Annotated in this window: 107 protein-coding genes and 1 pseudogene (2 of these 108 cut by a window edge); 4 read left to right on the forward strand and 104 right to left on the reverse strand. The window is 47.2% G+C overall.

The annotated features are described in order from the left end of the window. The 16 genes and pseudogenes from ICC18_RS08870 to ICC18_RS08940 form a co-directional block, all read right to left on the reverse strand. Window positions 1-693, reverse strand: partial view of a GH32 C-terminal domain-containing protein gene (locus tag ICC18_RS08870; RefSeq protein ID WP_188174048.1) — the beginning only. The gene continues 1,155 nt to the left of window position 1, outside the view; the window shows 693 of its 1,848 coding nt (coding positions 1-693); its start codon is at window positions 691-693; its stop codon lies beyond the left edge, outside the window. 142 nt (window positions 694-835) lie between these two features. Next, on the reverse strand, window positions 836-2,452 hold the full coding sequence (locus ICC18_RS08875) for a response regulator transcription factor (RefSeq protein ID WP_188174049.1): 1,617 nt from the start codon (window positions 2,450-2,452) through the stop codon (window positions 836-838). A 5-nt stretch (window positions 2,453-2,457) separates the two neighbouring features. Further along, window positions 2,458-4,239 (reverse strand): cache domain-containing sensor histidine kinase, encoded by a 1,782-nt coding sequence (locus ICC18_RS08880; RefSeq protein ID WP_188174050.1) that lies wholly within the window; start codon window positions 4,237-4,239, stop codon window positions 2,458-2,460. A gap of 126 nt (window positions 4,240-4,365) precedes the next feature. Continuing rightward, window positions 4,366-5,715: an ABC transporter substrate-binding protein gene (locus ICC18_RS08885; protein ID WP_223192454.1), complete on the reverse strand. Its 1,350-nt coding sequence runs from the start codon at window positions 5,713-5,715 to the stop codon at window positions 4,366-4,368. A gap of 1,168 nt (window positions 5,716-6,883) precedes the next feature. Then, a pseudogene (locus ICC18_RS33695) lies at window positions 6,884-7,147 on the reverse strand (NAD(P)H:quinone oxidoreductase, type IV); the annotation flags it as partial. 62 nt (window positions 7,148-7,209) lie between these two features. Beyond that, a complete protein-coding gene (locus tag ICC18_RS08890; protein WP_188174052.1) occupies window positions 7,210-8,418 on the reverse strand; it encodes a niacin permease NiaP in 1,209 nt (402 codons plus the stop codon). Between the two features lie 283 nt (window positions 8,419-8,701). Next, on the reverse strand, window positions 8,702-9,568 hold the full coding sequence (locus tag ICC18_RS08895) for an AraC family transcriptional regulator (RefSeq protein ID WP_188174053.1): 867 nt from the start codon (window positions 9,566-9,568) through the stop codon (window positions 8,702-8,704). A 75-nt stretch (window positions 9,569-9,643) separates the two neighbouring features. After that, window positions 9,644-10,198, reverse strand: a complete 555-nt coding sequence (locus ICC18_RS08900) for a GNAT family N-acetyltransferase (protein WP_188174054.1) — start codon at window positions 10,196-10,198, stop codon at window positions 9,644-9,646. Window positions 10,199-10,223: 25 nt separating this feature from the next. Further along, on the reverse strand, window positions 10,224-10,997 hold the full coding sequence (gene murI / locus ICC18_RS08905) for a glutamate racemase (protein ID WP_188174055.1): 774 nt from the start codon (window positions 10,995-10,997) through the stop codon (window positions 10,224-10,226). 171 nt (window positions 10,998-11,168) lie between these two features. Then, window positions 11,169-13,118, reverse strand: coding sequence for an ATP-dependent DNA helicase (locus tag ICC18_RS08910; protein WP_188174056.1), 1,950 nt, complete (start codon window positions 13,116-13,118; stop codon window positions 11,169-11,171). A 150-nt stretch (window positions 13,119-13,268) separates the two neighbouring features. Then, window positions 13,269-14,147 (reverse strand): radical SAM/SPASM domain-containing protein, encoded by an 879-nt coding sequence (locus tag ICC18_RS08915; protein WP_188174057.1) that lies wholly within the window; start codon window positions 14,145-14,147, stop codon window positions 13,269-13,271. Window positions 14,148-14,204: 57 nt separating this feature from the next. Further along, window positions 14,205-14,999: a lipid II flippase Amj family protein gene (locus ICC18_RS08920; protein ID WP_188174058.1), complete on the reverse strand. Its 795-nt coding sequence runs from the start codon at window positions 14,997-14,999 to the stop codon at window positions 14,205-14,207. A 12-nt stretch (window positions 15,000-15,011) separates the two neighbouring features. Beyond that, window positions 15,012-15,542, reverse strand: a complete 531-nt coding sequence (locus ICC18_RS08925) for a DinB family protein (RefSeq protein ID WP_188174059.1) — start codon at window positions 15,540-15,542, stop codon at window positions 15,012-15,014. Then, a complete protein-coding gene (locus ICC18_RS08930) occupies window positions 15,520-17,370 on the reverse strand; it encodes an ABC transporter ATP-binding protein (RefSeq protein ID WP_188174060.1) in 1,851 nt (616 codons plus the stop codon). The genes ICC18_RS08925 and ICC18_RS08930 overlap by 23 nt, the downstream gene beginning before the upstream one ends. Further along, window positions 17,367-19,127: an ABC transporter ATP-binding protein gene (locus ICC18_RS08935; protein WP_223192455.1), complete on the reverse strand. Its 1,761-nt coding sequence runs from the start codon at window positions 19,125-19,127 to the stop codon at window positions 17,367-17,369. Before ICC18_RS08935 ends, ICC18_RS08930 begins: the two co-directional genes overlap by 4 nt. 551 nt (window positions 19,128-19,678) lie before the next feature. After that, complete coding sequence (locus ICC18_RS08940) at window positions 19,679-21,151, reverse strand: CoA-acylating methylmalonate-semialdehyde dehydrogenase (protein ID WP_188174061.1); 1,473 nt, start codon at window positions 21,149-21,151, stop codon at window positions 19,679-19,681. Between the two features lie 125 nt (window positions 21,152-21,276). On the opposite strand from ICC18_RS08940, the gene ICC18_RS08945 reads away from it, so the two are divergent. After that, window positions 21,277-22,890, forward strand: coding sequence for a PucR family transcriptional regulator (locus ICC18_RS08945; protein ID WP_188174062.1), 1,614 nt, complete (start codon window positions 21,277-21,279; stop codon window positions 22,888-22,890). On the opposite strand, the gene ICC18_RS08950 is transcribed toward ICC18_RS08945, so the two are convergent. From ICC18_RS08950 to ICC18_RS09010, 13 genes are all read right to left on the reverse strand, one after another. After that, window positions 22,887-23,102, reverse strand: a complete 216-nt coding sequence (locus ICC18_RS08950; protein ID WP_188174063.1) for a hypothetical protein — start codon at window positions 23,100-23,102, stop codon at window positions 22,887-22,889. The genes ICC18_RS08945 and ICC18_RS08950 overlap by 4 nt on opposite strands. A 30-nt stretch (window positions 23,103-23,132) precedes the next feature. Next, the gene (gene hydA, locus ICC18_RS08955) at window positions 23,133-24,557 is read right to left on the reverse strand and encodes a dihydropyrimidinase (protein WP_188174064.1); all 1,425 of its coding nucleotides are present in this window, start codon (window positions 24,555-24,557) and stop codon (window positions 23,133-23,135) included. A gap of 3 nt (window positions 24,558-24,560) precedes the next feature. Then, on the reverse strand, window positions 24,561-25,856 hold the full coding sequence (preA, locus tag ICC18_RS08960) for an NAD-dependent dihydropyrimidine dehydrogenase subunit PreA (RefSeq protein ID WP_188174065.1): 1,296 nt from the start codon (window positions 25,854-25,856) through the stop codon (window positions 24,561-24,563). Between the two features lie 65 nt (window positions 25,857-25,921). Further along, a complete protein-coding gene (locus ICC18_RS08965) occupies window positions 25,922-27,283 on the reverse strand; it encodes an NAD(P)-dependent oxidoreductase (protein WP_188174066.1) in 1,362 nt (453 codons plus the stop codon). A 32-nt stretch (window positions 27,284-27,315) separates the two neighbouring features. Continuing rightward, a complete protein-coding gene (locus tag ICC18_RS08970; protein ID WP_188174067.1) occupies window positions 27,316-28,197 on the reverse strand; it encodes a nitrilase-related carbon-nitrogen hydrolase in 882 nt (293 codons plus the stop codon). Then, complete coding sequence (locus tag ICC18_RS08975; RefSeq protein WP_188174068.1) at window positions 28,194-29,465, reverse strand: M20 family metallo-hydrolase; 1,272 nt, start codon at window positions 29,463-29,465, stop codon at window positions 28,194-28,196. Before ICC18_RS08975 ends, ICC18_RS08970 begins: the two co-directional genes overlap by 4 nt. A gap of 7 nt (window positions 29,466-29,472) precedes the next feature. Continuing rightward, window positions 29,473-30,846 (reverse strand): aspartate aminotransferase family protein, encoded by a 1,374-nt coding sequence (locus ICC18_RS08980; RefSeq protein ID WP_188174069.1) that lies wholly within the window; start codon window positions 30,844-30,846, stop codon window positions 29,473-29,475. 76 nt (window positions 30,847-30,922) lie between these two features. After that, window positions 30,923-32,017, reverse strand: a complete 1,095-nt coding sequence (locus ICC18_RS08985) for an ABC transporter substrate-binding protein (protein ID WP_223192456.1) — start codon at window positions 32,015-32,017, stop codon at window positions 30,923-30,925. Between the two features lie 87 nt (window positions 32,018-32,104). After that, window positions 32,105-32,953, reverse strand: coding sequence for an ABC transporter permease (locus tag ICC18_RS08990; protein ID WP_188174070.1), 849 nt, complete (start codon window positions 32,951-32,953; stop codon window positions 32,105-32,107). Continuing rightward, the gene (locus tag ICC18_RS08995; RefSeq protein ID WP_188174071.1) at window positions 32,950-33,768 is read right to left on the reverse strand and encodes an ABC transporter permease; all 819 of its coding nucleotides are present in this window, start codon (window positions 33,766-33,768) and stop codon (window positions 32,950-32,952) included. Before ICC18_RS08995 ends, ICC18_RS08990 begins: the two co-directional genes overlap by 4 nt. Then, on the reverse strand, window positions 33,752-34,564 hold the full coding sequence (locus ICC18_RS09000; RefSeq protein ID WP_188174072.1) for an ABC transporter ATP-binding protein: 813 nt from the start codon (window positions 34,562-34,564) through the stop codon (window positions 33,752-33,754). Before ICC18_RS09000 ends, ICC18_RS08995 begins: the two co-directional genes overlap by 17 nt. A gap of 311 nt (window positions 34,565-34,875) precedes the next feature. Beyond that, the gene (locus tag ICC18_RS09005) at window positions 34,876-35,127 is read right to left on the reverse strand and encodes a YolD-like family protein (RefSeq protein ID WP_188174073.1); all 252 of its coding nucleotides are present in this window, start codon (window positions 35,125-35,127) and stop codon (window positions 34,876-34,878) included. A 34-nt stretch (window positions 35,128-35,161) separates the two neighbouring features. Beyond that, window positions 35,162-35,365 (reverse strand): YwbE family protein, encoded by a 204-nt coding sequence (locus ICC18_RS09010; RefSeq protein ID WP_188174074.1) that lies wholly within the window; start codon window positions 35,363-35,365, stop codon window positions 35,162-35,164. A gap of 270 nt (window positions 35,366-35,635) precedes the next feature. Between ICC18_RS09010 and ICC18_RS09015 the strand changes: the two genes are divergently transcribed. Next, window positions 35,636-35,851 carry a hypothetical protein gene (locus tag ICC18_RS09015; RefSeq protein WP_188174075.1) on the forward strand — a complete coding sequence of 72 codons (216 nt, stop codon included), beginning with the start codon at window positions 35,636-35,638 and terminating at the stop codon, window positions 35,849-35,851. Window positions 35,852-36,016: 165 nt separating this feature from the next. Then, a complete protein-coding gene (gene xerS / locus ICC18_RS09020; protein ID WP_188174076.1) occupies window positions 36,017-37,099 on the forward strand; it encodes a tyrosine recombinase XerS in 1,083 nt (360 codons plus the stop codon). A gap of 3 nt (window positions 37,100-37,102) precedes the next feature. Here xerS and mgrA read toward each other — a convergent pair whose 3' ends face one another. The 9 genes from mgrA to ICC18_RS09065 form a co-directional block, all read right to left on the reverse strand. Further along, window positions 37,103-38,092 carry an L-glyceraldehyde 3-phosphate reductase gene (gene mgrA, locus ICC18_RS09025; RefSeq protein WP_188174077.1) on the reverse strand — a complete coding sequence of 330 codons (990 nt, stop codon included), beginning with the start codon at window positions 38,090-38,092 and terminating at the stop codon, window positions 37,103-37,105. Between the two features lie 484 nt (window positions 38,093-38,576). Continuing rightward, a complete protein-coding gene (locus ICC18_RS09030) occupies window positions 38,577-39,602 on the reverse strand; it encodes a phosphotransferase (RefSeq protein ID WP_188174078.1) in 1,026 nt (341 codons plus the stop codon). A gap of 37 nt (window positions 39,603-39,639) precedes the next feature. Continuing rightward, the gene (locus ICC18_RS09035) at window positions 39,640-40,146 is read right to left on the reverse strand and encodes a PIN domain-containing protein (protein ID WP_188174728.1); all 507 of its coding nucleotides are present in this window, start codon (window positions 40,144-40,146) and stop codon (window positions 39,640-39,642) included. Window positions 40,147-40,310: 164 nt separating this feature from the next. Next, window positions 40,311-40,895 carry a ribonuclease H-like YkuK family protein gene (locus ICC18_RS09040; protein ID WP_188174729.1) on the reverse strand — a complete coding sequence of 195 codons (585 nt, stop codon included), beginning with the start codon at window positions 40,893-40,895 and terminating at the stop codon, window positions 40,311-40,313. A 115-nt stretch (window positions 40,896-41,010) separates the two neighbouring features. Then, window positions 41,011-41,964 carry a C40 family peptidase gene (locus ICC18_RS09045; RefSeq protein WP_188174079.1) on the reverse strand — a complete coding sequence of 318 codons (954 nt, stop codon included), beginning with the start codon at window positions 41,962-41,964 and terminating at the stop codon, window positions 41,011-41,013. A 149-nt stretch (window positions 41,965-42,113) separates the two neighbouring features. Next, complete coding sequence (locus ICC18_RS09050) at window positions 42,114-42,407, reverse strand: hypothetical protein (RefSeq protein ID WP_188174080.1); 294 nt, start codon at window positions 42,405-42,407, stop codon at window positions 42,114-42,116. Window positions 42,408-42,497: 90 nt separating this feature from the next. Beyond that, a complete protein-coding gene (locus ICC18_RS09055; RefSeq protein ID WP_188174081.1) occupies window positions 42,498-44,801 on the reverse strand; it encodes a thiamine pyrophosphate-dependent enzyme in 2,304 nt (767 codons plus the stop codon). A 39-nt stretch (window positions 44,802-44,840) separates the two neighbouring features. After that, window positions 44,841-45,851 (reverse strand): 2-oxoacid:acceptor oxidoreductase family protein, encoded by a 1,011-nt coding sequence (locus ICC18_RS09060; RefSeq protein ID WP_188174082.1) that lies wholly within the window; start codon window positions 45,849-45,851, stop codon window positions 44,841-44,843. A 120-nt stretch (window positions 45,852-45,971) separates the two neighbouring features. After that, a complete protein-coding gene (locus ICC18_RS09065; protein ID WP_188174083.1) occupies window positions 45,972-46,148 on the reverse strand; it encodes a hypothetical protein in 177 nt (58 codons plus the stop codon). A gap of 206 nt (window positions 46,149-46,354) precedes the next feature. Between ICC18_RS09065 and ICC18_RS09070 the strand changes: the two genes are divergently transcribed. After that, window positions 46,355-46,753: a hypothetical protein gene (locus ICC18_RS09070; protein WP_188174084.1), complete on the forward strand. Its 399-nt coding sequence runs from the start codon at window positions 46,355-46,357 to the stop codon at window positions 46,751-46,753. A gap of 63 nt (window positions 46,754-46,816) precedes the next feature. Here ICC18_RS09070 and ICC18_RS09075 read toward each other — a convergent pair whose 3' ends face one another. The 66 genes from ICC18_RS09075 to ICC18_RS09400 all read right to left on the reverse strand — a co-directional run. Beyond that, on the reverse strand, window positions 46,817-47,293 hold the full coding sequence (locus tag ICC18_RS09075) for a low molecular weight protein-tyrosine-phosphatase (protein ID WP_188174085.1): 477 nt from the start codon (window positions 47,291-47,293) through the stop codon (window positions 46,817-46,819). Continuing rightward, window positions 47,290-48,024: a phosphonate ABC transporter ATP-binding protein gene (locus ICC18_RS09080; RefSeq protein WP_188174086.1), complete on the reverse strand. Its 735-nt coding sequence runs from the start codon at window positions 48,022-48,024 to the stop codon at window positions 47,290-47,292. Before ICC18_RS09080 ends, ICC18_RS09075 begins: the two co-directional genes overlap by 4 nt. Window positions 48,025-48,127: 103 nt before the next feature. Beyond that, entirely contained in the window at window positions 48,128-48,541 is a 414-nt protein-coding gene (locus ICC18_RS09085) for a YlbF/YmcA family competence regulator (protein ID WP_188174730.1), read from the reverse strand. A 70-nt stretch (window positions 48,542-48,611) separates the two neighbouring features. After that, entirely contained in the window at window positions 48,612-50,081 is a 1,470-nt protein-coding gene (miaB, locus tag ICC18_RS09090) for a tRNA (N6-isopentenyl adenosine(37)-C2)-methylthiotransferase MiaB (RefSeq protein WP_376745624.1), read from the reverse strand. Between the two features lie 158 nt (window positions 50,082-50,239). Continuing rightward, window positions 50,240-50,809 carry a phosphate propanoyltransferase gene (gene pduL / locus ICC18_RS09095; RefSeq protein ID WP_188174088.1) on the reverse strand — a complete coding sequence of 190 codons (570 nt, stop codon included), beginning with the start codon at window positions 50,807-50,809 and terminating at the stop codon, window positions 50,240-50,242. A 115-nt stretch (window positions 50,810-50,924) separates the two neighbouring features. Next, window positions 50,925-51,791, reverse strand: a complete 867-nt coding sequence (locus tag ICC18_RS09100; protein WP_188174089.1) for a 2-oxoacid:ferredoxin oxidoreductase subunit beta — start codon at window positions 51,789-51,791, stop codon at window positions 50,925-50,927. Further along, entirely contained in the window at window positions 51,779-53,527 is a 1,749-nt protein-coding gene (locus tag ICC18_RS09105; protein WP_188174090.1) for a 2-oxoacid:acceptor oxidoreductase subunit alpha, read from the reverse strand. Before ICC18_RS09105 ends, ICC18_RS09100 begins: the two co-directional genes overlap by 13 nt. Window positions 53,528-53,731: 204 nt before the next feature. Further along, window positions 53,732-54,673: a dipeptidase gene (locus ICC18_RS09110; RefSeq protein WP_188174091.1), complete on the reverse strand. Its 942-nt coding sequence runs from the start codon at window positions 54,671-54,673 to the stop codon at window positions 53,732-53,734. 108 nt (window positions 54,674-54,781) lie between these two features. Beyond that, window positions 54,782-55,042, reverse strand: a complete 261-nt coding sequence (locus ICC18_RS09115; protein ID WP_005550495.1) for a stage V sporulation protein S — start codon at window positions 55,040-55,042, stop codon at window positions 54,782-54,784. A gap of 114 nt (window positions 55,043-55,156) precedes the next feature. Continuing rightward, entirely contained in the window at window positions 55,157-55,951 is a 795-nt protein-coding gene (locus tag ICC18_RS09120) for a TIGR00282 family metallophosphoesterase (RefSeq protein WP_188174092.1), read from the reverse strand. Window positions 55,952-56,029: 78 nt separating this feature from the next. Beyond that, window positions 56,030-57,571 (reverse strand): ribonuclease Y, encoded by a 1,542-nt coding sequence (gene rny, locus ICC18_RS09125; protein ID WP_188174093.1) that lies wholly within the window; start codon window positions 57,569-57,571, stop codon window positions 56,030-56,032. 395 nt (window positions 57,572-57,966) lie between these two features. After that, entirely contained in the window at window positions 57,967-58,656 is a 690-nt protein-coding gene (locus ICC18_RS09130) for a regulatory protein RecX (RefSeq protein WP_223192458.1), read from the reverse strand. 74 nt (window positions 58,657-58,730) lie between these two features. Further along, window positions 58,731-59,777, reverse strand: a complete 1,047-nt coding sequence (gene recA / locus ICC18_RS09135) for a recombinase RecA (protein WP_188174094.1) — start codon at window positions 59,775-59,777, stop codon at window positions 58,731-58,733. Between the two features lie 172 nt (window positions 59,778-59,949). Next, window positions 59,950-61,200, reverse strand: coding sequence for a competence/damage-inducible protein A (locus ICC18_RS09140; protein WP_188174095.1), 1,251 nt, complete (start codon window positions 61,198-61,200; stop codon window positions 59,950-59,952). A gap of 53 nt (window positions 61,201-61,253) precedes the next feature. Beyond that, complete coding sequence (gene pgsA / locus ICC18_RS09145) at window positions 61,254-61,841, reverse strand: CDP-diacylglycerol--glycerol-3-phosphate 3-phosphatidyltransferase (RefSeq protein WP_188174096.1); 588 nt, start codon at window positions 61,839-61,841, stop codon at window positions 61,254-61,256. After that, window positions 61,838-63,166, reverse strand: a complete 1,329-nt coding sequence (rimO, locus tag ICC18_RS09150; RefSeq protein WP_188174097.1) for a 30S ribosomal protein S12 methylthiotransferase RimO — start codon at window positions 63,164-63,166, stop codon at window positions 61,838-61,840. Before rimO ends, pgsA begins: the two co-directional genes overlap by 4 nt. Window positions 63,167-63,293: 127 nt before the next feature. Beyond that, window positions 63,294-63,785 (reverse strand): YajQ family cyclic di-GMP-binding protein, encoded by a 492-nt coding sequence (locus tag ICC18_RS09155; protein ID WP_188174098.1) that lies wholly within the window; start codon window positions 63,783-63,785, stop codon window positions 63,294-63,296. A 143-nt stretch (window positions 63,786-63,928) separates the two neighbouring features. Next, a complete protein-coding gene (locus ICC18_RS09160; protein ID WP_188174099.1) occupies window positions 63,929-64,822 on the reverse strand; it encodes a helix-turn-helix domain-containing protein in 894 nt (297 codons plus the stop codon). Window positions 64,823-64,870: 48 nt separating this feature from the next. Further along, window positions 64,871-65,614 (reverse strand): DUF3388 domain-containing protein, encoded by a 744-nt coding sequence (locus ICC18_RS09165; RefSeq protein WP_376745625.1) that lies wholly within the window; start codon window positions 65,612-65,614, stop codon window positions 64,871-64,873. Between the two features lie 127 nt (window positions 65,615-65,741). Then, window positions 65,742-66,593 carry a hypothetical protein gene (locus ICC18_RS09170; protein ID WP_188174101.1) on the reverse strand — a complete coding sequence of 284 codons (852 nt, stop codon included), beginning with the start codon at window positions 66,591-66,593 and terminating at the stop codon, window positions 65,742-65,744. A gap of 194 nt (window positions 66,594-66,787) precedes the next feature. Continuing rightward, on the reverse strand, window positions 66,788-67,039 hold the full coding sequence (locus tag ICC18_RS09175) for a DUF3243 domain-containing protein (protein WP_188174102.1): 252 nt from the start codon (window positions 67,037-67,039) through the stop codon (window positions 66,788-66,790). An 85-nt stretch (window positions 67,040-67,124) separates the two neighbouring features. Beyond that, window positions 67,125-67,880, reverse strand: coding sequence for an elongation factor P 5-aminopentanone reductase (gene ymfI / locus ICC18_RS09180; protein ID WP_188174103.1), 756 nt, complete (start codon window positions 67,878-67,880; stop codon window positions 67,125-67,127). Then, window positions 67,877-69,166 carry an EF-P 5-aminopentanol modification-associated protein YfmH gene (gene yfmH / locus ICC18_RS09185; RefSeq protein WP_188174104.1) on the reverse strand — a complete coding sequence of 430 codons (1,290 nt, stop codon included), beginning with the start codon at window positions 69,164-69,166 and terminating at the stop codon, window positions 67,877-67,879. Before yfmH ends, ymfI begins: the two co-directional genes overlap by 4 nt. Before the next feature lie 3 nt (window positions 69,167-69,169). Beyond that, complete coding sequence (gene yfmF / locus ICC18_RS09190; RefSeq protein WP_188174105.1) at window positions 69,170-70,450, reverse strand: EF-P 5-aminopentanol modification-associated protein YfmF; 1,281 nt, start codon at window positions 70,448-70,450, stop codon at window positions 69,170-69,172. Window positions 70,451-70,554: 104 nt separating this feature from the next. Beyond that, entirely contained in the window at window positions 70,555-71,352 is a 798-nt protein-coding gene (sleB, locus tag ICC18_RS09195) for a spore cortex-lytic enzyme (protein WP_188174106.1), read from the reverse strand. A 117-nt stretch (window positions 71,353-71,469) separates the two neighbouring features. After that, on the reverse strand, window positions 71,470-74,022 hold the full coding sequence (locus tag ICC18_RS09200) for a DNA translocase FtsK (protein ID WP_188174107.1): 2,553 nt from the start codon (window positions 74,020-74,022) through the stop codon (window positions 71,470-71,472). Window positions 74,023-74,086: 64 nt separating this feature from the next. After that, a complete protein-coding gene (locus ICC18_RS09205; RefSeq protein ID WP_188174108.1) occupies window positions 74,087-74,323 on the reverse strand; it encodes a YlzJ-like family protein in 237 nt (78 codons plus the stop codon). Continuing rightward, complete coding sequence (locus ICC18_RS09210; RefSeq protein WP_188174109.1) at window positions 74,320-75,045, reverse strand: ClpP family protease; 726 nt, start codon at window positions 75,043-75,045, stop codon at window positions 74,320-74,322. Before ICC18_RS09210 ends, ICC18_RS09205 begins: the two co-directional genes overlap by 4 nt. Window positions 75,046-75,316: 271 nt before the next feature. Next, window positions 75,317-76,993, reverse strand: coding sequence for a ribonuclease J (locus ICC18_RS09215; protein ID WP_188174110.1), 1,677 nt, complete (start codon window positions 76,991-76,993; stop codon window positions 75,317-75,319). A gap of 217 nt (window positions 76,994-77,210) precedes the next feature. Beyond that, window positions 77,211-78,074 (reverse strand): 4-hydroxy-tetrahydrodipicolinate synthase, encoded by an 864-nt coding sequence (gene dapA / locus ICC18_RS09220; RefSeq protein ID WP_188174111.1) that lies wholly within the window; start codon window positions 78,072-78,074, stop codon window positions 77,211-77,213. Between the two features lie 32 nt (window positions 78,075-78,106). Further along, window positions 78,107-79,324: an aspartate kinase gene (gene dapG / locus ICC18_RS09225; protein WP_188174112.1), complete on the reverse strand. Its 1,218-nt coding sequence runs from the start codon at window positions 79,322-79,324 to the stop codon at window positions 78,107-78,109. A gap of 54 nt (window positions 79,325-79,378) precedes the next feature. Beyond that, complete coding sequence (locus tag ICC18_RS09230; RefSeq protein WP_188174113.1) at window positions 79,379-80,416, reverse strand: aspartate-semialdehyde dehydrogenase; 1,038 nt, start codon at window positions 80,414-80,416, stop codon at window positions 79,379-79,381. A 36-nt stretch (window positions 80,417-80,452) separates the two neighbouring features. Next, window positions 80,453-81,046 (reverse strand): dipicolinate synthase subunit B, encoded by a 594-nt coding sequence (locus ICC18_RS09235; protein ID WP_188174114.1) that lies wholly within the window; start codon window positions 81,044-81,046, stop codon window positions 80,453-80,455. Beyond that, the gene (dpsA, locus tag ICC18_RS09240) at window positions 81,043-81,942 is read right to left on the reverse strand and encodes a dipicolinate synthase subunit DpsA (protein WP_188174115.1); all 900 of its coding nucleotides are present in this window, start codon (window positions 81,940-81,942) and stop codon (window positions 81,043-81,045) included. The genes ICC18_RS09235 and dpsA overlap by 4 nt, the downstream gene beginning before the upstream one ends. A 143-nt stretch (window positions 81,943-82,085) precedes the next feature. Then, a complete protein-coding gene (gene dut / locus ICC18_RS09245; RefSeq protein WP_223192459.1) occupies window positions 82,086-82,541 on the reverse strand; it encodes a dUTP diphosphatase in 456 nt (151 codons plus the stop codon). Further along, entirely contained in the window at window positions 82,528-83,784 is a 1,257-nt protein-coding gene (locus ICC18_RS09250) for a M16 family metallopeptidase (RefSeq protein WP_188174117.1), read from the reverse strand. The genes dut and ICC18_RS09250 overlap by 14 nt, the downstream gene beginning before the upstream one ends. Window positions 83,785-83,870: 86 nt before the next feature. Then, a complete protein-coding gene (locus ICC18_RS09255; RefSeq protein ID WP_188174118.1) occupies window positions 83,871-84,917 on the reverse strand; it encodes a polysaccharide deacetylase family protein in 1,047 nt (348 codons plus the stop codon). A 236-nt stretch (window positions 84,918-85,153) separates the two neighbouring features. After that, entirely contained in the window at window positions 85,154-87,256 is a 2,103-nt protein-coding gene (gene pnp / locus ICC18_RS09260) for a polyribonucleotide nucleotidyltransferase (RefSeq protein WP_188174119.1), read from the reverse strand. Window positions 87,257-87,597: 341 nt separating this feature from the next. Continuing rightward, a complete protein-coding gene (gene rpsO / locus ICC18_RS09265) occupies window positions 87,598-87,867 on the reverse strand; it encodes a 30S ribosomal protein S15 (RefSeq protein WP_188174120.1) in 270 nt (89 codons plus the stop codon). 167 nt (window positions 87,868-88,034) lie between these two features. Beyond that, on the reverse strand, window positions 88,035-88,970 hold the full coding sequence (locus tag ICC18_RS09270; RefSeq protein ID WP_188174121.1) for a bifunctional riboflavin kinase/FAD synthetase: 936 nt from the start codon (window positions 88,968-88,970) through the stop codon (window positions 88,035-88,037). Between the two features lie 153 nt (window positions 88,971-89,123). After that, a complete protein-coding gene (gene truB / locus ICC18_RS09275; protein ID WP_188174122.1) occupies window positions 89,124-90,038 on the reverse strand; it encodes a tRNA pseudouridine(55) synthase TruB in 915 nt (304 codons plus the stop codon). Then, window positions 90,035-91,036, reverse strand: coding sequence for a DHH family phosphoesterase (locus ICC18_RS09280; RefSeq protein ID WP_223192460.1), 1,002 nt, complete (start codon window positions 91,034-91,036; stop codon window positions 90,035-90,037). Before ICC18_RS09280 ends, truB begins: the two co-directional genes overlap by 4 nt. After that, the gene (gene rbfA / locus ICC18_RS09285; RefSeq protein ID WP_188174123.1) at window positions 91,033-91,392 is read right to left on the reverse strand and encodes a 30S ribosome-binding factor RbfA; all 360 of its coding nucleotides are present in this window, start codon (window positions 91,390-91,392) and stop codon (window positions 91,033-91,035) included. The genes ICC18_RS09280 and rbfA overlap by 4 nt, the downstream gene beginning before the upstream one ends. A 6-nt stretch (window positions 91,393-91,398) precedes the next feature. After that, complete coding sequence (gene infB, locus ICC18_RS09290) at window positions 91,399-94,284, reverse strand: translation initiation factor IF-2 (RefSeq protein WP_188174124.1); 2,886 nt, start codon at window positions 94,282-94,284, stop codon at window positions 91,399-91,401. Then, the gene (locus ICC18_RS09295) at window positions 94,277-94,603 is read right to left on the reverse strand and encodes a YlxQ family RNA-binding protein (protein ID WP_188174125.1); all 327 of its coding nucleotides are present in this window, start codon (window positions 94,601-94,603) and stop codon (window positions 94,277-94,279) included. The genes infB and ICC18_RS09295 overlap by 8 nt, the downstream gene beginning before the upstream one ends. Further along, window positions 94,593-94,907 (reverse strand): RNase P modulator RnpM, encoded by a 315-nt coding sequence (rnpM, locus tag ICC18_RS09300; protein ID WP_188174126.1) that lies wholly within the window; start codon window positions 94,905-94,907, stop codon window positions 94,593-94,595. Before rnpM ends, ICC18_RS09295 begins: the two co-directional genes overlap by 11 nt. A 32-nt stretch (window positions 94,908-94,939) precedes the next feature. Further along, window positions 94,940-96,037 carry a transcription termination factor NusA gene (gene nusA / locus ICC18_RS09305; RefSeq protein WP_188174127.1) on the reverse strand — a complete coding sequence of 366 codons (1,098 nt, stop codon included), beginning with the start codon at window positions 96,035-96,037 and terminating at the stop codon, window positions 94,940-94,942. Between the two features lie 36 nt (window positions 96,038-96,073). Continuing rightward, window positions 96,074-96,538, reverse strand: coding sequence for a ribosome maturation factor RimP (gene rimP, locus ICC18_RS09310; RefSeq protein WP_312029504.1), 465 nt, complete (start codon window positions 96,536-96,538; stop codon window positions 96,074-96,076). Window positions 96,539-96,799: 261 nt separating this feature from the next. Further along, the gene (locus ICC18_RS09315) at window positions 96,800-101,110 is read right to left on the reverse strand and encodes a PolC-type DNA polymerase III (protein WP_188174128.1); all 4,311 of its coding nucleotides are present in this window, start codon (window positions 101,108-101,110) and stop codon (window positions 96,800-96,802) included. A gap of 81 nt (window positions 101,111-101,191) precedes the next feature. Next, the gene (proS, locus tag ICC18_RS09320; protein WP_188174129.1) at window positions 101,192-102,640 is read right to left on the reverse strand and encodes a proline--tRNA ligase; all 1,449 of its coding nucleotides are present in this window, start codon (window positions 102,638-102,640) and stop codon (window positions 101,192-101,194) included. A 61-nt stretch (window positions 102,641-102,701) separates the two neighbouring features. Beyond that, window positions 102,702-103,961, reverse strand: coding sequence for an RIP metalloprotease RseP (gene rseP / locus ICC18_RS09325; protein WP_188174130.1), 1,260 nt, complete (start codon window positions 103,959-103,961; stop codon window positions 102,702-102,704). 206 nt (window positions 103,962-104,167) lie between these two features. Further along, complete coding sequence (locus ICC18_RS09330; protein WP_188174131.1) at window positions 104,168-105,316, reverse strand: 1-deoxy-D-xylulose-5-phosphate reductoisomerase; 1,149 nt, start codon at window positions 105,314-105,316, stop codon at window positions 104,168-104,170. 22 nt (window positions 105,317-105,338) lie between these two features. Beyond that, entirely contained in the window at window positions 105,339-106,133 is a 795-nt protein-coding gene (locus tag ICC18_RS09335) for a phosphatidate cytidylyltransferase (RefSeq protein ID WP_188174132.1), read from the reverse strand. Window positions 106,134-106,192: 59 nt separating this feature from the next. Beyond that, on the reverse strand, window positions 106,193-106,969 hold the full coding sequence (gene uppS / locus ICC18_RS09340) for an undecaprenyl pyrophosphate synthase (protein ID WP_188174133.1): 777 nt from the start codon (window positions 106,967-106,969) through the stop codon (window positions 106,193-106,195). Between the two features lie 66 nt (window positions 106,970-107,035). Next, entirely contained in the window at window positions 107,036-107,590 is a 555-nt protein-coding gene (frr, locus tag ICC18_RS09345) for a ribosome recycling factor (protein WP_188174134.1), read from the reverse strand. A gap of 2 nt (window positions 107,591-107,592) precedes the next feature. Next, complete coding sequence (pyrH, locus tag ICC18_RS09350; protein ID WP_188174135.1) at window positions 107,593-108,318, reverse strand: UMP kinase; 726 nt, start codon at window positions 108,316-108,318, stop codon at window positions 107,593-107,595. 91 nt (window positions 108,319-108,409) lie between these two features. Further along, window positions 108,410-109,060 carry a translation elongation factor Ts gene (gene tsf / locus ICC18_RS09355; protein WP_188174136.1) on the reverse strand — a complete coding sequence of 217 codons (651 nt, stop codon included), beginning with the start codon at window positions 109,058-109,060 and terminating at the stop codon, window positions 108,410-108,412. Between the two features lie 104 nt (window positions 109,061-109,164). Then, complete coding sequence (gene rpsB / locus ICC18_RS09360; protein ID WP_188174137.1) at window positions 109,165-109,863, reverse strand: 30S ribosomal protein S2; 699 nt, start codon at window positions 109,861-109,863, stop codon at window positions 109,165-109,167. A gap of 262 nt (window positions 109,864-110,125) precedes the next feature. Further along, window positions 110,126-110,641, reverse strand: coding sequence for a hypothetical protein (locus tag ICC18_RS09365; protein ID WP_188174138.1), 516 nt, complete (start codon window positions 110,639-110,641; stop codon window positions 110,126-110,128). After that, window positions 110,634-111,245 (reverse strand): hypothetical protein, encoded by a 612-nt coding sequence (locus tag ICC18_RS09370; RefSeq protein ID WP_188174139.1) that lies wholly within the window; start codon window positions 111,243-111,245, stop codon window positions 110,634-110,636. Before ICC18_RS09370 ends, ICC18_RS09365 begins: the two co-directional genes overlap by 8 nt. Window positions 111,246-111,286: 41 nt before the next feature. Continuing rightward, complete coding sequence (locus tag ICC18_RS09375; protein WP_188174140.1) at window positions 111,287-111,616, reverse strand: hypothetical protein; 330 nt, start codon at window positions 111,614-111,616, stop codon at window positions 111,287-111,289. Window positions 111,617-111,636: 20 nt separating this feature from the next. Next, window positions 111,637-113,046, reverse strand: a complete 1,410-nt coding sequence (locus ICC18_RS09380) for a flagellar assembly protein A (RefSeq protein WP_188174141.1) — start codon at window positions 113,044-113,046, stop codon at window positions 111,637-111,639. Window positions 113,047-113,081: 35 nt separating this feature from the next. After that, window positions 113,082-113,870 (reverse strand): FliA/WhiG family RNA polymerase sigma factor, encoded by a 789-nt coding sequence (locus ICC18_RS09385; RefSeq protein WP_188174142.1) that lies wholly within the window; start codon window positions 113,868-113,870, stop codon window positions 113,082-113,084. Between the two features lie 18 nt (window positions 113,871-113,888). Next, window positions 113,889-114,314, reverse strand: coding sequence for a hypothetical protein (locus ICC18_RS09390; RefSeq protein WP_188174143.1), 426 nt, complete (start codon window positions 114,312-114,314; stop codon window positions 113,889-113,891). 3 nt (window positions 114,315-114,317) lie between these two features. Continuing rightward, complete coding sequence (locus ICC18_RS09395) at window positions 114,318-114,812, reverse strand: chemotaxis protein CheD (protein ID WP_188174144.1); 495 nt, start codon at window positions 114,810-114,812, stop codon at window positions 114,318-114,320. Next, a protein-coding gene (locus tag ICC18_RS09400; protein ID WP_188174145.1) for a chemotaxis protein CheC crosses the window boundary here: on the reverse strand, window positions 114,809-115,343 show its 3' portion. 86 nt of this gene lie beyond the right edge of the window; the window shows 535 of its 621 coding nt (coding positions 87-621); its start codon lies off the right edge, out of view; it ends in the stop codon at window positions 114,809-114,811. Before ICC18_RS09400 ends, ICC18_RS09395 begins: the two co-directional genes overlap by 4 nt.

A 115,343-nucleotide genomic window follows, 5' to 3' on the forward strand; every position in this document is an offset into this window, starting at 1 on the left:
CCAGACGGCCGCGTGAGAGCCTTGATCTTGTCCAAACTCGCTCGTCATTTGCCACTTCTTCAAATCGGGCGACGTATAAAAATGAATCCGCTTGTCAACGGAAACAACCATCACCCATGCGCGGCTGGGCTCGTGCCAGATCACTTTGGGATCTCTGAAATCCTTCAGTCCCGGATTCGGAATGACCGGATTCCCCTCGTATTTGGTCCACGTTCTCCCCTTGTCGGAGCTGTAAGCGATGCTTTGAGATTGGACGCCGTTCTTAAAATGGGTGAAAATCGCCACCAATCCGGCTTTTCCGCCAAAAAATCCGCTCGTGTCTTTCCAGTCCACTACCGCGCTGCCGGACCAAATCTCTCCGAGCGGATCCCGGGCAAGCGCCACGGGCAGATGCTCCCAATGCGTGAGATCTTGGCTGACCGCATGACCCCATTGACCGCTATTTTGATAAAACTGGTGATACTCGCCTTCAAAGTAAACCATCCCGTTCGGATCGCTCATATTACCGGATGGCGGGGACAAGTGATACTGCGGACGATATTTCTCCGTGTAGTAATTCGGATCGCTGTTATACACAAAACTCACCGCCTTTTGTTGATCCTTCCCCTGATTCAGAGCCAGGCAGGCAAGGCCAATTCCAACTAGCACTACTGCGGATGAACCGGCAATCAATAGCCTTGGTGTTATCTTCATAAAGCCTCCATCAAGCGTATTGTAACGCTATTATACCGAAGCGGCGCTGACAATCATTTCACTTTGCTCGTTAGTTATGTTTCAAAATCTTTGCATGAAAAAAGCCCTCTGCATCCGCAGTGGGCTCTTCCAACATGAAAAATTATTGGGAAAGGAGAAACTGTTCCCGGTACTCTTTGGGGCTTTTGCCGTAACTTTTTTTGAACGCCGTACTGAAATAACTTGAACTTGAGTACCCGACTAGCGTAGCGATATCCGTTAGTTTTAGTACATTTTCTTCAAGCAGCGCCGCGGCTTTGGTTAACCTCAATTTCGTTACATAATCGCTGAAGGTTACACCTGTGCTTTGCTTAAACAAACCTGACAAATACGTCTCGTTCAGATGGAACATATCGGCAAGTGATGACAATGTCAGTTCATAGGAGAAGTTCTCATCAATATACTTGACTATCGCTTCCACCATATGCTGTCCGCTGGAAAACCGGGTTCTCTTCACCTCGTTCATCACCAATTCGGCCATCTCGTAGAGCTGTTCCAACACCTGCTCTCTGGATTGATAGTCGCGAACGGTCATTTGGCAATTCCATAAGTAAGTTTGCAGCGAAGTATCGCCGAACTGAAACTTTTTGGCGATCGCATTGAACATCAAAATGATTCTAAGCGACAGGAAGGTGAAAACAAACATAGGCGTATCCATTTCCGACGAAAATATCTCCTGCAGCTTCTTCGTGAATGATTTCATATCCAAATTTTCAATCGTCTGCATCAGCTTTTTTTCCGCTTCCGGCGAAAAAGCATGAGTAAGTTCCAGTACGCGGGTATTCGGTTGAAAATGATCGTTATGAACAGTGCCTTGACTCCAGGCCAGCATGCTTGAAGCATATCCGTTCTTCAGCAGTCTGAGGCCGTTAATCGGTTCACCGATTCCAAACACACTATCCACCTTCAAGTAACTTTTGATATAACGTTTCAGGTCGCGGACGAACGTTTCGATGAATCGCTCATGCCCTTTGGCGTCCTCAATCACGATCAGGAAATGCATCATCGATGGATGACTAATCTCATAGAACGGAAACACTTGCTGCCATTTCTGAGCGGTCTCCCGGCATAACATTTGAAAAGCCAAATACAGCAAGTCCTTCCTTTCGCTCCAATCCTCAAGCCTGCCTTGCGGAATTCTCATTTCGACCGTTACAAACTGGGCATGCAGATCATCTTGGGCCAATGCGGAAAGCTGGAGCTGCTGCATGCGCTCCTTCACTGCCGGTACGCTAAACCACTCATTTTTGACCAATTGCCAGATTAAGTGTTCCTGCATGACCTGCAGAAGCTCATTATTTTTGATCACTTCCAGCTCCTGTTTATGTGCCAGATGTTTATCAGCTTCCAATTCCGCGGCAAGCTTGGCCAGCAAAGCAATTAACTCGCTGCGGACTACAGGCTTTAACAAATAATCTTTCACGCCCAGTTGAATCGCTGACTTCATATATTCAAAATCGGAATATCCGGAAAGCACAATCATCTTCAGCTGCGGATATTGTTCTTTGCAAGCTTGAATGAAAGCAATGCCATCCATCTGGGGCATCCGGATATCCGTGATGACTAAGTCCGGAAGCGACCCGTCGTCAAGCAGCTGGAGAGCTTCATTCCCGTTTGAAGCTTCCGATTCAATGACATACCCCGCCTGCTCCCAATCAATCTTGGCTTTGATGCTGTTCCGAACGCCGACTTCATCATCAACCAGCATCACACGATACATGTATGTCAACTCCTTATTAGTGGTAGTTCTAATATGATCTCCGTACCTTCGCCGATCCTGGAGTTTAAGTGCAACTTAAATTGTTGGCCATAGTTTAACCTGCACCGCGAGAGCACATTACGAAGTCCGATGCTTTGACCCTCACTGCTAAGAACTGCGACGGAATCATCGTTCTTGCCCTCGGCCAGCAAATCTTCGATCAGCTCCGGCGACATGCCGATGCCATTATCCTTCACAGTCAATAATAGACGCTCGTCTTGCACTTGCGACCTGATCACAACTCGCGCTACGCCATCTTTCTCCAGACTGTATTTCACCGCATTCTCGACAAGCGGCTGCAAAATGAATTTGGCGATCATATACCTTCCAGCAAAAGGGTCCTCTTCGATAGTTAAACTTAATCTTTCCTCATACCGTAACTTTAAAATGAACAAAAAATCCCGTATATACGCTAACTCTTCAGCTACTTGAACCAGATCGCTGCCCAGGTTAAGCGAATAACGCATCATTTTTCCGAGTGATTCCGTGGCGTCCATGACGAGATCTTCCCGCTTCTTTGCGGCAAGACCGCTGATGATTTCAAGCGAATTGTTGTAAAAATGAGGATTAATTTGCAACAACAGCGCCTTATACTCCGCATTTTTTCTCCGCAAGTTTGTTTCGAATTCCGTTTCAATCAAATATCGGAGCCGGTGCGTCATCTGTTCGAATACGCCGGTCACATAGCTGACTTCACTATGTCCCTTTTTCACTTTCGGCATAAACTGCAGCGCTTGATTGAATTCTCCGCGCCTCACGTGCTTCATCGCCTTGGCCATCGCACTGAGCGGCTTCGTAATGCCTGCCGACAGCCAAAACGCAGCAACCATCGCAAGAACAAGCAGCGCAACCGTGACAATGAGCATCGTCTGGCGAATGTGCGTTATTTTCTCATAGAGCTCCTGCTCAGGAACCGTGCCGATTATCGTCCAGTCTTGCGCAGGCAGTTTTCGAAAAAAGAGCAAATAAGAATCGCCATTCTGTTGAATCGGAAAAATGCCGCTTATCTCACTGCCAAAATGGGTGTCGATCTCGCTTAAACCGTTTTTCAACAGTTGTGCATCATCAGCCATGTCCTGATTAAGTACACTTCGTCCATCGCTTGTGAGTAAGACAACTTTGCCCGTCTCTCCGAACCGAATTTTTTCGATCGTTGAGCGCAGTAATGAAGTCGGGTAATTAATCTTGATAAATCCGACATTTTGTAACGATTGGAGATGCACCAGCGGGAAGACGAAGCTGTTCACAAATCGAGATCGCATGATTTCATCAGGCTGATCGATGTCTTTGTGTGCGGTGGTCCATCGTTTATTATGCTGCTTGAATTCAGCGAACCATTCGCTGCCCGTATAGGTTTTATCCTGCGTCCATAAGCCGCCGGCATCCCTGGCAAACGCACTGATCGATATGCCATTGGAATTGTTGATCGCATAGGAAGAAAAAAACTCGCGTAATCTTTGCTTCGATAAAACCCGCTCCTGAATCGTATTATCTGCATTCAAATGAACCGCAAGCCACTCCTGTGTCGAACGGCTGCTAATCACTTGATTGCCCGTATCTTCTACCTGTGTCAGCAGCGTAATGACATGTGACGCAAACTGGTCTATGGTTTGTGTAGTCGAAGATTCAATCGACACTTTGATGATTTTCGTTGATTCTTTGCTGAGAATATAAGCTAAAGCTGCGAATGGGATGATAAGCAATATAGAGAAAATCGCCAATAAGCGGCTTCGCAATGAGAAAAACACACATTCACCTCCAGTGTCGACATCAGACTGTCAATTTGCATCTATCATAAACGCATAAGTATTAGCTAAACAATGCTAAAGAGGCGATCATAAATGATTCGCCTCATTAATATTTAATGTTATTAACTACTTTTTCTTCTGCGCTTCAATATCCGCATACGCTTTATCGATCGTTTTAATCGCTTCTGCTGTTGAAGTATCGATATTCCTTTTACCGATCGTCACTTCCTCGAACAATTTGTTCACCGCTTCTGACATTTGCGGGAACACCGGAGTAATCGGGCGCGGTCTTCCGTATTTCTGATTCTGAACCACGAACACATTTTTCGGATATTGGTTGAGTTCCGGGAATTCCTTAGCTGCCGAATAGCGCGACGGGATATCCTTTGTCATGGAGCTGTACGTTTTTTGGCCGTCTTGACCGGTTACCCAATTGACAAATTTCCAGGCCTCATCCGGATATTTGCTTTTCGCCGAAATGCCCAGTGCCCAGCTTCCGTTCGCAACCGCTTGTGCGCTTCCCTTCGGCAGCGGTGCGATATCATAGTCTTCGCCGAGTTTGAAGTTCGGAAATTTATCGTTCAGATACGATAGCGACCAAGAACCGTCAATCGTAATACCCAGCTTGCCGTTCGGAAATGGATCTGGCGGATACTCCAGAGCTGAAACTTGGTGCTTATTATATAAATCAGAGAAAAATTGCAGCGCTTCTTTCGTTTTTGGCGAATCCAGATAGCCTTTGGCTGTCTTGCCGTCAGGGCTCATGATTTCGCCGCCGAATTGCCAAATGATCGGATATTTGAAATATGCCGTTGCCCCCGCATTATTGAACCCTTGCGCAGGATCGATGCCAAATACGCCACTCTTCGGATCGTTGATTTTCTTGGCCGCATCCAGCACTTGGTCCCACGTCCATGGCTCGTCCGGATTTTTCGACGGCAGCGGGATGCCTTTAGCTTGAAACAACTTCTTATTATAGAACATAGCAATGGAAGATTCCGTCAGAGGCGCCATATAAATTTCATTTTGATACGTGTAGGTCGCCAGCGTTGATTTCGGAATATCGTCCATATTGCCGTCTGCTTTGAAGTATGCCGTTAACGGCTTAAGCGCTCCCGCATTCGCGTAGGAGGCAAGCGTCGGCGCATCCAGCGCCATAATATCGGGCGGACTGCCGGAAGCGATCGATACCCTCAGTTTCGTATCATAGTCCGAATATGGGATTGGCGTCATCTCAACCGAGATGTTCGGATATTTCTCCATAAAGGAAGCGACCAGCTTATCGTAAGCCGCATTTTCGGAATCGTTGCCCGAATTCCGCCAAAAGGTCAGCTTGACCTTTTCTTCTTTTTTCACTGCAGCATCCGTCGCTTTAGGCACTGTTGTCGCAGCTCCGTTATCTCCCTGGTTGGAACAGCCTGCGAGCATACCTCCGATTAAGATGGCGCTTACTGCGATCTGGCTTAGCTTTTTCAATGTCATTGCCCCTCTCTTCTGATCGTGTGTTGTTTCATGTAAGCATCATATCAAAAGAAAGATCGTAAAAAATTCAATATGCTCTGTTTCGAACTTATAATATAATCGTCTCAAATTTTAAAAGACAGGCAGACCGCCGTCAATCTTTATTTCGCCTGCCCGACACCGACTCCCCATCTTGTTTGGAAATGACTAGAAGTTACCTATGAACAAGCGTTTCATATTCAAGTACGACTATATCAGTATTAAGTTCACGAGTGATGTATTTCTATTTGCCGATAATTCCCTCATAGTCACGACCTAGCAGATCCCCGCGTCCATATAAATTATATCTCCTTAGCGTATAACAAGTCGCAAAAGGCCTGATACTGTGGACGAATAAATTCCTTCCCACTTTACTTTTTGAAACGGAAGATTTGACGCGACATTAGAATGGGTTCCGAACGCTAAAATAATTCAAGCTTGTTTTAGTATCACAATTAATAATGCGAAAAACATTTTATTTCCATTTAAAAGATTTTTTTACATTTATCCGTAACTTTTCATTGTTTATTGCAGTCTATATTATAAGAGTTGGCCAACTCATACTCTTTATAGGCGCAATTGGTAACAGTCGATTCAGGTGCTACTTACATAACACCTGATACAGTTAACAATTAGCGATCAATTCGAAACTATCGTTCCCCTATATATATACTTGAAAAATCATACAGATTTATCATTCAAATGGTAATTTCCATAGTTATACACGAAAAATCATACACAAAAGCTCTAATTGAAGCGAAGAGCCCGATTTTATATGAAATTTCATACAGAATCGTTGTTTCTGTGAGTACTGAACCTTCGCAGTTCCGCTCTTTTTTAAGGCCCGTTACTTAAATAAAGAAAATCAACAACAAAGTTTAACAGAGCCAAAATAACAAAAGAACGAACAAACCATATAGGACTTCCTGGATGGTTTGTTCACATTAGGAGGGAATAACTATAAATAAAAAAATTATCATTCTGGCTTTAGTAATTCTTGTTTCAATTGTGCTAAATATTATTATTAATTTTATTACATTTAAACCAGTAGCAGAGGAAATGGAAATGATTTATTATTTAGTGTTAATAATATCATCTCTATTATTGGTGGATAAATCCATGAAGTATTGATATTCCACACGCGAGCTACGGATACCGTCCGTTTAGCTTGATGTTTGACCGAATTCTGTGCATCTTCAACAATCTTGCCGTATTGATCGAGCGTTACACTCGTACCGTAAGGATTTCCGCCGGAAGTAAAGATAACAGGATCCGTATAGCCAGGGGCCGCAACAATTGCACCTCAATGATACATGGTCGTATACAAGGCAAGAATGGTTTGTTCTTGACCGCCATGAGCGTTTTAAGCCGAAGTCATTGCACTTACGACTTTGTTAGCTAGCTTCCCTATATCGTCAAGCCTGGAGTTTCTCTATTCCTGCTGCAATCGGCACACCTCTCCGCTTCAAGTTAATAGTCCATGCCTTTCGTTTCTTTGCCGAAGAATAGTACAACAAGTGCTCCGATCACGATCGCAACGAAAAACACCATAAAAATCACGCTCATCACGACCCCTCTCGCCACTAAAATGCCTACTAGGTAAGGCCCGATAATACCGCCTATACGCCCGAAAGCAGCGGCGAGCCCGACACCGGTGGAGCGAACCGAAGTCGGATATAACTCTGGTGTATATGCGTACAGAGCCCCCCATGCCCCAAGGTTGAAAAAGGAAAGGCAAATACCGGAAACGATCAGCATCCCCTCCGTTTCTGCAGCGCCAAACCATAATGCGCTGGCTGCCGTCAGGAGCAAATAAGAGACGAGCACAAACTTGCGCCCGAATTTCTCAATCAGATAAGCAGCGGTAAAATAACCGGGCAATTGGGCCAATGTCATGATGAAGACGTATTGAAAGCTTTTAATGAGCCCGAATCCCTTCAGTACCATAACTGTAGGAAGCCATAGAAATATGCCATAGTAGGAAAACACTACCATGAACCACAAAATCCAAAGTGTAACCGTGGATTGACGATGTTTCGACGACCATACGGCAGCCGCCCGCTCTCCGAACGATAACTTCCGGCTTCGCTGCCCGGTATATCGAGGAGAATCCTGAATAGCCCGTCTGAGGTATATGGCATAGAACGCCGGTAAGGCGCCGATGATGAATGCCGCCCTCCAGCCGTAATTAGGAATAACAAAGTATGCGATAAGCGCCGCGGCGATCCAGCCGCATGCCCAGAAACTTTCGAGTAGTACGACAGCACGCCCTCTTTGATCGGCAGGAACCGACTCAGAGACAAGCGTTGAAGCTACGGGTAGCTCCCCTCCAAGACCGAATCCGGTCATGAAACGGAGGACACATAATACGACAAAGCTTGTAGCTAGCGCAGATAGGCCGCTAGCGGCAGAGAAAATAAGCAGCGTGGCAAGCAGTATGGCCTTACGACCATATTTATCGGCTAGCGAGCCGGCAACTGCGGCTCCGACGGCCATTCCAATTGAGTTAATGGCCGTTAACAGTCCAATTTGCTGAGCGCTTAGCTTCCAATCAACAGCAAGCGCCGCAACGACGAACGAGATGATGCCCACGTCCATCGCATCGAACAACCAGCTTAAACCTGTGCTGAATAATAACTTACGTTGGATGGGTTCACGCAAATAAGCTGCTTTACTCATGTTAAAGCCACCTCTCCATAGTTATCTTCGAAATGATAGAACACGGTCCCAGTTTTTGCATTTAGAGGAATTATTCGCTTTAAGGTTAAGGATTATTCAGCTATGAAGGCTAGCGCCTTCTTTAGCTGTATCGTATTTTTATCTAATACACGAGAAAAAGCCAGCCAAAGTGGTTTCTCACTTCGACTGGCGATTTTCATTTGATGACATAACATATATTATGTAATTTTATGTGTTTGATTCGGTTTTATATCTTCCACTGGGTAGGCTTAATTTGTTAACTTCAAATCGGTATGTATATTTTCATCTGAAGTCCGTGCGGGAACATGGAGTGACGAACGTCCGTTATTTCAAAATCCGGCCCTTCTCTCCGTTCATAATTGGAGTTCGGCAACCAGGTTCCATAAATATATTGCCTTGTTTGTTGAACGAGATCCGTTGATCCGTTCACTTTGAATTCGGCATATTGGCCCTCAGGAAGCTCAAAACGAACAAAACCCGGGTCCAACACATCATCCGACGGCTCTACTTGTTCGCCGACAATAAATGAGAAAGTACCGTCATCCTGGAATTTGCATGCAATTCCATAAGCCATATCCGGAGCTGTTTTATTCGGAATCCGCAGGTAATGTTGATTTCTGCCAAATTCATCGTAAAATCCCGGGATTTCCTTATAGTAAGTCTCATTGTTTAAATTCGTTGTGTACTCATACCCAATAATATCGATTTGATTTAAATGAACAATCGTAGGTTTGTTCATATTCATTTCCCCTAGCATCCTGGAATGGTAGTTTAAAAAATTAATTTTACTTTGCATATGAATGTGGTAATCCGACTTCCGGTATTTAGCGGGTGTTATCCCAAAATAGTTCTCGAATGCCCGCGTAAAAGCTTCTTGCGAGCCATACTGACAAGAAATCGCGATATCCAACACGTTCCGATCGGTTTCTTTCAGTAAAGCAGTCGCCTCGGAAAGCCTTCGTTTTCGAATATACTCATGAACCGAAAACCCGGAAATGGCTTGGAACATACGCTGAAAATGAAACGCGGAAAAGCTCGCTTTTCCTGCAATTTCTGTAATTCTAAGCTCATCATAAAGATTCATTTCTATGAATTCGATTGCGTCTTGGATCCTTTGGTAAGCTTCCATATTGACTTCAAACCTCCATCTTTTCTCTTAAACACATTGTAGCCTACTCTACAATCTGTTTTTTGATCATCCGTGCTATTTGTTAAGATGGAGATTCCAATCTTCCTTCAATAAACCATAAACCATATGATCGACATAATGGTCATAAAGCCATTCCGCTTGACGCACCTTACCTTCGTACACGAAGTTCAACCTTACTGGTATAGCCCTGCTCTTCGAATTATGTTCCGCAGCTCTAATCTCGACTCGATTAAGGGATAAATCGTTAAACACATAATCGATAACCGCTTTACAAGCAAGTGTCATAATCCCCTGCCCTTGAAAATCTGCCCCGAGCCAGTAGCCGATGGAAGTCTTTTTATTAATCCAATCGATTCCATGTAATCCAATGCATCCGGCAATTCGGCCTTTATAAAAAATTCCGCAATTGAATCCATTGTTGTCCGCATAGGCTTTTAGCGTAGATTGAATAAAATTCCTCGTCTGCTCCACACTTACAGTTGCATCTAACCAAGGCAGCCATTCCCTCAGATAGTCCCGGTTCTTATCCGACAGAGCAAACAGCTCATCAGCAAATCTCGTTTCCAATAACTTCAGATGAATATCGTCGTTTATCTGATTACTAAACATTTAAGTATCCTCCAATCATACAATGTCAGTTCATGCTTTGAAATCGTTCCAGAGCGCGTTCCATTTTTTGAATATAGCCAAGGTCATCACTCGAACATAGAAATTTCACATTCGATTGTCCGTTCGAATTATATTGATCCTTGTCTTTCAATATGTGCGAAAGTCGACTAACGGTACCGGCACTGCCGTCAACAATTTGGATATGGTCAGGTAAAAGTGTTTTTAGCACATTCCTATAAAATGGATAATGGGTGCAGCCAAGAACAACGGTGCCATACATGCTAAGATCGAATCCGGAAAGCTTATTCGTAAAATAATCCTCCAATACGTTCTCATTAAAGACCAATTTCTCACAATACTCAACTAACTCAGGTAACGGCAAGGAATCCACAATACTCTGATCGTCAACCCGGGAAATTAATTCCGAATACTTGGTTTGTTTCAACGTTAAGGCAGTAGCAAAAACGAGCACACGTTTCCCAGTGAAACGGTTCATTTCAACAGCAGGTTTAACAGCAGGTTCCATTCCGATAATGGGAACGTCGTATGCGCTTCGCAAATCTGTAACGGCAATACTTGTTGCCGTGTTACAAGCGATAACTAGAGCTTTCACATTTTCCTTCATAATTCTAACTGCTGCCTCTTGAATATAGGACTTAACCTCTTCTTTCGATTTAGTCCCATAGGGAACATGAAGCGTATCCGCAAAATATAAAAAGTCCTCTTTCGGTAATCGTTTCATGGCTTCGGCTAATACCGAAATGCCGCCAATTCCCGAATCAAAAAAAGCTATTCTCATTGATTTCACCTTGTCATTTGGATTTATCTCATGCTGTCATTTTAGTACGTTTTGAATAATTTTTCATCTATTGAAGAATAGAAATTCGATTCCACCACTGATTTCCCTCTTTTTTCCACAAATACAAAGAAGACAACTGTAAGGAACAGTTGCCTTCGATAGATTCTTATGTTATAAGACGTTAGTCAGACAAACACCTTCCGGCAGCACGCGGACAATATGTTCCCTCAGTACCGGATCATGGTGCAACTCCTCGCTGAAAATAGCGATAATACCGCGATCCTCTCGTGATCGGATTAATCGCCCCATACCCTGTCTCAGGCGCAACAGCATATAGGGAATGTCTACCTCTTCGTAAGGTACATCTGAAGCTTGACGCTTCGCCATAAAGACCGGATCTTGCGGCGGGAAAGGCAGCGCCCAGACGATCACATTCGAGAGCGATGGTCCAGGAACATCAAGTCCTTCCCATAAACTGACTGCCCCTAGCACGCTGTGCTCGTCATCTTGGAAAGCTGCGATAAGCGAACTTATCTCCTGATCGCCTTCGAAATAGAAGCGCATTCCTGCACATTCCGTATGGAGAACGATTTCCCGCTTAAACTTCTGCAGTTCTTCCTGCGCCGGGAAAAGAATTAGGGCTCGCCCTTCCGTTCGCATCAAAAGTTTAACCGCGGCTTCCATTTTCTCTTGAAACGTTCCTCCTGCAGACCACTGCGGGGCAATCACTTCCATTCGCTCCTGATAGTCATAAGGAGAATTGACAGAGAAAGATAAATAAGTGTCGAGGCCTAGGCTGCTAGCCACATAATCAAAAGATCCTTCAACCGATAGCGTCGCCGATGAGAAGACGATGGGCATTTTACTCGCAAACACTCGTTCGCGAAGCACTTCTTTCACCGTTCTTGGCATCACCACCAAGCTGAGTCCGGTTATACTGTCTGTAGCCCAGCAAATGAACGCTTGATCGTGGTGAAACAAGCCTAATGCTTTCTGCATCATTTCCAAATGCTCTTCAACGATCCGCAGTTGATATTCGTTCAGCGTGAAGAGCTCGCTTTCGAACACCAATTCCTCTTCAATAGCCGTCAGGATTTCGCAAAGACGGTGAATTTCTTGAAGCAATCGTTCACTCATCATGATCTGCTTGCGATCCGATCCCGCGATTGGCTGGCAGCTGCTTTCCAGCACCCTGAACATCATTTCGCTCTGATCAATCGCTTCATCGATGAGAACCGCTAGTGTCTCGCGAACTTCCCCTTTAAGCAAACGTGTAATGAGCTCTTCGAACACAATATGCTTCAGTTTATAGGTTAAAGCCTTCTGTGCGGCCGATTCCAACAAATGCCCTTCATCGAAAACGACAGTGCAATGATCAGGCAGCAGCGGCAGCTGCCCTTCCCGCTTTCGTCCTTCGTAAGTCCACACGTGTTCCATATAGAAATCATGGGAACATATGATCAGATCGGCAGCCCTGCGGTATTCCCCCCGCGAAAGCGTCTGGCCGCACCGGTGTCTAAGGTCGCAAACAAAACAATCTTGGAACGTATCCCAGCCAATCCGATTCCACTGCTCATCGTTCAAATGCGGATAATGCTTGCGATCCCCATACGCATGAAAGGATTGCAATGCTTCGTGCTTATGGACGAACTCAGGCAGGCTCTCGTGCAGATCCTTATAGAGTCCTACATCTTCGTGACCTAACCGGGCTTCGTCCAGCTTCACCAGACAAACGTATTGGTCCGGCGACTTCGCAAGTCTCGCATCGATCGCCATGTTCAAATGTCGGGATAATTTATCGATATCCCCGCCCGGCTTCACCAGCTGTTCGATCAGAGATTCATCGGCACAGGCGATAATCGCGGGTTTGTTCATATATCGGGCATAGCAAATGGCGTACAATAAATAAACTAACGTTTTGCCCGTTCCTACGCCAGCTTCGGCAAAAATCGTTTGTTTCTCGGCAAAAGCGCGTTCCAGCTGAAACGCCATATAAATTTGTTCATCGCGAACTTCAAAGCCCGCTTCCGGCAATTTTTCATAGAAAATATCGGCGATCCAGTCCGAAACCTGCTGAAAATAGGGTTGTCCGCGATCATATGCAAAGGGATACCGTGCCAATGGATGTGTGCCTCCAGCAAATAGATTTAAGCAAAAGATTATTATCCCATGAACATTAGAGAAAAGCAAAGGGACTTCTGAAATTCCCCTCGCCGATGCAAAAAAGCTCAGTCAAACAGTATAATGACTGCTTGATCTAAGCTTTTCCTTTTACATACTAAATCGTTCCCGGTAACCGCACTTCCGGCACAACTCTTCAACTACTTCTCGTCTGGAAAAGCCTTCAAACAATCGGTTAGCCCGTTCACCCTCGACGATTTCCGAGAACGGCGTATCGTTGATATTGCCGAGATCAATGACCCCTTCCCCATCCAGACAGCATGGTATGACGGTGCCATCCACGAGAATGCCTGCCTGGTTGCGCAGCGCGTGGCAAAAGCCCGGTCCTTCGATTTCCTCCGCCTTTAAATCCGGCCATTGGAATTCATGGTCTTGGTTCAAATAGACGCGATCGGCCAGTTTCACCCCGGTGCCGCGGATGAATTTTTCATCGATTTTATAATCGAGTTCATATTCCCGTTCAATCATCTCGAGCACTTCGCGGTTCCGCTGCCGCTCCAGATTCGTCTGATTGTCCGTATCCAGATTCCATAGGCGATAGGAAATGATGACGCCTGAAGCGGCTACGATTTCCTTTGCGAACCTTAGAATACTCATCACATAGCCTTCTTTATCCTGTGAGCCCTCATGCCCGTCAAAGCTATGCAAGGAAAAATTCATCTGCCTCAAAGCCGGTTTGCCCAAAAGCTTGTGTCTATTTTTATTAATCAACGTGCCGTTTGTCGTAATGTTGACCTTAAAACCCTTTTCATGGCTAATATCGAGAAGCTCGTCTATCTTCGGATGAAGCAGCGGCTCTCCTTTAACATGGAGGTAAATGTGATCGGTATGCGGTTTGATTTGATCCAATATATTTCTAAACTTGTCGATTTCAATGAATCCTTTGGCACGCTGGGTCTGTGGACAAAAAGTGCAGGCCAGATTGCAAATACTCGTAATTTCGATATAAAATTTTTTGAACTTTTTCATTTCAGAGACTCCGTTTCTCTCTAGCTGAACTGCAAGATACTAGCTATTATAACAGAGTTAGACGATCCATTGCACGATCAAACCGATAAAATGAGCCGCCGGGATCAAGACGAGCTGAGCAAGCATCGTCCCTAAGAAGCGCGATGTCATAAGCAGCGCATAGATTTTACCAAGCTGAAGCTTATGCTCTTCGTTGCGCAGAGCTTTGTCTGTGATAAGACCTAACTGCGGGTCAATGAAGATGGTGAGCAAAATAGTCGCGATCCCGTTAATGATCCCGGATGCTTGTGAAGCAGTCGTGCTATACTGCGGCAATAAATGCGCTGCATATAACGAAGAAAGCACGCCAACGGAGTAAAACGCTGTGACGACAATGTTAAGCACGAGAAACCTCTTGGGAATGCCAAGATACCGGAAATGGCTAAGCCGGATCGTGGGCCTCTTCAAATAATTTTTCGTGTTCTTGATTTGATCGATGGTCACGCTTGTAATGAGTTTGGGGATGGAACCGGCGACCTCCAATTTGGCTATAATTCTGGCGCTGATGTTAATAAATGAAGGAAATAAGGCAATCGCAATGATCGTTCCAATCGATGAAGCGAATAAAATAATGCGCAAATAACGCTCCAAGTCAAAGGCAGCATCGATTTTTGCATAATCGACGAACTTGGCGGTTAGCGGAGCTTGAATCAAATTCGCGGTCCGCGAAACGAGCACGATAATACCGGTTAACGAAAGTGCGACCGCGATTTTGTTCAACTTCACACCGGCGAAGCGAACGGAATAAGACAACGTCTCGGCCGTATGAATAATCATCGTCAGGATAAAGACAACGATCAGGCTGTTCGTCATCGTCATCCCCCCTTACATTGGAAGTCGTTTCTTCATCCAACGAATTTGGCCTCTATGGTTAATTTCGTCTTCAAACACATGATACCACATGAAATAGTGGTTAGCCGGCCTTTCCTGCCAAAAAGGATACTCCTCATACAGCCATTCATCGGTTTTGGTTTTGAAAACCTCATAAGTTTTGGTCCGAACCTCATTTAAGATGTTCACGTAATATTCCAGCGGATTCCCTTTTATCGTGCATCCTTGCTCACCCAAGTCCAGTGCAGCTCCCCAAATTTTCATCTCCTCTTCGTTCAGGTCGCGATGCTCAAAGGTTTCCAACTGGTAAGCCACTTCGACAGCGGCAAAATGCAACAATAAAGCGCCAATCGAATTACTGGTCTCGTCAAGCTTATAGTCAAGTTGCTCCGTGGTGAGACCCTCCACAGCACGGAGGGTCGAATATCTGGCGTAATTCATCATGGACATCAATCGACTGATTTGCGGGGTATAGCCGGGTATATCCGTAATTAACAAAATGTTATTTGGATCTAAATGGTTCATTCAATTCCATCTCCTTCGTTGCATGATCGTCACCGTACCATAGTTCCTGAAAAGTAGAGCTTCGCTGGAGAAGATCTGAAGATGTACCTTCCGCTTCGATGCGGCCATCCTTCATCACGATGATGTGGTCAGCCCGCGCCAGCGCGGTCTTCCGGTGCGAGACGACCAGGCATGTGGCATCGCCGCGGCGCTCGAACATCCGCTCCCAGAGCTTCTGCTCCGTCTCGACGTCAAGCGCGCTCGACAGGTCGTCGAACACATACAGCTCGGCGTCGCGCACGAGCATGCGGGCAGCCGCCGTCCGCTGCGCCTGGCCGCCGGACAGCTTTACCCCGCGCGGGCCGATCACCGTATCGAGCCCGCCGGGCAACTGCGCGACGTCATATTCCATGACGGCTGCGTAAAGCGCATGCTGCAAGCTATCGCCTTGCTCCGCTTGCCCGAGCAAAATATTGTTGCGCAGCGTATCGCTGTACAGCCGCGGCACCTGCGCGGTGTATGCGCTCCGCGGCGGCGTGAAGAACGTGCCGGCGTCTTCGACCGGATTGCCGTTCCAGTCAATCGTGCCCTCATCCTTCGGCAGCAGGCCCAGCAAGGTTCGGACGAGCGTCGTCTTCCCGGAACCGATCGTTCCGGTGATGACGGTGAACGAACCTCGCGTGAGACTCAACTGCACGCCGGATATGCCCCTGCCCGTATCCGGGTAGGTATAGGACAGCCCTTGCACGTCCAAATGCTGCAAGGAGTTGTCGCGGGGTGCGGCTTGAGGGATCGCCGATACGGCTGCAATATCATCCGTCTCTCCCGCCCCGCTTTCCGTGGGCAGCTTCTGCTTTTTGTCCAGATGCAGGGATTTGACCATCGTTAGAATTTTAGCCGATGCGCCCTGCAGAAGGAAGGTCAACCGTTCCAAGGCGACGCTCATTTGTTTGAAGTATGTAATAAATTTGCCGACGTTCGAGATAAATTGTGTAACAAACGTCAAATAATAAACGAACAACGCGAAATCGCCGACCGTAAACGTTCCTGCCCTCATTTTCTGTCCGGCTAGAAGCAGGATAAGCCCTGTCCCCAGATTGACGGAATTGGAGAAAATCGAATCGAGCAGCTCGGTCATCAGGCGGTCCTTCAGCATCGCTTTCCTGCGGGTATCGCCTAACCGTCTAAAGCGATCGATGACGCGTTTTTCAGCTCCCGCAACCTGGATCGCCTGCACATTGCCGAACATTTCGCTAATTTCGCCAGTCACTTTAGCGGTCGATTCCCGGCTCGCTGCGCGGTATTTTTGCAATCTTGCCGTAGCCAGTTGTGCAACTGAGATGACTATAACAAGCGGCAGAAACACGAGCAGCGTCATCTGTGCGTCGATGCGGATGAGAATATAACAGGATACCGCAGCGAAGCACGTCATCCCGAACACATCGACCGACCAACTCGCCGCTTCTTCGGACTGATCGACATCGTCCCGGAAATGACTGATCGCTTCGCCCGGAGACACGGGAATCGCCCGTGCACCCGGCTGCTTCAAGACATGCTCCAGCAAATTCCGTCTGAGCAGCATCCCCATCCGGAAGCGAAAATTAACATCCGTGATGAAGCCGACTACGATGAGCATAATTCGTCCCAGCGTTGCAGCCATAAGCAGCGCAATAATGCCCCATACGCTATAACCAAGCTTGGAATTCCCTGTCAGGGAGTCGAAAAACTCCTTCGTCACAAGCCCCGGCACAATCGGTGCCAGGTAAATGACCGTCCAGGCAAGCGCATTAATGAAATATAGGAATGGCCTATACGTAATTAGCCGCAACAAATATTGATATGTATTCAAGCGAGCACCTCCTCAAGCCCTGTAGCCAGCAATTGGCTGAATCGAGATGTCGGATCGGCGGCCAATTGCTCTCTTTTGCCCGATTCCATGATTTTGCCGTCGTCTAAGATAAGAATGTGGTCGGCACGCTGTACGGTGCTTAGCCGATGGGCGATCATAATACAGGAGCGTGCCTCTAACAGCTTGGATACGGCTTTCTCCATGCGTAGTTCGGTCAGGGGGTCCAATCTTGATGAGGCTTCGTCCATGATGACCAGTCCAGGGTCAGTCAAAAATACGCGGGCGAATGCCAGCAGCTGCGCCTCGCCCGCTGAAAGGCTGCCGCCCCCGGAAGCAAGCAACGTATCGAGTCCCTCAGGCAGCGACTCATACCACGCCCTTAGTCCGAGGTCTTCCAGAACCTCGATAATCCGTTCGTCAGGAATCGAATCATCATAGAAGGTTAAGTTATCACGGACCGTACCCTGCATGATTTCGATGTTTTGTGTCACCATGGCAACGCGTTTGCGCAGATCCGCCAGCTTGCAGCTCCGAATATCCGTGCCGCCCAGCGCAATCGATCCGCTTTGCGGATCGTAGAAGCGCAGCAGCAGCCGCGCCATCGTCGATTTGCCGCTTCCCGTGCGACCTAGCAGGCCCAGCACGTCTCCCGGCTTCAGCTCGAGACTAAGCGACTTGATCGTAGGTTGATCCCCGTCATAGCTGAACGTCACGTCGCGGAATTGGACGCCAAGCGGGCCATCCGGCAGCCGCTCTCCGGGCCCGTCAACGATTGCTGACTTTGTGGCGAACAGCTCACGAATCCGCGAAATGCTGGCGTCTGCTTTTTGCAAGTCTTCCATCTGTGTGCGTATCTTCTCAATTGGCTTGGCGAGCAGCTCCGTATAAAAGAAGATGAGATACACCGTACCGAGAGTAATATTGGCCGTTCGCCAGAGATAAGCACTGATGGCAAAAGCCAGCGCATTCCCGAACGCGAATACGAGAATCGATGTATTCCACATTGCGCAGAAGCCTAGGAACGCTTTCACGCGGAGCGGCAGCATCCGCCGAAGCATCGTATAAAAACGGTTCATCACGAAGCCAACCGCACCATTGGCGCGTATGTCTTCCGTTCCTTCCAAATGCTCGCCGATAAAGCCGTAGAACTCCGCATTCGCTTGACGCCATCCCGTCCAGACCGGAACGGCGAATTTACGAATCCATTGAATCGCATAGACGGCAAAAAGCACAAATAAAGTCATTCCCGCGCCGATTAGCCAGTTTTCCCGGAAAAGCAATACGATAATGCCAATCATCAAAAGCAGGTTGCCGACGAGGTGGATGATCATGCTGGAGAAGAAATTCGCCAGTGCGTTCACATCCCCATCCACACGCTCGATCAATGATCCGGATGTATGTGATTTATGGAACGACATGTCCAGTGACAAGCAATGTGCCGCCAGATCGACACGCAGCGTATTCGTCGTTTTCCAACCGATATTTTCACTAAAATAGGTTGCGATCACCGATACAAGCTGCTGAATCAATGAAAATCCGATAAATAATCCGGCCGCGATAATAAGCGGTTCCATAGTTCCTTGTGATTGAGCCGTATCAATAAAGAAGCGAATAATTTGCGGATTAATGAGCTGCATACCGATTGACGTGAACAACAGAATAGCTAAACCGATGAGTGTACCTCGTTGCGGCAGTAAGTAGCGATGAAGCATTTCGTAATATTGTCTGAGCGAGTTGTTATTTTTACTTCGCTTCATGTATGGGGGGTCCTCCTGTTTTATTAATCATGAAGTTCATAATAAATGCGAGTAACTTTGACACCTTTTTCCAGTCCGTAAATCCAATCATACTAGATTCATGTGACTCCGACAATGAACGATTCGCAATTTCTGCTCAACGAAAAAATACCAAGTCTACACCTCGGATCCGCAATCAGCTGCTCTTATAGCGAGGAACAAAGAAATTTGTTCGTTATTCAGGATACTCTTTGACGCTAATATATGGAAAAAAGCCGAAATAACATCTCGACCGAACAAACGTCTTTATTTAAAGACTTTTATTCATTACTTAGAGTCCTTTGTTCTCTGCACCCTCATTCGTTGATAAACTGCTCACTTCATACGTCCAACGATTCTTTATTAGCGAACAATAGTCCAAATCCCCTTTTCATACACAAATATCGGCTAAATACCGAAATCTGCAACTCCAAGAAATGTGTGCCCGGTACCTGGGTCAACCCTCTCTCGAACTTTCGTTTGTTCAAACACAAAAAGCCGCAATCGCTTGCGGCTCTAAGTCTTCTATCCTTTTAAAAATAGCGTGAGGTTATCATCTTTTTCTTCGTATAAAATTCGACGCCGTCCTTGCCGTTAGCATGAAGATCGCCGTAAAACGAATCTTTCCAGCCAGAGAAAGGGAAGAATGCCATCGGCGCTGGAACCCCTACATTGACGCCTAGCATACCGGCTTCCGCTTCTTCGCGGAATTGACGGACCGCTTTGGCATTTTCCGTATAGATCACAGCGGAGTTGCCGAAGCGGGATTGATTGACGATCTTCAATGCTTCATTTAAATCACTTGCGCGCAGCACCGACAGCACAGGCCCAAAGATCTCCTCTTTCGCGATCGTCATCTCCGGTTTCACATGATCGAACACCGTAGCGCCAAGGAAGTAACCGTCTTGCTTGCACGCTTTCGACGTTCTTCCATCAAGCAGCAGCTGCGCCCCTTCTGCAACGCCTTTATCGATAAAAGACTCAATGCGTGCACGTTGTACTTTGCGAATCACGGGCGTCAATGTGACGTCTTCGTTCATGCCGGAGCCAACGACCATATTCTCCGCTGCTTCGCGCAGCGTTTTCATAAATGCATCGCTTTCTCCTACAACAACAACCGCGGAACATGCCATACACCGTTCCCCTGCACTTCCGAATGAGGACATGATGATGTTCTCGACGGTTTTCTCCGGATGAGCATCCGGCATGACGATGTGATAGTTTTTCGCCCCTGCAAGCGCTTGAACGCGTTTGCCGGCTGCCGATGCCTTCTCATACACGTACTTTGCTATTGGCTGCGAGCCGACAAAGGAGACGGCTTTTACAGCGGGTATCGTTGTTAGCGCATTCACAACATCGTGTGCGCCATGCACCAGATTCAACACACCATCCGGCAGACCCGCTTCCTGAAACAAGGAAACCAGCTTCACCGCAGTGAGCGGCGTTCGCTCCGAGGGCTTCAAGACGAACGTATTGCCGCATGCAATCGCTAACGGGAACATCCAGCAAGGGACCATCATCGGGAAGTTGAAGGGGGTGATCCCGCCGACGACGCCAAGCGGTACCCGGAACAGCTCGGAATCGATGTCGGTGGCGATATTCGCAAGCGTCGATCCCATCAGATGCGTAGGCGCACCCGCCGCGAATTCCACGCACTCGATTCCTCGGAGCACCTCGCCGAGCGCCTCTTTGTAGCTTTTGCCGTTCTCCTTCGTGATCAGCTCGGCAATCTCTTGCTCGTGCTCCTGCAGCAGCTGCCAATAACGGAACAGCACTCTTGCCCTTTTCGGAACCGGCGTCTTGCTCCATGATTCAAAAGCAGCTTGCGCAGCTTTCACGGCTGCCTCCACTTCCTGTCCCGAAGAAAGCGGCACTCTGGCGATCACCGCGCCTGTTGCGGGATTCATCACGTTTTCTTCTTGAGTACTGGTTGAGTCTACCCATCGTCCATTGATCAGATTATGCAATCTCACAGTTCCTTGCAGGGAAGCAGCTTCTAAACTCATATGTAATCATCTCCCGGTGAAAAGAATTTTTTTCCCACAACGCATTGGACACATTGTATAATGGGTAAAATTGTTTCAATCGCAGATTCATGTTAATTTATCTAACATTACGGGGCGGTGCATCCATGGTCACGACATTACTCCAGTTAACGGTCAAAGATATTTTGCAAAGACCCCTGTTTCAAAAGGCGGAAGCCGTCGCTAGCGTTGCGGCACTGAACCGCACAGTCCGATGGGTGCACATCATGGAAGTTACCCAAGTCGGCCATTTGCTGAACGGCAACGAACTGATTCTTTCTACGGGGATCGGATGGCACGACGATGAGGAGATCAGCATCTCTTTTCTGCAGCAGCTAATCGATTGCGGCGCTTCCGGACTTTGTATCGAGCTGGGCACCTATATGAAGAAACCGATGGACCGAATGAGAGAGCTCGCCCTGCGTGCGAACTTTCCGCTTATCTTCTTCCACGAAGAAGTGCGCTATATCGATATTACACAGGACTTGCACGCCTATTTCATTCATCAGCACCACAAAATGGTTTCCGAGCTGGAATCCCTCTCCACCCACTTAAATCAGCTTCTTCTATCCGGCAAAGGACTGCTGCCGCTTCTGAAACTGCTGCATCAAACGACGCAGGCGCAAGTCGCTTTTTTCCCGCTCGGGGCTGAGGCACAATTCGTACCTCCTCTGCCGAAGCATAAAGCGGATACCTTTTATGAAAAGTGGATTTATGGCGAAATGTTTGACAATCCGGAAGTCAAAAGCACGCTGGCTCATCGCCCTATCCTTGCCCTCGAACATTTGTTTGCCGACCTGTTAATTCATGCCGACCAAGAGCTCAGCGAATTCCAGGTTCTGGCCTTGGACCGGTTTGCGACTGCCATCGCGCAAGAAATGATGCGTACGAAATATATCGAGGAAAAGCGACGCTACAAAGAGGATTTATGGGTCATCGACTGGCTGAACGGCAAGCATTCGCTTCAGGAAATTCGCGACTACATATACTCAATGAAGCCAACTGCCAAGCTGAACCGTCTTATCGTATGCGTGTTTGACGCTCAAGCGCATGCTGAGCAATATAAAGATTGGGAAGCCAATCTCATTCAGAAAAACATGGTCGCACGCGCGATTTTCGAAGGTGAAGGCTTTTATTTGCTGCCGACGATGAGACAGGAACAAATCGTATTCATCCTGCTCGATCAGCTGCCGGCGGCTTCAGCCAAAGAGCGTATCCTCAGAGCCGTCCGCAGATTGCAGAAGACGGAGATTCATCAAGAATTTCCGTTATTTTCATCGCTATACGGAGTAGGTAAAGAATTGAGCGATCCAACCCTCGCCAAAGACAGCTATGAAACGGCTAAAGAAACGATCCTCATTCAGAAAGACACTGGCGCACTTGCTGAGCCGTTTTATCATGAGCTGCATGTATACAAAGTTATCATTAACTTGAAGAAAACTGGCTTGCTGCAATCGTTTATCGATGAATATATTGGACCTGTCGTCAGCTATGACCGTGAAAAGAGCTCCCACCTGCTCAAGACGCTGAAAGTGTACTTAGCACTGTGCGGCTCCAAGCAGGATACGGCCAAAGAGCTGTTCATCGTCAGACAAACGCTTTATCACCGGCTGGATAAAATAGCCGCCCTGCTTGGCGACGATTACATGGATCCGTCTAAACGGATTGCGATCGAGCTCGCGCTGCACGGGTACGAATATATGAACGGAGCCATACATTAAGCTAATGTATTTTCCTGTCGGATGAGCAAGGCGGCAAAATATTTCCGGGCATTGGCCGTCTCCAGATGCAGACTCGCAGTTTCACCGCCGGGGTGCTCCAGATCGAGCCAGGCCCCGTTCAAGTCTTCTTTTACACCGACGATCTTAAACTTTTGGGACACGAAGTCATCCAGCTTCTTTTTCTCGTGCATAAATTGCTCGTGATCGGACATTTGGCAGCCCCTCCCTTCATTCTTACAGCGTTACAACTGAACGGCTTCTTTCTTCGTCGTCACCCCAAGCGATGCCGGATTATAGGTCCCCCGCTTCACGAATTGACCGGCGCCCGGCGTACCTGCGAACTGTTTATTTTTAATCACATACTCGCCACGGGATAGCACGGTTACGGGCTCTCCTGTAATCGTAATGCCCTCAAAAGGATTATAGTCAACGTTCATATGATGCGTTTCCGCTGAAATCGTTCTCGATACATTCGGATTGAAAATGACGATATCCGCGTCGCAGCCTACCGCAATGGTCCCTTTTCTGGGGAACAGCCCAAAAAGCTTCGCGATCCGCGTAGAAACAATATCCACGAACTGATTGATCGTAATGCGGCCTTTGGCCACGCCTTCGGAGTACAGGATCGAGAAGCGATCCTCGATGACCGGGCCGCCGTTCGGAATTTTGCTGAAGTCGCCGAGACCCAGGTCTTTTTGCCCTTTAAAATTAAACGAACAATGGTCGGAGCCGAGCGTCTGCAGCTGCCCGTTTTTCAATGCGTTCCACAGCGCTTCCTGATGGTAGGTCTCTCGCAGCGGCGGCGACCATACGTATTTGGCCCCTTCAAAATCCGGCTTTTCCAGGTACGATTGATCCAACAGCAAATATTGCGGGCACGTTTCGCCCCACACATCAACTCCCTTATTCCGCGCTTCAGTAATTTGCTCTACAGCTTCTTGACAAGTAACGTGAACGACATAAAGCTGGGAGTTTGCCAGCGCCGTAAGCTTGGCTGCCCGGCCAGTCGCTTCTCCTTCAATAACCGACGGACGCGTTAACGCGTGGTAAATCGGCTCGGTATTGCCTTCGTCGAGCGCCTTTTTGATCAAATAATCGATCACATCGCCATTTTCCGCATGCACCATGACCAGTGCTCCATGCTCTTTCGCTTCAAGCAGCGTACGGAATAAGGTTCCGTCGTCAGCTTGGAACACATTTTTATAGGCCATGAAAACTTTAAGCGAGGTAATGCCTTCGTCCAGAATCATTTTCGGCAGCTCGGCCAAAACTTCGTCGGTTATCTCGCCAATCATCAGATGGAAGCCATAATCAATAACCGCCTTGCCCGCAGCCTTCTCATGCCAGGTTTGTACGGATTGGCTTAGGGGAACCCCTTTATTGGTCAGGCAAAAATCGATGATCGTCGTCGTGCCGCCGAAAGCAGCCGCTTTGGTACCCGTCTCAAAATCGTCAGCCGTCACCGTACCGCCGAAGGGCATATCCAGATGCGTGTGCGGATCAATGCCCCCCGGGAAAACATAATGCCCCGAAGCGTCGATGATCTCCGCCCCTTCCGCTTCCAGGTTTAGACCGATTTGCGTGATGATCTTGTCTTCGATGAGCACGTCCGCTTGATACTGATCCGCAGCCGTCACGATCGTTCCATGCTTAATGAGTTTGGCCATCGATTATACAGCCTCCTTCTTCGTGGTATCCTTATCGGATGACAGTTTGGCTAGCGCTGCCTGCCTTTCGTTCCAGGTCATCGGCGCTTCTGTAGAAGGTACCTCAATCATCGAAATCGCACCGTCCACCGGACAAACGATGGAGCACAAGTTACAGCCCACACAGTCTTCTTCCCGGACTTGCAAGTAGGACTTGCCGTCCTCTCCCGTCAGCATGTCGATACATTGATGAGATGTATCCTCGCAAGCGATATGGCACTTATTGCAGTTAATGCAGGTCGCAGTGTCAATGCGGGCCACGACCGCATAGTTCAGATCCAAATTCCCCCAGTCGGAATAGCGGGTAACGGATTTACCGATGAGCTCGGTGACGCTGGCCAGACCTTTTTCATCCAAATAGTTGTTGAGACCGTCGATCATGTCCTCGACAATGCGGAAGCCATGATGCATTGCCGCCGTACACACCTGCACGCCTGTTGCCCCCATTAACATGAACTCAACGGCATCTCGCCAATTCGAGATACCGCCGATACCGGAGATCGGTACGCCGACCGCAGCATTCCTGGCGCATTCCGCAACCATGTTCAGCGCAATAGGTTTGACCGCAGGTCCGCAATACCCGCCGTGTGCGCCTTTGCCGCCAACATGAGGAATCGTGTTCCAGGAATCCAGGTCAACGCCGGCGAGCGAGTTGATCGTGTTAATGAGCGAAATCGCATCGGCACCGCCTCGAACCGCCGCTTTCGCCGTTGCGGTAATATCCGTAATGTTAGGCGTCAGTTTGACGATGACAGGGGTCGTCGCGACCTCTTTCACCCACATGGTCTGAGCTTCGACCAGATCCGGCTGCTGCCCTGAAGCCGAACCCATGCCGCGCTCGGCCATCCCGTGCGGACAGCCAAAGTTGAGCTCCAGGCCGTCTACGCCGATGGCTTCGACTTTTTTGACGATTTCGTGCCACTTCTCCTGCTTCGGTTCTACCATGAGCGAAGCCACGACAGCATGGTTCGGGAATCGCTTTTTCGTCTCATAGATTTCTTTTAAATTCACCTCAAGCGGCCGATCGGTAATAAGCTCAATATTGTTAAAGCCTGCAACGCGCTGCCCATTGAAGTGAACAGCCGCAAAGCGCGATGACGTATTAATAATCGGATCCCCTAACGTTTTCCAAACTGCGCCTCCCCAACCGGCTTCGAACGCACGCTGTACTTGATAACCTGTATTCGTCGGCGGTGCGGATGCTAACCAGAACGGATTAGGTGATGATATGCCTGCCAAATTGATGCGTAGATCTGCCATCTTGAATCCCTCCAGTTCAATTAAGCGGATGTTGTACGGCCACTCCTGTTACATGTTGATGATGATCAGGCAGTTTCGATTTTTTTACTCACTAGCTTGTTGTAGATGGCATATGCCGCCTGTTTACCTTGTTGTGCCGCCGAGACGACCATCGCCTCGCCTTGACCGTCGCCGAAAATGACATCGCCGGCCGCAAACACTTTCGGATTCGACGTTTCTCCCGTCTGTGTGTCGACCGTCACGGTGCCACGCGAATGCGTTAAGCCGAATTGCTCAATGATCGAGGTATGACGCGTTTGGCCGATCGCCTTCACAACAGCGTCCACTTCGATCAGGAATTCCGAGCCTGCGACAGGAACAGGACGTTTCCGGCCGCTGATTTCGGATTCTTCCAATCTCATGCGGATGCATTCAAGCGCGATAACTTCACCATTCGCGTTGCCGATGATCCGCTTTGGAGCGGTCAGCCATCTGAATTCGACGCCGTCCTGCTTAGCGAAATCGAACTCGAAATCGTAAGCCGTCATCTCCTCTTGGGTACGGCGGTACACAATTTGCACCTTCTCGGCTCCGAGACGCACCGAGCATGTCGCCGCATCGATCGCCGTATTGCCTGCGCCGATGACCGCTACACGTTTACCCACCAGCTGCGTATCAATGGTTGCTTTCGTCGCTTCTATGAAATCAATCGCGTCATATACGCCTCCCAGCTGTTCACCTTCAATGCCGAGCATCGGCACTTTGGACATCCCTACTGCGAGCACAATTGCATCGAAGTCTTGAAGCAGCTCTTCCGCGGTGATATCTTCGCCTACTCGCGTGTTCATCCGGAACTCCACGCCGAGCTTCTTCACCTGCTCCACTTCCCAGAGCGATATCTCCTGCGAGAGCCTGAACGAGACGATGCCATACGTATCCAGACCGCCTGCTTGCTCTTTCGCTTCATACACCGTCACAGCAAACCCGAACCGCGCGAGCTCCCGCGCTGCCGACAAACCTGCAGGACCGCCGCCGATCACTGCAACCGACTTGCCATTGCTGACACCGGCTTTGAACAGCACCTGCTCGTTCTTGATCGCCCAGTCCGTCGCATAGCGCTGCAAATCTCCAATCAAAATCGGCTTGGACGAAAGATTTAGCACGCACGCGCCTTCGCATAGCTCCTCAGTCGGACACACCCGCGAGCAAGTCGCGCCAACCGGGTTCGCCTCCATAATCGTACGCGCCGAGCCTTTCAAATTGCCGGAAGCAATTTTTTTGATAAAAGAGGGAATGTCGATTCCCGTCGGACAGGCGTGCATACACGGAGCATCATAGCAGTACAGACAGCGATTCGATTCCTCGATCGCTTCTTTGTGCTTCATTCCGGCTTTAACTTCAGCAAAATTTCGTTTTAAATCGCTTAAAGAAATAAATGAAGTGCTCATGTAGACCTCTCCTCCCGCTTTTTTAACTTCAGCTATAAGCTGATGATTTGGTCGTAGGTTTCCGGCCTGCGGTCGCGATAAAACTGCCATACATTGCGAACCTCGCGGATGAGTTCTTTATCCATCTCGCCGATGACGACTTCATCTTGATCCCGGCTGCCGATGGCGACGATGGAACCACGCGGATCCGCCAAATACGACTGCCCGTAAAATTCGCCCATATTCCAAGGCGCTTCGACGCCAACGCGATTTATGGCCGCCACGTAGTAGCCGTTCGCCACTGCATGCGCCGGCTGCTCGAGCTTCCACAGATATTCCGATGTGCCGGCTACCGTCGCGGATGGATTAAACACGATCTCTGCGCCGTTCAAGCCAAGAGCCCGCGCGCCTTCCGGGAAATGCCGGTCGTAACAAATGTAAACGCCGATTTTTGCAAAAGCCGTATCGAACACCGGATATCCCAGATTCCCCGGTTTAAAATAGTACTTCTCCCAAAACCCGCAGGATCCGCCGCCTGCAGCGACATGCGGAATATGGTGCTTGCGGTATTTGCCGAGATAAGCGCCATCCGCATCGATCACCGCCGCCGTATTGTAATACGTGGCGATGCCCTCCCTTTCATAGATGGGAAGCACGATGACAACTCCAAGCTCTTTAGCGAGCTCCTGAAACTGCTTCGTCGTCGGGCCGTTCGGAATTTCCTCGGCCGCATCGTACCATTTCGTCGTTTGTTCGGCACAGAAATAGGGTCCGTAAAAAATTTCCTGCAGGCAAATCATTTGGGTGCCCTGCTGCGCCGCTTCGCGAATCAGCGCGATATGTTTTTCGATCGCTTTACGTTTATGAAGCTCCACGGACTCATCGCCATGAACATCATTCGCAGCTTGAATCAAACCGATTTTCACTTTACTCATGGTTGAATCCTCCATCGTTCCGTCGATATCTGAACTGCCGTGCGGTATAAAAGCTCCGTCCCAAGGGCGATATCCTCAGGACTGGAGTATTCCTTGGGATTGTGGCTGATGCCTTCCTTGCAGCGTACGAAGATCATGCCGTAGTCGCAAACATAGGACATCGTCAGCGAATCGTGAAACGGACCGCTCATCAGCTCCGGCGGCGCGATACCTATCTTCTCCGCCTCCTCCCGCATCGTCGTCTTGATCCAATCCGCGCAGTATCGGGGTTCGCTATTCGTATCCTCGCGAATCGTATAGGCGAGACCGTGTTCTCTCGCCACGTTATCGATCACGCTCAGCAGCTCCGCTTCCAAAGCGTTGCGGCGGGCCAGATCGATATCGCGCAGATCAACCGTGAAGGAGACATTCTCGGGAATGATGTTACGCGAGTCCGGAAACACCGTCAGCGAACCGACGGTGCCGACTGTAGGCGCGCCCGGCACTTGCTGTACGAGCTCGTTCAGCGCCACGATCACTTTGGCGCAGCCGACGAGCGCGTCACGGCGCATTGGCATCGGCACGGAGCCGGCATGCCCGGCGAAGCCCGTCATCTCCACCGTGAGCCATAGCGGTCCGGAGATCCCGCTCACGATACCGACGGGCGCATCGAGCGATTCCAGCACTGGCCCCTGCTCGATGTGGAGCTCCAGGAACGCGCCGATTCGACCTTCCTGAAACGAATATCCTTCAAAATCGGCGGGATCGCAGCCAAACTGGATCAGCGCTTCTCTGCGCGTCATTCCATTTTTATCGGTTCGCTCCAGCTCATCGGGTTCAAGCTTGCCGGTCATGCCGCGAACGCCGAACAAGCCTTTGTTGAACCGGCAGCCTTCTTCATCGCAGAAAGCGACAACCTCAATGTTGCACGCGGGCACAAACCCTTCCTCCGTCATCGTTTGAATGACTTCAATCGCACCCAGCACACCGATAACACCGTCGAATCTCCCCCCGTAAGGCTGTGAATCCACATGCGAGCCTAGCATGAGAACCGGAGCATTCGGGTCGCTTCCCCGCTTAACGCCAATTAAATTGGCGAAAGGATCAATCGAGGCTTCCATCCCCGCCTCTTCCATCCAAGATTTTACCAGATCTACACCGGCACGGTCTTCCTTAGAAAGCGCTAAACGGCAGACGCCGGTTTCCCCGATTTTCCCGATCTGTGCGAGCTCATGAATACGCTGCTGCAGCCGGGAAGCATTAATTTTCAAAACAGGAGTTTGGTTCATTCGCGAATCATCCTTTCCCATTGTTCAAAGCGAACACTTCGACCAAAGTGTCTGTGATGAATGCAACCTCGTCATCCGACGTTGAAAAAGGCGGGCTTAACGTCAAAATGTTAGCGAAGCCGGGCACGGTATCGCCGTTCTTGCCTATTAAGAGGCCCCTCTGCTTACAGCTTGCGATAATTGTCATTACTCGCTCGGCAGTGGCCGGAACTTTCGTCTTCTGATCCTCCACGAGCTCGATGCCAATCGCTGATCCGAATGCGCGAATATCACCGACATGGGGATGATCGAGCAGCGATTCCAGTCTTCGCATCATTTCTTTCCCGATGTGGGATGAACGTTCGATCAGGTTTTCCTTTTCCAAAATATCGATATTTTTCAAAGCTACGGCACAGGAAACCGGATTGCCGCCGAACGTGTTGACATGACGGAAATGACTTTCCGCTTGCTTTTCTTTGAATGATTCGTACAACTCAGCCGAAACGGCCGTCGCCGAGAGAGGCGAATACGCACTGGTTAACCCTTTGGCCATCGTCACGATATCGGGCTTCACGCCGTAATTCTGATGCCCGAATTTCTCGCCGGATCGGCCGAATCCGCAAATGACTTCATCGACAATCAGCAGAACGTCATATTTGTCACAGATGCGGCGAACCATGGGCAAATACTCGTCCGGCGGAACAATCATGCCCCCTCCGGTAATCGTCGGCTCCAGAATGATGCCTGCCACCGAATCAGGCCCTTCCCATACGATTGCGTCTTCAATCGCCTGAGCGCATTGAAATTTGCACGCTCCCTTCGTTTGCCCGAAAGGACAACGATAACAATAAGGCGGCGGCACATGCTGGAACCCTACGCCTAACGGCTCGTACTTCAGCTTGCGCTGCGCTTGGCCAGTGGCGCCTAGGGCACCCATTGAATTCCCATGGTACGCCCGATGCCTGGATATGAATTTATGTTTCGTCGGTTTGCCGTTCTGGTGATGGTATTGGCGGGCGATTTTGAAAGCGACCTCGTTCGCATCCGAACCGGAATTCGAATAAAAGATCCGATACTCCCCGTCCAGCCACTCGTTCAGCTTCGCTGCGAGCTCAATAGCAGGGATATGCGATTGCACAAGTGTCGAATACGCAATTTTCATCATCTGCGCAGCTGCCGCTTCCGCAATTTCTTTCCTGCCGTGCCCGACATTGACGCACCATAAACCTGACATTCCGTCCAGATAACGGTTTCCATCAATATCCTGCACCCAGCTGCCCTCACCGGATTCGATAATCATCGGATTTTCGTTATGCGGGGACATGTGGTGCCATACATACTTACGATCCTTTTCGAGCAGCTCTTCTTTGCTCACTTTTTCACCGACATCATTTGTGCTCATGCAAGACTCCCCTCTCCTGCTGATAGGAAGACGGGATCGCGAGCCTCACTTTTGGTCCACGATCCGCTTCCGCCGCTTACTTCGCTGCACCTTCCAAAATCGACTTGTCGATAGCAGCCGACAAATCTGCTGGCTTTTTGATCAACCCGTACTGCAAAGCGATATCCGCGGTTCTTTTCACCGACTCATCGACGAATGAACCGATCTGCTCATCCTTGAATCCCTCCGGTTTAACCAGCTTCGCCATCTCTTTGAGCATTGTTGTTTGGTGCTGCTTGGTCGTACTGCCTGCCGTCACACTTTTCATCACCATATCCACGACCTCGTCCTGGTGTTCAATCGCGTACTTCCAACCCTTGAGAGTAGCACGCACCGCTTTGATGGCCAGATCATGGTTCTTATCCACCCAATCCTTCTTGGCAATGAGCGTATCCTCCAGCATGGCAACACCGGCATCGTCGAAGTTAAACACATTCAGATCGGTCTCTTTCACTCCGCTTTCAAGGACAACGTAATACTCGTTATAGATCGTGGCCGTCGCTACATCCAACTGATCGTTAAAGAACTGATCCATCGTGAAGCCTTGCTTCACAAGCTGAATATCCTTCTTCGGATCGAGCCCGTTCTTCTCCATGAAGGCTAGCACCTGGAATTGCTGGCTGCCCATCCAAGTGCCGACTTTCTTGCCTTTCATTTTGGCCGGGGCATCAATCCCAGCCGCTTTCTTGGACAGCAATCGATAGGAGCTCTTCTGTGTCACTTGCGCCAAAGAGACTAACGGCAGTCCGTTATCGCGGTTAACGAGCAAGCTGTCAAAGCTGGATACTCCGATATCCGCTGCGCCATTCACGACCTGCTGTTCAATAATGACGTCCGGTCCTCCCGGCACAATCTCGACATCAATCCCTTCCTCTTTGTAAAAGCCCTTCTCCTTTGCTGCGAAGATACCGGCGAATTGCGCTTGAGGCACCCATTTCAGCTGGATTTTCACTTTTTTCAGCGGTTCAGATGGCGGCGCTTTCGTTGCTTCTGCCATAGAAGCTGCAGGCGTTGCCGGTGCCGGAGTGGACGTCGTCGCTATCTTCTCGGATGCGCAAGCAGTTGCGATGACAAGAATGAACGACAAGATGAGCACCAGGGTAAAACGTACAGCTGGGATTCTCTTTTTCAAACCGACCAATCCTCTCCATAATTAAGTTCTATGATATAAAAGATGGTGACATCCCTTGATGCTGCTTGTTTTTGAAAAAAACTTGGATTAGCGCTGCGAAATTGACCATGGGATGGATATTTTTTCGATCCATTGAATCATCGTATAAAGCGCAATGCCAAGGATCGCCGCAATGACAATGCACGCCCACGCCAAAGGCATATTGGCCAGCCGGATTTGATCAGAAAGCAAATAACCCAGCCCGCGCGACGAAATGAAAAATTCCCCCACGATCGCACCGATGATACTTGTCGACATGTTGATCTTCAGTGCGGAGAAAATCGCAGGCATCGCTTTCGGCAAGCGTAATTTGAGGAATGTATGCCTGGCGCTTGCCGCGTACGAAGTCATCAGCTCCAAATAAGTCGGCTCGATGGAGCGCAGCCCTTTGTAGGTGCTGACGGCCATCGTGGCCATCGTCATGACGGTTACAATACCGATCCTGGAAGCTACGCCATCACCCAGCCAGTTGTTCATGATCGGCGCAAGCGCGACAATCGGCACTGCATTGAGGGAAGCCATGATCGAGATTGCACCCGCGCCTGCATGCGGAAAGAAGGATGCGAGGACGGCGGCTAACCAGCCGAGCAGCGATCCGATCAGGCAGCCGCCGATGATCTCGATGCCTGTATAAAGCGCATAGATGGACAAAATGTCGCTGTTATCTCTGATGGAAAGAAGGATATCCGAAGGGATCGGCAGCTGATAACGTTCCAAATGAAACAGCTTATGAAACCCTTCCAACTGCCAGAGCAAGGCGAATAAAAAACCGAAACCATAGGGCAGCATCTTCACGAGCAAAGATCGAATATCCCCGTTCCGAAGATGCTCAGCCTCATTCATTTTCTCATTCATCTCTTCCAGCTTCGTCTCTTGAGAGATCATCATCTCGCTCATGCCCGCTCCCTCCCGTTCACGCTCGCTCGAAAGTCCGGCTGCCAAGGCGTAAACCAGCGTTCTGCCAGCGTAAGCAACAAATAGGATGCAAAGCCTATCGCGATGCTGGCCAAAACGGTGCACCAGAACATATAAACTTGTGCTGCACCATAATAAAGCGAGCTTACCATCAGAACGCCTATCCCGTCCGGCGCACCCATCAGCTCGACAATGATGGAGGCCGTGATCGCGAGCGGAGCCGACAGCTTCAGTCCTGCAAAAACTCCGGGCAATGCCGAGGGCAGCTTGAGCTTGATGTAAACTTGCCAAGTTGATGCGGCAAGGGAACGCATAAGCTCCAACTGTTCGGGCTGGACACTTCGAAGCCCGCGCAGCGCGTTGATCGTGACGGGGAAAAACGTCACATATCCTGACATCACGATTCGCGATACGCCGGGATCATGCAGAATGCCATAAATGATCGGCGCCAGTCCGATGATCGGAACCATTTGAGAAGCGACCATGTAAGGCGATAGTGTTTGTTCTACGGTTTTGGATAAGCTCATCACTACGGCAAGCAGGAAGCCAAAAGCAGAGCCGATGAGAAAGCCTGTCATGGAATTGCCAAAGGTCGTGATTCCTTGCTTGATGAGTACAGGAAGGTTTTCCTGCATGGAGCCGATAACTTTGTGCAGATATGGTAATTTGGAGTCAGGCTGGGTAAGCTGAAGAACGCGATGCACGATCCAAGCAAGCACTTCCCAAAGAATGAACAAAGCAGCTGCCCAACTGGCGATCCCTGCACCTTGATTCCAGTTTCTAGCCAATCTGCTCATCAATGGCCTCACTCTCCTTGTAAAAGCAATTTCGAACAGCAGCCGATAATTCATGAAAATGTTCGGACTCGCGGATAAGCGCAGTTCTGGTATCCCCGAGAGGCACATCGAGTATGGTATGTACGCGCCCTGGATGAGCGGATAGAACAATGACACGATTGGATAAGAATACGGCCTCCGGAATGCTGTGCGTAACAAAAACAATCGTTTTATTCGTCTTCTTCTTAATCTCAAGCAGCTCCAGCTGTAATTTTTCTTTCGTAAACTCATCCAAAGCCGAGAACGGTTCATCCATGAACAAAATCGGCGGATCGAGCGATAGCGCTCTGGCGATAGCCACTCTCTGCTGCATGCCGCCGCTAAGCTGCCACGGGTAATGCTCTTTAAACTTCGTCAATCCGACGATGTCCAGTAGCTGATCAACCAAAACGGAGTATTCATGGCGATTGCGGCCTAATACCTCTAGGGGCAGTTCAATGTTCTCCCGCACCGTTCTCCATTCGAACAGCGTTGGATTTTGAAACACGATGCCAAACTTTCTCCGTAACCGCACCTCTCGGGGATGTTCCTTCTGGATGGAAATTTGCCCGCTTGCAGGCTGCAGAAGATCGGCCATTAAGCGTAGTAATGTAGATTTACCGCAGCCTGAAGGACCAAGTAAGGACACGAATTCATTCTGATACACGTCAAACGTAATATCCTGAAGCGCCGTCACTTGGCGTCCTTTTTTCCCGAACACCATCGACACGCCCTCCACCGAAATTTCCACTTTCTTCTGTGAAAAATTTGAACTCATTTATTTCCCTCCACTTCCCGAAACGAGTCTGTGAGTTTATCGTCATATTTATTAACTATATATGTCATATTATATTACATTTACACTCGAATTCATTATACATTGTGTTCTAATAATTGGCTGTGTGTTTTACACATTGTAAAATGTGTAAATGCTTTTCATTGCATTTTAGGATACATATTAAATGTTATGTAAACAATATGGGGTGCGAATCTTCCCCACATCAACAACTAATTCAACTCACGCCGAAAAGACAGGAACACAAAAAAAAGCACAGAAATGAATTCCTGTGCTTTTTACACGATATAAATCTAATCTCTGGGATAATTGACTTGCATGATATCCATGAATGGAACCTTCACAGTCTCTCCGTTCTTTTCTACATGTACTTTACCCGTACGTGAATCCATTGCTACAATTTGGCCGCGGACCGTTTGTTCAGCCCCCCATACCGTCAACAAGACCTCAGAATTTTCATTTTTCGCTTCCGTCAGTTGATTGCCGATCTCCTCCAACACAAATTCATCCCGAGTTGGTCTCTTTGCTACTTTGGCTTTAGCCACGCTAATTCCCCCTAAATAATTTAAACGATCCCCATTAACTCCCGTTTGATAAAATTTGTTTCACTCGTCCAACTTGTCCATCCGCCAGTCTCACCTTAATACCATGAGGGTGGTTAGGTGAGTTCGTTAATATATCCTTTACGATACCCCGGGTTAATTTACCGCTTCGTTGATCTTGTTTTAAAACAATGTTTACTTCAAGTCCGGCTCTAACATCTTTGCGGTTTTGACCATTCATCTGTGTGCCTGCTTTCTATGCCGATTGTTGGATCATTATAACATATCTATCGCAAGACTCCATAGTTGTCGAAAAGTAATTGCATAGGACTTCAAAATTCGACCAACTTTTCATTTTGGACATGCTAGTCTATATATGAAGTCACATTTCGTATCCTGAACGCCGAGACTTTGAAACAAAATGTCACAAATTGATCAAACTTTTTTCAAAGATTTTCGAATGCCTATGCATAGACTAATTGAGAACATAATGATTAGGAGATGATGATTCATGGTAAGTACCAACATTCATTTTAACGAACAGGCGGTTGCCGTTCATTTAATCGGAACGGATCAAAAGCTGATTCCATCCCTCGTATCCGCTCTTCGCACCAACAAATTTACGCTACATAATCTGAAGCCTTCATTGGAGCGTATTGAACTATTTAGCGCGGAAGCTATCCTGTATTCCGGTAACGGAAATAAGGCTAGAATTCCGATTTTCTAAATCACGCCTTATTGACCAAATAAACCATCAAAAAAGATACCATCAGGTGTCTTTTTTACTTTTTTATCCTGGCGTATTTCATTCTCCCTTTTTTCTTCTCACTACCAATTTACGGGGTCCACTGCTATACTAGCAACAAGAAGAATACTAGAGGTGACGTCACCTATGAATATCATTAAAGTGAAAGACCGTAATGAGCTGGAGAAAAAAATCCCTTCCATGCCTTGGTACGTAGAGAAATTTATTAATTATAAGCTTCCTGACCTCTCCCCATCTTCCTTGCTGGAGTATGCACGTGATTATGAGATCTTTTTCTCCTGGTTATTGGCTGAAGGGCTATCCTCTGCTGCATCCATGTCTCAAGTGCCGCTCGAAGATCTGGAGAAATTGCACATGGACAGCGTCGATAATTTTCGTATGTTTCTTGCCACACGTAAGGAGCAGGCGAATGTTAAAACGACTATCAATCGTAAGCTCTCCGCGCTTCGCTCGCTATTTCATTATTTGAGCCAGATTGCCGAGGACGAGAACTTCTACCCGCTTCTCAAGCGCAATGTCATGGCCAAAGTGGAAATCAAGCGTTCGCATAAGCCTAAGGACACTGCCGCGAAGCTGGAAGGCAAGCTGCTGCAGGAGCAAGAGATCCTCGAGTTTATCGAATATGTGCAGCATGGTTACGAACACGATGTCGCAACGAACAAGCAGGCCACCTACTCTTATGAGCTGAATAAAATACGCGATGCCTGCATCATCACCCTCATCCTGAACTCCGGTCTTCGCGTCTCGGAAGTTTTCAATCTCAATGTAGATGATATTGATCTCAAGAAGAAGCTAACACACGTATACCGTAAAGGTAAAAACGACGATACGTTCAAAACGCCTGTTTATTTTCGGCAGGATGCCATTCAGGTGCTCACTGATTATTTAGCCATTCGGCAAACCCGGTACAAGCCTGCGAAAAAAGAAAAAGCCCTCTTTCTAGCCATCGCTAACGGCAAAAAAGAAGGCGAACGTATGACCAGGCGGGCCATACAAGAAATGGTGATCAAATACGCAAAGCGGTTCGGAAAGCCGTACTTATCCGTTCATAAGCTGCGGCACTCTTTTGCCACTGACTACTATCTCCAGAACGACTTATATAAGACGCAGGAGCAGCTCGGACACGCCTCGCCGGAAACGACGCAGATCTACGCGCATCTGACGGACAAAACGATGGCCGAAGCCATCGATAAACGGATGGAATCCTGAAGACTACTTCAGGATTTCTTCAATTTTGGCGAGTTCTTCAGCAGAGAACTCCAGGTTTTTCAATGCAGCCACATTATCCTCGATTTGGGAAACACGGCTTGCACCAATCAGTGCCGATGTGACGCGCTCTCCGCGAAGTACCCAAGCAATGGCCATTTGCGCGAGACTTTGTCCGCGGCTTCCGGCCAGCTCGTTCAGCTGGTTGATTTTCGCCAGCTTCTCTTCGGTAATATCCTTCGCGTTCAGGAATACGCTCTTGCCGCCTGCGCGAGAATCATTAGGAACCCCGCTCACATATTTGTTCGTCAGCAGACCTTGCGCAAGCGGAGTAAAGGCGATGCTGCCAACGCCGAATTCATCCAACACATCCTGCAAACCATTTTCAATCCAACGATTCAGCATGCTGTAGGATGGCTGATGAATCAGCAGCGGCGTGCCCAGTTGCTTGAGAATAGAAGCAGCCTGCTGTGTTTGTTCAGCTGTATAGTTGGATAAACCAACGTACAATGCTTTACCTTGACGTACGATTTGGTCCAAGGCGCCCATGGTCTCTTCAAACGGCGTGTTCGGATCCGGCCGGTGAGAATAAAAAATATCCACGTATTCGAGGCCCATCCGTTTCAAGCTTTGATCCAGGCTGGAAATCAAGTATTTCTTGGAGCCCCAGTCGCCATAAGGACCTTCCCACATGTGGTATCCCGCTTTGGTGGAAATGATCAGTTCGTCGCGGTATGCTCCGAGATCGTTTTTGAGCACCTTACCGAACATTTCTTCGGCTGATCCTGGCGGCGGCCCATAATTGTTCGCCAAGTCAAAATGCGTAATCCCCAAATCAAAAGAACGAAGCAGCATCGCCCTCCCGTTCTCATGCGTATCCAATCCGCCAAAGTTGTGCCATAGGCCTAATGAGATTGCCGGAAGTTTCAATCCGGATTTACCGGTACGGTTATATTTCATTTCTGCATAACGAGTTGCGCTTGCTTGGTAAACCATGTTTTGTCCTCCTTATAGACATTTGCCTAGAATTCTTATGTACCCTTGTACTAGTATAGGCTAACCGCCAAAACAAAAAAAGAACTGAAAAAAACGTGTCTTACTTACCTCAAGGTTAGTTATTCCGATATTTTCACTATCCATTCGCGAAAAAAAGCTGCCGAATCGCTTCGACAGCCCGCTTCCTTCTAATGTTTACATTTTCCGCAACCGCAACTGCATTTACTTTTTTTACGATTCGACTTCAACTTTGTTTTCGCTGAGCTTCGCAATCCAGCGCAGCTCAGACAATCTGCAATGCATTGACTTCTTCCAACAACGAATAATCGCGTGCACACATTTCGGCAAAACCGTCTGCAACTAGGAAACGCACTTACATTGCCTTGATATACTGTAGACATGCAATAGCACCACCTTCTATAGGGTACTATATGGTATTCCTCGCCCCTATCTATCGGTTGTGCGGCTGCCTCGCGGCATCTTCCTATCTTTTCAATGAAAGAAGGAGCTTAGAGCCGTGTTCTTGAAGCCATTGTACTTTCTCAGCCGTGCTGTGGATGATATCTACGAGTACACTCTGTGCATCGACACCATCCAGGTACCTACCAAGAAAATGGACGAAAACATCCAATCTACGCAGCTCAATTAGCATTGGCAGCAGCCGTAACTCCTCTTCATGCAAATCAATGAATGCGCGATATCCCTTGTAAAACGCCGAACATCTCCGCTCCAACTCTTCTTCCGGCAATGCCGGATCAATAAGATCCGACAAACAAACGGCGAGCTCCATGACGCGTACATCTTCTGTAACAAATTCAAAATCCAGTACAGCCGCAATGCGGCCATCCTCATCAATAAGCATGTTCGACCCGTTGATGTCACCATGAACAAGCTGATGAGGCAGTTTTTTTAACTGTGGAATCTCATTATAAAATGCTGCGAAGCGCTCACGGATATACAACAATGTCGATTGCAGCGCACGGAATGGTTCGGGCGGAGCCATACAGAAAGCATCAATCGCTTCCGGCGTACAGCGAGGATGAATATGTTCAATCTCATAATAAGGCGGATATACCGGCTTAAGTCCCACCTGAATAGTCACCAAAACCTGTGAAAGTCGGCCGACCGCTTCGCCAAATGGCAGCATTTGCCAAGGGTGCTCCCATGTTGGATTGCAGCCATCCGTAAACGTAAACAGAGCGGCCAACTTCCCTTGACCGGAATCGACCTCCACGACTGTCTTTCCGGAGGGCAGCTGAATCGGTACCGGCAAACGATACGGAAGTTTTTGAGCGGATAAAGCACGTAACACCGCATGCTCGTAATGTATTTTATCCAAGTCTCTATGCGTTTCATAGACGCGAAGAACATACGAAATCCCGTTTACTTCCACGAAACGCGTTGTATTGTTCATTCCGCCTTCGCCTGTTCGCAAAGTCCATGTCTGATTCGGGAACCAGCGTTCCGGTAAACAGGTAATCAGCTCTTCTTGATCTTTAACTTGCATCATGCTATCCCTCTTTTCCACCTGACATTCGATAACCGGACTAGACCAGATAATCACCGTCAATGGCGAATTCAAAATCTTCGACATCATAAGCCTCAACAGGAACGCCTGCATCTACGATCCGATCGAGCATCTCCAGTTGATCCGTCAATAAGGCCGCTTGCTCTTTCATCGCTGTCAGGATTAATTCCGTTTCAATAGGATCGAAACTCTCCCCGTATTCCTCCGTATCGACGGCAAACACAATCATTAAGGAAACGTGCTCATTTATAGGTAAAGGCGGGCTTTTTCGCCAAGGCATGGATAAAGCCTTCTCAATTTTTTTCTTATTAAACGATTCTTCGAAAAATGCGATAAGTTCTCTTATTTTTTGCTTCACGTAAACATCGTCCTCAGGGGACAGCATAATCGGTTCATGGCTGGTTTGCAGTTCATATAGCTCTTGAATGCTTGTATACGGGATAACATAAGTGACTGGGCGTCCTGGCATAAGCAATTGACCGTGAACAGCCAGCATGACAGCCTCTATTACGAAAGTACGGGACATCATCGGACCCCCTCCCTCATTGGTTGTAAGATCAATATTTCGATACGATGCGCAGGATCTCCTTCTTTCTCAGACGCAGCATTATTCCGTCCGGCTCCGAAATTGACAAAAAACCGTCAGCCCCTCTGATCGTTCGATCCATGAGCTAACGGTTTGTTCCGGGATTATAGACTGCCATCTGTCACCTCTCGGTCCTGAGCCCCAAACACATAGGGCTTTTTGGAAAATCGGTTTGCATATGAAGACGCTACGTAACAGTCAGGTTTAATGACAGGCACCATGCCGACGGACTCTACTCTGCGCACCATTTCCTGCACGAACTTGGCCGTTCTGTTTTTGTTTTCATCCTCTCCTGCATCAATATGTATGTACATATCGAGTGAGGCGCCTTGGTATACATGCGGAAGGACGATATCCTCCATATCGCGACGCTTGTGATCATCAAAATACATGGCAATTTCTTCGCTCAAAGCGGTCTCTGTGGAAAGCTTCTCTTTCACAGAGGTTAACGCTCGTGGAACTATAACTTGCCGATAGCAAGCCCATGCTCCCTTCCCCAAACGCTGAATCACAACGCCGGTAATGAATTTCGTGTGTCCGGGGTGCACCTGACAGTCAGTTCCAATAATAAATTTATACACGGCGGCAGGGTCAAGCTGCATAAAGTGGAGTATGCGTTCGTGAACTGTCTCCAAGTCGAGTCCTCTCTCGGTTGTATTTCGAAATTCCAGCGGGTGCGTTGCAGTCATAGGTCTCAAAGATAAGGTTTCCTTTCTTCTTAAAATGAGGAAGAAGCGGATACTGGTAATATACCCGCCCCTTATCTTTAGTATATGGCAAAAACACTACGTTCGAACCATCACATTAATGCAAAACGCTGCCGCCATACAAAAAACGATTCTCCCATTGCTTACCGTCAACCATATCGATGCGGACACCACCGGATTCAATGGAATACGTATGCAGAATCGTGCCGTTTCCTAAGTAGATAGCAACATGAGTAATTGGCTCAGTGCGGTAATTCATATTCGCATAATCAGAAGCTTTTGAACCTTTGTAGGAACTGAAGAACATCAAATCTCCACGTTTTAATTTCGTCCAGTCTATGACCAAGGGTCCCAATGCTTCCACATAATCGCCTTGAGCCTGAGAATCGCTTGGCAGCGAGAAGCGCAAAGCATCCCAAAACGCGGTTTGCGTAAAATCGGAGCAATCAAATGTCGTTGGGTCATTGCGATCGGAGCCGAATTCATACGGTGTTCCCAAATAGGCGGAGCCTGCTGAGATCACAGCTTCGATTTCTTCGGCAAGCGGCAGATCCGGCTTTATGACGGAAAAATCCGTAATTATGTATTTGTTGCTCGTACTCACGTAACCAACCATGCCGTTGGCATCTTGCACTTTGTACCAGTTATCGTTCACTTTCGCTAGTACGAGCACTTCTTCGCCTCTGCTTAGCATCCTAATAATTTTGGATCCGCTCTCGGAAGCCGGCAAAGTTCGAAAATTTACTCCGTATACGATTTTAGCGTTGCTTACCACTTTTATGTATTTGGCATTCGTGGAGACATACCCGGCAACGCCCTGAACATCTTTGACTTGATACCAGTTCGCCGTCACATAGTCGGAAACGGTCACAATCTCATTGGTCTTCAGCATTCTAATGATTTGACCGGATGTGCTCGGTTGATCGCGGAAGCTGACACCGGCAATAATTTGCGCTTTGGTCGTTACACTCTCCTCCGCCATTACGGCAGCAGGCAAGATGAATGTGAGCGCTAACAGCATCATCCTTAGAACTGTGGTCCATTTTCTCATCGCTTTACCTCCAGAATTTAGCTGCTAAATTGTTCTATGTCTTAGCTTCATTATAAATTCAAGGGAGTTCCGTCGAAAATAGGCGCCCGGTTGCAATTCATGTCGAATCCTCAGAGTCTGCATGCCTATTGACCTGCTGGATATTTTTCTCAAGTTGCGCTTCTTCTTACTTCAGGCTTGCGCGCATCGTTCCAATACAGCAGAAAGTTCGGATCGTTTCTCAACTTTACGTTGCAAAGCTTCATCTCGCCCTCTTCCAGCAGTATAATCCCCCATTCTTCGGGTTCCTTAATCCCTGCGGACTGAAGGAAGGGCACGCTCTGCTCCTCAGCATCATCTTGCTCGTCCCAAAACTTCACACCATAATACGTCAACCCATAATGATTCACGAGCCTGCACGTGAAAATTTGCGATGTATGTTTATGCTGCAGCACATATGGCACTTGTCATTCCCCCACACTTTTTCATTGTAACCGGTAAAAAAGGCACGATCACCACAAGGGGGATTGTGCCTTATCTTCGTTTACTATTATTTATAAATACGGATTCTCGTGCTTCGCTTTGAGCATATTCCAGCGGCGCTCCACTTCGTTCTCGAACGACTTCAAAGACTCCTCATACTCAGGCTTCGTCATATGCTTCGTCTTGCCCATCGTCTTCAACCAGCCAGAGAGCGGAATTTTCTTGCTTTTTTCCTCCGGATTGTAGGTCAAAGTCGTCACCCCATGCTCCACTTCGTAGAGCGGGAAGAAGCAAGAATCTACAGCGGCGCCAACAATATTGGACCCTTCCTGATCATCTGACAGCCAGTTAAGCGGGCAAGCTATAAGGATTTTACCGTACACCATGCCTTCATTCTGAGCATACCATTGCGCTTTCGCCGCTTTCTTTACGAGATCCTGCGGGAACGCTTCCGATCCGGTAAATACATACGGAATGTGCGTAGCTGCCATAATTTGTGCAGTATCCTTATGATGAAACACTTTACCGCCTTGCTTCTTACCGACATTGGACGTCGATGTCCGATGGCCCATCGGTGTCGAATACGACAGCTGCGCACCGGTGTTCATATACCCCTCGTTATCATACTCAAGGATAATCATCTTATGATTGCGCAGCGCAGCGCCGATGGCCGGCCCCATTCCGATGTCCATGCCGCCGTCACCCGTAATCATGACAAAGGTGAAATCGTCCGGCAAGTTCAAATCATCAAGCTCACCGCGGCGTTTACGCTCCCAAAACATTTCTACGACGCCGGAGAGCGTCGCTGCTCCATTTTGGAAAAGATTATGAATATAAGTCGCTTTGTGTGCCGAGTATGGGTAGCCTGTTGTTACAACCATCGCACAGCCGGTATGGAATATAGCCACGATATCGCCTTCGATTCCTTTGAAGAAGAGCTCCAGACCTGAGAATATACCGCAGCCCGGACATGCGCCATGCCCTGGAGCAATCCGTTTCGGCTTCTTCGTCAAGGAACGCAGCGGCGGAATCCTGACGTTTAACTTGCCTGAACTTTCATCTGGCGTTACCGTAATCAATCCGGTCTTCAAATCTTCGTACTTCATCGGGTTCAGCACCCGCTTCGGCGCTTTCGCCGGATCACCTGGCGTATGCCCGTAGTAGTCAAACGGCACCTCAACCTTCCCGTTTTGCATCGCGTCAATGGCAAACTGGAACAGGTTATGTCCGTCCTCGGCATAAAAATCCTTGCCGCCTAAGCCGTAGACACGGCTTATGACTAACGTATCGCGGTTCCCATGGGTGAACAGCGCCGCTTTAATTTCATTGACCATGTTCCCGCCATGGCCGCCGTACGAATCCGCGCGGTCGCCGACCGTGATCGCTTTCACATTCTTCAGCGCTTCCGCGATCTGCTTAGCAGGAAACGGACGAATCATGTTAGGCGCGATCGAGCCGGCCTTAATGCCTTTCTCGCGCAGCTGGTCGACGACGTCCTTGATGATTTCGGAAGCCGAATTCATCAGGAACACCGCGACCTCCGCATCGTCCATCCGATACAAGTCCAGAATCGGGTAGTCACGGCCCGTAAGATCGGCATACTCCTGACGAATGCGGTCATAGACTTCCTCCGCATTATACATTGCCACCGATTGCTGGTAGCAGTTATTAATATAATCCGGTTCGTTCATATAAGGACCGACAGTAATCGGATTGTTCCGATCCAGCGTATCCGGGAAACCTTGGGGTTTCTCGCCTACGAACGCATGGACATCTTCGCGGTGCGCGAAAGTCTGTACCCTGCGCTTCTGATGCGAGGTGAAATACCCGTCCGAAGCAACAAGAACAGGCAAGCGCACCTCAGGGTCCTCAGCCAGCTTTAACGCCATAATATTCATATCATAAACCGCTTGCGGATCGCGGCACATGAGAATAGGCCATCCGGTGTTCAATGCATAATACAGATCGGAATGATCCCCGTGAATGTCCAGCGGTCCCGACACGGAGCGGCACACCAGGTTCATCACCATCGGGAATCGGGTACCGGATTGTACCGGCATTTGCTCCAACATATACAAATAGCCGTTGGCGCTTGTCGCGTTAAAAACGCGGCCGCCAGCGGTGGAAGCGCCGTAGCATACACCCGCAGAGCCGTGCTCGCCGTCTGCAGGAATCAGCACGATGTCATGCTGACCGTTCGTCTTCATCAAATCGAGAAACTGGGCAACCTCCGTTGATGGAGATATCGGAAAATATCCCATGATATGATAATTGATTTGATGGGCAGCATAAGCAGCCATCTCGTTACCCGATTCATAGACGATGCGCTGTTCAATCTTGGCCTGTCCAAATTCCTTCTTAATATCAATGGCCATTTCGTTAGTTCCACCCTTCTCCCTTGAAAGTTTATCTTTCTATGAGTTGACGGCTAGATTGAATCGATGCGGTATGCGATGTGCGTCTGCATAACCGTCTTCTTCTCTCTCATCAGTTAAAGCCTCGGTCGGACAGGCCTGTACACATTTTAAACAGCCCTTGCAGTACTGATAATCAATCCCCTGGAGGAACATCTGAGGACGTCCCTTCTTGTCCGGCAGCTCATCCCACACGAAGCAAAAATCGGGGCATACATTATCGCAAGAAGCGCAGTGAATACATTTATCTTCATGAAAATGCGGCATCATCCCCGCACGCGAAATACTCAAATCTTTCAGAATACTGTTGCCCGGATTCGTGATTACGCCGCCGATAGGCTGCGTTGCGTATCCAAGAACAGGTGTATCGAAGCGCACAAAATCAGGCATCGTCTCGCCTTCCGGAAGCGCATATGTTTGAAATTTGACTTCGGCATAACCGCGGTCAAATGTACGGAGGGCCGGCGCAACGGCCTGCGGATACTTCTTTTCCAGCGATTTGCGGATGACCCCTTTCATCACCTCAGGATCCAGAAAGTCGCACAGCCGGAAAAGCGCTCCAAGCATCGCCATGTTCACCCGATTTTTCTCCTCGAGGGAAATGCCGATAGCATCGATCACCGCGATGGTCCCGCCTTTAAGCTTCATCTTTTCTTTGAGCTCATCCGGTGTTTTCGTCGAATTCACCAACACGGTGCTGTCTTCATAAATTCCGCTGATAACGTTTACAGTTTTGGAAAGAGATTCGTGAAAAACACCAACAACATGCGGACGTTCTACAGGTGAGGTATCCCGTATATTGGTATCCATATCACAAAAACGGATATGTGCCTTAACCGCAGACCCTTTCTTCTCCGATCCATAGGAGGAAAAGCTGACCCCGTTCAATCCCACCCCTACAACTCCCGCTTCCGCGAGCATTTTGCCTGCAAGGTTGGCGCCTAATCCACCGATGGATTCCAGCCTAATCTCGAAAAATCCGAGATCGTTCAATTTGGGCAAAGTTACCATTCCATGTCTCCTTTCAAAAATGAGCTGCATCAAGATTGAATAGTAAATAGTATGAATAGTAAGTCTACTTCCATTGTAGCAAGAAAATTCTGGTAAGCAACAGTTTTTTACCTAACGGGTTTAAAGTAAGTAATCGATGATCAGTCCGCAAGCGCCCAAATAGTAACTTCCCGTCACCCCATTCTCACCTTCAATCATTTTATGCCCGCAATTGTCCTCACATTCTTCACAAACGTCCACATAGTCTTCATTCAAGGGATCAAAAACAACCCCGCAAACCTGTGAGCACACCTTCATCCTCATCGCTCCTCGTTTTCCAACCCTCTCAAATTGTAAACGTTTGCAACCGTGTTTCCTTTATTATACAGCGGAAACCCTCAAATGCACCATAAGTCTTTCTCAATTCTTTCGCATTCAACCAAAGCTCTCCATTAACAAGCTAGATGATCTATGCTATTCTGTTAAGACAAGCAATCAACAGGTATGTGAAGGAGGGGCATTCCATGAATCCAGATTTTATTCAGATCAAATCCCTTGAAGGCGAGCTAAAGATGTCACACAAGCGGAAGGATTATGGTCTCACCGTCACGACCAAAGAATTAATCCTTCATAAACCTCATGTCAATTATTACTTTAAGCTGGAGGACATTATTAATATCCTCCCTTTTGATAATTCCGGATTCAAGAAAATTTCTTTCGTGAGCTCGCGGGCGGCTAACCAAGAAACCACTCATCTTTCCCCGGGTTCTGAACATTACCGCATCTATGTTGGGGCAGCTACCGTGCATAACCGAAGCGGATTTTTCCAATTGGGCGCTACCGATGTCATTATTCCTATTCACAGAGAAATATTGCGGGCAATCTCCGAGTGCGGTCAAAGAATTGGCCTGACAGCCTTCTAAACCAAATGCAAAAAAGCAGCTGCGAAAAGGTCATCTTTTCATAGCTGCTTTTTTGTTAAATCCCTATAAATTATTAGCTTTACGAATATAAGCAAGTAAATTCTCACAGCTTTCTTCAACCATGTCGTACACTTCTTGGAAATTGCCCGTATACCAAGGATCAGGTACATCACTAATGCCACGGGTCGGCGCGAACTCCAGGAGCTTCCGTATCTCAGCGCGTTGCTTAGGCAATTCCGGAGCGAAAGGCCGCATATTGCGAACATTGCTCTCATCCATCGCAATGATATATGTAAATTGCTCAAAATCATCTGATTTGACCTGTTTGGCCGTCATGCCTTGATGATCGATTCGATACTGATCCAGAATGCGTCTAGTCCCTTGATGCGGCCTCTCGCCAATATGCCAATCGCCGGTACCCGCTGAATCAGTAGTTATTACACCAACAAGACCTGCCTCTTTCACTTTATGACGAAAAACTGCCTCTGCCATGGGAGAACGACAAATATTACCTAAACATACGAATAAGACCTGAATCATGGCGCACCAAAAATAAGCTGTTTTTCTCGCATGGTTAGTGATCTTGCAGGAATATCAAGCACGATTTTACCTTCGGATAAGCCCCAGATACGCGTTGCATATCGTTCTGCAAGTTCGACCTGATGGAGTGTTGCGATAACACTCATATTCCGTTCTTGGCAGAGAGATTTAAGGTCCTGCATAATATATTCTGTCGCCTTCGGATCAAGTCCGGATACAGGTTCATCAGCTACTAGCACCTTGGGATTATGAATCAATGCTTTAGCTATTGCAACTCGCTGCTGCTCGCCGCCGCTGAGCTGACCGACCTTTTTTTCCCCTTTATCGAGCAAACCAACTTTCTCTAAATAATCCATCCCCATGACATGCTCATCCCGGGAAGTCGTACCCGTAAGCAGTCGAATTGGAGTCTGGTAAAGACGTCCCATCATGACATTTTTGATAGCGCTTTTATTTCGGTTTAAAGCCGGCTTCTCTTCAAGAAATGCGAAGTCTTTCGCGAGCTTCCAACGCTCCAATAGCCCTGGAGTCGTAATGTCGTTAGACTGATAAATCAATTGTCCTGTCGTCCATTTCTCTTGATGACTGATGCAGCGCAGCAGTGTCGTCTTCCCGCTGCCGCTACCACCGATAACAGCTATGAATTCACCTTCGTCTACTTGAAAGCTGATCTGAGACAGCACCTTGATATCCGGGGGAAATACTTTGCTTAGATTTCGAACCGTGATCATGACAACGACTCCTTCGAGCAATCATATGTTTTGGCAAAAATCGCCACTCTACCGGCACCATGCCTGCTAGAGGGCGATTTTCTATTTGCGGAACGATTCTATCTTAGTCACAAGAGCTCGGACTCTCTGCTGAGCCTGCTTCTACATTGATTTTGTCCGAAATCGTGTCACGAATGACGGACATGACGAGCTGCAGCAAATAGTTGATATCCGCTTGTGTTTGCTTAAACTCGCTAACAATCGGAATGCCATCCAACTCATCTTGCAGAGACTCGATTTCATTTTCGATTTTCTCTACCATTTTCGAGTTTTGAAATTTCTCGAAAGCGACGATTTCTTTTTGCTTCTTCTTAATGGCACTGATTAGCGTTTGAATATCAGGATTTGCGCTAATCTGCTTTTCTGCCTTCTGATAGAACTGCACCTCATTGGATGTAGTCAACAGTTCGGCCAGTTCTTTGGCTTTTGCCAAAATATCTTCACGGACAATCAGCTCCGTATTCGTATACTCTTCCATTTCAAAAGCATGGGGATGATTATGATGATCTGACACTTCGAGCACACTCCAGTCCTATTTACCTTCTAAATTAGATGGATATTTGCAACGGCGATGGGATGATCTCGCCTTTTAATACCCATGTTTGCGCATGCGTTACTTTCACATTCACCATTTTGCCGACCATATCCTTTGAACCGGTAAAATGGATCAATTTATTCGTGCGTGTTCGTCCAGATAGAACATCCGGATTATTCTTGCTTTCGCCTTCAACTAAAACTTCAACCGTTTGTCCGAAGAGCTTCTCATTACTTGCTTTGCTATGAGCATTCACAAGCTCGTTCAAGCGATACAAACGCTGCTTCTTCACTTCCATCGGCACGTTGTCTTCCATCTCAGCGGCAGGCGTGCCTTCACGAGGTGAATAAATAAAAGTAAAGGCAAAATCAAATCCTACTTCCTGGTACAAGGACATTGTTTCTTCAAACTGTTCATCCGTTTCACCCGGGAAACCAACGATGATATCCGTTGTCAGTACGACATCGGGTAATGTTGCTTTGATTTTACGGGCAAGCTCCAGATAGTGCTCCCTGGTATATTTACGGCTCATACGCTTCAATACTTCACTATTTCCCGACTGAACCGGCAAATGAATATGCTCTACGAGATTACCGCGTTTGCCCAAAACTTCAATTAAATGATCGTCGAAATCGCGTGGATGCGAAGTTGTGAAACGTATGCGCGGCACATCGATTTTTCGAATATCATCCATTAAATCTGCGAACGAATACGAAATATCCTCAAAATCTTTACCATAAGCATTGACGTTCTGCCCAAGCAGCGTGATTTCTTGAAACCCTTGACGTGCTAAGTCTCTCACTTCAGCAAGCACATCCTGCGGTCTCCGGCTTCTTTCTTTACCGCGTGTGTAAGGTACGATGCAATACGTACAAAATTTATCACAGCCGTACATAATATTAACCCAAGCGCGGATACCTTCCCGCTTCTTCGGCAAATTCTCGACGATGTCGCCTTCCTTGGACCATACCTCAACAACCATCTCTTTGTTGTAAAAGGCATCCTTCAACAGCGTCGGTAAGCGATGGATATTGTGAGTACCAAAAATCAAATCCACAAAAGCGTGCTTCTGCATGATTCGATTCACGACTGCTTCCTCTTGCGACATGCATCCGCAAACGCCGAGTACGAGGCCGGGCTTTTCCGCTTTAAGAGATTTTAAATGTCCTAGCTCCCCGAATACTTTATCTTCCGCGTTTTCCCGGATTGCACATGTGTTGAGCAGAATCACGTCGGCTTGGAACTTGTCCTCTGTCGATTGATAGCCCATCTGCTCCAAAAGGCCCTTCATCACTTCTGTGTCATGCTCATTCATCTGACAACCGAAGGTGCGAATCAAATAATATTTATCTTTGCCGAACTCCTGCATGTCTTCAGGAATAGTAAAATCGTAATGAACGGCGATCTCTTCTTTTCCGCGCTTCTTGGCATCTGTCAGTGAAGGAGGCTGAAAATATTTGGAGTAATCCTTATCGGATTTCACGTTGTTAGCCACTTTCTTTCCTCCTCATATAGCGGCGCTCAAAATTCTTCCCGCTTTAAACATGATAACTTGCAAAATATGCACCTTTCATTATAGCATCATGAGCCTATATAGTTCAAAAGGAAAATGGCGTATTCGTGAAATAGCAAATTTTTACCCTAGTCCAATATTTCAGCCAGGTCACCTGTCTTCACACCCGCCGCATTGCCTTCATCCGTATCGATATGCATGTCTAGCGCATATTGGTCGGAAACGCGCGCAACCACGTCTTCGAAAATTAAGGGGCGCTCCCCTTTCAATTTGACTCGAAGCAGCTGCTTGTCTTGGATCCCCCACTTGGCTGCATCCGAAGTATGGAAATGAATATGCCTCGCAGCGACGATGACACCCTTGTCCAGCTCCACTTCACCCTGCGGCCCAATTACCTTTAGCCCGGGTGTTCCCTCAATGTTTCCGGACTCACGAACTGGAGGATGAATACCAAGTGAGAAAGCATCCGTGCGGGATACTTCGATTTGCGATGCTCCACGGGCAGGTCCTAAGATGCGCACTTTATCGAACTTGCCTTTCGCCCCTTCTATGGCCACCGTCTCATTCGCGGCGTATTGGCCAGGTTGCGACAAATCTTTCAAGCTTGTGAGTTGATAACCTTTTCCGAACAAAATTTCAATATGTGCTGCAGATAAATGAATATGTCTAGCCGAGACGCCGACTGGAACTGTTTTCATGGTTATGTATCCATCCTTCCAACTCTCTATGTACATCCTCTATTATAGGCGAAAAATAGCCGCTCAGCAAAAAGAGGGCATACGGAGAATCTCCATATGCCCTCTACTATAACTCTTATTTGAATTCAGTAAGCAGTTTGTTAAAGTCTGCTTCTGAAATTTGAAGATTTTGTTTGGCAAGACCTTCTGTTGCAAAGTTAGGAACGGAATCTTCGTAGCTCTTTTTATCTTTATTTTGATAGATGATGCCAGTAAGCATGGAGTTCGTTTCCATGATTTTCGTCATCGCCATCACGCGATTTGTTGAATCATAATCAGGAATCTCATCCAGATCTACGATGTTTTCTTTGAACCAGTCATACGTATTTACTTTGTTAAACGTTACGCATGGGCTGAAAACGTTGATCAAGGAGAAGCCTTTGTGATTCAGACCAGCTTCGATAACAGCCGTCAGCTGTTTCAAATTACTGGAGAAAGATTGCGCTACAAAAGTTGCGCCGGCAGCCATTGCAATTTCAAGCGGTGAAATCGCGGACTCGATGGAACCTTGAGGCGTACTTTTGGTTTTGAAGCCTTCCGCAGAACGCGGGGAAGCTTGACCCTTCGTCAGGCCGTAGATTTGGTTATCCATAACGATGTAAGTTACATCGATGTTACGACGGATCGCATGAACGGTATGACCCATACCGATCGCGAAGCCGTCTCCGTCACCGCCGGAAGCGATAACCGTCAAGTCGCGGTTTGCCATTTTCACACCTTGTGCGATCGGCAATGATCTGCCGTGAATACCGTGGAAACCGTAAGCATTGATGTAACCGGAGATACGGCCGGAACAACCGATACCGGAGACGATTGCCAAACCTTCTGGTTCCAAGCCGACGTTAGCTGCAGCTCTTTGAATCGCCGCTTGTACGGAGAAGTCTCCGCATCCTGGACACCAGTTCGGCTTTACATTGTTGCGAAAATCTTTTAACGTTGCCATGCTAGGGTCAACTCCTTACATTTTTGTTCGATTTCTGCTGGCAAGAATGGATTACCGTTATATTTCAGAACGTTCTTGATTTTATCTGCATGACCAACATTTAATTTAATTTGATCCGCTAATTGACCTGTCGCATTGTTTTCAACTACGATAACTTGTTTGGCTTTCTCTACGAGTGGTTTCAATTGTTCAGCCGGGAATGGGTGAATCAGACGAACCGTTACGTGGTTAGTTGTAATACCTTCCTGCGCAACGCGGTTTCTAGCTTCGTCGATCGTACCGCCTGTAGAACCCATGCCGATAATCAAAAGATCCGGATTCTCGTGAGGAGCGTCCACTTTAATCGCATCCGTTACTTGAATGTGTTTCAATTTTTCCAAACGCTTATCCATCATTTTTTGACGGTTTTCCGTGCTCTCCGATGGACGACCTGTTTGATCGTGCTCAACGCCTGTAACGTGGTGAATACCATGCTTCACGCCAGGAATGACGCGCGGCGAAATTCCGTTCTCCGTAAATTCATAACGTTTAAACAATTGGTTGTCAGTCATCTCTGGAGCTTCTGTAACCAGATTTCCACGGTCAATCACGATGCGGTTGTAGTCCAGCATCTCAGCGGATTGTTTACCTAAGGAAAGCTGAAGATCTGTCATCAGAATAACTGGGCACTGGTATTTCTCAGCCAAGTTGAAAGCTTCGATTGTATCGTAGAAGCATTCCTCGATAGTGCTTGGGGAGAGTACGATTTTCGGAATTTCACCGTGTGTACCGTAAACCATTGCATTCAAGTCGGATTGTTCTTGTTTCGTTGGAAGACCAGTACTTGGGCCGCCGCGTTGTGTGTCTACGATGACAACTGGAGTTTCTGTCATACCAGCCAGACCGATTGCTTCCATCATCAAAGAGAGACCAGGACCTGCTGATGCTGTAAGCGCACGTGCGCCTGCGTAGTTAGCGCCAATTGCCATTGTACAAGCTGCAATTTCATCTTCCGTCTGGATAACTGTACCGCCAAACTTAGGAAGCGCTTTGATCAGGTATTCCATAACTTCAGATGCAGGTGTAATCGGGTATGCAGGCATGAAACGGCAACCTGCAGCTACGGCTCCGAGAGCGATTGCATCATTACCGATCATGAACAACTTCTGCTTACCGTCAGCCGGTTCCAGTTGAAAATCTGCGATAGGTCCGCCGGCTAATTCCAGAACGGATTCTGCGCCTTTACGAACAGCCTCAATATTTTTCTCGACGACTGCTGCGCCCTTACGGCCGAACTCTTCCTCAACGGCTTTATTAAACACATCAAGCGGCAGACCTAGCAAAGCCCAGGAAGCGCCGGATGCGGCCATGTTCTTAAATAAGGAAGTTCCTAACTCTTCTGCGATTGCAGTAATTGGAACAGGGAACAAACGTGCTTTAATACCTTCCGGCAATACCGGATTGAACTTTGCATCCGCCACGATAACTCCGTTGTCACGAAGCTCATGCGCGTTGAAATCGATACTTTCTTGGTCGAATGCAACCAGAATGTCCAAATCGTCGGAAATTGCGCGAATCGGCTTGGTGCTGATGCGAATCTTGTTATTTGTATGTCCCCCCTTAATCCGCGAAGAGAAATGACGGTACCCATACAAATAGTAACCGAGACGGTTCAATGCAGTAGAGAAGATACGGTCTGTTGATTCGACCCCTTCACCCTGCTGACCTCCGATTTTCCAAGATAACTGACTAATCACCGTACGTCCACTCCTTTTGAATGTAACTGCATGAAGAAACCATGAACTAACATTTAAGTAAATTGGAAAAGAGTAATAAAAAAATTCTTTCACTTGTCACACAAATTTTATGCCTTTATGAAGCAAATTGCAAGAGGTTTGAACGAATCTAAAACATAGAGTTTTTAGATGAAATCCATATCAATATTAGATCGATTCAAATCATTATTTTGGAAGGTTGGCAAGCATAAATCTCTGCCAATTTCCATATAAGAATCGTTCCACTTGGGCTTCCTTATAGTTTTTGCATAAAGCTTCTATAATATTTTCATAATCACCCGCATGCCTAAGCCCCTCGATCCACTTTTCAATCCCATCGAAATCTGAACCGAAGCCAACATGATTCTCCCCTCCCAGAGAGCAAACATGATCTATATGAGTCAACAATTGACTGATCTGGACGGGTGCACGGACAGGCTCTACAAAGTATGGGACGAATGTAATTCCGATTTGTCCTTGCCTTTCAATGATGGCAGAAATTTGTTCATCTGATAAATTTCTTGGATGAGGGCATAGACTCCCCGCATTAGAGTGTGACGCAATAAAGGGCTTACCGTACAGCTCGGCCATTTCCCAAAAAGCTTTTACAGAAAGATGAGATACATCCACTATTATACCCATCGTTTCTAATTCTCTTAACATCCGCTTGCCTTTCAACGTAAATCCGCCCTTACGCGGCTCCATGACTCCATCTGCTGCCCAGTTCGCATAATTCCACGTTAGACCTACGCTTCTAACTCCAAGATGGTAGAGAATCCGTAAATATGTCATATTGCCCGCCATGGCGTCTAAACCTTCAAGTGTCAGAATGGCTCCGATCTGCTCACTTTTTTCTACCGCCAACCAATCCGGCACATTCTGAATAAAAGACATGCCTGGATGGCTCATGATTTTTCGGTGAAATATATCAATCATCTGCAGGATATGATCGAAAGTGGGTTGATGAATGCTTTCAGATAAATAGATCGCGAAGCATTGAACCTTAATTCCTGCTCGTTGCAGCCGCGGATAGTTCACATCGAGCTCCAACTCCTCTTTATGAAAATCTAATTTTGGGTTCATATACAGCTTCGTTAACGTATCACAATGACCGTCCATGATTTTCATTTGGGCTCCTCCTCCAACTTGAAACTTTCCGTTTGGCATGGAGACAAAGTAAAAAACCTGTCTACAAGGTAAACAGGTGTTGGGTCTAGTCTATGTACGGTTGTTAGATTACCTAGGCTCTACAATTAATTTAATGGCCGTCCGATCTTCCCCGTCAATCACGATATCAGTGAATGCTGGTACGCAAATTAAGTCAACCCCACTAGGCGCAACAAATCCTCTTGCGATTGCTACTGCTTTAATGGCCTGGTTCAAAGCTCCTGCGCCGATAGCTTGAAGCTCCGCTGCTCCACGTTCGCGCAACACGCCTGCCAGTGCACCTGCAACGGAGTTTGGATTGGATTTTGCTGAAACTTTTAATACTTCCATGAAAAGTACCTCCTCGGGAATGATGGATAGATTCCAGTAACCATCATATTCTTGAGGCTATACAAAAATACCTTCTATTGCAGAATGAATATTCTTAATATTTAGAATTGTTTATTAATCAAAGAAAACTTGGTCCTCATCATATCGAATGAGACTAATCCCTTTGGCCAGACCCGTTTGATCGTTCAATTCTATGACAACAGCGTGAAAATGCCACTTTCCTTCATCCGTAACAAATCGAACCGGCAGCTGGGTTTTGAACTTCTGTAGAACCGCATTGCGTTCAACGCCGAGAATACCATCCCTTGGGCCAACCATGCCTACATCGGTGACGTAAGCCGTGCCTTGCGGCAGTACTCGGTTATCGTTCGTCTGCACATGGGTGTGTGTGCCTACGACTGCGGATACCTTACCGTCCAAATGCCATCCCATTGCGATTTTCTCAGAAGTTGCCTCAGCGTGAAAATCAACAAAAACAAACCTATGTTTCTTCTTGTTCGACTCCATAATCTCGTCCACTTTGCGAAATGGACAATCAATCGGAGGAAGAAACGTACGACCTTGTAGATTAATGATCAGCAATTCCTGATCTTTAACCTTGATAACGGTATGGCCTCTACCTGGCGTACCTGGCGGGAAGTTCGCAGGTCTTACCATCTTCTCATCGCTATCGATGAAATCAAAAATTTCTTTCTGATCCCATGTATGATTCCCCATCGTTATCGCTTGAATGCCGAGTTCGTAAATCTCTTTGGCAATGGCAGCTGTAATCCCTTTGCCTGCGGCTGCGTTCTCTCCGTTCGCAATAAACACAGCACCCGGATGCGCTTGTTTTAATCGCGGCATCACGTTCTTTAGTGCCTTTCTGCCTACTGCCCCCACTATATCTCCGATAAATACAATTTTCATAAAGATTCTCTATTCTCCTCTATAGAACTGAAAATGAGGAAAAGTGGCTGCATCAGCCACTTTTCACATTGTATATCTTTATTTTGCGTATTCGACTGCTCTCGTTTCACGAATTACCGTGACCTTGATATGTCCTGGATAATCGAGTTCACCCTCGATTTTCTTCGTAATATCACGGGCTAAGCGGAACGCTTCGGTGTCATCCACTTTCTCCGGTTGAACCATCACGCGAACTTCACGGCCTGCCTGGATGGCGTACGATTTCTCCACGCCTTCGAACGATTCAGAAATCTCTTCGAGCTTTTCAAGACGTTTAATGTAAGTTTCCAGGGTCTCTCTACGTGCTCCTGGTCTCGCCGCGGATAATGCATCTGCCGCTCCTACCAGCATCGCAATTACAGAGGTTGCTTCAACATCGCCATGATGCGATGCGATACTGTTGATAACAACAGGATGCTCCTTGTACTTCTTACCGATCTCAACGCCGATTTCCACATGAGATCCTTCAACCTCATGATCAAGCGCCTTACCGATGTCATGAAGCAGCCCGGCACGTTTCGCCAAAGTTACGTCTTCCCCGAGCTCCCCAGCCATCAGACCAGCTAGATAAGCTACTTCCATTGAATGCTTCAGCACGTTTTGACCGTAACTTGTTCTGAATTTCAGTCGACCCAAAATTTTGATCAAGTCTGGATGCAATCCGTGAACGCCAACCTCGAAGGTTGCTTGCTCCCCGTACTCGCGAATGCGCTCATCCACTTCCTTACGGGATTTCTCCACCATCTCTTCAATGCGAGCAGGATGGATTCGACCATCAGCAACTAACTTTTCTAGAGAGGTTCGAGCAATTTCGCGTCGGATTGGGTCAAATCCTGATAAAATTACCGCTTCCGGCGTATCATCAATAATGAGGTCGATACCAGTCAAAGTTTCCAGCGCACGGATATTACGACCTTCACGTCCGATGATGCGGCCTTTCATTTCTTCATTTGGCAATGTGACAACTGAAACCGTCGTTTCAGCTACATGATCAGCAGCACATCTTTGGATAGCGAGCGTGATAACCTCTCTGGCTTTCTTATCGCCTTCCTCTTTGGCTTGCTGTTCAATTTCTTTAATCAGCTGAGCGGTCTCATGACGAACTTCCTGCTCTACGTTGGTAAGAATGATATTCTTCGCTTCTTCCATAGTAAGACCTGAAATCCGTTCCAACTCAGCAACTTGACTTCTATACAACTGGTCAATCTGTGATTGCGTATCCTCGATTCGCTTCTCTTTGTTGGCTACTTGCTCTTCTTTACGTTCGAGAGATTCTAATTTTTTATCCAGCGATTCCTCTTTTTGTAACAATCGTCTCTCTTGTCGTTGAATTTCATTTCGACGTTCACGAATGTCTTTTTCAGCTTCGGACCTCAGTTTATGCACTTCGTCCTTTGCTTCCAGAACCGTTTCTTTTTTCAGCGCCTCCGCTTCTTTCTTGGCAGCTTCACGGATCTGTTCGGCGGCTATTTCTGCACTGGAAATTTTCGCTTCTGCAAGAGATTTGCGGATAAAATAACCAATCCCTAAGCATGCAGCTCCAACAACGAGAATGATCGCGATCCAGATGAAAGTCATCATCTTGTTCACCTCCTCGTTGGTTTCTCCAAGGTGTTAGCTTGGGATTCCTTCGGTTTTTTAATCCGATTTTTTAATTGTTAGGCAAGGCAAAAGTCATAACTTCCCCATACTTTAAGAAAGAGCATGGCTCAAAATGAATGTGCACGGTGCGCGAATGGCACGAATGTGCGGATAATTCATAACCAACAGTGTAAAAATTGGCGGTTTCTACAACTGTTTCATCAAAATCAACCAAATTCTTATGATTTTGAATCCTTATGAAAATATACATTGTTATTTTATCTTTTGTCGAAGAAGCTTGTCAAGCGATTGTCCCTGGATGATAGATTGGCGAATAGTCATCTTCAGTCATTTAATTAATGTGGTTAATCAAATCCCACTTATAATTAATGTCATTAATAATCGAAAGAGTCTGCGAATTCCTCATATTCTTCATCGTTAGATGATCCACCCAGCTGAGTTAAAACTTTACTTACAACAGAACCCGTATAACCCCTTCTCATTAAAAACGCAGCTGTTTTGCGCTTCTTATCGATCATTTCACCTGAGGTTTGCTTCCATTTGGTTCGTGCCACTTTCAATGCACCTTCTAATTCCTCATCCGGATCGATCGTTTGCATTGCCCCTTGAACAAGTTCTTTATGAATTCCCTTTTGCTGCAACTCTTGACGAACCAGATTACGGCCTTTGCGCTGCGTATAGATACGATGCTCCATCCACATCTTCGCAAAATCCTCGTCATTAATATAATTTTGTTGCTCTAAAGTATCAATCGTCCACTGAATGATTGGCTGTTCGAACCCGTGTTCTTTCAGTTTTCGTTTCACTTCGCTGGAAGAGTGAGGCCTTCTACCAATCATACCCAGAGCTTTCGTGTATGCCTTATTCCGCTCTTCGTCTCTAAGAATTGTTAGCATCTGTTCCGGGTCTATCGTCTCCCCTTTGAGAAGCCGATGCTTAATCATAATATCCTCATGCACGGAAAAAGCATATTCATCATTAATAAAAATATTATAACGGTGCTTCCCGCGCTTCTGTTTCTCGACCATCGTGATGATCGGTAGCTGCTTCTCTTCATCGCTCAAATAGTAAAACCCCCTCTAACGAACGAAAGCACCTTAACCCGAGGTTTAAGGTGCTGCCGTCTTATTTCTTGAGCTTATTCAAAAGCAAGTGCTGCTTCATCTTCTTCATCATCGTCAGTATTCGGGCCAGTCACTTTAATCAAATTGCTGTTATCACGAATTTTCAGCTCGATCGTATCCGCAATGCCCTTGTTTTCTTTCAAGAATTGCTTCGCGTTCTCACGGCCTTGGCCTAATCTCTCACCTTCAAACGAGTACCAGGCTCCGCTTTTGTTTACGATATCCATCTCGGTTCCGATATCAATGATACTGCCTTCGCGGGAAATGCCTTCACCGTACATGATGTCAATTTCGGCTTGTTTAAATGGCGGAGCCACTTTATTCTTAACGACTTTAATTCTAGTGCGGTTACCTACCATGTCGTTGCCTTGCTTGATTGTTTCTACACGGCGTACATCCAAACGAACGGAAGAGTAGAACTTCAATGCGCGTCCACCTGGCGTAGTCTCCGGGTTACCGAACATAACGCCGACTTTCTCACGCAATTGGTTAATGAAAATAGCGATAACCTTGGATTTGTTGATGGCTCCGGAGAGCTTACGAAGTGCCTGAGACATCAATCGAGCTTGAAGACCAACGTGAGAATCGCCCATCTCGCCTTCAATCTCCGCCTTTGGCACGAGTGCAGCTACGGAGTCAATGACAATGATATCAACCGCGCCGCTGCGAACGAGCGCTTCCGCAATTTCAAGTGCTTGCTCACCGGTATCCGGTTGGGAAAGCAAGAGTTCATCTATGTTAATGCCGAGTTTGCTTGCATACGAAGGATCCAGTGCATGCTCCGCATCGATAAAAGCGGCTTGTCCGCCAACCTTCTGCACTTCTGCGATTGCATGTAAAGCTACTGTTGTTTTACCGGAAGATTCTGGTCCGTACACTTCAATAATTCTTCCGCGTGGATATCCGCCGATACCCAGTGCGATATCAAGAGCAAGCGATCCGCTAGGAATCGTTTCAACTTGCATATGCGTGGATTCTCCAAGCTTCATGATGGAGCCTTTTCCGAATTGTTTTTCGATTTGACGCAGTGCCATTTCAAGTGCGGCGCGACGATCTGTCAAAACACTCACTTCCTTTTATCATTATAGGTATATGATAACTTGTTTTGGATTGTTTGCCAAGCATTTTTTCGAACATACATTCGACTTTTTAGCGAACAAACAAAAAACCGCAACAAAGTTATCGCTTTGCTACGGTTCTTCCGTTAACAGATATTACTATTATAAGCCAATTCTAATTTTCTTTCAACAGTTTCCAGAAATGAAAGAGCGCTGCCTTTGCAGCCCGATGCTTAATTGTCTCACGGGTGCCTGAAAGCCGCAAAGTGACCACCTTTGGCTCAGCGTCCTTCTGGGCAAGGCCAACGTATACAAGGCCGACAGGTTTGCCTTCAGATGAGCTGGGACCGGCAACACCCGTTACCGAGATGCCAAAGTCACTCCCGGTCACGGCAAGCAATTGCTGAGCTAGAATGGCAGCTGTTTCGATGCTAACTGCCCCTGGAGCCCCTTCGCCTTCCAGCACATCCATTGGAACATTGAGAAGCTTGTGTTTCAAGGCATTGGAATAACAAATGATACCGCCAATGAATGCATGGGAGCTACCGGGTACCGTCGTTATCAGATCACTTAGAAGCCCGCCTGTACAGCTTTCAGCTGCAGCTAGCTTAAGCCCTGACTCACCCAGCATTTGCAAGACGACCGTTTCGATCGGAACATCTTCCACCGCATATAAATGATCACCGACACGGCGTCTGATCTCCTGTTCCGTAGCTTGAAGATTGCGTTCTCCTTCGGCAACTGACTTTGCTCGAGTCGTTAATCGAATGGTGACTTCGCCTTCTTTGGCGTATGGCGCAATCGTCGGATCAGTTTGAGCTTCGATAAGATCAAGTAATTGATGCTCCAAGGTTGATTCACCGATTCCGGCAAATTTCAGCATTTTGGAGTAGAGCGGCACTTCATCTATCATCACGCTGCGCAGCCAAGCTGACGCATATTTGGTAAACATCGGCTTCATCTCTTTAGGGGGGCCAGGCAAGAGTATGAAATGCGTACCTTCATGCGTATAAGCAATACCTACGGCAAGTCCCGTTTCATTATGTAAAGGATCGCTCCCTTCTAGCATGAGTGCCTGTTTTCTGTTGCTCTCGACCATATGAATGCCACGCGTGCTGAACAATTCGGTTATCGCGTTCATAGACGGCTCATGCAAAACGAGATTACGTCCGGTAAATGCAGCAAGCACATCCTTCGTCAAATCGTCCTGAGTTGGTCCAAGGCCCCCAGTACATATCACGACATCAGCGCGTGAAGCCGCAAGCTTGAATGCGTCCATCAACCTCGACTCATTGTCGCCTACTACAGTCTGGTAGAACATGTCAATGCCTAACGCTGCGCATTCGCGTGAAAGGAATTGAGCGTTTGTGTTCACAATTTGACCAAGCAACAGTTCTGTTCCTACCGCCACAATCTCTGCTTTCATGGATAGTCCCTCCTAAGAGTTTTCCGCCTAAATGGAAAAAACAATAGGTTCCCCTATTGCGACTTTTCCGAAAAATCTATGACATGTTTGTTTTTAACGAAATACTCGATACCCGAATAAAGCGTAATAATAGCCGCTACCCAGCTTGCAACGATATCAAAGGGGAAATGCACAAACGTGAACGGAAAATTATTAATAAGCAGCGCGATGATGGCTGTAATCTGTGCAGCGGTCTTTGCCTTTCCCCATTTGCTTGCCGCCATAACGGTCCCTTCCAATAAAGCGATCTGGCGAAGTCCCGTTACCGCCCATTCCCTGCTAATAATGACAATGACGATCCAAGCATCGACTTTGTCCATCTCGACTAGGGAAACGAGCACAGCCGTAACAAGCAATTTATCCGCCAAAGGATCCAGCAGCTTACCCAGATTCGTGACCAACTTACGCTTCCTGGCAATATAACCATCCAGACTGTCTGTGCTTGCCGCAATAATAAAAATTAAAGCGGCGATAATTTGATTGTAAGTAATGCTGAACTCTTCGATCCGGATGTGAGGAAACTTCACCTTGATCAGCAAGAAGAACATGATGATCGGTACAAGTAAAATCCTCGCTACCGTGATGCGATTGGCCAGGTTCATGCAATAACCTCCCCGGACAAGTCAAACTCGTAAGAGTGGGTAATGCGTACTTTTGCCAACTCGCCAATGTTCAGACGAGCGTTCGATACGAACACTTCACCATCAATCTCAGGCGCATCGAATTGTGAACGCCCTATATAAACATCGCTTCTACCGTCATATCTTTCAATCAATACATCGATTTCTTGTCCAATACGACGACCACCGCGCATATTTGAGATTTCTCTCTGAATTTCCATCAGCGTATTTGCCCGATATTCCTTCACATCATCCGGAACTTGATCAGGCAGACGTGCAGCTGGTGTATCTTCTTCTTTCGAGTATGCGAAAACACCGAGGCGATCGAACTCCATTTCGCGAACAAACTGCTTCAGGTTCTCGAAATCTTCCTCTGTTTCACCCGGGAATCCTACGATCAAAGAAGTACGCAGCGCGACATCCGGGATGGCTGCACGAATCTTACGAACAAGCTCGCGCGTATCCTTCTGACGACCTGGTCTCCGCATGCGCTTGAGAATGGAATCCTCGCTATGCTGCAGCGGCATGTCGATATATTTGCAAATCTTCGGATTCGCCGCCATTGTCGCAATTAACTCGTCGCTAAAAAAGCCAGGGTAAGCATAGTGCAGACGAACCCATTCGATGCCCGGCACTTCGCTGACTTTGTTAAGCAGCGCAGGCAGCATAAAACCATCATACAGATCCGTCCCATAATTCGTGGAGTCCTGTGCGATGAGACTAATTTCTTTAACCCCTTGAGCTGCAAGTCCGGCTACTTCAGTGATAATCGAGTCTATGCTTCTGCTGCGGAATTTGCCGCGCATGATCGGAATGCTGCAGAACGTACAAGCATTATCGCAGCCTTCCGCGATTTTTACATAAGCGGTATAACGGGGCGTTGTCACTTGTCTAGGCAGATCCGCGTCATAGTTAAATACCGGATTTCCTACAAGAACCGGTTTTTTACCACGTAAAGCTTCATCTACAATGTGATTAATTTTATCGAAATCCCCTGTTCCTACGATGCCGTCGATCTCAGGCATTTCTTCCATTAATTCTTTCTTGTATCGTTGAGTCAAACATCCGGAGACGATGAGCGCCTTCAGATTCGCCGTTTGCTTCAACTCCGCCATATCCAGGATCGTATTCACCGATTCTTCTTTCGCGGCATCGATGAACCCGCAAGTATTCACGATAATGACGGTGGCATCTTCTTTGTTGTCAACAAGTTGAAAGCCGCGACCGTGTATTAAACCTGCCATAATCTCGGAGTCGACCAAGTTTTTCTCGCATCCGAGGGTAACTACTTTAACCTTTTCTGTCATGAATGAAACAACCTCCAATAGTCCTAAACCACTCCATACAAGTATAATACATGCCCTATAGGGTGTCAAAATGTTAAAACCCCCTATATCTAGGGGGTCCAACGCAGCAAATCTACATATTTTGTCTTTATTTCAGGTTCACAAATTGCAAGTCTAACGGGATGTCCGCTTTGCGAAGCAAGGCAATGACGGCTTGCAGGTCATCTTTGCTCTTCCCGGTCACTCGAATTTGATCGCCTTGAATTTGACTCTTCACTTTCAGTTTGGAATCACGAATGAGGATGTTAATCTTTTTCGCGTTTTCTTGGTCAACGCCTTGTTTCATTGAGATCTTCTGTCTTACTGTCGATGATGCCGCAGGCTCCACTTTGCTATATTCAAGATTTTTAATCGAAATGCCGCGCTTAGTCATTTTAGCATGTAAAATATCAAGCACATTCTGAAGTTTAAACTCATCATCAGAAACGACGGTGAGCTGGTCTTTTTCCAGTTTGATGCTGCTCTTGCTTCCCTTAAAATCAAAGCGGGTCAAAATCTCTTTCTCCGCCTGCTGAATAGCGTTGTTTAGTTCCTGCATGTCCACCTTGGATACGATATCAAACGAGCTCTCTGAACTCATGTCCACAAACTCCCTTTCCATGAAATTACATAATGCATTATAGCAAGAAGCGGTACAAAAAGAAACATCCCATAGCCACCTCGGCCTAGGATGTCACCCACCAATCATTCATTACCCGGGAAAGCGCAGAAAGCGCCAAAATGCTAGCTTTTTTGCAAGTTCAGCTGCACCCTTTTCGGATTAGGCGTATCGCCTACCGGAATCACGGTGCCGTTCACGGTCAATTCAAGCGCACTTGCTGCACCTACATTGAGATAAGCCGAACTCGTCAGCTCGAATGTATCCGTATCTCCATTTTTGTAAAGCTTCTGTCTTAGCATATCCTTCCCATTTGCATCCGTTAGAGCATCAACTCGAATCCAGCATTGCGACCCCGTGATCTTCATCTGGATGTCGAGCTTGGACGTACCCGTGATCGTATAATTATCTACGCCCTTCTCATTGCTGCTGAACTTCACTTGCACAGCCGTAGACGTTGGGGTTGGCGTTGGCGTTGGCGTTGGGGTTGGCGTCGATAACGGTACAGCAATGCTTTCGCCTGCTGCGTTCACACTCGAGTTCAGCTTCGTTCCGGCTGTTGGATTCGTTGAATCGGTTATTCTCGGAGACTGTGTTTGCGAAGGTTTATCCTCCGCGGGCGTTCCTTTATAATTCTTATATGTATAATAATACACAATCCCGAATATGAGCAAAATGAAACAAATAAACATGACGCTGGAAGCCCAACGACTCATTTTCTCCGTATTCCGAACACTTGTTCTTTTACTGCGAATCGCCTCTACTGCCGGCTTTTCAGAAACCGGGGAGGGATTCGTCGTCTGATACATATTCAGCACTTCCGTAGGATCAAGTCCCACTGCTTCCGCATAGCTCTTGATGAAAGCACGGACATAGAAGCTGCCCGGAAGCACTTTGTAATTGCCCTCTTCAATCGCCTCCAGGTAGCGTTTGCGGATTTTCGTCACTTCCTGCAGATCATCGATCGATATTTTCCTATCCATGCGCGCTTTACGCAGTATATTCCCTAGATCAGACACATGGTCACCTCCCCGAGAAAGTCGTTATATGTATGGACGTTACATGTACTAAAAAGGTTCGGAAGTGTACGTAAATGAATCATAATTAATTTCTTCATCCGGGTTATTTCGCAATTCAATAATATAATCGAAGTGATTATAGGTATATTCAGATTCACGAATAAATATATCCGGATGTTCAATGACTTTTGTAGAAGGCATCGCCATAATTTCTTGCAGCAAGCTGTAATGCTTTTCGTTAGAGCGGATTGTTGAAACAATTCCGTCAATGATATAGACATTGTTCGGGGTCATTTCATCCTCGGAGAGCTGGCTGCGAACCGTTTGTCTCAATAAGGTTGATGATACAAAGGTCCAACGTTTATTAGCACATACGCTTCCAGCAATGATCGATTCGGTTTTACCCACTCGCGGCATTCCGCGCAGACCAACGACTTGGTTGCCTTCACGTTTGAAGATTTCACCGAGGAAGTCGACCAAGAGCCCCAACTCATCCCGGGTAAAACGAAACGTTTTACGGTCATCCGAATCGCGCTCTATGTATCTGCCGTGACGAACGGCCAAAATATCAACAAGCTTCGGAGGTCGGAGTGCAGTAATAGTAATATTATCTACTTTTTTTAACATTTTACCCATTAAGTCAATTTTTTCTTCATCATTCGTTTGCAAAAGCATCCCTCGGGTGCGATCCTCTACCCCATTAATGGTCACAATATTGATATCGAGCATCCCCATTAAGGAAGCGATATCCCCTAGCAAGCCGGGACGGTTTTTGTGAATCTTATACTCCATATACCATTCTTTAACGTCCAATCTTTCCACCTCATCACCAATTAAGTAACTACTAAGTAGTTACCATGTAAATATTTCTACAAAATTCGGCAAAATCCTGCTGATAACCAGCACAATAAGGTAATTATTAATTCATCTTTAGTTCTTTAAGCTCTTGATCATTATAGAACGTTACACCCGGTTTCCAGGCATTATGTTGCATCGCTTGAAGACGGTTATTCAGAATCGTACTCCAATTCAATTCCGCGGATAAGGCACCGTTTAAATCCATCACCGATACACCGATCGATTTGGCTTTTTGAACATGGGCAGCGTCCGTTGGCGCGTAAAAAATGATCCAGTTTGATAAATGCTGCCTGGTTTGAAATGCGAGCTGTTGAAACCATTGATCATTATTATCAAGTAAAACAATATGGTCAGCTTCTTCCGAAGGCGCCCAAGCTGATGGGATCGGATGATCGGCCCGGGTTATCCATTCAACGGAACTTTTTTGTGCCAATAGATCATTGACCCATTTGTTTTTCAGACTTTCTACTTGAGACGGATCAATTTGAATGATGGCCGCTTGGCCAGCGACACCGCTTGTTTGTCCGCTTGCATCCAGCTGACTTTGCAACAAGGTCCATTTGCTTGCGGTTGCTCCTTGCTGGATCACTTGTTCTGCAGCTGGCAGCAATTCATTGCCAATTACATATATGTAGTCATAAGTTCTGGCTTTCAACTTGGTTACAACGGCATCATCAAGGGCTGTTACATCTTTGATCCAATCAAAAGCAATTAAATTTGAATCCCTCCATTGCTGGAGCGCGCTGCCGACAGATTGTTTGGCATTATCAGAAATCCCGGCGCTTGTAAGCATGAGCACAGACATTTTTTTGTCCAATAGTTCTTGTTTGATGACGGGAATCCCGCGATTTCCACAACCTGTTACTAGTAGTGTCAAGAGAAGTAAACAAAATACGTAACGGCGAATCCTCATGATTGACAGTTCCTTCCTCCAATGTCCCCCAAAAGTGACACTTAACCTTTGAAGCATATTCCGATTACTTTTGGGGAGCCCCCGTTTACAATAGAAATACGCTTCGCATAATTTCCTATGCTACAAAAAAGCATGCAAAAGCCTCCGAAAAAGGAGGCCTTCACATTGTGCCTTATTGAATTGTAAAACGGTTATTAGGCTTTGTCCACTAATTTTACCATGAGGCGGGCAAGTGTACGTTTTTCTTCTTCGTTCCCAGCATCCCACAGCTCTTTAAGCACTCGCTCCTGCGCATTTTCCGGATCTACTTTATTAGATAGAAATTCACCGATTTGAAAAGCGAGCTTGCTGATGGTCTCATCACTCATCCCAGCTCGCTCGGCTTGACTGACACGCTCAGCTAGAAACTCTTTCCACTTATCAAATACTTGAAGTACAGTAGCCATTGTAAGAAGCCTCCTTTGAGTTGTGAGAAATGGTCATTGCATACGTAATATTCGCTTCTCCCCAAGGAATTATGCACTAAGTTGCTTAGGTCAGCCATCCACCATTTGGACTGATAATCTGCCCCGTAATATATCCTGATTCAGGCAGCGCCAAAAAATAAACGAGCGAAGCGATTTCATCGGGTAAAGCAAACCTGCCGGCAGGGATCTCATTTTCCAGCGCAGCTTTTTCCTCCGCTTGAAAACCAGCCATCATTTCGGTGCTGACCGCTCCCGGTGCAACCGCGTTTACGGTAACTCCGGAAGGGGCTAACTCTTTGGCCAACGCTTTCGTAAATGCGTTCATTCCCCCTTTAGCGGTGGAATAGACGACTTCACAAGAAGCGCCCGAAATGCCCCATATGGAAGATACGTTGATGATGCGCCCATATTTTTGCTGGATCATAGGAGTCATAAACGCTTGGGTACAAAGGAACGCCCCTTTGAGATTGATGTCCATAATCAGATCCCAATCCTCTTCACTGACATCGGAAAGCAAACCGTAATGTGCGATTCCGGCATTGTTAACAATAATATCCGGAACCGTTCCTCTTTGCTCCAGCTTTTCCTTCATTTTATTGATTTGTTCACGGGAACGTATATCCGCTGATACAGTGAGCACTTTGGCTCCGTGCTTCATGCAAGATCGGGCAACTTCATTCGCGGCTTCATGCGACTCGCGATAATGAATGACGACATTCATGCCCACCATTGCGAAGCGTTCGGCAATGGCCGCGCCGATGCCTCTGCTGGCACCTGTAATTAGTACGGTTTGTTCCGTAAAAGGTTTTGCGCGCGTCACGATTGCCCACGACTTTGTACGATCGAAATGGCAAGTCTGCTCCAATCAAAATGATCGCGGAACCGCTTGTTCACATCTTCAAGCGTAATGCTTTCATATACTGGTAAAATATCGAACAGATCAATGCCTTTGAACCTGTATTTCGTAAATTCATTAGCAATGGATTCCGGTGAATTCATCATGCGCAGGAAATTGCCGATTTTCTTCTTCCGGCTTCGCTCAAATGTAATGGCATCAAGACCAGACTCTTTGCGCTTCTCGACTTCCTCGCGGATCCGGGCAACAAGCTGATCAGGATCTTTCGTATCCCCGCCAAGAATTGAAAATGCGTAATCCTCGCTGCAGTTATATTCATGGCCAAAATTATCGGAGATCAATTGCTCATCGTATAACGCCTGATAAATGTCTGAACTGGAACTAAATAAAATATCCAACATGAGCTTCGTTGTCAGCTCTCTAGCCAGCAAATCTTTGCCGCTCACAGATGGAGCCGCCTCTTTCAGACCGAATAAGCATTTGGGCAGGGAAACGGGCAGCGCCGTGACTCTTCGTGCTTCTTGAACTTCTAATGGCTCATCCTCAAAGAAACGTTTTATGCTGCCTTGAGGGGCAAATGATTTGGCTGCTTGATTTTCCTTAACAAAGTCAACCACTTCCTGAGCATCGACACCCCCAACAACAAACAAACTCATGTTGCTAGGGTGATAAAACGTATGATAGCACTCATACAAAGTTTCCTTTGTAATTTGCGCGATGGATTCCACAGTGCCTGCGATATCAATATGAACCGGGTGCTTGGCGTACATGGATTCGATGAGACCATAATAGCTTCTCCAATCGGGATGATCCTGGTACATCTTGATTTCTTGCCCGATGATCCCTTTTTCCTTCTCTACATTTTCATCTGTAAAATAAGGATTTTGCACAAAATTAATTAATGTCCTTAAGTTTGTCAAAATGTGATCCGTTGAGGAAAACAAATACGCAGTCCGGTCAAAGCTTGTAAACGCATTAGCAGAAGCCCCCTGTGAGGCAAAGCTGGCAAAAACATCGCCTTCCGGTTCCTCAAACATTTTGTGTTCCAAGAAATGGGCAATGCCATCCGGTACGCGAACTTCCTCTTTACCCTCCACCTGGAAATGGTTATCGATGGAACCGTACTTGGTCGTGAAAGTTGCATACGTTTTTTGGAAACCTTCTTTGGGTAGAACAAATACATGTAACCCATTATCAAGCTGCTCGTGATAAATCGTTTCATTGAGATGTGGATATGGAATAACCTGCATTGTTTACTCCCCTTTCTGATCCCGCAAAAAGTATATCGTATCCAACTGAACGCGCTTGGCAGCCTCCGCAATGGCAGGTACATCTACCCGCTCCACGGATTCAATCAAGCCGGCAACCGTACGCTCTTTTCCGGACAATATCGCATTAAAGTCAAATGAAATCAGCTCAAAGGCCGAATCCTGCAATTCGCGCAGTTGATTGGATATCATTGCCTTCGTTTGACTCATTTCCGTCTCGCTGATATCCCCCTGCTCCATAGCTTGCAGCTGTTTACGGATAATATCCACCGCTTTTTCGTAATTTTGCATCTCAATTCCTGACTGCAGTGTCAGAATTCCCTTATGTCCATCAAATCTGGAAGATGCATAATAAGCCAAGCTTGCTTTCTCACGAACGTTGATAAATAGCTTCGAATGCGGATATCCGCCAAGCACGCCATTATACATCAAAGCAACCGGATACTGCTCATCGCGATACGAAATATGGGTGCGTAAACCCATATTCAGCTTACCTTGATTAACATCCAAACGCTCGACAACCGTTTTCACCTCACGCGAGGTTCCTCTTTGAATTACGGTTTCATAATTGACATCAAGATTTCTATCGATAGAAAAAGCTTGTTTGACGATACCCTCTACTTCTTCGAGAGTGGTATTGCCTACAACATAGATGTCTACCGGGGCGTTCTGTAGCCACTCTATATATTGTTCGTATAAGTTCTGCGGGGTAATACCGTCGAGATCTTCAATTTTACCTAACGCGTGAAGCCGGTACGGTTCATCGCTGCACATTTCTTCGATGCAGCGCTCCGCAGCATAACGAACTTTATCGTTGATCACCGCTTCGATACGTTTAAGAAGGGTTTGCTTTTCGGAATCGACATATTTGCTGCGGAAATAGCCGTTTTCTAATGCAGGCTTCGTCAAGGTTTCACCGACAAATTCAAGCCCCTTCTTCAGTAAAGATTCGTTAGAGGAAACAAAACGATCATTAATGATGTCCATGCGCAGATGGACGATTTGGTAGTCGCCTCGCTTGTAAATATCGAATCCGAAACCCGCTCCATACAAATCATCCAAATACTCTCGAAATTGCTTCGTTTCCGGACGAAGCTGCGTACCTCTTCTTAGCACAAACGGCGTCAATGCCGTATTCGTAACCGCGTCTTCTGCCAGGGGACGGCCTATGTACACCGATATGGCGAATGTCTTGAATTGATCCGTTGGCAGCACATGAAGGCGAATATGGTTCCACGTGCTCCGCTGAAATTGTATATGCTTCAAAGGTCGTGTCTCCCTTCCTGATTCCAAGATATGTATCCATTATATTCCTATACGAACAGGAGAAGCAACCAAAGCTGGTTCCTTCTCCTTGTCCATTCCGCTTATTATTTGCAAAATATATGCTTACCGATTTGTTTGACCTGAGGCCGGCTCCAGATCCATTTGGATGTTGCCGTTACAGGATTAAAATAATAAATGCATCCGCCTGTCGGATCCCATCCGTTAAGTGCGTCTTTAACCGCCTTCTTCGTGGATTCGCTGGGCGTCAACCAGATTTGGCCGTCAGCTACCGCAGTGAAAGCCCCAGGCTGAAAAATAACACCTGAAACGGAATTCGGGAAGCTTGCCGAGCTCACTCGATTCAGAATGACTGCCGCTACGGCTACTTGCCCGATGTAGGGCTCACCCCGGGCTTCGCCATTCACGGCATTGGCCATAAGATTAATATCCTGTGCGGATAATCCTAAATTGTTTGAAGGCGTTAAGTTAGCCGGATTTTTATTAGCTGCTGATGCACTCGAGCCGCCTCCGCCTCCACCGCTTCCCCCTGAGCCGGTTTCCTCAGGTCTTGTGGGTCTCCACGCTTTCGTTTCTTCCCAAATTCGAAGCTTAGTCTTGCCTCCGACGATACCATCTACTGCCCTCATGCCGAATTCGCCTTGAAATCTTTTTACAGCAACTAAAGTCTTGTAACCAAAATCACCGTCGACTTTTCCTCCATAGAAACCGATAAATTTCAAACGACCCTGCAGCTCTCTAACATCTGATCCCGTATCTCCATATCTAATCTCGTTTTTACTAAACGTTTCTTCCACATTCGGACTGATTTTGTTCTTCAATTGGAATGCGGCAAACAATACGAAAACGATACAAAATGTAAGTACAATTAACCTTTTGTTCATTCCCCTTCTCAACCTCTCTTTTCAAATTGCAGCCTTTTCTTGCTTATTATGAGAAAGGGGATCACTGATTATGCACAAAAAGAACACTCTCACATAGAGAGTGTTCACATTAATTGTTTAAGAACTGATTCGGTTGTGATGATATTGCTCAATCGACATCAGTACTTCTCGCGGTTTACTGCCTTCATAAGGGCCGACAACACCCTTAGCTTCCATAGAATCGATCAACCGCGCAGCGCGCGTGTAGCCAACCCTCATGCGGCGCTGCAATAAGGAGACGGAAGCTTGCTTCGCTTCCAGCACAATTTGAACTGCTTGGTCATACAGCTCATCCGCAAATTCTTCCTGCTCCTCCGGCTGCTCCTCGATCTGCGGCACCAATTCCTCCTGGTAGTTTGCCTGTTCCTGTGTACGTACGAAGCTAACCACATGCTCAACCTCTTGATCGGATAAAAAGGCACCCTGAACACGAACCGGTTTGGATGAACCCACAGGCAAGTAAAGCATGTCGCCACGGCCCAGCAACTTCTCGGCTCCAACCATGTCCAGGATCGTCCGGGAATCGACTTGCGAAGAAACCCCGAATGCAATCCGCGACGGGATATTCGCTTTAATAACACCTGTGATAACGTCAACAGACGGCCGCTGTGTAGCAATAATTAAGTGAATACCCGCTGCACGCGCCATTTGGGCCAGGCGAGTAATCGAGTCCTCTACATCGTTAGCAGCAACCATCATCAAGTCGGCAAGCTCGTCCACAATGACCACATAGTATGGCAATGGAGCTGCTGTACCGCTTTCCGTAAGCATCGCGTTGTAACCTTCGATGTTACGCGTACCGCTCTTAGAGAAGAGCTCATAGCGCTTCTCCATCTCGACAACGACCTTTTTCAATGCAAGAGATGCTCGACGCGGATCCGTAACGACGGGAGCCAACAGATGCGGGATACCGTTATATACATTCAGTTCGACCATCTTCGGGTCGATCATCAGAAACTTTACTTCGTTCGGCTTCGCTTTGAACAAAATACTCGTGATGATGCCGTTAATACAAACGGACTTACCCGATCCGGTAGCCCCGGCGACAAGTAAGTGCGGCATTCTTGCTAAATTGCCTACGATCGGTTGTCCCGAAATATCACGTCCAAGTACGACGGAAAGTCGCGAGCTGGACTCATTAAAGGCGTTCGTTTCCATCACTTCACGCATGGTCACCACCGAAACCTCCAGATTCGGCACCTCGATGCCAATCGCGGATTTCCCCGGAATCGGCGCTTCCATCCGAATATCCTTCGCGGCAAGCGCCAAGGCTATATCGTCGGTCAAGCTGACGATTCGGCTTACCTTCACGCCAACGTCAGGCTGGATCTCATACCGTGTGACCGCTGGTCCACGGACAACCTCCAGCACCTTGGCGCGAACGCCAAAGCTCTCCAGCGTCGCTTCCAGCTTCCTCGCATTCGCTTTGTAGTCCGACAACTCGCTACCCTTGCCCGCAGCAGGCTTGGCCAACAAATCGAGAACCGGGAGCTCATACGGCCTCAAATTGACCTGCGGAGCATCCTGCTGGAACTCCACGGATACAGGTTCTTCGTCGGCATCCAGTGCCTCTGTGACTTTGGCTTTGGACGCCGGTGTTACAGTTGGTTGAACTGACGATGGCTTGGCCACCTGCTGCGCCTCCTGATACACCTGCTCCTGGAAGTCGCGGATGATCGGAGTGACCGGCTGATCGTCTTGCTGATGTACAGCTTCCAGTGAGCCTTTGTCTGATTCTGCTTGGTAAACGACTTTCTCAGCGGCGCCAACCCCATTGATCGCCATGTCGTCCTCATCATCCAGATCAGGCGGAGCAGGCTTTTTCCGTCCTTCTTTGACAGGACGCAGCAGCTCCATAAAAAGCGGAGCTTTCTTAGAACGCTTAACCGGCTGAAAAACTTCCTCGTCGAACTCATCATCGACAGGAACATAAGAAGACTTCTTCGTCCTGCTCGCCGGCCCCCCCGCTGTTGCGCTGCGGGGCTGCCGCCCCTCGCGGTCCTGCAGCCATTCTTTCATTCTGTCTTTGAAATTGTCACCCACATTTGCGAAGCGGCCACGCACCATATTGCCTATATCCACATACGAAAGACCGGTTGCAAGAATAAATCCGATGACGAACAATGCATACTGAATCAACCTTGCGCCCAGATAATCAAACAAGAAATACAGGATGCCATATAGGATGGCTCCGATCATCCCGCCGCCAATACCGTGTTGAAGCGCAGCTTTGCCCGCATCCGTTGGATGTAGTCCAGCTAACATAGCGTCCCAGGTTGAAGAAATGACCTTACCTGAACTGAACCCGCCATCCGGATATAACTGTGCAAACAAATCGATATGGTTCTTGATCAGCAGTCCAAGAATGAATAGCAGAACGCCTGCCTTCTTCGCTGTTCGCATCGGTGGCCAGGCTCTTTTGATCATGGCATATAGTGCCACGTATATGAATATCAGCGGTATCAACGAGTACCATGTCCCCACGAAAAAACGAAACAGGTATGTGAGCGAATTCCCGACATGCCCTTGCTGGGCAAGCGCAATGACCGAAAAGATCAAGATGACAATCCCGTACAACTCGAATAACAAGCTGTTCTTCAATGTCGTGCTTTTTTTCTTGCGTTTTGCCACGCTTGTCACCCCCGAGACCACATTATACCATAACGGGTCAGGGGGAAGATACTGGCAGAAAGGCTTACACGATTGACCTAGGCAAATCCGGGCTATAAGCGATGACAGAACCGGGCGTATACTGCTCTTTTAAATAGTCCTGCGGGTTGCAACTTAACAAACGAACAATCCGAGCCTGAAAGCCGCTAATCGGCTCAACTTGCATCATTACGCCCTGATGGGAAATCTCCATATAGTTCGGCGCGAATGAGTCCATTCCTTGAAAAACATCTTCCATCGGAATGACCGAATAAAGAATCATTGAATAAGCCCCCCGCCTGCTGACGCCTTCTTCTCTTCGATTCTTTGGTTCAGTTCTTTGATCGCTTCCCCAACACCGCCTACTTGATCGATCAAGCCATATTTTACAGCATCGGCTCCAATCACAGTAGTTCCTATATCGCGTGTCAGCTCCCCTGTTTTAAACATCAATTCCTTGAATTTCTCTTCCGTCACATTGGAATGCTTAGTGACAAAACGAGTCACACGCTCCTGCATTTTGTCCAAATATTCGAATGTTTGCGGCACACCAATCACCAGGCCATTCAACCGAATAGGGTGTATCGTCATCGTCGCTGTCTCTGCGATGATAGAATAATTGGCGGATACCGCAATTGGAACCCCTATGCTGTGGCCACCGCCAAGAACAAGCGTTACCGTAGGTTTAGATAGCGTAGAAATCATCTCAGCAATTGCAAGACCTGCCTCCACATCGCCGCCTACCGTATTTAAAATAATCATAACGCCTTCGATCTTCGGATTCTGCTCTGCCGCTACAAGCTGTGGGATGATGTGCTCATACTTTGTCGTTTTATTTTGCGGCGGCAAAACAATATGCCCTTCGACCTGACCAATGATCGTCAGACAGAAAATATTAGATTCGCCTGAAGGCGTATTGGTTTGACCTAGCTGTTGAATATTTTCTAAAGTCGCGTTCTTCTTCCCCTCTTCCGTGCTTGGTTCCTGCTGCTTCGGATCTGCCATTGAAGTTCCTCCTTAGAGTTTTCCCTTGGGAAAACTTTCATCGTAAGCATAAGCTGAGTTTTTCGCCAGAAAAACTGGCTTCGTAAGCTGTGCTGAGTTTTCCCTTGGGAAAACTTGCATCGTAAGCATAGTCTGAGTTTTCATAATCCCCCATAGTATGAATAGTCCTAAGCACTTTCATGCATCTGGCAGCATATGAATAAAATGAAAAAGCCCTCCCCGTTAAGGAGAGAGCTCGTTATTTGCATAGGTTCAAGTGACTTGTTCGAGACTAGACTTCCATAATGATAGGAAGGATCATTGGTCTTCTTCTGGTTTGCTCATATAAAAATCGTCCCAGTGCATCTTTAACATTTGTTTTCAAAGACGCCCATTCATTGACATTTTCATTCATTAATTTCGTTAGCGTATTCGTTACAATACGATTGGCTTCTTCCAAGAGACCTTCCGATTCACGTACATACACGAATCCTCGGGAAATAATATCCGGACCGGATAAAATTTTGCCATCTTGCTTGCTGAGCGTAACCACAACAACGAGAATACCATCTTGCGACAGCAGCTTACGATCACGCAGAACAATGTTTCCTACATCGCCAACGCCCAACCCGTCAATTAGAATGTTGCCGCTTTGAACTTTGGACCCTTTGCGAGCAACGCCATTCTGAATTTCGACTGTGTCCCCGATATCGCAGATAAATATATCGTCTCTATCGATCCCCACTGACTCGGCAAGCAAGCCGTGTTGACGCAGCATGCGGTATTCACCGTGAATCGGAATAAAGTACTTAGGCTTCATGAGATTCAGCATGAGCTTCAATTCTTCTTGGCTGCCATGGCCAGATACGTGTACACCGGTTACAGAACCAGGACCGTAGATCACGTTAGCGCCAATGCGAAACAGTTCATCCACTGTACGGCCAACATAACGCTCGTTACCCGGGATCGGAGTTGCCGCAATAATGACGGTATCGCCAGGCAAAATATCGACTTTACGGTGCGTGGAACGCGCCATTCTTGTAAGAGCGGACATCGGTTCGCCTTGGCTGCCTGTAGAGAGAATAACAACGCGGTCAGCCGCAAGCTTGTTTACCTCTTCCGGCTCAATCAGCATGCCATCCGGAATGTGAAGATAGCCTAATTCACTTGCGATCGATACGACATTGACCATGCTACGACCGATTACCGTTACTTTGCGATTCGTTACAGCAGCTGCATCGAACACCTGTTGAACCCGGTGAATGTTAGAAGCAAACGTCGCAATAACGACTCTTTGCTTGGCTTTACGAAACACTTCTTCGATTTCGACTCCAACGCTTTTCTCCGAACCTGTATAACCAGGTCGCTCTGCATTGGTACTATCCGAAAGCAAGGCAAGTACGCCTTTCTTCCCGATCTCTGCCATTCGATGCAGGTCGGCATATTGCTCATTGACAGGAGTCTGATCAAATTTAAAGTCACCTGTATGAACAACGACGCCTTCCGGCGTATCCAGAGCAACACCAACGGAATCCGGAATACTATGATTGGTTTTGAAAAATGAAGCGGTTATGGTGCCGAGGGAAAGAGTGGATTCCGAATTAATCAAAATCCGTTTCGTTTCACCTAGCAAATTAGCTTCTTTCAGCTTAGCTTCAATAAGGCCGAGTGTCAGTTTCGTACCGTATACAGGAACATTGAGATGCTTGAGCACATATGGCAAACCGCCGATGTGGTCTTCATGACCGTGAGTAATAATGATGCCGCGTACTTTATCGCGATTCTCCGTTAAGTAACCGATATCAGGAATGACGATATCAATCCCCAGCATATCTTCCTCAGGGAATTTCAAACCGCTATCAATCACAACAATATCGTTTGCATACTGCACACAATACATATTTTTTCCGATTTCGCCCACGCCGCCAAGAGCGAAGATCAAAAGTTTGTCTACATTTTTTTTGGACAAGAATATACCTCCTTCTAAGATTGGACGACGAATTTTAAATGATTAAACCGAACCAGTCACTTGCAACCATTATACATAAAGAAAAGCAGCAAATACAAGTCGATACCCACGTGTGAACTTGACAACGGAAACCGATGATTGCCAATCACACTCTGCAAACGCTAGTTTCCCCAAAAAAAGAAAACCGATGCTGGTAGCACCGATTCATTAGGCGTTATCATTCAAAAAGAGATTGGATGAGTTGTCCTTCTTGCTCGGATACCTGAACTAACGGAAGTCTCACTCCACCTGTCTGAATACCTTTCAGTGCCAAAGCGTGCTTGATTGGGGCAGGACTTGGAGCACAGAAAACACCGGTAAAAATCGGATGAAGCTTGCGATGAAGCTCTGCCGCTTGCTGTATGTTGCCTTCTACATAATACTTTATCATAGATTGCATTTCTTTTCCAATCACATGACTTGCAACGCTTACAATGCCTCGGCATCCAATGGCAATCGCAGGCAGCGTATTGCTGTCTTCCCCGCTATATACGGAGAAATCAGCGTTAACGCCGTTTAAAATCCGTGTTAATTGATCCATGTTGGCGCAATCTTTGGTAGCAACAATGTTAGGGATCTTCGAAAGACGAATCGTCGTATCCGCGTCGATATTCACCCCTGTACGTCCTTGAACGTTATAAAGTACGATCGGAGCATTGACGGATTCTGCTACTGCTTTATAATGCTGGTAAAGCCCTGCCTGGGAAGGACGATTATAGTAAGGAGCTACGACGAGCAAAGCGTCTACTCCAAGCTTTTCAACTTTTTGGGAAAAATGAATCGTATGGGCAGTATCATTACTCCCTGTGCCTGCAATGATTTTGCAGCGCCCTTTGGCGTAACGTACGGATGCCTCGATAAGTTTCAGTTTCTCCTCTTCCGTCAGCGTCGGCGACTCTCCTGTCGTTCCGCAAATGACGAGGCTATCCGACTGCTGCTCTTCGATCAAATAATTAACCAGTGGTTCTACCAGGTCCCAATTGACTTGCAGTTGATCGTCAAACGGAGTTACCATCGCTGTGACTACTCTTCCGAAATCCACCGTGCATGCCTCCTAAATCGAAATCTCAATAATCATTTATTTAAATAGAACTTATGATGAAGCGCTCTAACCGCCTTAATCATATCCTCACCATGAACGAGCACCCAAATTGTCGTATTGGAATCTGCGGATTGAAGTATGCGAATATCCTCATCCGTCAAAGCCTCGACAATGTGCGCCATAATTCCCGGCACACCGTTCATGCCGCCTCCGATAACAGATACTTTCGCACAACCGCGTAATACTTTTGGTTCATAACCTTGGCTTTCGAGAAGTTTAATGGCACGATCCGCTTCATGATCAAATACGGTATATACGACCCCGGACAGATTCACGTTGATAAAATCAACGCTAATTTGATGCTGCGCCATCGTTTTAAATACACGAAGCTGTAAATCGAAATGGCCCCGTGCGGCAGCCACTTGAATCTGTGTAATATTCGTAAACTGAGCGATTCCCGTCACAAAACGATCCGCGACTTGGTTCGCTTCATGATGAATCGTATCTCCTGCAGTAACTAGTGTTCCTTCATCCTTGGAAAAGGTAGATCGGACACGAATCGGAATGTTTGCTTGCATCGCAACCTCCACTGCACGCGGGTGAATGACTTTGGCGCCATTATGCGCCATATTGCAAATTTCAGCAAAGCTGACCCGTACCAGAGGCTTGGCATCCTCTACGATTCGTGGATCTGCCGTTAAGATTCCGTTAACATCCGTAAAGATATCTACAATTTCCGCCTTAAGTGCAGCTCCGAGTGCGGTTGCAGACGTATCGCTGCCTCCGCGTCCAAGGGTAGTCAGTTCACCTTGACTCGTTGACCCTTGGAATCCAGTGACGACGACAACCTGACCGTCCTCTAGCAGTTCTAGAATCCGATTAGGCTGGATGGAAACAATTTGCGCATTTCCATGCTTATCGTTGGTCTGTATACCTGCTTGCCCACCTGTTAGAACGGTAGACCGAATGCCTGAAGCTAGCAGCAAGCTACACAAATGTACCGCGGAAATCAACTCTCCGCAGCCCATTAACATATCGAGTTCCCTTGCCGGCAGCCCCTCCCCGTTCTGACGAACGAGGTCCAGGAGCGTATCTGTCGCATAGGGTTCCCCTTTTCTTCCCATCGCGGAAACGACGACGACTAATTTATAATCTTGCGCTAGCGCATCTTGAATGTGACCCATAACGTGTTCTCTGGCTTGAACGGTGGAAAGCGAGGTACCTCCGTACTTCTGTACAAGAATTCGCATGAGTTTCCCCCATATTCATATCCCTGCCCGCTGTACTACCGCAGCAGGTGCTGACTATTGTTCAATAGCAATATATTCAGCAATTTGTACTGCATTCCAAGCAGCGCCTTTGAGCAGATTGTCAGAAACAATCCACATGTTAAGCGCTCTTGGGTTGCTCAAATCGCGACGAACGCGACCAACGAATGTTTCCAGTTTACCGGCTGCGTCTGTAGCAAGCGGATATTGCTGTTCAGCCGGATTATCGACCAGAACAATACCAGGTGCGTTAGCAATCAAAGTTTTCACTTCTTCAATATCAAAATCCTCTTTCAATTCAACATAGACGGATTCGGAATGTCCATAAACAACCGGAATGCGTACACAAGTCGCAGTAACATCAATGGACTCATCGCCCATAATTTTTTTCGTTTCAAGAATCATTTTCATTTCTTCATTTGTGAAGCCATTCTCGTGGAATTTGTCGATTTGCGGAATCGCATTGAACGCGATCTGATGCTTTACAGGCAAGGAGCCAACCGGTAAAATATCCGGATTCGATTCTCTGCCCTCAAGAACTTCTTTAGACTGTCTCAACATTTCGTTAATCGCTTTGGCGCCCGCACCAGATACGGCTTGATAAGTTGAAACGATGATTTTGGAAATTCCAAAACGGTCATACAGCGGCTTCAACGCTGCAACCATTTGAATGGTGGAGCAGTTCGGGTTCGCGATAATCCCTTTGTGCTCGTTGATTTTATCAACGTTCACTTCAGGAACAACAAGCGGAGTTTCCGGATCCATACGATAAGCGCTCGTATTATCGATACAGATCGTTCCGGCTTTAACCGCATGCGGAGCCAGCGCCTTAGAGACGTCTCCTCCAGCGCTGAACAAAGCAATTTCGACGCCCTGGAAGCTTTCAGGCGTCGCTTCTTGTACGGTGATTTCTTGACCTTTGAATGCAAGCTTAACGCCGGCAGAGCGAGCGGAAGATAACAGTTTCAGTTCCTTAATGGGGAAATTCCGTTCTTCAAGTAGACGAATGATTTGTTCTCCTACGGCACCTGTAGCGCCGACTACTGCAACATTAAAAAGTTTTTGGTTCGACATGTCCTGTCCTCTCCCCTGCGTCATGTTTTATATGAATTAGTATTGAAATCTCTCAATGATCATAGGCTGCAGTTGTTTTCCTTCAAGGGCCGCTTCGCATGCTTCCTTGATCAAATCCATTCTGGCAACCAATGAATTAGGCTTTATTCCAGGCGCATCTTGACCGAATGGTACAAAATAAATGTTTTTGGTAATAAGAAGTTTCGCGATATTCATCGCATTGAGGCCGAGTCCATCATTGGTGGAAATGGCCAAAACGAGCGGACGCTGGTTTCTCATTTGCGCTTTTGCTGCCATAAGTACGGGACTTTCTGTCATTGCATTCGCAAGCTTGCTGGTTGTGTTTCCGGTACATGGCGCAATGACCATGACATCGAGCAGTTTGGATGGACCTAATGGTTCTGCATCTACAATAGTAGAAATAATATCGCTGCCTGTTATATCCTTCAACTGCTGCTGCCAATCCGCAGATTTGCCGAATCGGGTATCGGTCGTTATAATCGAGTTCGATACAATCGGAATGACACGTGCACCTGCATCTACAAATCTCTTAATCTGCGGCATGACTTCTTCCAGCGTACAATGAGAGCCGGTTAGTGCATAACCGACTGTTTTCCCTTGCCAATTCATTCCACATCGCTCCTGTCTTTGAAGTCTTCCTCAATCAGCTGAGTAAGCGTGTTCGCCATAATTCGGCCAGCTGTTTTGGGTGCGACGATGCCAGGCAGTCCGGGCGCGAGCATCGCTCTGATACCTCTTCTTTCGGCAAACCGGAAGTCCGTTCCGCCGGGTTTGGAGGCCAAATCGATGATGAGCGCGCGATGTGGGATATTGGTAATAACTTGCGCTGTGACTATCATAGTCGGAATTGTGTTAAAAAGCAAGTCAATATTCCCCACTTCCGGGTACAAGTCTTTCGTATAGAATGGCTGGAAACCCATCTCCCACGCTCTTGCAAAATGCTCGGGCTTCCTCACGCCAACCTTCACTGTCGCCCCTAGTCCTTGCAGTGTTTTTGCCATTGTGAACCCCGTTCGACCAAAACCTAATACCATGCACACCGATCCATGAATCGTAATATCCGTATTCTGGATCGCCATCATGAGTGCACCCTCGGCAGTCGGAATGGAGTTATAAATCGCAACATCATCCCGATCAAACAATTCAACAACCTCTATCCCTTGAGCAACACAAAGTTTTTTGAGGTAGTTCTTGGCCATTCCCGTATATACCTTGGCATGTTTAGGCAGCGAAGAGATATGATCCTCTGTCAAAATCATCTCCTCGCTGGAAAAGATCGAGTCCACTTGTCCCGAATCATCCGTACCAACGGCAGGTAATATCAACGCATCAATCGTTTGAAGAAGTGCCGGTTGGAGCTTCGCATTGGTTACGCCGCTAAACTGGCGGCCCAAATTATCAAAACCAATTAACGTTACTGTGGCATCGAGCTCGGTAAATTTCTGAATTACTTCAAGCTGCCGGGCGTCGCCGCCCATGAAAGCAACCGAAATCCCAGTAAGCATTCTCGCTTACACCCCTTTCTCGGTCCGTTTCGATACGTTATAGTATGCGTTCGCCTAAGGATGGGTGACTTCTCCCGCAACAAACAAAAAAAGCTCCTTCCCGAAGGAAAGAGCTTGGTCTATAAAACATAATGCCAACGCGCTTATCGGCCTGTATGACCAAAACCGCCTGTGCCGCGTTCGGTCTCCGTGAGCTCAACTACCTCGTTAAGCTGAATCTGCGGGACGTGCTGGAACACCATCTGCGCAATGCGTTCGTTGCGCTGGATCGTAAACGGCTCCTGGCCATGATTGATCAGCAGCACTTTCACCTCGCCGCGGTAATCGGCGTCGATCGTACCCGGGGAATTCAGCGTCGTGATGCCGTGTTTGTACGCTAAGCCGCTTCGCGGGCGGATCTGCGCTTCCAGCTCCGGAGGCATGCTGAGCGCAAAGCCGGTCGGAATCAGCTGACGTTCGCCCGGCTGCAGTACGACCGGCTCGCTGACGGCAGCGTGAAGGTCGAAGCCGCTGGCAGCTGCGGACATTTTTTGCGGCAGGAGGATGTCCTCCTGGCCGGACATGCGTTTGATTTGCACTTCGTAATTATGGAGTGACAAGTTGATCCCTCCTGAATCCTTGAAGTACTTCGTCGGAATGGCCGACCATGGATAGGGCAAACGGCGCCGAGAAGAGTGTCTTGGTAAGCTCACGCACATGTTCCATCTGTACACTTTCAATTCGCTCGATCATTTCATCCAAGCTGTAATGTTTGCCGGTCATCAGCTCATTTTTACCCAACCGGTTCATACGGCTGCCCGTGCTTTCCAGACTAAGAATCAAGCTGCCCTTCAGTTGTTCCTTGCCTTTTTTCAGCTCGCCCTCCGTCATGCCTTTGACCGCAATGTCGTGAAGCAGCTCAAGTGTCACCTTCAGTACTTCTTCCGTCTGTTTAGGCGCTGTTCCGGTATAAATCGTGAACATCCCGCTGTCGATATGCGAGGAGTGGTAGGAATACACGGAGTAAGCGAGTCCTCTTTTTTCCCGAATCTCTTGGAAAAGTCTCGAACTCATGCCGCCACCGATCGCATTGTTCAAGAGCACCATCGGATACAGATTCTCCTCTTGCAGCGAAAGTCCGGGAAGGGATAGGCAAATGTGATTTTGTTCCGTTTTCTTGGCATGGAAGATGAGATCCCCAAGGAAATCGGGAGCATCGTAATCCGTTTCGACCCCGGATTGAACGAAGCTGCCAAAATGCTGCTCAATTAATTCCCTAACATTGTCATCGATATTGCCCGCGATGCTGAGCACTGTATTTTCAGCATTGTAGAAATGCTTCATATAATTGCGCAAATCATCAGGCCTCATACCGGACAAATTATCCTGCGTTCCCAAAATGGTATAACCGAGCGCATGCGAACCGTAAGCCGCTTTAGCCACCAAGTCATGCACCAGATCGTCCGGCGTATCTTCGTACATCGAAATTTCTTCAAAAATAACGTTCTTCTCTTTCTCCAGCTCACCCTCGTCAAAGGTCGAATTGAAAAACATGTCCGCCAGCACATCCATCGCCAGCGGCAAATGCTCATCAAGCACCTTGGCATAATAGCACGTATACTCTTTGGAGGTAAAAGCATTCACATTACCGCCGATACCGTCGAAAATTTCGGCGATATCTTTAGCGGAGTGACGCTCCGTTCCTTTGAAAAGCATATGTTCAATAAAATGCGAGATTCCGTTGTTTTCCTGTTTCTCGTTACGTGAGCCTGTCTTCACCCAGATTCCGAACGATACGGAACGGCATGTCGGAATTTGTTCCATGACGACTCGCAAGCCATTATGTAAGCGGTATTTGATCACCAAGGTTCCTCCTCAAAATGTAGCACCTAATCGTATTCCCCATTTCATACTTACCTAGTCTAACAAAAATGTGCCTTTGACTCAACTTACTGCATAATCGAACCAGATTCCGGAACACGATTCGGGGATAAGAGTTCGCTGACCGTCCCTAGAGTTAAACCTTTATTCTTAATAATACGGATCATACCTTCAATCGCTTGGCTAGAAGATGACGTAGGATGCATGAGAATGAGCGAACCTGGTTCTACGCTTTTGGAAAGCCGCTGTATGATCCGGTCAGCACCGGGATTTTTCCAATCGAGCGTATCGAACGTCCAAAGGACCGTTTTCAGCCTAAACTCGGAGGCTACTTGAACGGTTTCCTCTTTAAAATAGCCCGAAGGCGGTGCGAACAAAGTATTGGTTACACCTAATTGCTGCTTGAGCAGATCCTCGGTTTTGGATATCTCCTCTACGGCTTTGCTTCGACTAATACTTCTCATATCTTTGTGAGAGTAGGCATGATTGGACAGTTCGTGACCCTCGCTCTGGATTTTTTTGGCGGTTTCGATATTTTTCTTTAACCATGAACCGTCAAAGAAAAATGTGGCATGTACATGTTCTTTACGAAGTGTCTCTAGGATATGAGGCAGATATTCATTCCCCCAGGCTACATTGATCATTAATGACACCATGGGCTTCTTGGGGTTTCCTTTATAAATCGGGCTCGGGCCCAGATCGTCCAATTGAATGGCCGGTGATGTTTCTTTCATGACATAATGAATTTTGCCCGGCGTCAAATGGTGCTCGGCCAGTTTCAGTGTTTCCTCGATATCCACTTCTAAGCCGTTATACCCGGGAATTGCTTTCCAAACGGGATCCATCTTGGCGTTAATGGGAGCTATTTTACGTTTGGCCGCCTCGGCTTGAATCATATCGAGCAAATGGCTTCGACTGACCTTACCGCTCTCATCCGATCGTGCCGCAGCCATCGCGGGCACCGCTTCCTGCTTGTCTACGTCGTTCACGGTTATAAAAGGCATATATCCGGCTTTAACAGCGTTAATATACGATCCAATGCCGGGGATAGCCTGGAGTAAAAGCAGCACTATAGCAAAAAAACTTCCAAGCAGCAGCCATTTCTTGTCAAGCATAAACGGTCCTCCTAAAAGTTTTTCGTCAGAAAAACTGGCATCGTAAGCATAAACCTAAGTTTTGCTAAAGCAAAACTTGCATCGTAAACATAAGCTTTCCTTATGTCCAGATATTATGCGGAGGAGGACAAGATTAGAACGGCAAGTCCAAACCTTTTGAAATGCAAAAAAGAGACAGATTGATCTGACTCTTTATCCGTTAAATATGAAGTTGTGACTGCGCAAGTCACGCGGCTTTAGGTTTGAGCCGGGACTTGCGGAGTTAGTGTTGCTTTGCGGGATAGATTGACTCTGCCCTGCTGATCGATTTCGGTTACTTTAACGGTAATTTGATCGCCGACATTCACTACATCTTCTACTTTCGCAACGCGCTCAGTGGAAAGCTGTGAAATGTGAACCAGACCTTCTTTACCAGGAAGAATTTCCACGAATGCACCGAACTTCTCGACACGTTTTACCGTTCCGAGGTACGTTTCACCTACAACAACTTCGCGCACGATACCTTCGATGATGGACCGTGCTTTCTCATTCATCTCTTGGTTCGAAGAGGCAATGAATACGCGGCCATCCTGCTCGATATCGATTTTTACGCCGGTTTCTTCAATAATTTTATTAATGATTTTACCGCCAGCTCCGATAACGTCACGGATTTTGTCCGGATTGATTTGCATGGTAAGAATTTTTGGCGCGTATGGCGATAGAGCTTTCTTAGGCTCATCGATGCGGGAAAGCATTTTATTCAGGATGTGCATACGGCCTTCTTTGGCCTGTTCCAAAGATTGCTGCAGGATGCTGCGGTCGATTCCATCGATTTTGATATCCATTTGCAGTGCTGTTACGCCTTTGGCCGTGCCTGCTACTTTGAAATCCATGTCGCCAAGGTGATCTTCCATCCCCTGAATATCAGAAAGAATCGAGAAATGATCGCCGTCTTTGATCAGACCCATGGCAATACCCGCTACCGGGGCTTTGATCGGTACGCCTGCATCCATCAGAGCGAGTGTACTTGCGCAAATACTTGCTTGTGAAGTCGAACCATTGGATTCAAGCACCTCAGACACAAGACGAATTGTGTACGGGAAGTCTATCTCGTTAGGAATGATTGGCTCTAAGGCTCTCTCACCTAATGCACCATGTCCGATTTCGCGGCGGCCTGGGGGACGAAGCGGTCTTGCTTCACCAACGGAGAACGGCGGGAAGTTGTAATGATGCATGAAACGTTTGGTTTCTGTCAGATCAAGTCCATCAAGGATCTGTACATCGCCAAGCGCACCTAATGTACAAACGCTAAGCGCCTGGGTTTGTCCACGTGTGAACAATCCGGAACCGTGTGTACGCGGCAGCAGCGTGATATCGCACTCGATTGGGCGAATTTCTTCCAGCTTACGGCCGTCAGGTCTTACTTTATCGTGCGTGATCAGGCGGCGAACTTCTTCTTTTACGATGTCATACAACGTTTCTTTGACGTCATCCATCGCATCCGGTGTTTCTGTGTAAACTGCTGTGAAATGTTCTACAGCTTCAGCGTTAACAACATCAATCGCATCTTGGCGAGCGTGTTTCTCAGGAATTTTGATCGCTTCCACCAATCTTGCTTGTGCGAACTCGCGGACAGCTTGGCTAATTGCAGCATCAACAGCGTGAAGTTTCACTTCCATTTTCGGTTTGCCGGCTTGATGTACCAGGTCTTCAATCACGGATACGATTTTGCGGATTTCATCATGACCGAACATAATCGCTTCGAGCATAACTTCCTCAGGCACTTCGTTTGCGCCCGCTTCAACCATCATGATCGCGTCTTTCGTTCCTGCAACCACCAGATGAATGTCGCTTTTCTCGGCTTGCTCAGTCGTTGGATTGATCACGAATTGACCATCGACACGTCCTACAATAACGCCGCCGATCGGACCGTTAAAAGGAACGTCGGAAATCGCTAATGCTGCGGAAGTACCGATCATAGCTGCAATTTCCGGAGAGCATTCCTGGTCAACGCTCATCACGATCGAAACGATTTGCACATCGTTACGGAAACCTTCCGGGAACAGCGGACGAATCGGACGGTCTGTCAGACGGCTAGCCAGAATCGCTTTTTCGCTTGGACGCCCTTCACGTTTGATAAATCCTCCCGGAATTTTACCAACGGAATATAATCTTTCTTCATAGTTCACAGTTAGCGGGAAGAAATCCAGATCCTTTGGCTCGCTGGATGCCGTAACTGTACAAAGTACAACCGTATCGCCATAACGTGCGGTAACAGCTGCATTGGCCTGTTTGGCAAGTCGGCCCGTTTCAAGTATGAACGGTCTGCCGCCAAGGTCCATCTGTACCCTTTTCTCCATAGTATCCTCCTTAGAGTTTTGCTTTAGCAAAACTTTCTTCGTAAACTTACTCTGAGCTTTTGTTAGAAACTTGCATCATTAGCTTAGAGCGTTACTTTCAAGTGTGAAATGGTTATGCAATGCGCAGAAATATGAATGTAAGCATCAGCTTCTGCTTGTCAAGCTCTGTATGTATGCCAAATGTTACCTAGAGCCGGGCATTACCTCTATTTCTGCGTAATACCTAGTATTTCCTTCTTTTACGGTTTTAAAAATACAAGAAAAAGCAACCTGGTTGCCGCTCTTCGCTTTAGCTTATCAAGCCCAGCAAAGGAGCAACAGGTTGCTTCTCATTGTCGGTTTTATCGACGCAAACCAAGCTTTTCAATCAAAGCACTGTAACGGCTCACATCTTTGTTCTTCAGGTATGCCAGCAGCTTACGGCGTTGTCCAACCATTTTAAGCAAACCACGGCGGGAATGATGATCTTTCTTGTGTGTCCGCAAATGATTTGTCAGGTTGACAATGTTTTCCGTAAGGATAGCTACTTGTACTTCCGGAGAACCCGTATCGGTATCATGTACCTTGTGAGTTGCAATCAGTTGTGTTTTGCGTTCTTGTGTTAATGCCATCCTTGTTCACCTCCTGTTCCATAATATCCCCTGTAGCCGAGATCACGCCGGTGATAGCGGGGTTCCAAGCTAAGGTTCAGCGCAAAAAGAAAAGGTTCCTTTTGACAACGTTACTCAGTATAACATAATCAATAGGCAGAAGTAAATGCTTGCTTTAGACAAGCTGCTCATAATCTTGCTTTTGCCGTTTCGGCGTCCTGCTTGATTTGAGCTATGAGCTCGTCAATCGAAGCAAACTTTTGTTCAGCCCGAAGATAAGCAATCAAATCAACCGTAATGTGCTCTCCATAAATTTGATCGGAGAAATCAAAAAGATGGGCTTCCAGCGATTGTTTCAACTCTCCGGTTGCAACTGTCGGCTTAACGCCGATATTCATGACGCCTTTATAGCTTACACCATTCACAGAAGCTTTAATCGCATACACACCATTAACTGGAACAACATAGGGCTCGTCCAATTGAATATTAGCTGTCGGAAAGCCAAACGTGCGCCCCCGCTTCGCCCCATCTACGACAATGCCGCTCATACTGTACGGACGTCCGAGCAGTCGGGTCACTGTTTCGATATCCCCATGCTGCAAGGACTCGCGAATTAAGGTACTGCTTACTTTTTCCCCGTCCATATGAAAAGGTCTCACCACTTCAACGGAAAATTTGCCGTGACTCAGCTCGCAGAGCGAATCCGGGGTTCCTTTGCCTTGATAGCCAAATGTAAAGTCAAAACCGCAAATGACACTATCGACGCCCAATCGGTGCAGCACTTGATCGACAAACTGCTCCGGTGAAAGTCTCATCAATGAGGCATCAAAAGTCACAATGTAAACATGATTTACACCAAGGGAAGCGAACAGTTCCATCTTCTTCTTCATTGGGGTCAAGAGTTCTGTATACTTGTCCTGCCCCATTACAGCTCTAGGATGCGGATGAAACGTCATAATCGCAGCAGGAAGACGAAGACGCTCAGCGGTCTGTATCGCACGACCAATGACTTCCCGATGTCCCAGGTGAACACCATCAAAGTCACCAATCGCCACGACCTGCTTCCCCACATAAATGGGGGCTGACTCCAAATCCATCGGATACGATAGCGGGATTATTTGCATATAAGTTCATTTCACCTACCCATTTCAACCTGTCCGGCCAGCTATAATTCTACATATAATAAAGATTTGAAAAGTCCGCTTTCAGAACCGAGAAGGTTGGATGTATCCCGGAGAAGGAGGAACGGAGCGTAAGCGGGCTTTTCAAATTACATCTTAAACGAATACTTTGGCCGGGATTAGGCTTTGGCTTACACTTTTCCATTCAAAAATACCAAGAAACCGTTCATCCGGAGAGTAAGCCCGGAATATCGATGGTGATGCATCCGCCCCCGCAGCTCGCTCCGGACTCATGGTAATTTTCTTGCCCTGCAACGCATGAACCGCTTCTTCCGCGGTTAGCCGGATCGATGGGATATGCGCAATCGCTTTATCCATTGGTATCAGGTGCGCTTGCAGCGAACCGTCCGCTTTGAGCTGCTCGATCTGTTCAAAAGTCAGACACTGCTCTTTGCGAAGGCTCCCTGTCGAGGTGCGAATCAAGCTTTTCATAACGGCGGGATAGCCGAGAGCTTTACCAATATCCACGCATAAGGTACGGATGTATGTTCCTTTGGAGCAGGAAACTCGGATATGGATTTCAGGATGCTGCTCTTGTAAGTTCATCCCGAGTATCTCAAGGTCATGAATGGTGACTTTCCGCGATTTCCGCTCAACCTCTTTGCCTTCCCGTGCCAACTCATACAGGCGCTTCCCATCAACCTTGACTGCTGAGAACATGGGCGGCACCTGCTCGATTTCGCCGAGAAAGGATGCTAGCGTCACGCGGATCTGATTCTCGGTGAGACTGACCTGCTCTACTTCCTCCAGAATTGCTCCTGTCATGTCCTCAGTATCCGTAGAAAGCCCAATCCGAAGTACGGCTTCATATTGTTTAGGAAGCTCTTGAATGTATTCAACCATTCGGGTTGCTCGTCCGATACAAAGCGGTAAAACCCCGGTTACTTGCGGGTCCAGCGTTCCAGTATGACCAATTCTCTTGATACCGAGTATTCGCCTTACTTTGGCTACAACATCGTGAGAAGTAAACCCTGCAGGCTTCCAAACAGGCAAAACACCTTCTAGCGTCATATCAGTTCTGTCCCTACTTCCTGAACCATTCTCGCTATTGCTTCATCCAGCGTACCATGGATGGTACAGCCTGATGCGCGAACGTGACCGCCGCCACCTAAAGATTGGGCGATCTGAGCGACGTCCACTCTGCCAGCTGAACGAAGGCTTACCTTAATGACGCCGCGCGCTTTTTCCTTAAACAGGATGCCAACCTCGACACCCTCTACATTACGCGGATAATTGACAAGGCCGTCCAAGTCATCACTGGAAGCCCCTGTAATCTCTAAATCTGCTAAAGAAACTGCAAGCCAGGCAAGCTTACGGTCATGGGCAAAAGAGAGCGTGGAAAGCGCTCTTTGCAGCAGTACCGTCTGTGAATAGGTCAGCCGCTCCAGCACGTGCTCCGCGATGACCGAACCTTGAACGCCGAGTTCTAATAAACTTGCACCAATTCGCATGACTTCAGGAGTCGTATTGGAGTAACGGAATCCACCGGTATCCGTCAACAGTCCCGTATAAAAGCAATCACCAACCTCTAAAGTTGGCACCAAGTTCATATGTATGACCAAATCATATAAAATCTGCACCGTTGCCGCGGCATCGTGCTTAATCAGATGGCAGGAACCGAACCTATCGTTTGTGGGATGATGATCAATATTGAGCAATTGGACTTGCTCATCAAAAAGAGTGCTGATCTTACCCATTCTGGAAAAATCAGCACAATCCACACTTATGATCGATTGGTAAAGCCTTTGCGAAGATTCCTTGCTGAAATCAATCACTTGATCACTTCCCCATAAATAGGAAAATTTGGAGGGCATAGCGCCCTCATTGATCATGGTGAACGATTTTCCAAGCTGCTTCAATATCCAGCCTGTCGCATACGTAGAACTGGCGGCATCCCCATCCGGCTGGATATGGGATACCACCAGGAAATCATCATGCTGCTCGATAAACTTCGCAGCGGCTTCGAGCTGCTGCACGTATTCGGGTGCATGGTTCATTCCATTCTTCATACGTTTTGATTTCCTTCCTGATTGAGCTGGTGCAGCAAGTTATCAATACGGCTTCCATAATCGATGGAAGCATCGAACTTGAACTGCAGATCCGGAATTTTACGCAAACGAATTCGTTTGCCTAATTCCGAACGAATGTACCCCGTTCCGGTAGACAGCGCCTTAAGTGTCGCTGCCTTCTCTTCCTCGGTTCCCATTACGCTTAGGTAAACGCGAGCCAGAGATAAATCGTTCGTTACTTCAACGCCGGTAACGGTTAAGAAGCCAATGCGCGGATCTTTTAATTCGGATTGTACGATTTGGCTAAGCTCTTTCTTGATCTGCTCGCCGACTCGCCCTACGCGAACTCTAGCCATAAGTCATCACCTCTCAACGGACTCCATGATGAAGGCTTCAATAATGTCCCCTTCTTTAATATCATGATAACGCTCCAGAGATATACCACATTCGTAGCCTTGAGCAACTTCTTTTGCATCATCCTTGAATCTTTTCAGGGAATCGATCTTGCCTTCATGCACCACGATGCCGCCGCGGATCAAGCGCAATTGAGCATTACGTGCAATTTTACCGGATGTGACCATACAACCTGCAATGGTTCCAGCGCCTGTAATTTTGAACACGTTACGCACTTCTGCTTGACCAAGTGTAACTTCTTTGAAGACCGGATCCAGCATCCCTTTCATGGCCTGCTCGATTTCTTCAATGACGTTATAAATGATGTTATGCAGACGAATATCAACTTTCTCTTGATCAGCAGTCGATTTGGCTGCCGGCTCAGGACGGACGTTGAAACCGATAATAATCGCATTCGATGCCGAAGCAAGGATAATATCGGACTCGGTGATGGCTCCTACGCCGTTGTGAAGGATTTTAACGCGAACGCCTTCCACTTCGATTTTTTCCAACGAGCTTTTCAGTGCTTCTACAGAACCTTGAACGTCACCTTTGATGATCACATTCAGATCCTTGATTTCGCCGTCTTTAATATGCTTAAAGAGATCATCCAACGTGACGCGGGAGTTTGCCGTCATCTCGGATTGGCGCAGAGCTATAGCGCGGCGTTCCGCAATGTCTCTCGCTTTACGCTCGTCTTCATATGCCAGGAACGGATCCCCTGCTTGAGGAACTTCAGTCAGACCTGTGATCTCAACCGGGGTCGAAGGACCTGCTTCTTTCAGACGTTTACCTTTATCATTCACCATAGCTCTTACACGGCCGAAATGAACGCCTGCAACGAAGCTGTCGCCAACTTTCAGTGTTCCATGTTGAATCAAAATTCTCGCTACCGGACCTCTGCCTTTATCCAGCTCAGCCTCGATGACCGTACCTCTTGCACGCTTGTTCGGATTCGCTTTGTACTCTTGCACTTCAGCAACCAGAAGAATCATTTCAAGCAGATTCTCAAGTCCGATGCGCTGTTTTGCAGAGATCTCACAGAAGATCGTGTCGCCGCCCCACTCTTCGGGAACAAGCTCGTAAGCAGTAAGCGCCTGTTTGATTTGATCAGGGTTTGCGCCCTCTTTATCGATTTTGTTAACAGCCACGATGATCGGAACACCGGCGGCTTTCGCATGACTGATAGCCTCCACGGTTTGTGGCATAACCCCGTCATCTGCTGCAACAACGATAATCGTTATATCCGTTACTTGTGCGCCGCGGGCACGCATTGTCGTGAACGCTTCGTGACCTGGAGTATCCAGGAACGTAATCTTCTTCTGATTGACTTCAACTTGATAAGCACCGATGTGCTGGGTAATCCCGCCTGCTTCGCCTTCTGTCACATTCGTCGAACGAATGGCATCAAGCAGAGTCGTTTTACCATGGTCAACGTGACCCATGATCGTTACAACAGGTGGACGTTCCAGCAGATCCGCCTCATCGTCGACTTCTTCAAAAGTCTCAAAGTTATCTTCTTCGACTTTGATTTTCACTTCAACCTCGACGCCGAATTCCGTTGCGATCAATTGAATGGCATCCAAATCCAGCTCTTGGTTAATAGTAGCCATTGTTCCAAGGAACAAGAGCTTTTTAATAACCTCGGAAGCATCCTTATGAAGCAATTTCGCCGTTTCACCGACCGTCATAGTGCCGCGAACGATGATTTTCTTAGGCGTATTGTCGATTTTTTCTTTCTTGACCGTTTCCTGCTGGAATCTGCCTCTATTGTTGCCGCGTTGATTATTGCGGTTTTGTCCGCCTGGACCGCGTTTTGCACCCGATCTATTATCATCAAAACGATTTGGGGTAGGCTTCGTTTTCTTCGTTGTTTTCACGCCAGCTTTAGCTGCAGCTTCATCCAGCTCTGCTGCTGTTGCTCCTACGTGGAACTGTGGTTTCGCCTCTTGAATGACCGGTCTTCCACTTTGGTTGCTGCGGTTGTCGAAAGGTCTGTTAGGACGGTTAGGACCCGCACCGCCACGGTTTGGAGTTCCGCCTTGCGGGCGGTTGCTGCTAGGGCCTTGACCACTTGGTCCTGTGCTTCCGGCACCTTGATTCGGACGAGCGCCCGCATAGTTGCTGCTGCGATTACTGCCGCCTGCTCCCTGGCCTTGGCTGGAGCCTTGGCCGCCTGGACGGTTACCATAGTTGCCGCCGCCTGCATTGCCTGGACGCTGGTCATTCGAGCGGTAAGGAGGTCTATCGCCGGTACGTTGTCCTTGGCCTTGGCCTTGACCGCTTGGGCGTTGACCTTGACCTTGATACCCGGATCGTTGCCCCTGGCCCTGGCCTTGGCCGCCAGGACGCTGTCCCTGGCCTTGGCCGGTCGGGCGCTGCCCTTGACCTTGACCACTAGGGCGTTGATCCCGCCCAGGCTGAGCCGGGCGGCTTGCTACATACTGATCATCCGAACGTCTAGGTGCTTGGGATTGCCCTTGTGTAGATGATTGATTTTGCTGCGGCGTATTGTTACCGCTATTCGTTTGCTCAGTGGCAACCGGCTTCGAAGCCGTCGTTGCTGCACCCTTATTCTCCTGTGCTGGAGCCTGCGTAGCAGGTTTCTGATTCGTCGTAGATGAACTCACATTTCCTCCGTCCGTAGCTGCTCGTTTGGCAGCCGCATTTGCTTTAATATCACGAAAAAACTTTTCAACACTATCTACTGCTTCGTTCTCCATCACGCTCATATGGTTGTTAACGGGAATATTTAGACGTTTGAGAATCGTAATGATTTCTTTGCTGCTCATATTGAGCGATTTCGCGTATTCGTAAACGCGTGTCTTATCTTTATTGTCTTGTTTATTAGTCAATAGTTTTCACCTCCGCAGGATTTACCTGACACTTCTGCAGCATCTGCGCGAAGCCTCCGTCCAGTACGCCCAGGATGACGCGCATCTCTTTGCCAATGCTGCCGCCCAGCTCGTATTTCGTACCCAGTTCCATAAGCGGGACTTTATAAAACTGGCATTTATCTTGAAATTTTTTACGCGTATTGTCCGAAGCGTCTTCCGCCATAATGACAAGCTTCGCTTCGCCAGAACGAATCGCTTTAAAGACGCTTTCATCGCCTGAGACCAGCTTACCTGCCCGCATTGCCAACCCCAATTGGGATAAAAATTTATTCTTCATCGCCGGGTTCCTCCTCTTTTGAGGAGAGAAACTCGTCTTCAACACGAATGAAATCCTGCTCCAATTGATCATAAATATCAGCGCTAACGGCATGCTTCAGCGCCCGATCCAGCGCCTTGCTCTTCTTGGCCAACTTAAAACAAGATACTTTGCCGCACAGGTAGGCGCCGCGCCCGGACTTCTTTCCTTTCAAATCGATGAGAATTTCGTCCTCAGGCGTTTTGACGACGCGGATCAAGTCCCTCTTCGGCATCATCTCCTGGCAGGCCACGCATTTTCTTAGAGGGATTTTTCTCTGCTTCATACCGATCACCCCTTGCTCCAGGCAACTACCCGTTAGTCAATGCTAACGGAATCTTGATGCATTTCTTCCGTATACGTTTTCGGTCTGCCGTATTCTTGCTCCGCCTGTGTCTCGCTTTTAATGTCGATTTTCCAGCCGGTCAGCTTCGCCGCCAAACGCGCGTTCTGGCCTTTGATGCCAATAGCAAGAGAAAGTTGATAATCCGGCACGATGACGCGCGCCATTTTCTCGCTTTCATGCACCTGCACTTCAAGCACTTTGGAAGGACTGAGCGCATTCGCCACGTATTCTTCCACGCTTTCCATCCAGCGTACGATATCGATTTTCTCACCGCGAAGCTCGCCAACGATCGTTTGCACGCGCAGACCTTTAGGCCCTACGCAGGAACCGACAGGATCGACTTCGGCGTTACGGGAGTGAACGGCGATTTTGGAGCGGAAACCCGCTTCGCGAGCAACCGAACGAATTTCTACGACGCCGTCGAAAATCTCCGGAACTTCAAGCTCGAACAATCGTTTCAACAAGCCCGGATGCGTTCTGGAAAGAATGATTTGCGGGCCTTTCGTCGTATTTTCCACCTTCGTGATATACGCCTTAATGCGGTCGCCCTGCTTGAATTTGTCTGTCGGCATCAACTCAGTAAGCGGAAGCACCGCCTCGACTTTGCCCAGATCCACATAAATGTTGCGCTGATCTTGACGTTGAAGAATACCTGTAACGATATCCTCTTCCTTGTCAATAAAAGCGTTGTAAATCAAACCTCTCTCTGCTTCACGAATGCGCTGGGTCACCACTTGTTTCGCCGTTTGCGCTGCAATCCGACCGAAATCACGAGGCGTTACTTCAATCTCAACGATATCATCTAATTGATAATTCGGATTGATTTCACGTGCTGCATGCAGTGAAATCTCCATTCTCGGATCGAGTACATCTTCCGTAACCGTTTTGCGGGCATATACTTTGATAAGTCCTGTTTGACGGTTAATATCCACGCGCACGTTCTGTGCAGTATTGAAATTCCGCTTATAACTCGAAATCATCGCCGCCTCAATCGCATCGATCAGCAGCTCCTTGGAGATACCTTTCTCACGTTCAATTTCCGACAGCGCTTCGATAAAATCCATGTTCATTTGAACCGAGTTCCCCCTTTCAATAAGTAACGATTGCTAAAATACGATAGCCAACCGCGCGCTGGCGACTTTAGCAAACGGTATTGTAATCTTCTTCTTACCAACTTCAACAACGAGCTCATCGCCGTCAAACGAAAGCAGCTTACCTTCAAACTCTTTGGAGCCGTCAATCGGCTCGTAAGTGGTAACAAATACGTGACTGCCCACAGCTTTATGATAATCCTGCACTTTTTTGAGTGGACGTTCCGCTCCTGGAGAGGATACTTCCAAGAAGTAAGCGTCTGGGATTGGGTCCTTCTCATCGAGCTGAGCGCTCAAGTATTCGCTGATGCGGCCGCAATCATCTATATCAATGCCGCCTTCTTTGTCTGCATAGACGCGAAGGAACCAGTTGCTGCCTTCTTTCACGTATTCAATATCTACCAGTTCAAATCCATTTTGTTCGATGAAATCTTTTAGCATGTCCTCAATGACGGATTTGATTTGTGCTTGAGTAACCACGGATTGATTAACCCTCCTAAAATGAACTTCGCGTTATAAAATCATGTTTAAAAAGTCGACTTTTTAAACTTCATCTAATAACGAAAAGTCCTATATCAAAATGTAAAGAGTGGGTTTCCCCACTCTTTAATCACAAGATGATATCCTCATTATTGCCAAGAAAAATTATACCATAACCGTTTAGAGCTTTACAATAGCAAACTTGTTAATGAATTTCACTTGACAGGAAGTGTTTTTTGCAGAAAACCTGCTCCGCAAGCCTTAGAATAAAGATAATTGATTCGATTCAGGCAAACCGCGGAAACAACCCATCGATGAGAGAAGCTCGATGACCGTCTTCGACGCTTTCGAACGATTCTGGAAATCTTCGATGGACAGGAAGTCGCCGTCTTCCTTCGCTGCGGCGATGTTTTTGGCGGCACTCTCGCCAATCCCCTGCATCGCGGCAAACGGAGGTATAAGTGCTGTGCCATCAATGATAAACTTCGTAGCGTCGGACCGGTACAGATCGATCGGCTTGAAGCTGAAACCGCGCGACGTCATTTCGAGCGCCATCTCAAGAATGGAGACCATCGCTTTTTCCTTTGGCAAAGCTTGGAAGCCCTTCTCTTCGATCTCAATCAGTCGTTTCAAGATCGCGTCGTAGCCTTGACACAGCAGCTCAAGATCGAAATCAGCCGCCCTAACGCTGAAGTAAGTCGCATAGTAAGCGATCGGATGATAAACCTTGAAATAAGCTGTACGCACAGCCGAAATAACGTAAGCGGCGGCATGCGCTTTAGGGAACATGTATTCGATGCGTTCGCACGATTCGATATACCAGGCAGGCACGTTGCAGCGTTTCATTTCTTCTTTCCACTCGTCTGTAAGTCCTTTACCTTTACGAACGCTCTCCGTTATTTTGAAGGCGAGACCTGCATCCATTCCCGCTTTATAGATGAGGTAAAGCATAATGTCGTCACGACAACCGATAACGGTCTTAATGTTGCATATCCCTTTTTTAATAAGCTCCTGCGCATTGCCGAGCCAAACGCCGGTACCGTGTGAAAGTCCGGAAATTTGCAGCAAATCGGCAAATGAGCTTGGCTGCGTTTCCTGCAGCATCTGACGTACGAATTTCGTTCCCATCTCGGGAACGCCATAAGTGGCAACAGGAGAACGGATTTGCTCCGGAGTTACTCCAAGAGCGTCTGTGGAGCTGAAGATGCTCATCGCTTTCGGGTCGTTCATCGGAATCGTCGTTGGATCGACCCCCGTCAAATCTTGCAGCATTCGCATCATGGTCGGATCGTCATGGCCCAGAATATCGAGCTTCAGCAAGTTCGCATCGAAGGCATGATAATCGAAATGCGTCGTCTTCCATTCCGCGTTCACGTCATCGGCCGGATATTGGACCGGTGTAATATCATCAACTTCCATATAGTCAGGTACAACGACAATACCGCCGGGATGCTGCCCTGTGCTCCGTTTGACGCCGGTACAGCCTGCGGCGAGTCGACTCAGTTCGGCTCCCCGCCATTTCTGCCCCTGTTCTTCCTCATACTTCTTCACGAAGCCGAAGGCCGTCTTTTCTGCCACCGTACCGATCGTACCCGCACGGAACACGCATTTTTCACTAAACAGCACCTTGGTATAATTATGCGCTACGGGCTGATATACGCCCGAGAAGTTCAAATCGATATCGGGAACCTTATCCCCTTTAAAGCCGAGGAACGTTTCGAACGGAATATCATGGCCGTCGCCTTTCATATTCGCACCGCAGTTCGGGCAAATCTTGTTCGGGAGGTCGAAGCCGCTCGGCACGCTGCCGTCGAGGAACCATTCGCTCGTTTTGCACGAGTAGCATAAATAATGAGGCGGCAGCGGATTAACTTCCGATATGCCTAACATCATCGCAACGACAGATGATCCGACGGAGCCCCGGGAGCCGACCAGATACCCGTCTGCATTCGATTTCTTGACCAGACGCTCTGAAATCAAATAGTTCGCCGAGAAACCGTATTTAATGATCGGCACGAGCTCTTTCTCCAGCCGGGCAACGATAACTTCCGGCAGTTCATCGCCGTACATCCCTTTGGCCGTCGAATAACAAGTGTTGCGAATCTCCTCGTCCGCACCCTCGATAATAGGGGTAAACAGCTTGTCCGGGAAGAGCTGGATTTCTTCAAAACGATCCGCAAGCTCGTTGGTGCTGCGGATGACGACTTCCTGCGCCTTTTCTTCGCCGAGGAATTTGAACTCCTCTAACATCTCCTTTGTCGTGCGGAAGTGCGCATCCGGCTTCTTCATGTCCTTGAGCGGGCTAAAGCCCGTGATGCCGTTGATGGTAATATCCCTGCAAACTTTTTCTCGCGGATGCAAGTAATGCACATTGCCGGTTGCAATCACTGGCTTACCTGATTTGTAGCCAATTTCGCACACTCGGCGAACGGCATTTTCCAGATCCTCTTTACTCCCTACCAGACCTTTGTCCACCAGATGCATATTATAACTGACGGGCTGGATTTCAAGCACATCATAGAATTCGGCTACTTGTTCAGCTTCTTCTACGGATTTGTTAAGAACCGCCTCGAAAAATTCGCCTTTTTCACAGCCGGACGTCACAAGTAATCCTTCTCTATGTTCAACTAATACACTTTTCGGTATCGTAGCTACCCGGTGAAAATATTGCGTATGCGATAAGGAAATAAGTCTGAATAAATGCTTCTTGCCTATGGCATTGAGCGCGTAAATACAACAGTGAAATGGACGCTGATTCGATAAATCTTTACCCACATAATCATTCAATCTAGCAAGATTCGAAATCTGTCGGTCATAAGCTTCATTAATTAAATGATAGAGTACAAAGCCCAAAGCAATCGAGTCGTCAATCGCCCGGTGATGGTTATCCAAACTAACTTTGAATTTATCCGATAATGTATTCAAACGATGATTTTTCATTGATGGAAACAAGAAACGCGCGAGCTCCAAAGTATCGAGAGCAGAGTTCGTCACCTCCGGCAAACCCATGCGCTTCAAGTTGGCCTGGAGGAAGCCCATATCGAATCGCGCATTATGAGCAACGAGCACCGCATCGCCGACGAAATCGATGAATTTCGGCAGCTCCTGTTCAATGTCAGGCGCATCTTTGACCATATCATCGTTAATATTCGTCAATTGTTGGATGTTGTAAGGGATTTTCTCATGCGGGTTAATAAAGGTAGCAAAACGATCGATCTCTTTACCGTCCTGCATTTTCACACCGGCAAGCTCTATAATTCTATTGTTCGTGACAGATAGACCTGTAGTCTCGACGTCGAAAATAACGTAAGTGGCGGTCTTCAAATCTACATCTCGAGGATTCATAACAATAGGAACGGAGTCATTCACAACATTTGCTTCCAAGCCATAGATGACTTTAATTCCATGCTTCTTGCCCGCTTTACCCGCCTCAGGGAAACATTGGATGTTGCTGTGATCCGTAATCGCGATCGCCTTATGGCCCCATTTGGCCGCTGTTTTGATGTACTGGTCAACAGGCGTGAGTGCATCCATTGTACTCATCGACGTATGAAGGTGAAACTCGACTCGCTTCTCTACCGCATCATCCGTGCGGTCCTTGGGCGGCATCACTTCGCACAAATCGTTCGGGATCATGACGAGCTCAGGAATCTGCATAAACCGGTCGTATTCTACCTTGCCACGCGCGCGAATCCACGTGCCGTTCGATAAAAGACTGAGAATTTTAACATCGTCTTTCGTCTTGGCGAACACCTTCATGGACATGGAATCTGAGAAATCCGTCAGGTTAAACGTGAAAAGCGTGCTGCCGTTTCTCAGTTCTTTGACGTCGAGGCCGAAAACCGTGCCCTGAACGGTTACTTTCTTCTCTTCTTCCTGGATATCCTTCAGCGGAGTCGGCGCTTCCTTAATGTCGTAACCAATGACGAGCTTAAGTTCTCCCTCCGGAAGAGCCGAAGCTTCCTCCTCCTGTTCAATAGACATCATGATCTCTTGCGTCACGCTTCGCTCTTCTTGAGCTCTTTGCTGCGCAAACTTCTCGTATTCGGCTTCAATCTCCGTGCTGTCGCTCACGGCATATTTAACGGACAATTCCACTTGAAAAAAGTTATGATAAAAGTTCCGGATGAACATGTCGATGTTCTTCTTCTTCGCCAGATCCATGCCAATTTGATCCAGCATAATCAGCGTCAATGAATGGCCTTGTACGTCTATTCTCGCTTTGGCCATCCATCCGTTGATGGAGGCAGCTTCACGCTGCAACCATTCCATGAACAGACTCCAATATTCGTTGACTAGCGCCGCCGGCTCCGCTTGCTCGAACCGCCAAATGAAGCGAATTTTCGCAATATGCGCGAATTTTTCTTGAATCATTTTACAAAAAGAGCGGTATATGTTCTGAGGCACTAATTCATTTTTCACCAAATAAAAGGTCCAGTCGCGGTTTTTCCGGCTAATTTCTACTTGATCGATGTACCCTTCCGCAAAAAATGACCGAACGATATCGGCCGGAATCTCTGCTTGCTGCATCAAAAGCTCAAAGCGATTCCGTTTGTCAGCCATATTACTCATGAACATCCTCCCCAAAAAATACGAAGGGCAAAGGAGATGGTGCATTCCGTTTGCCCTTATGTTTTCTTTTAAACAACTCTATTAATAGCTTCTTCCGAATACGACTGTATGTTTGGCTGCTTCGCCGCAAACGAGGCAGGTCGACTTCGTCTCCGAAGGATTGAACGGAATATTCCTGCTTGTTGCGCCCGTCTCTTCCTTCACATGTGATTCGCAAGCGTCCGAACCGCACCAGCCAGCAAGTGCGAACCCGCGTTTGCCTTCGAGGAACGTCTTGAATTCATCAAGCGAATCCACAGCAATGTAATGCTCATCACGGAACTGCTTCGCTTTATCATACATCTGCTGATGAATCTCAGCAAGCAATTTCTCAATTTCTTCGACAAAGTTCGCCTGTGCCACGATTTTTTTCTCGCCGCTGACGCGGGAAACGAGAACGACTTGTCCATTCTCCATGTCGCGTGGTCCTAATTCAACACGAATCGGTACGCCGCGCATCTCGTATTCATTGAATTTCCAGCCTGGGCTTTGATCGGCGCGATCGTCCACCTTCACACGAACGCCGGCTTTCTTAAGCTGCGCATACAGCTCGTCCACGCGGCCAATCACTTGTTCTCTTGTCTTCGGAGGTCCGATTGGAATGATGACAACCTGCGTTGGTGCAACCTTTGGAGGCAGCGCAAGTCCGCGATCGTCACCGTGAACCATAATCAGTGCGCCGATGAGACGCGTGCTGACGCCCCATGAAGTCGTGTGCGCGAATTGGTGTTGATTTTCGCGATCCAAATATTTGATATCAAATGCGACAGCGAAATTAGTGCCAAGATAATGGGACGTACCTGCTTGTACCGCCTTGCCGTCCTTCATCATCGCCTCGATCGAGAACGTATCGACAGCACCGGCGAATTTCTCAGATGGTGTCTTTTGACCAACGATGACTGGAATCGCTAAGAAATTTTCTGCGAAATCACGGTACACTTCCAGCATTTGCATCGTTTCGCGGCGTGCATCTTGCTCATCCTCGTGAGCGGTATGACCTTCCTGCCATAAAAATTCACTTGTGCGCAGGAATGGTTGCGTACGCTTCTCCCAACGAACAACGTTGGCCCACTGATTGATCAAGAGCGGCAGATCACGGTAAGAGTTAATCCATTCGGAATACATGTGGCCGATCATTGTCTCCGAAGTTGGACGAATCGCCAGACGCTCTTCCAGTTTCTCTCCGCCCGCTTCCGTTACCCAAGGCAATTCCGGATTGAAGCCTTCAACGTGTTCTTTTTCCTTTTGGAAAAAGCTTTCGGGAATGAATAGCGGGAAATACGCGTTGCGGTGACCTGTTTCCTTGAAACGGGTATCAAGCTCCCGCTGAATGTTCTCCCAGATCTCATAACCGTCCGGCTTGAAAACGATACAACCGCGGACAGGCGAATAGCTCATCAAGTCTGCTTTCTTAATAACATCTATGTACCAACGGGAGAAATCTTCTCCCTGAGGTGTAATTTCTTTAACAAACTGCTTATCGTTCGACATGTGCGCCTCCTAAAAGTTTTGCTTTTGCAAAACTGACTTCGTAAGCATAAACTCTCCATGACTATCCTTTAATCAACCGTAAAATATCATTATAGGTCACCGCTACCATGAGCAGCATTAACAACGCAAAGCCGATAAAATGAACCATGCTCTCGCGATTCGGATCAATCGGCTTGCCGCGCAGAGCTTCCAGTCCCATAAAGAGAAGACGGCTGCCGTCAAGAGCCGGGATCGGTAATAGATTGAATATCCCGAGGTACAAACTGAGCGTAGCCGCCCATGAAATCAGATACGTCATGCCGAGCTTGGCGAACTCCGCCGATACTTGCGCAGTCCGGACAGGACCTCCAAGGTCATCCAGCTTGAATTGAAGCATGACAAGCTTTTGCAACCCCGTCACGATGCCAATCGTGGTCCCCACTACTTGCTCGTATGTGCCTTCCATCACTTCGGTAAATGTGGCATTTCTTCGATCCCCCGAAATCACAACACCAAGCTTACCTGCACCGGCTTCCATTTCTGGAGTCACTTGAAGCGTGATTGGATTACCCGCACGATCGACCAACCATGTCATTGGTTTGCCGGCAGATTGTTGAATGGCTGTCACCAGCTTTTCGCGATCATCGCCGATCGGTTGATTATCAATAGAAATGATAATATCGCCCTTATGAAGACCGGCTTTTTCACCCGCTTTACCTGCCATAACCGAATCCAATTTTACGTTTGTAAACACGCCTGACATAATTACGACAATCAGGAATAAGACAATCGCCAGAATAAAATTCATAACTGGACCCATGACAATAGCAAGAGCACGCTGACCTACAGATTTACTGCCAAATTGTCGATCATAAGGAGCAATTTGCGTCTCCGTCCCTTTGGCGACCATCATAGCTTGGGGGTCAATGGGATAGGTAACCGTTTCTCCATCCACGTCCAAAGTTACTTTAAGGCTTCTCTCAAAATCAATTTGCTCAACAACCCCCATGATGACATTAGAGCGCCGATCCAATTGATCCAAATAAATAGCGTTAACTTGATTCGTATTGTTGAGCTGAACCGCAATCGTTTGACCTGGGTTCACTTGCACGATCTCAGGGTCTTCACCGGCCATACGCACGAATCCGCCAATCGGCAAAATACGCAGAGTGTACCTGGTCTCCCCTTTTTTATATGAAAAAAGCTTGGGTCCGAAGCCGATGGCAAATTCCCTCACAAGAATGCCTGCGCGCTTGGCAAAATAAAAATGACCCCATTCATGAATCGTCACCAGAACGAAAAACAATAAAATAACTTTCAATCCAACTTCTATGGCTGACAAGTCGTATTTCCTCCTTAGAGTTTTGCTGTTTAAGGCTTGCTTGCTTTTAGATTACCATTATTGAACGACTGAATACAAGCTATCCCCTTTTAGCACAGTATACGATAAAGGAGTTTTATTTAGACTCTAAGTGACCCTGCCTATATGCCGGATTGATCGAAAAAAGAGCCGTGCCAAACATGCTGACCTTAGCTCTCCTTCCTTCATTAAAATTGAATCGATGCTGCAAAAGCTCTTGCCCATGCATCTTGCTCTTGAATAAGGTCAAGGGATGGATCAGCATAGGACTCATGTTTCTGTAGGGCAGCTTCAATGACATGTTCAATTTGCAAAAATGTTATTTCACCCCGCAAGAAACGTGCAACTGCAATTTCATTAGCAGCATTAAATACGGTCGGTGTTGTACCGCTCTGTCTGCCGCTTTCGTATGCCATGCGCAAGCATGGATATCTGTCGAAATCCATTTCGCGAAAATGAAGCTTACCAATCGCAGCCAAGTCAAGACGTTTCGTAGGGGTTGAAACTCGATGCGGATACGTCAGCGCATATTGAATCGGAACGCGCATATCCGGATTGCCCAACTGCGCGATGACGCTGTTATCAACGAATTCAACGTAGGAATGAATAACGCTTTCCGGGTGAATGATGACATCGATTTGATCGTATGGAAGATCGAACAACCAATGTGCTTCGATCACTTCAAGCCCTTTATTCACCATGGTCGCAGAATCGATCGTGATCTTGGCCCCCATGGACCAATTCGGATGCTGCAAAGCTTGCTCGACCGTAACCCCTTCGAGTTCTTTGCGCGTCCGATCCCGAAAGGAACCTCCTGAAGCGGTTATCGTAATTTTCGCTAATTCCGGACGGTTCTCTCCGTTTAAGCATTGAAAGATCGCTGAATGCTCACTATCAATGGGCAGCAGCGCGACTCCCTTGCTTTTAACAGCACTCGTCACGATATGGCCTGCGCTAACAAGAGTCTCTTTGTTCGCCAGACCGATATGTTTTCCAGCCTCAATGGCCGCGAGCGTCGGTTTCAAGCCTTGACTGCCTACCAGCGCGGTAACCACCATATCGGCATCGGTCGAAGCGGCTACCTCCATCAACCCTTCTTCACCAAATAGCACGCGGGTATCAGAGGATACTTGCCGCTTAACCTCTTCGGCTAATTCTTTAGTTGCTACGGATACGATTTTGGGGCGGAACTGTTTGATTTGCTCGATAATCAATTTGCTGTTATAACCGCCGGACAGTGCTTCAACTTGAAAACGTTCCGGTGCGTTAGCCACAACATCTAACGTTTGTGTACCAATCGACCCTGTCGAGCCCAGAATCGCAATGCGTTTTGTCATAATCCACCTCGTACATCTGCGGTTAGTGGGGAAGAATACCTAGCCAGTGAATAAAAGGAAACACGATTAGCCAGCTATCCACTCGGTCCAAAACTCCACCATGTCCAGGAAGCAGCGTCCCTGTATCTTTAATTCCTTTTACCCGCTTATAGGCGGACTGTATCAAATCACCGATCTGTCCGACAATCGCGATAACAAAACCAAGCACGATGGCCGTCCCATAGGAAATCAGTTCAGGCGCATACCAGGCAAAACCGAGTGCAACCAGCATCGAAATCACAATGCCGCCTATCGCTCCCTCGATCGATTTTTTCGGGCTGATTTGAGGCCATAGCGGACGTTTGCCTATCTTTGAACCGATAAAGTAAGCGCCTGAGTCCGTTGCCCATATACATACAAACACCAATACCGTCCAAAACAATCCATGTTCGGGCATACGTGTTGAGATCATATAATGAAATCCCATACCTATGTAAATAGCACCCAGCAATATGATCGAAACTTGATCGATTGTTATCGAATTTTTGGAGGCGACTGTGATGAAAAGCAGTACAAACATGGCAAGCCATATGATGGTTATGGGATTGACAGGAAGTGTGACACCCAGCATTTCCCACGGAATGGTTAGGAGCAGCAGAGTGACCAGACCTGTAAAAGAGGATAATTTATGTGTTGTGAATCCATTCATTTGTATATATTCCCGATAACCTATAATCGAGAGCAGAACGATTAAGCCAGCGTACCAGTATCCACCAAGCACTAATAACGTGATGAAAACAAGTCCGGCAATAACCCCTGTGACGATCCTCTGCTTCAAGTTAGTCTCCTCCTAGATGACAAAAACTTCATAACAACGTCTACTTTGACATATCCGGTTTAAATTCCGCCATACCTTCTCGCGCGACGTTGATATTCAGCAATAGCCTGCATGAATAAAGCTTCTGTGAATTCCGGCCAATACGCATCCGTAAACCACAACTCCGAGTAGGCAAGCTGCCATAGAAGAAAATTACTTAAGCGGAGTTCGCCGCTAGTACGGATTAATAAATCCGGATCCGGTAAATCAGAGGTTAACATATAGGATGAAAAGCGTGCTTCATCGAGCTCTTCGGCTTGAAGGGTGCCGTTCTGTACATCACGAATAATATCTTGAATGCCGGCAATCATTTCTTTGCGACCGCCGTAATTCAAGGCAAAATTGAGAATGAGTCCAGTATTGTCCTTCGTCCGTTCAATAGCCCCTTCTATCGCTTTAAGCGTATAGTCAGGCAAGCCTTCTTTCCACCCCGTCATCCGGATACGAACGTTATTTTCGATAAGTTCTTCGATCTCCAGTGGAAAAAACTCTTGAGGAAGCTTCATCAAAAATTCGACCTCTTCCTTCGGTCTCTTCCAATTTTCCGTCGAAAAGGCATACATCGTCAGCACTTTGACGCCAATATCATTGGCTGCCATTGTAATCTTCTTTACATTCTTCATACCGGAATGGTGCCCGGCTACGCGAGGTAAACCTCTTTGCTTTGCCCAGCGCCCGTTGCCGTCCATAATGATCGCTACATGTGTAGGCACATTATCCGGATCAATGTCAGGAAATTCGGAAGCCGTGCCGTCCTTGGACGTATTTCCTAACCATTTCTTTAACGGTTTGAGCATCGTTGTTCCTCCCTGCTTAAGGAAAGATGAAAAACCCCCAGCAAATACCCCGGGGGCGTATCTAATTTATACTTCCATAATTTCTTTTTCTTTAGCGGCTAGTACTTTTTCAACTTCCGCAACGAATTTATCGGTAAACTTCTGAATATCCTCTTGATGCTTCCGGGATTCATCTTCAGAGATACCTGCTTTTTCAAGCTTCTTGATCTCATCATTGGCATCACGACGAATGTTTCGGATGGCCACTTTCGCTTCTTCACCGAACTTTTTCGTCATTTTTACAAGCTCCGCGCGTCTCTCTTCTGTTAAAGCCGGGATGACAATGCGGATTACGCTGCCATCATTCGATGGTGTAAGACCCAGATCCGATTTCATAATCGCTTTCTCGATAGCGCCCATGGAGCTTTTGTCCCAAGGTTGAATGATCAAGGAGCGGGAATCCGGCGTTGTTAAATTCGCAAGTTGATTCACTGGTGTCATCGCACCATAATATTCAACTTGAATACGATCCAAAAGCGAAGGAGTCGCACGGCCTGCGCGCAGCGTAGTCAAGTCTCTTTTCAACGCGCCAATTGCTTTTTCCATCCGATCTTCGGCGTTCTTTTTAATGGATTGTGGCATACCTAGACACTCCCTTGAACTGTAGTCCCAATTTTCTCGCCAAGGACAACGCGTTTGATATTCCCTTTTTCAGTAATGTTGAACACCACGAGCGGGATGTTGTTATCCATACAAAGGGAAGAAGCGGTGGAGTCCATGACACCTAGATTGTTGCTGAGAACTTCCATATAAGTCAAAGTTTCAAATTTCTTGGCAGAAGGATCTTTGAAAGGATCCGCAGAATAGACGCCGTCTACTTTGTTTTTAGCCATGAGAATAACTTCCGCCTCGATTTCAGCCGCTCTTAAAGCGGCAGTCGTATCTGTCGAAAAGTATGGATTCCCTGTGCCAGCCGCAAAAATAACGACTCTGCCCTTCTCCAAGTGACGAATCGCTTTGCGGCGAATGTAAGGTTCTGCTACCTGCTGCATCGTGATTGAAGATTGGACTCTTGTCGGCACTTCAATCGTTTCGAGTGCATCCTGCAATGCAAGGGAATTCATAACGGTTGCCAGCATCCCCATATAATCCGCAGTTGCCCGGTCCATCCCCTTCTCGCTTCCGGCAATGCCTCTCCAAATGTTGCCGCCACCAACGACGATGGCTACTTCTACATTTAATTCGATAACATCCTTCACCTGTTGTGCGATAGAGGTAATGACTTCAGAATCGATGCCGTAGCCTTGCTGTCCAGCCAAAGCTTCCCCGCTTAATTTCAGTATGATTCTTTTATAAAAAGGTTGCACCAACTTGTATACCCTCCGTTTCGATACATAAACAGGTCTTGCCTAGCAGCTAAAAAAGAAGGAACACCAAGTGTTCCATCTTCGGAAAAGCCTATTAGAGTTTAACTTGGGACATAACTTCTTCCGCGAAGTTCTCTTGTTTTTTCTCAAGTCCTTCGCCAAGTGCGAAACGCACGAAACGACGAATGGAGATGTTCTCGCCGATTGTTGCGATCTTCTCATTCAACAATTGCTCGATTGTTTTATCCGGGTCTTTAACGAAAGGCTGCTCCATCAAGCAGTACTCTTCGTAGTATTTACCAATGCGGCCTTCAACCATTTTATCAACGATTTTCTCAGGCTTGCCTTCGTTCAACGCTTGGTTGCGAAGAATTTCTTTTTCTTTTTCCAATGCTTCTGTCGGCACTTCTTCACGACGCACGTAAGCCGGGCTAGCAGCCGCGATGTGCATGGCGATATCTCTGCAGAATGCTTTGAATTGATCCGTTTTACCAACGAAGTCAGTTTCACAGTTGATTTCAACCAGAACGCCAACTTTACCGCCCGCATGGATGTAGGATTCTACTGCGCCTTCTGTAGCAATACGTCCTGCTTTGTTAGCTGCAGCGGAAAGACCTTTCTCACGAAGCAGTTCTGCTGCTTTCGTCAAATCACCGTTTGCTTCTTCAAGCGCTTTTTTGCAATCCAACATTCCTGCGCCTGTTTTTTCACGTAATTCTTTTACCTGTGCTGCTGTAACTGCCATTGGAAAGAACCTCCCGATAGTGTTATGTATTATATACTACTCTTTAAAAAAAGGGTGGTGACAGGCTGTTACACCTTCCAACCACCCTTTTCACATTCCAATATTTAAGCTGTTGTTTGCTCGCCTTGGTGTGCTTCGATAACAGCGTCAGCAATTTTTGCAGTCAGCAATTTCACTGCACGAATCGCATCATCGTTACCAGGAATCACGTAGTCGATTTCGTCTGGATCACAGTTAGTATCTACGATACCAACGATTGGGATACCCAATTTGCGAGCTTCCGCAACAGCAATACGCTCTTTGCGAGGGTCGATGACGAACAACGCGCTAGGCAGACCTTTCATGTTCTTGATGCCGCCCAGGAATTTCTCAAGACGATCTTTCTCTTTGCGGAGAATGATAACTTCTTTCTTTGGAAGAACTTCGAATGTACCGTCTTCTTCCCATCTTTCAAGTTCTTTCAAACGATCGATACGCTTTTGAATCGTTTGGAAGTTAGTCAGCGTACCACCCAACCAACGTTGGTTGATGTAGTACATGCCGCAACGCTCTGCTTCTTCAGCAACCGAATCTTGAGCTTGTTTTTTCGTACCTACGAAAAGAATAGTTCCATTCTCTTCGGAAACGGATTTAACAAAGTTGTAAGCTTCTTCAACTTTTTTAACCGTTTTTTGCAGGTCGATGATGTAAATTCCGTTTCTTTCAGTGAAAATGTACTTGTCCATTTTCGGGTTCCAACGACGAGTTTGGTGACCGAAATGTACGCCAGCTTCTAAAAGCTGTTTCATGGAGATAACTGCCATCTCCAATCCCTCCCTTAAAATGGTTTTTGTGGTATCCGCCGCCGGTCGCATCTTCGCATAAAACTTACCAGAGTAAGCACCATTATGCAAATTGACGGGCGTGTGTTTTTAACACCGTGAATAAATATACCATAACTCAAATGCCTATGCAACCTTTTACCATGTTAGTCATCATGCCCTATTTTTTGCTTCTCTATGTAGCTAATGCGATATTTCAGCAAATAAAAACAGACCTCACAAAAGAGCGTTTTGTCGGTCTGCTCTACTTGACAGTGATTAAGATTTTAACAACCTGCTGCATATCCATGCCGCTTTCAAACACATGGGCGCCAACTTGAATTTTGTTTGATCCGCCTTGTTTGTCAAGCTCGGCTGTAAAAGCTTTCCGATCCGCAATGATACCAACATTCAATAGAAGTTCACTAACCGTCGTTGCGCCCTGATTAGGCTGCACATAAATAACGGTTCGCTGGGCTATCGCAGGACTACCAGGCTGTGGTTGTTCTTTCGGCTTGGATGCGGACAGCTTATCCGTCTCTTCCTTGACCTTCTTCTGGACACCAGCGTCAAAATCAGCTTGCGTGTAGACCTTAGTTTCTTTGTCGAATACCTGAAAGTATTTTGACGCCTGCTCTTTCAGCTTCTGTGGATCCAACGCGTCGAGCGCTGCTCCATTTGATCCTGGTGCACTAGGTCTTACAGCCATGATCTGCAGCAAAAAGGCTCCTATGATGATACCAGTTCCGATGCCGGATACGTAAGATCGGTTCTTAAGCACGGGACTTATCCTCCTGTCTGGAAAGCTGCAGGATCAGGCTCACTTCACCTTTATTCATCCCAAGCTTCTTTGCAATGGCTTCAACGCCTTTACCTTGATCATGCAAGTTGAAAAGCTCTGAATATCTGGTTTTCATGCTTAGCCCAGTATATACAGTTTCTGCGACAGGTTCCACAGGCGCAGACTCTTCCTGCCTCAATAAAGCTTCAGCTTGGCTCGATCGGTAAGGTTCCGGCATTAAGGGTGGATTCTCCGCTCGAACATCAGACATGGAATTCGATGAACTAAAAGATCTCAGGTTCATCTGCTGATTCACATGAACTTTGGTCAACTCTTGCGAGAGCTCTTGCTTTTGTTTCTCAAGTGATTCCAACCTGCCTGCAAGTTTGGCCAGCTCCACCTCGTAATCCTGTTTGGTTCGTGAGAACAAATCAAGAAGCGCTTGATTCTGCTCATCCATTTCGGCAGCAAAATGCTCTATCGTCTCCTCTATTTCTTGAACGACGTTCGTTTTTGCGGAGACGGCTGACTCTTTCTTAGGGATGAATCGTGCGTAAACGATAATGACGAGACCCAGAAGCATGACATACATCAAAGGCTTCATATCCAATTTGACTCACCTTTTTCTATAATGAAGTAACGTGTTTAAAGCGATAAATCGATATGATGGCCTTTATACGGATGATCAGGATAATGATTGCTTGAGCCTGAAGTAGCTGCAGAATCCAAATTCGCCTTATTCTCACGTTTGCGCTCTCGCTGCTTTTGATTCTTCCGGCTATGATCTTTAATATTTGTTCGTGCACTCTCTTCCAGTTTACTGCTGCGTCCACGATCAAGTTCTGTCGTTTGCGCCGCCTGATTCTCCAGGATCGTTTCATCCTGCCGCGGTTTTTGCATAAGCTGATTTTGCTTTAGACCGGCCTCATCGTTTTTATGCACGGCAAACTGTAAATCAATCGATTTCATGCTCATTTATGAAGCATCTCCTTCAGTTACACATAAGCACTCATTGAAATATCGCCTTCGCTTAAACGGAATGTCATCCGATTCGTAGGATCTTTAATGAATTTCGTGTAACGACCGATTACAATCTTGGCGCCGCCGTAAATCGTTGAAATCACTTCAACTTTGGATTTCTCTGAATCTTCCAGTGACTTCTCGATCTCAAGGATTCGATCTTTGATCGTACTTTGTTCTTCGAGGGCTTGCTTTTTCGTATGATTCAATTTAATTCGCATCGCTACTTTATCCGGTCCAAGCTGGCCGGAAGCCGCCAATTGATCCAAAAGCGCAAGCGCTTTATCCGTTTTATCCAAATTTTCCATATGCGTTTTCAGTTGGTTGCGAAGTTGAATCATTTCATTCCGCAGCTCCGGGAGAACGCCTACTTCAATAACCGTAGCTGTGGACATAGAATTCCCGATTGTTCTTGCCGTTACACGTTCACCGGCTTGAATCGTTCCACCTACGATAAGTCCTTTCGAACCGTTACAGTTTACGGCTTTACCGGCACGGATCGTTGAATGCATAATACTTTGGGATACGTTCAATTCTTCGCCGGCTTCAACAATCGCATCTTGAATGAAAGAGCTTTTCACATTGCGTCCGGCTTTCACATGAGCTTTGTTCTGCCCAACGATGCCTGCGTTTATTTCAATGGAACCGTCTGCTTCAAGCTCCGCCGCTTCAACGCCGCCGGTAACCCGAATATCGCCGGCTGCACGGATTTTAAAACCTGGAAGGACATTGCCGCGGATGACAACAGTACCAATGAAATCAATATTACCGATGTTATAATCCAGATTTCCGTTTACCTCATAGATCGGAAATACGTTGATTTTATCACGATCCGTCTTGACGACCATCCCGTCAATTACAGCGTATAGACCCATCTGGTCAGCATCTGTAATGACATTTTTTCCTAATTTGAACCGAGCTTCTTTACCTGCTTTGGTGAAAATCGATTCACCCGTCACTGCCTTGCCGGGCGTGCCTTCCGTTGCCGGAAAACGCTGACCAATGAGCTGTCCTTTTTTAACGTTATGGATGGAAATTACTTCTTTATAGTTGACCCTGCCGTCTTCCAGCTCAAGCGGTTTCTTTTCTTCGTTATCAAAATCATAGATATACTTAATATACCCGTTTTGTCCCTCTTGTGGCTGCGTCCCGGAAGCAATGGTTACTTTTTGATGAAAGAAAGACTTCGGATTGGATGAAATCTGCTCGAGAAGCGAACGATTTAATCCATGTACGATATGATTAGCGTTGATTAAATCTTCCAACTGACCAACTGTTACTTTGAAACTATCGTCTGCGTTATTGACCAGTAGAAATGCTGATAATTTGTCGTCCGAGATGGAAATCGTGATGTAATAGTCTGCAGGCATGCTCCTCTCTTGCATGGACATACCACCTTTCGTTTCCTTCTTATATAACGTTAGGTATCTTGAAAAAGCTGTGTTTTGAACCGTCCCAGGGCTCCCTTCAAACGAAGTATGGCCTTGGAATGCAGCTGGGAAATGCGCGATGGGGATAAACTCATCACTTCGGCAATTTCGCTTAAAGATAGTTCCTCAAAATAAAATAAGGACACAACGGTTCGTTCCTTTTCCGTCAGTCTCTCAATTGCGCGAGCGAGAGATTCTTTTAGATAAAATTCATTGACCTTGAATTCAGGGTTTTTGGCTTTCTCGTCAATGAGCATAGAAAGTCGAGTCTCAGCGTCTTCTTCGCGAATCGGATCATCAATGGAACATATCGTCGTAATCGAAATATCTTGAAGCATTTGTTGAAAATCCTGCTCACTAACCTGCAGATACTCACTCATCTCCGCATCGGTTACAGAGCGAAGATATTTCTGCTCCAATTTCTGATAAGCCTCCTCGACTTTCTTGGCTTTTTCCCTTACGGAGCGAGGTACCCAGTCGCCTTGACGAAGGCCGTCAATAATAGCCCCCCGGATCCTCCAAGAAGCATAGGTTTCAAATTGAAGGCCGCGAGCATAGTCGAATTTCTCAACTGCGTCAATAAGACCCATAACCCCATAGCTCGTAAGATCTTCCTTCGAAACGCTCTTGGGAAGCCCAATGGCAAGACGTCCGGAAACATAATCGACCAAAGGCAGGTAATTCTCGATGAGTGCTTGCTTCGCTGGTACCCATCCCTGCTCTTTCCACTGCTTCCAGAGCTCGATATTAGCCAATTGAGGTTGCTTTTGTTCGATCATGCTTACGTTTCACCATCCTTAGTCTTCTGACATACGCCTTAAGGCACCAGCCAGTTGTTCAGGGTCCAAATTGTTCTTGGTGACGAGCTTTGGTGGATTCAGCGGTGAAAACTCCGATTCTTTGGCGATATCAGCATGATGAGGATTCATGTTTGCTTTGAGCATCTCATGCGTGGCTGCATCCTCATCGGGTGTTATTACATCAAGATTTTGTCCGACTGCGTTATTTGTGGAATCTTCCAATAGATTGCCATTCGCATGTTCAAGACCCATCATAAAACCCAACACCCATCTGAAGCCAAAGGTCAAGACAAACAGAATCAAGAAACTATAAAAGCTTCTCAAACAAGTTGTCAAAAAAACATTGTTACCGATGGATAATGCAAATGTGAATATTCCCGCCAAAGCAGCCACAATCACATTAATACGAATGGTTCCTATCATAGGTTAGATTTCCTTTACTCCTTGTTGGACACTACGGATCATCAACATACCGGACTCACAATGAAATTCGATTGTTCGGCCGTAATTGGCTCCCGTATCCTCAGCTTTAATAGGAATTCTGTATTTATTCAACATTTCTTTACAAGATTCTACATTTCTCGGTCCAATTCTCATCGTATCATTATTTCCTGCAAAAGCAAACATCTGAGCGCCACCTGCAAGCTTGGCCTCCATCCGGCCAACATTCGCCCCAAGCTTTTCCATTTGTGAAATCAACTCCGGAATCGCTGTGTCCGCATATTTGGCTATGTTGATGGAACCTTCGCGGGCAATTTCTGAGGATGGTAACATGACATGAGCCATCCCGGCGACCTTAACGCGGCTGTCAAACAGGGTGACGCCCACACAAGATCCTAGTCCCGTTGTTTTCAACACGCCCGTCAGGTGTGCGACATTCAGATCAGCCATTCCGACTTTGATCAAATTATCTTGGATCATGGAGATTCTACTCCTAATGCCGCAAAAATTTTCCCAAACGATTCGGGGTCAGGGATAAGGAAAAAATGTCCCTGTACTTCATTTTCCCCTTCCAAGAACTTCGTATCAATTAACAGTGCCTGATCCCCCATTTGCCCAAACTGCAGAAGTCCATAGCTTAAAATGGCACCGGCCATATCAATGGCCAAAGATGGTACAGTTGGTTGCAGATTTAATTGTGTAAAGTCAGCTAAAGAGGATAAATACGAACCGGCCAAAATGTTACCAATTTCGTTCAGGGCGGATAGTTCAAGCTCAGAATACTCTTCTTCTTCTAGAATGTTAAGACCTACGAGATCTCTTAACATATTTTTGGCGGAATCAAGATTAAGGATAAAAAACATATTCCCCGGAGCATCTCCGTCTACACGCAAAAAGATGGCCAGTACGACCGTCTCTGCTCCGCCAACGCTTTCGCAAATCTCTTCAAATGGCAGCATCCGTACCTTGGGAACCAGCATATCTATCGGCTTATCAAGCAGTGTGGAAAGC

This window comes from Paenibacillus sedimenti (genome assembly GCF_014534655.1).
Lineage (GTDB): Bacteria > Bacillota > Bacilli > Paenibacillales > NBRC-103111 > Paenibacillus_E > Paenibacillus_E sedimenti.

Bases quoted from the DNA above. Each gene is read 5' to 3' on its own strand.
- ICC18_RS08875 (WP_188174049.1), bottom strand. From the start codon at position 2,452: ATGTATCGTGTGATGCTGGTTGATGATGAAGTCGGCGTTCGGAACAGC.
- ICC18_RS08890 (WP_188174052.1), bottom strand. From the start codon at position 8,418: ATGAGTAAAGCAGCTTATTTGCGTGAACCCATCCAACGTAAGTTATTA.
- ICC18_RS08895 (WP_188174053.1), bottom strand. From the start codon at position 9,568: ATGGAAGCTTACCAAAGGATCCAAGACGCAATCGAATTCATAGAAATG.
- ICC18_RS08900 (WP_188174054.1), bottom strand. From the start codon at position 10,198: ATGTTTAGTAATCAGATAAACGACGATATTCATCTGAAGTTATTGGAA.
- murI (WP_188174055.1), bottom strand. From the start codon at position 10,997: ATGAGAATAGCTTTTTTTGATTCGGGAATTGGCGGCATTTCGGTATTA.
- ICC18_RS08915 (WP_188174057.1), bottom strand. From the start codon at position 14,147: ATGAAAAAGTTCAAAAAATTTTATATCGAAATTACGAGTATTTGCAAT.
- ICC18_RS08920 (WP_188174058.1), bottom strand. From the start codon at position 14,999: ATGACGAACAGCCTGATCGTTGTCTTTATCCTGACGATGATTATTCAT.
- ICC18_RS08925 (WP_188174059.1), bottom strand. From the start codon at position 15,542: ATGAACCATTTAGATCCAAATAACATTTTGTTAATTACGGATATACCC.
- ICC18_RS08935 (WP_223192455.1), bottom strand. From the start codon at position 19,127: ATGAAGCGAAGTAAAAATAACAACTCGCTCAGACAATATTACGAAATG.
- ICC18_RS08940 (WP_188174061.1), bottom strand. From the start codon at position 21,151: ATGAGTTTAGAAGCTGCTTCCCTGCAAGGAACTGTGAGATTGCATAAT.
- ICC18_RS08945 (WP_188174062.1), top strand. From the start codon at position 21,277: ATGGTCACGACATTACTCCAGTTAACGGTCAAAGATATTTTGCAAAGA.
- ICC18_RS08950 (WP_188174063.1), bottom strand. From the start codon at position 23,102: ATGTCCGATCACGAGCAATTTATGCACGAGAAAAAGAAGCTGGATGAC.
- hydA (WP_188174064.1), bottom strand. From the start codon at position 24,557: ATGGCCAAACTCATTAAGCATGGAACGATCGTGACGGCTGCGGATCAG.
- preA (WP_188174065.1), bottom strand. From the start codon at position 25,856: ATGGCAGATCTACGCATCAATTTGGCAGGCATATCATCACCTAATCCG.
- ICC18_RS08965 (WP_188174066.1), bottom strand. From the start codon at position 27,283: ATGAGCACTTCATTTATTTCTTTAAGCGATTTAAAACGAAATTTTGCT.
- ICC18_RS08970 (WP_188174067.1), bottom strand. From the start codon at position 28,197: ATGAGTAAAGTGAAAATCGGTTTGATTCAAGCTGCGAATGATGTTCAT.
- ICC18_RS08975 (WP_188174068.1), bottom strand. From the start codon at position 29,465: ATGAACCAAACTCCTGTTTTGAAAATTAATGCTTCCCGGCTGCAGCAG.
- ICC18_RS08980 (WP_188174069.1), bottom strand. From the start codon at position 30,846: ATGAGCACAAATGATGTCGGTGAAAAAGTGAGCAAAGAAGAGCTGCTC.
- ICC18_RS08990 (WP_188174070.1), bottom strand. From the start codon at position 32,953: ATGAGCGAGATGATGATCTCTCAAGAGACGAAGCTGGAAGAGATGAAT.
- ICC18_RS08995 (WP_188174071.1), bottom strand. From the start codon at position 33,768: ATGAGCAGATTGGCTAGAAACTGGAATCAAGGTGCAGGGATCGCCAGT.
- ICC18_RS09000 (WP_188174072.1), bottom strand. From the start codon at position 34,564: ATGAGTTCAAATTTTTCACAGAAGAAAGTGGAAATTTCGGTGGAGGGC.
- ICC18_RS09010 (WP_188174074.1), bottom strand. From the start codon at position 35,365: ATGAATGGTCAAAACCGCAAAGATGTTAGAGCCGGACTTGAAGTAAAC.
- ICC18_RS09015 (WP_188174075.1), top strand. From the start codon at position 35,636: ATGGTAAGTACCAACATTCATTTTAACGAACAGGCGGTTGCCGTTCAT.
- xerS (WP_188174076.1), top strand. From the start codon at position 36,017: ATGAATATCATTAAAGTGAAAGACCGTAATGAGCTGGAGAAAAAAATC.
- mgrA (WP_188174077.1), bottom strand. From the start codon at position 38,092: ATGGTTTACCAAGCAAGCGCAACTCGTTATGCAGAAATGAAATATAAC.
- ICC18_RS09030 (WP_188174078.1), bottom strand. From the start codon at position 39,602: ATGATGCAAGTTAAAGATCAAGAAGAGCTGATTACCTGTTTACCGGAA.
- ICC18_RS09035 (WP_188174728.1), bottom strand. From the start codon at position 40,146: ATGTCCCGTACTTTCGTAATAGAGGCTGTCATGCTGGCTGTTCACGGT.
- ICC18_RS09040 (WP_188174729.1), bottom strand. From the start codon at position 40,895: ATGACTGCAACGCACCCGCTGGAATTTCGAAATACAACCGAGAGAGGA.
- ICC18_RS09045 (WP_188174079.1), bottom strand. From the start codon at position 41,964: ATGAGAAAATGGACCACAGTTCTAAGGATGATGCTGTTAGCGCTCACA.
- ICC18_RS09055 (WP_188174081.1), bottom strand. From the start codon at position 44,801: ATGGCCATTGATATTAAGAAGGAATTTGGACAGGCCAAGATTGAACAG.
- ICC18_RS09060 (WP_188174082.1), bottom strand. From the start codon at position 45,851: ATGGTAACTTTGCCCAAATTGAACGATCTCGGATTTTTCGAGATTAGG.
- ICC18_RS09065 (WP_188174083.1), bottom strand. From the start codon at position 46,148: ATGAAGGTGTGCTCACAGGTTTGCGGGGTTGTTTTTGATCCCTTGAAT.
- ICC18_RS09070 (WP_188174084.1), top strand. From the start codon at position 46,355: ATGAATCCAGATTTTATTCAGATCAAATCCCTTGAAGGCGAGCTAAAG.
- ICC18_RS09075 (WP_188174085.1), bottom strand. From the start codon at position 47,293: ATGATTCAGGTCTTATTCGTATGTTTAGGTAATATTTGTCGTTCTCCC.
- ICC18_RS09080 (WP_188174086.1), bottom strand. From the start codon at position 48,024: ATGATCACGGTTCGAAATCTAAGCAAAGTATTTCCCCCGGATATCAAG.
- ICC18_RS09085 (WP_188174730.1), bottom strand. From the start codon at position 48,541: ATGGAAGAGTATACGAATACGGAGCTGATTGTCCGTGAAGATATTTTG.
- pduL (WP_188174088.1), bottom strand. From the start codon at position 50,809: ATGAAAACAGTTCCAGTCGGCGTCTCGGCTAGACATATTCATTTATCT.
- ICC18_RS09100 (WP_188174089.1), bottom strand. From the start codon at position 51,791: ATGGCAACGTTAAAAGATTTTCGCAACAATGTAAAGCCGAACTGGTGT.
- ICC18_RS09110 (WP_188174091.1), bottom strand. From the start codon at position 54,673: ATGAAAATCATGGACGGTCATTGTGATACGTTAACGAAGCTGTATATG.
- ICC18_RS09115 (WP_005550495.1), bottom strand. From the start codon at position 55,042: ATGGAAGTATTAAAAGTTTCAGCAAAATCCAATCCAAACTCCGTTGCA.
- ICC18_RS09120 (WP_188174092.1), bottom strand. From the start codon at position 55,951: ATGAAAATTGTATTTATCGGAGATATAGTGGGGGCAGTAGGCAGAAAG.
- rny (WP_188174093.1), bottom strand. From the start codon at position 57,571: ATGATGACTTTCATCTGGATCGCGATCATTCTCGTTGTTGGAGCTGCA.
- ICC18_RS09140 (WP_188174095.1), bottom strand. From the start codon at position 61,200: ATGAAAGCAGAGATTGTGGCGGTAGGAACAGAACTGTTGCTTGGTCAA.
- pgsA (WP_188174096.1), bottom strand. From the start codon at position 61,841: ATGAACCTGGCCAATCGCATCACGGTAGCGAGGATTTTACTTGTACCG.
- rimO (WP_188174097.1), bottom strand. From the start codon at position 63,166: ATGACAGAAAAGGTTAAAGTAGTTACCCTCGGATGCGAGAAAAACTTG.
- ICC18_RS09155 (WP_188174098.1), bottom strand. From the start codon at position 63,785: ATGAGTTCAGAGAGCTCGTTTGATATCGTATCCAAGGTGGACATGCAG.
- ICC18_RS09165 (WP_376745625.1), bottom strand. From the start codon at position 65,614: ATGGAGTATAAGATTCACAAAAACCGTCCCGGCTTGCTAGGGGATATC.
- ICC18_RS09170 (WP_188174101.1), bottom strand. From the start codon at position 66,593: ATGAGGATTCGCCGTTACGTATTTTGTTTACTTCTCTTGACACTACTA.
- ICC18_RS09175 (WP_188174102.1), bottom strand. From the start codon at position 67,039: ATGGCTACTGTACTTCAAGTATTTGATAAGTGGAAAGAGTTTCTAGCT.
- yfmH (WP_188174104.1), bottom strand. From the start codon at position 69,166: ATGCAGGTTATTCCATATCCACATCTCAATGAAACGATTTATCACGAG.
- sleB (WP_188174106.1), bottom strand. From the start codon at position 71,352: ATGAACAAAAGGTTAATTGTACTTACATTTTGTATCGTTTTCGTATTG.
- ICC18_RS09205 (WP_188174108.1), bottom strand. From the start codon at position 74,323: ATGATTCTTTATTCGGTCATTCCGATGGAAGATGTTTTTCAAGGAATG.
- ICC18_RS09210 (WP_188174109.1), bottom strand. From the start codon at position 75,045: ATGGCAGATCCGAAGCAGCAGGAACCAAGCACGGAAGAGGGGAAGAAG.
- dapG (WP_188174112.1), bottom strand. From the start codon at position 79,324: ATGCGAATTCTTGTACAGAAGTACGGAGGTACCTCGCTTTCCACCGTT.
- ICC18_RS09230 (WP_188174113.1), bottom strand. From the start codon at position 80,416: ATGTCGAACCAAAAACTTTTTAATGTTGCAGTAGTCGGCGCTACAGGT.
- ICC18_RS09235 (WP_188174114.1), bottom strand. From the start codon at position 81,046: ATGAATTGGCAAGGGAAAACAGTCGGTTATGCACTAACCGGCTCTCAT.
- dpsA (WP_188174115.1), bottom strand. From the start codon at position 81,942: ATGCTTACTGGGATTTCGGTTGCTTTCATGGGCGGCGACGCCCGGCAG.
- ICC18_RS09255 (WP_188174118.1), bottom strand. From the start codon at position 84,917: ATGCTTGACAAGAAATGGCTGCTGCTTGGAAGTTTTTTTGCTATAGTG.
- pnp (WP_188174119.1), bottom strand. From the start codon at position 87,256: ATGGAGAAAAGGGTACAGATGGACCTTGGCGGCAGACCGTTCATACTT.
- rpsO (WP_188174120.1), bottom strand. From the start codon at position 87,867: ATGGCATTAACACAAGAACGCAAAACACAACTGATTGCAACTCACAAG.
- ICC18_RS09270 (WP_188174121.1), bottom strand. From the start codon at position 88,970: ATGCAAATAATCCCGCTATCGTATCCGATGGATTTGGAGTCAGCCCCC.
- truB (WP_188174122.1), bottom strand. From the start codon at position 90,038: ATGACGCTAGAAGGTGTTTTGCCTGTTTGGAAGCCTGCAGGGTTTACT.
- ICC18_RS09280 (WP_223192460.1), bottom strand. From the start codon at position 91,036: ATGAAGAATGGAATGAACCATGCACCCGAATACGTGCAGCAGCTCGAA.
- rbfA (WP_188174123.1), bottom strand. From the start codon at position 91,392: ATGGCTAGAGTTCGCGTAGGGCGAGTCGGCGAGCAGATCAAGAAAGAG.
- ICC18_RS09295 (WP_188174125.1), bottom strand. From the start codon at position 94,603: ATGAAGAATAAATTTTTATCCCAATTGGGGTTGGCAATGCGGGCAGGT.
- rnpM (WP_188174126.1), bottom strand. From the start codon at position 94,907: ATGAAGCAGAGAAAAATCCCTCTAAGAAAATGCGTGGCCTGCCAGGAG.
- nusA (WP_188174127.1), bottom strand. From the start codon at position 96,037: ATGAACATGGATTTTATCGAAGCGCTGTCGGAAATTGAACGTGAGAAA.
- ICC18_RS09315 (WP_188174128.1), bottom strand. From the start codon at position 101,110: ATGAGTAATATGGCTGACAAACGGAATCGCTTTGAGCTTTTGATGCAG.
- proS (WP_188174129.1), bottom strand. From the start codon at position 102,640: ATGTCGAACGATAAGCAGTTTGTTAAAGAAATTACACCTCAGGGAGAA.
- ICC18_RS09330 (WP_188174131.1), bottom strand. From the start codon at position 105,316: ATGACAAAACGCATTGCGATTCTGGGCTCGACAGGGTCGATTGGTACA.
- uppS (WP_188174133.1), bottom strand. From the start codon at position 106,969: ATGCTCAAACCGTTAAAGAAATGGTTAGGAAATACGTCCAAGGACGGC.
- frr (WP_188174134.1), bottom strand. From the start codon at position 107,590: ATGCCACAATCCATTAAAAAGAACGCCGAAGATCGGATGGAAAAAGCA.
- tsf (WP_188174136.1), bottom strand. From the start codon at position 109,060: ATGGCAGTTACAGCAGCACAGGTAAAAGAATTACGTGAAAAAACAGGC.
- rpsB (WP_188174137.1), bottom strand. From the start codon at position 109,863: ATGGCAGTTATCTCCATGAAACAGCTTTTAGAAGCTGGCGTACATTTC.
- ICC18_RS09370 (WP_188174139.1), bottom strand. From the start codon at position 111,245: ATGAAGCCTTTGATGTATGTCATGCTTCTGGGTCTCGTCATTATCGTT.
- ICC18_RS09375 (WP_188174140.1), bottom strand. From the start codon at position 111,616: ATGAGCATGAAATCGATTGATTTACAGTTTGCCGTGCATAAAAACGAT.
- ICC18_RS09380 (WP_188174141.1), bottom strand. From the start codon at position 113,046: ATGCAAGAGAGGAGCATGCCTGCAGACTATTACATCACGATTTCCATC.
- ICC18_RS09385 (WP_188174142.1), bottom strand. From the start codon at position 113,870: ATGATCGAACAAAAGCAACCTCAATTGGCTAATATCGAGCTCTGGAAG.
- ICC18_RS09390 (WP_188174143.1), bottom strand. From the start codon at position 114,314: ATGATAGGAACCATTCGTATTAATGTGATTGTGGCTGCTTTGGCGGGA.
- ICC18_RS09395 (WP_188174144.1), bottom strand. From the start codon at position 114,812: ATGATCCAAGATAATTTGATCAAAGTCGGAATGGCTGATCTGAATGTC.